Source organism: Sphingobacterium sp. Ag1 (assembly GCF_000988325.1).
Lineage (GTDB): Bacteria > Bacteroidota > Bacteroidia > Sphingobacteriales > Sphingobacteriaceae > Sphingobacterium.
In genome coordinates this window covers 1-115,343 of record NZ_LBGU01000041.1, presented here as the reverse complement: position 1 = coordinate 115,343, position 115,343 = coordinate 1, and the positions used below count along the sequence as shown (strand labels likewise).

Annotated in this window: 115 protein-coding genes, 1 tRNA gene and 1 riboswitch (1 of these 117 running past the window's edge); of the genes, 51 read left to right on the top strand and 65 right to left on the bottom strand. The window is 39.6% G+C overall.

Annotation, left to right across the window (positions count from 1 at the left end; genetic code table 11):
* Window positions 1–759, bottom strand: the 5' portion of a protein-coding gene (gene dinB, locus AAW12_RS15320) for a DNA polymerase IV (RefSeq protein ID WP_046674520.1). Its footprint begins 339 nt before the window's first position; only the first 759 of its 1,098 coding nucleotides appear in the window; its start codon is at window positions 757–759; its stop codon lies beyond the left edge, outside the window.
* A gap of 265 nt (window positions 760–1,024) precedes the next feature.
* Here dinB and AAW12_RS15315 point away from each other — a divergent pair, with 265 nt between their 5' ends.
* Window positions 1,025–1,429, top strand: coding sequence for a hypothetical protein (locus AAW12_RS15315; RefSeq protein WP_197084053.1), 405 nt, complete (start codon window positions 1,025–1,027; stop codon window positions 1,427–1,429).
* Window positions 1,430–1,470: 41 nt separating this feature from the next.
* Here the strand turns inward: AAW12_RS15315 and AAW12_RS15310 are convergent, their stop codons facing one another.
* Genes AAW12_RS15310 through AAW12_RS15295 form a run of 4 tightly spaced genes read right to left on the bottom strand, consistent with a single transcriptional unit; the run spans window position 1,471 to window position 4,992 of the window.
* Window positions 1,471–2,424 carry an exonuclease gene (locus tag AAW12_RS15310; RefSeq protein WP_084823202.1) on the bottom strand — a complete coding sequence of 318 codons (954 nt, stop codon included), beginning with the start codon at window positions 2,422–2,424 and terminating at the stop codon, window positions 1,471–1,473.
* Window positions 2,425–2,428: 4 nt separating this feature from the next.
* Complete coding sequence (gene coaE, locus AAW12_RS15305; protein WP_197084052.1) at window positions 2,429–3,004, bottom strand: dephospho-CoA kinase; 576 nt, start codon at window positions 3,002–3,004, stop codon at window positions 2,429–2,431.
* 10 nt (window positions 3,005–3,014) lie between these two features.
* Window positions 3,015–3,965: a hypothetical protein gene (locus tag AAW12_RS15300; protein ID WP_046674519.1), complete on the bottom strand. Its 951-nt coding sequence runs from the start codon at window positions 3,963–3,965 to the stop codon at window positions 3,015–3,017.
* Window positions 3,966–4,017: 52 nt separating this feature from the next.
* Window positions 4,018–4,992: a BtrH N-terminal domain-containing protein gene (locus AAW12_RS15295; protein ID WP_046674518.1), complete on the bottom strand. Its 975-nt coding sequence runs from the start codon at window positions 4,990–4,992 to the stop codon at window positions 4,018–4,020.
* A 388-nt stretch (window positions 4,993–5,380) separates the two neighbouring features.
* Between AAW12_RS15295 and AAW12_RS15290 the strand changes: the two genes are divergently transcribed.
* Window positions 5,381–5,671 (top strand): hypothetical protein, encoded by a 291-nt coding sequence (locus tag AAW12_RS15290; protein WP_046674517.1) that lies wholly within the window; start codon window positions 5,381–5,383, stop codon window positions 5,669–5,671.
* Window positions 5,672–6,154: 483 nt separating this feature from the next.
* Here the strand turns inward: AAW12_RS15290 and yajC are convergent, their stop codons facing one another.
* From yajC to AAW12_RS15270, 4 genes are read right to left on the bottom strand one after another with little or no spacing between them, the layout of a single operon-like run.
* Window positions 6,155–6,472 (bottom strand): preprotein translocase subunit YajC, encoded by a 318-nt coding sequence (gene yajC, locus AAW12_RS15285; protein WP_046674516.1) that lies wholly within the window; start codon window positions 6,470–6,472, stop codon window positions 6,155–6,157.
* A 26-nt stretch (window positions 6,473–6,498) separates the two neighbouring features.
* Window positions 6,499–6,960, bottom strand: coding sequence for a DUF1573 domain-containing protein (locus AAW12_RS15280; protein ID WP_046674515.1), 462 nt, complete (start codon window positions 6,958–6,960; stop codon window positions 6,499–6,501).
* A 27-nt stretch (window positions 6,961–6,987) separates the two neighbouring features.
* Complete coding sequence (gene nusB / locus AAW12_RS15275; protein WP_046674514.1) at window positions 6,988–7,935, bottom strand: transcription antitermination factor NusB; 948 nt, start codon at window positions 7,933–7,935, stop codon at window positions 6,988–6,990.
* Window positions 7,936–7,995: 60 nt separating this feature from the next.
* The gene (locus AAW12_RS15270) at window positions 7,996–9,075 is read right to left on the bottom strand and encodes a Glu/Leu/Phe/Val family dehydrogenase (protein ID WP_046674513.1); all 1,080 of its coding nucleotides are present in this window, start codon (window positions 9,073–9,075) and stop codon (window positions 7,996–7,998) included.
* Window positions 9,076–9,256: 181 nt separating this feature from the next.
* On the opposite strand from AAW12_RS15270, the gene AAW12_RS15265 reads away from it, so the two are divergent.
* Window positions 9,257–11,038: an ABC transporter ATP-binding protein gene (locus AAW12_RS15265; RefSeq protein WP_046674512.1), complete on the top strand. Its 1,782-nt coding sequence runs from the start codon at window positions 9,257–9,259 to the stop codon at window positions 11,036–11,038.
* 93 nt (window positions 11,039–11,131) lie between these two features.
* Window positions 11,132–11,476: a hypothetical protein gene (locus tag AAW12_RS15260; RefSeq protein ID WP_046674677.1), complete on the top strand. Its 345-nt coding sequence runs from the start codon at window positions 11,132–11,134 to the stop codon at window positions 11,474–11,476.
* 96 nt (window positions 11,477–11,572) lie between these two features.
* Here the strand turns inward: AAW12_RS15260 and AAW12_RS15255 are convergent, their stop codons facing one another.
* The 6 genes from AAW12_RS15255 to AAW12_RS15230 all read right to left on the bottom strand — a co-directional run bounded on the left by AAW12_RS15255 (window position 11,573) and on the right by AAW12_RS15230 (window position 18,593).
* Entirely contained in the window at window positions 11,573–12,814 is a 1,242-nt protein-coding gene (locus tag AAW12_RS15255) for an MFS transporter (protein WP_046674511.1), read from the bottom strand.
* Window positions 12,815–12,843: 29 nt separating this feature from the next.
* Entirely contained in the window at window positions 12,844–13,935 is a 1,092-nt protein-coding gene (locus tag AAW12_RS15250; protein WP_231585278.1) for a dipeptidase, read from the bottom strand.
* A gap of 1 nt (window position 13,936) precedes the next feature.
* Window positions 13,937–15,043, bottom strand: coding sequence for a D-TA family PLP-dependent enzyme (locus AAW12_RS15245; protein ID WP_046674675.1), 1,107 nt, complete (start codon window positions 15,041–15,043; stop codon window positions 13,937–13,939).
* A 10-nt stretch (window positions 15,044–15,053) separates the two neighbouring features.
* Window positions 15,054–15,518, bottom strand: a complete 465-nt coding sequence (locus tag AAW12_RS15240) for a RidA family protein (protein WP_046674510.1) — start codon at window positions 15,516–15,518, stop codon at window positions 15,054–15,056.
* A 30-nt stretch (window positions 15,519–15,548) separates the two neighbouring features.
* Window positions 15,549–16,877, bottom strand: a complete 1,329-nt coding sequence (locus AAW12_RS15235) for a gluconate:H+ symporter (protein WP_046674509.1) — start codon at window positions 16,875–16,877, stop codon at window positions 15,549–15,551.
* A gap of 249 nt (window positions 16,878–17,126) precedes the next feature.
* A complete protein-coding gene (locus AAW12_RS15230; protein ID WP_156167669.1) occupies window positions 17,127–18,593 on the bottom strand; it encodes an aminoacyl-histidine dipeptidase in 1,467 nt (488 codons plus the stop codon).
* A gap of 126 nt (window positions 18,594–18,719) precedes the next feature.
* Here AAW12_RS15230 and AAW12_RS15225 point away from each other — a divergent pair, with 126 nt between their 5' ends.
* A complete protein-coding gene (locus tag AAW12_RS15225; protein WP_046674508.1) occupies window positions 18,720–20,204 on the top strand; it encodes a glycoside hydrolase family 130 protein in 1,485 nt (494 codons plus the stop codon).
* Here the strand turns inward: AAW12_RS15225 and AAW12_RS15220 are convergent.
* Both AAW12_RS15220 and AAW12_RS26505 read right to left on the bottom strand, forming a co-directional pair.
* Window positions 20,176–22,389, bottom strand: coding sequence for a glycosyltransferase family 4 protein (locus tag AAW12_RS15220; RefSeq protein WP_046674507.1), 2,214 nt, complete (start codon window positions 22,387–22,389; stop codon window positions 20,176–20,178). The two genes, AAW12_RS15225 and AAW12_RS15220, sit on opposite strands and share 29 nt — an antisense overlap.
* A gap of 87 nt (window positions 22,390–22,476) precedes the next feature.
* The gene (locus AAW12_RS26505; RefSeq protein ID WP_046674506.1) at window positions 22,477–22,671 is read right to left on the bottom strand and encodes a hypothetical protein; all 195 of its coding nucleotides are present in this window, start codon (window positions 22,669–22,671) and stop codon (window positions 22,477–22,479) included.
* A gap of 46 nt (window positions 22,672–22,717) precedes the next feature.
* Between AAW12_RS26505 and AAW12_RS15210 the strand changes: the two genes are divergently transcribed.
* Window positions 22,718–23,308: a sugar O-acetyltransferase gene (locus tag AAW12_RS15210; RefSeq protein ID WP_046674505.1), complete on the top strand. Its 591-nt coding sequence runs from the start codon at window positions 22,718–22,720 to the stop codon at window positions 23,306–23,308.
* Window positions 23,309–23,349: 41 nt separating this feature from the next.
* Here AAW12_RS15210 and AAW12_RS15205 read toward each other — a convergent pair whose 3' ends face one another.
* From AAW12_RS15205 to AAW12_RS15195, 3 genes are all read right to left on the bottom strand, one after another.
* Complete coding sequence (locus AAW12_RS15205; RefSeq protein ID WP_046674504.1) at window positions 23,350–23,778, bottom strand: GNAT family N-acetyltransferase; 429 nt, start codon at window positions 23,776–23,778, stop codon at window positions 23,350–23,352.
* Complete coding sequence (locus AAW12_RS15200; RefSeq protein ID WP_046674503.1) at window positions 23,762–25,285, bottom strand: bifunctional ADP-dependent NAD(P)H-hydrate dehydratase/NAD(P)H-hydrate epimerase; 1,524 nt, start codon at window positions 25,283–25,285, stop codon at window positions 23,762–23,764. Before AAW12_RS15200 ends, AAW12_RS15205 begins: the two co-directional genes overlap by 17 nt.
* Before the next feature lie 125 nt (window positions 25,286–25,410).
* The gene (locus tag AAW12_RS15195) at window positions 25,411–28,833 is read right to left on the bottom strand and encodes a glycosyltransferase (RefSeq protein WP_053003752.1); all 3,423 of its coding nucleotides are present in this window, start codon (window positions 28,831–28,833) and stop codon (window positions 25,411–25,413) included.
* A 163-nt stretch (window positions 28,834–28,996) separates the two neighbouring features.
* Between AAW12_RS15195 and AAW12_RS15190 the strand changes: the two genes are divergently transcribed.
* From AAW12_RS15190 to AAW12_RS15175, 4 genes are all read left to right on the top strand, one after another.
* Window positions 28,997–29,836 (top strand): DUF4846 domain-containing protein, encoded by an 840-nt coding sequence (locus AAW12_RS15190; RefSeq protein ID WP_046674501.1) that lies wholly within the window; start codon window positions 28,997–28,999, stop codon window positions 29,834–29,836.
* Between the two features lie 227 nt (window positions 29,837–30,063).
* Entirely contained in the window at window positions 30,064–31,266 is a 1,203-nt protein-coding gene (hmpA, locus tag AAW12_RS15185; protein WP_231585277.1) for an NO-inducible flavohemoprotein, read from the top strand.
* 97 nt (window positions 31,267–31,363) lie between these two features.
* Window positions 31,364–31,843, top strand: coding sequence for an RrF2 family transcriptional regulator (locus AAW12_RS15180; protein WP_046674500.1), 480 nt, complete (start codon window positions 31,364–31,366; stop codon window positions 31,841–31,843).
* A 1,425-nt stretch (window positions 31,844–33,268) separates the two neighbouring features.
* Entirely contained in the window at window positions 33,269–33,889 is a 621-nt protein-coding gene (locus AAW12_RS15175; RefSeq protein WP_046674499.1) for a hypothetical protein, read from the top strand.
* Between the two features lie 216 nt (window positions 33,890–34,105).
* Here AAW12_RS15175 and AAW12_RS15170 read toward each other — a convergent pair whose 3' ends face one another.
* A complete protein-coding gene (locus tag AAW12_RS15170) occupies window positions 34,106–34,585 on the bottom strand; it encodes an SRPBCC family protein (protein ID WP_046674498.1) in 480 nt (159 codons plus the stop codon).
* Between the two features lie 119 nt (window positions 34,586–34,704).
* Here AAW12_RS15170 and AAW12_RS15165 point away from each other — a divergent pair, with 119 nt between their 5' ends.
* Window positions 34,705–35,217 carry a GNAT family N-acetyltransferase gene (locus AAW12_RS15165; RefSeq protein WP_046674497.1) on the top strand — a complete coding sequence of 171 codons (513 nt, stop codon included), beginning with the start codon at window positions 34,705–34,707 and terminating at the stop codon, window positions 35,215–35,217.
* Entirely contained in the window at window positions 35,214–36,077 is an 864-nt protein-coding gene (locus AAW12_RS15160; protein ID WP_046674496.1) for a metallophosphoesterase, read from the top strand. The genes AAW12_RS15165 and AAW12_RS15160 overlap by 4 nt, the downstream gene beginning before the upstream one ends.
* Window positions 36,078–36,092: 15 nt before the next feature.
* Here AAW12_RS15160 and AAW12_RS15155 read toward each other — a convergent pair whose 3' ends face one another.
* Complete coding sequence (locus tag AAW12_RS15155) at window positions 36,093–36,674, bottom strand: TetR/AcrR family transcriptional regulator (protein ID WP_046674495.1); 582 nt, start codon at window positions 36,672–36,674, stop codon at window positions 36,093–36,095.
* Between the two features lie 63 nt (window positions 36,675–36,737).
* Between AAW12_RS15155 and AAW12_RS15150 the strand changes: the two genes are divergently transcribed.
* Both AAW12_RS15150 and AAW12_RS15145 read left to right on the top strand, forming a co-directional pair.
* On the top strand, window positions 36,738–36,923 hold the full coding sequence (locus AAW12_RS15150) for a hypothetical protein (RefSeq protein ID WP_046674494.1): 186 nt from the start codon (window positions 36,738–36,740) through the stop codon (window positions 36,921–36,923).
* A 92-nt stretch (window positions 36,924–37,015) separates the two neighbouring features.
* Window positions 37,016–37,372 carry a hypothetical protein gene (locus tag AAW12_RS15145; RefSeq protein ID WP_046674493.1) on the top strand — a complete coding sequence of 119 codons (357 nt, stop codon included), beginning with the start codon at window positions 37,016–37,018 and terminating at the stop codon, window positions 37,370–37,372.
* Between the two features lie 182 nt (window positions 37,373–37,554).
* On the opposite strand, the gene AAW12_RS15140 is transcribed toward AAW12_RS15145, so the two are convergent.
* The gene (locus AAW12_RS15140) at window positions 37,555–37,980 is read right to left on the bottom strand and encodes a cold-shock protein (RefSeq protein WP_046674492.1); all 426 of its coding nucleotides are present in this window, start codon (window positions 37,978–37,980) and stop codon (window positions 37,555–37,557) included.
* Between the two features lie 405 nt (window positions 37,981–38,385).
* Between AAW12_RS15140 and AAW12_RS15135 the strand changes: the two genes are divergently transcribed.
* Window positions 38,386–38,667: a GNAT family N-acetyltransferase gene (locus tag AAW12_RS15135; RefSeq protein WP_046674491.1), complete on the top strand. Its 282-nt coding sequence runs from the start codon at window positions 38,386–38,388 to the stop codon at window positions 38,665–38,667.
* Window positions 38,668–38,721: 54 nt separating this feature from the next.
* On the opposite strand, the gene leuS is transcribed toward AAW12_RS15135, so the two are convergent.
* A complete protein-coding gene (gene leuS / locus AAW12_RS15130; protein ID WP_046674490.1) occupies window positions 38,722–41,505 on the bottom strand; it encodes a leucine--tRNA ligase in 2,784 nt (927 codons plus the stop codon).
* Window positions 41,506–41,723: 218 nt separating this feature from the next.
* On the opposite strand from leuS, the gene AAW12_RS15125 reads away from it, so the two are divergent.
* From AAW12_RS15125 to AAW12_RS15105, 5 genes are read left to right on the top strand one after another with little or no spacing between them, the layout of a single operon-like run.
* Window positions 41,724–42,602, top strand: coding sequence for a cell division protein FtsX (locus AAW12_RS15125; RefSeq protein ID WP_046674489.1), 879 nt, complete (start codon window positions 41,724–41,726; stop codon window positions 42,600–42,602).
* Window positions 42,603–42,604: 2 nt separating this feature from the next.
* Window positions 42,605–42,844: a DUF3098 domain-containing protein gene (locus AAW12_RS15120; protein ID WP_046674488.1), complete on the top strand. Its 240-nt coding sequence runs from the start codon at window positions 42,605–42,607 to the stop codon at window positions 42,842–42,844.
* A 22-nt stretch (window positions 42,845–42,866) separates the two neighbouring features.
* A complete protein-coding gene (locus AAW12_RS15115; protein ID WP_046674487.1) occupies window positions 42,867–43,661 on the top strand; it encodes an undecaprenyl-diphosphate phosphatase in 795 nt (264 codons plus the stop codon).
* A 9-nt stretch (window positions 43,662–43,670) separates the two neighbouring features.
* Window positions 43,671–44,393, top strand: coding sequence for a tRNA pseudouridine(55) synthase TruB (gene truB / locus AAW12_RS15110; protein WP_046674486.1), 723 nt, complete (start codon window positions 43,671–43,673; stop codon window positions 44,391–44,393).
* A 55-nt stretch (window positions 44,394–44,448) separates the two neighbouring features.
* A complete protein-coding gene (locus tag AAW12_RS15105) occupies window positions 44,449–45,423 on the top strand; it encodes a bifunctional riboflavin kinase/FAD synthetase (RefSeq protein ID WP_046674485.1) in 975 nt (324 codons plus the stop codon).
* A gap of 87 nt (window positions 45,424–45,510) precedes the next feature.
* Here AAW12_RS15105 and aroQ read toward each other — a convergent pair whose 3' ends face one another.
* Window positions 45,511–45,930 (bottom strand): type II 3-dehydroquinate dehydratase, encoded by a 420-nt coding sequence (gene aroQ / locus AAW12_RS15100; RefSeq protein WP_046674672.1) that lies wholly within the window; start codon window positions 45,928–45,930, stop codon window positions 45,511–45,513.
* A 267-nt stretch (window positions 45,931–46,197) separates the two neighbouring features.
* A complete protein-coding gene (locus tag AAW12_RS15095; RefSeq protein ID WP_053003735.1) occupies window positions 46,198–47,871 on the bottom strand; it encodes a hypothetical protein in 1,674 nt (557 codons plus the stop codon).
* A 195-nt stretch (window positions 47,872–48,066) separates the two neighbouring features.
* Between AAW12_RS15095 and AAW12_RS15090 the strand changes: the two genes are divergently transcribed.
* The 4 genes from AAW12_RS15090 (at window position 48,067) to AAW12_RS15075 (ending at window position 52,085) form a co-directional block, all read left to right on the top strand.
* Window positions 48,067–49,482 (top strand): glycoside hydrolase family 125 protein, encoded by a 1,416-nt coding sequence (locus tag AAW12_RS15090; protein WP_046674484.1) that lies wholly within the window; start codon window positions 48,067–48,069, stop codon window positions 49,480–49,482.
* A 53-nt stretch (window positions 49,483–49,535) separates the two neighbouring features.
* Window positions 49,536–50,360 carry a glutamate racemase gene (murI, locus tag AAW12_RS15085; RefSeq protein WP_046674483.1) on the top strand — a complete coding sequence of 275 codons (825 nt, stop codon included), beginning with the start codon at window positions 49,536–49,538 and terminating at the stop codon, window positions 50,358–50,360.
* Window positions 50,361–50,431: 71 nt separating this feature from the next.
* Window positions 50,432–50,677 (top strand): hypothetical protein, encoded by a 246-nt coding sequence (locus AAW12_RS15080; RefSeq protein WP_046674482.1) that lies wholly within the window; start codon window positions 50,432–50,434, stop codon window positions 50,675–50,677.
* 154 nt (window positions 50,678–50,831) lie between these two features.
* The gene (locus AAW12_RS15075; protein WP_046674481.1) at window positions 50,832–52,085 is read left to right on the top strand and encodes a PQQ-dependent sugar dehydrogenase; all 1,254 of its coding nucleotides are present in this window, start codon (window positions 50,832–50,834) and stop codon (window positions 52,083–52,085) included.
* 597 nt (window positions 52,086–52,682) lie between these two features.
* Here the strand turns inward: AAW12_RS15075 and rlmH are convergent.
* Together rlmH and dnaB are read right to left on the bottom strand one after the other, a co-directional pair.
* Window positions 52,683–53,156 carry a 23S rRNA (pseudouridine(1915)-N(3))-methyltransferase RlmH gene (rlmH, locus tag AAW12_RS15065; protein WP_046674479.1) on the bottom strand — a complete coding sequence of 158 codons (474 nt, stop codon included), beginning with the start codon at window positions 53,154–53,156 and terminating at the stop codon, window positions 52,683–52,685.
* A 399-nt stretch (window positions 53,157–53,555) separates the two neighbouring features.
* Entirely contained in the window at window positions 53,556–55,166 is a 1,611-nt protein-coding gene (dnaB, locus tag AAW12_RS15060) for a replicative DNA helicase (RefSeq protein ID WP_409994077.1), read from the bottom strand.
* 383 nt (window positions 55,167–55,549) lie between these two features.
* Here dnaB and ubiE point away from each other — a divergent pair, with 383 nt between their 5' ends.
* From ubiE to AAW12_RS15030, 6 genes are all read left to right on the top strand, one after another.
* Complete coding sequence (gene ubiE, locus AAW12_RS15055; RefSeq protein ID WP_046674477.1) at window positions 55,550–56,290, top strand: bifunctional demethylmenaquinone methyltransferase/2-methoxy-6-polyprenyl-1,4-benzoquinol methylase UbiE; 741 nt, start codon at window positions 55,550–55,552, stop codon at window positions 56,288–56,290.
* Window positions 56,291–56,356: 66 nt separating this feature from the next.
* Window positions 56,357–57,118 (top strand): SDR family oxidoreductase, encoded by a 762-nt coding sequence (locus AAW12_RS15050; protein WP_046674476.1) that lies wholly within the window; start codon window positions 56,357–56,359, stop codon window positions 57,116–57,118.
* Between the two features lie 10 nt (window positions 57,119–57,128).
* Window positions 57,129–57,578, top strand: coding sequence for a GatB/YqeY domain-containing protein (locus AAW12_RS15045; RefSeq protein WP_046674475.1), 450 nt, complete (start codon window positions 57,129–57,131; stop codon window positions 57,576–57,578).
* 83 nt (window positions 57,579–57,661) lie between these two features.
* On the top strand, window positions 57,662–58,117 hold the full coding sequence (locus tag AAW12_RS15040) for a GNAT family N-acetyltransferase (protein WP_046674474.1): 456 nt from the start codon (window positions 57,662–57,664) through the stop codon (window positions 58,115–58,117).
* An 11-nt stretch (window positions 58,118–58,128) separates the two neighbouring features.
* Window positions 58,129–58,503, top strand: a complete 375-nt coding sequence (locus tag AAW12_RS15035; protein ID WP_046674473.1) for a DUF423 domain-containing protein — start codon at window positions 58,129–58,131, stop codon at window positions 58,501–58,503.
* 6 nt (window positions 58,504–58,509) lie between these two features.
* Window positions 58,510–58,572, top strand: a riboswitch (Fluoride riboswitch).
* A 36-nt stretch (window positions 58,573–58,608) separates the two neighbouring features.
* Entirely contained in the window at window positions 58,609–59,847 is a 1,239-nt protein-coding gene (locus tag AAW12_RS15030; RefSeq protein ID WP_046674472.1) for a voltage-gated chloride channel family protein, read from the top strand.
* 49 nt (window positions 59,848–59,896) lie between these two features.
* Here the strand turns inward: AAW12_RS15030 and mgtE are convergent, their stop codons facing one another.
* From mgtE to AAW12_RS15015, 4 genes are all read right to left on the bottom strand, one after another.
* Window positions 59,897–61,213, bottom strand: coding sequence for a magnesium transporter (gene mgtE, locus AAW12_RS15025; protein WP_046674471.1), 1,317 nt, complete (start codon window positions 61,211–61,213; stop codon window positions 59,897–59,899).
* A 170-nt stretch (window positions 61,214–61,383) separates the two neighbouring features.
* Window positions 61,384–62,094, bottom strand: a complete 711-nt coding sequence (gene pepE, locus AAW12_RS15020) for a dipeptidase PepE (RefSeq protein ID WP_046674470.1) — start codon at window positions 62,092–62,094, stop codon at window positions 61,384–61,386.
* 87 nt (window positions 62,095–62,181) lie between these two features.
* On the bottom strand, window positions 62,182–62,358 hold the full coding sequence (locus AAW12_RS26070) for a ribbon-helix-helix domain-containing protein (protein WP_084823201.1): 177 nt from the start codon (window positions 62,356–62,358) through the stop codon (window positions 62,182–62,184).
* A 10-nt stretch (window positions 62,359–62,368) separates the two neighbouring features.
* Complete coding sequence (locus tag AAW12_RS15015; protein WP_046674469.1) at window positions 62,369–63,232, bottom strand: SPFH domain-containing protein; 864 nt, start codon at window positions 63,230–63,232, stop codon at window positions 62,369–62,371.
* Window positions 63,233–63,329: 97 nt separating this feature from the next.
* Between AAW12_RS15015 and AAW12_RS15010 the strand changes: the two genes are divergently transcribed.
* The 5 genes from AAW12_RS15010 (at window position 63,330) to AAW12_RS14990 (ending at window position 69,440) form a co-directional block, all read left to right on the top strand.
* Window positions 63,330–63,812: a DNA-deoxyinosine glycosylase gene (locus tag AAW12_RS15010; protein WP_046674468.1), complete on the top strand. Its 483-nt coding sequence runs from the start codon at window positions 63,330–63,332 to the stop codon at window positions 63,810–63,812.
* A 53-nt stretch (window positions 63,813–63,865) separates the two neighbouring features.
* A complete protein-coding gene (locus tag AAW12_RS15005) occupies window positions 63,866–65,044 on the top strand; it encodes an AIR synthase related protein (protein ID WP_046674467.1) in 1,179 nt (392 codons plus the stop codon).
* Window positions 65,045–65,106: 62 nt separating this feature from the next.
* Complete coding sequence (locus tag AAW12_RS15000) at window positions 65,107–65,544, top strand: ATP-dependent zinc protease (RefSeq protein ID WP_046674466.1); 438 nt, start codon at window positions 65,107–65,109, stop codon at window positions 65,542–65,544.
* A 58-nt stretch (window positions 65,545–65,602) separates the two neighbouring features.
* Complete coding sequence (gene rimK / locus AAW12_RS14995; protein ID WP_046674465.1) at window positions 65,603–66,538, top strand: 30S ribosomal protein S6--L-glutamate ligase; 936 nt, start codon at window positions 65,603–65,605, stop codon at window positions 66,536–66,538.
* 160 nt (window positions 66,539–66,698) lie between these two features.
* Complete coding sequence (locus AAW12_RS14990) at window positions 66,699–69,440, top strand: DUF3857 domain-containing protein (protein WP_046674464.1); 2,742 nt, start codon at window positions 66,699–66,701, stop codon at window positions 69,438–69,440.
* Window positions 69,441–69,510: 70 nt separating this feature from the next.
* Here the strand turns inward: AAW12_RS14990 and AAW12_RS14985 are convergent, their stop codons facing one another.
* The 5 genes from AAW12_RS14985 to thrS form a co-directional block, all read right to left on the bottom strand.
* Window positions 69,511–69,960: a DUF3060 domain-containing protein gene (locus tag AAW12_RS14985; protein ID WP_046674463.1), complete on the bottom strand. Its 450-nt coding sequence runs from the start codon at window positions 69,958–69,960 to the stop codon at window positions 69,511–69,513.
* Between the two features lie 251 nt (window positions 69,961–70,211).
* Window positions 70,212–70,556 (bottom strand): 50S ribosomal protein L20, encoded by a 345-nt coding sequence (rplT, locus tag AAW12_RS14980; protein WP_046674462.1) that lies wholly within the window; start codon window positions 70,554–70,556, stop codon window positions 70,212–70,214.
* A gap of 99 nt (window positions 70,557–70,655) precedes the next feature.
* Window positions 70,656–70,856 carry a 50S ribosomal protein L35 gene (rpmI, locus tag AAW12_RS14975; protein WP_002993964.1) on the bottom strand — a complete coding sequence of 67 codons (201 nt, stop codon included), beginning with the start codon at window positions 70,854–70,856 and terminating at the stop codon, window positions 70,656–70,658.
* Between the two features lie 39 nt (window positions 70,857–70,895).
* Entirely contained in the window at window positions 70,896–71,456 is a 561-nt protein-coding gene (infC, locus tag AAW12_RS14970; protein WP_083295912.1) for a translation initiation factor IF-3, read from the bottom strand.
* A gap of 11 nt (window positions 71,457–71,467) precedes the next feature.
* Window positions 71,468–73,393, bottom strand: coding sequence for a threonine--tRNA ligase (gene thrS / locus AAW12_RS14965; protein ID WP_046674460.1), 1,926 nt, complete (start codon window positions 73,391–73,393; stop codon window positions 71,468–71,470).
* Between the two features lie 654 nt (window positions 73,394–74,047).
* On the opposite strand from thrS, the gene AAW12_RS14960 reads away from it, so the two are divergent.
* Window positions 74,048–74,671, top strand: a complete 624-nt coding sequence (locus AAW12_RS14960) for a 7-carboxy-7-deazaguanine synthase QueE (protein ID WP_046674459.1) — start codon at window positions 74,048–74,050, stop codon at window positions 74,669–74,671.
* Between the two features lie 94 nt (window positions 74,672–74,765).
* On the opposite strand, the gene AAW12_RS14955 is transcribed toward AAW12_RS14960, so the two are convergent.
* The 3 genes from AAW12_RS14955 to AAW12_RS14945 form a co-directional block, all read right to left on the bottom strand.
* Window positions 74,766–76,013 carry a hypothetical protein gene (locus tag AAW12_RS14955; RefSeq protein WP_046674458.1) on the bottom strand — a complete coding sequence of 416 codons (1,248 nt, stop codon included), beginning with the start codon at window positions 76,011–76,013 and terminating at the stop codon, window positions 74,766–74,768.
* 135 nt (window positions 76,014–76,148) lie between these two features.
* Window positions 76,149–77,225 carry a Gfo/Idh/MocA family protein gene (locus AAW12_RS14950; protein ID WP_084823200.1) on the bottom strand — a complete coding sequence of 359 codons (1,077 nt, stop codon included), beginning with the start codon at window positions 77,223–77,225 and terminating at the stop codon, window positions 76,149–76,151.
* 16 nt (window positions 77,226–77,241) lie between these two features.
* The gene (locus AAW12_RS14945) at window positions 77,242–77,832 is read right to left on the bottom strand and encodes a phosphatase PAP2 family protein (protein ID WP_053003734.1); all 591 of its coding nucleotides are present in this window, start codon (window positions 77,830–77,832) and stop codon (window positions 77,242–77,244) included.
* Window positions 77,833–78,412: 580 nt separating this feature from the next.
* Here AAW12_RS14945 and hisG point away from each other — a divergent pair.
* Window positions 78,413–79,264, top strand: a complete 852-nt coding sequence (gene hisG / locus AAW12_RS14940) for an ATP phosphoribosyltransferase (protein ID WP_046674456.1) — start codon at window positions 78,413–78,415, stop codon at window positions 79,262–79,264.
* Between the two features lie 21 nt (window positions 79,265–79,285).
* On the top strand, window positions 79,286–80,575 hold the full coding sequence (gene hisD, locus AAW12_RS14935) for a histidinol dehydrogenase (RefSeq protein ID WP_046674455.1): 1,290 nt from the start codon (window positions 79,286–79,288) through the stop codon (window positions 80,573–80,575).
* A gap of 93 nt (window positions 80,576–80,668) precedes the next feature.
* Here hisD and AAW12_RS14930 read toward each other — a convergent pair whose 3' ends face one another.
* The 3 genes from AAW12_RS14930 to AAW12_RS14920 all read right to left on the bottom strand — a co-directional run bounded on the left by AAW12_RS14930 (window position 80,669) and on the right by AAW12_RS14920 (window position 83,473).
* Window positions 80,669–81,583 carry a YARHG domain-containing protein gene (locus AAW12_RS14930; protein WP_046674454.1) on the bottom strand — a complete coding sequence of 305 codons (915 nt, stop codon included), beginning with the start codon at window positions 81,581–81,583 and terminating at the stop codon, window positions 80,669–80,671.
* Complete coding sequence (locus tag AAW12_RS14925) at window positions 81,580–82,149, bottom strand: DUF2306 domain-containing protein (RefSeq protein ID WP_156167668.1); 570 nt, start codon at window positions 82,147–82,149, stop codon at window positions 81,580–81,582. The genes AAW12_RS14930 and AAW12_RS14925 overlap by 4 nt, the downstream gene beginning before the upstream one ends.
* Before the next feature lie 79 nt (window positions 82,150–82,228).
* Window positions 82,229–83,473 carry an ABC transporter permease gene (locus AAW12_RS14920; RefSeq protein ID WP_197084051.1) on the bottom strand — a complete coding sequence of 415 codons (1,245 nt, stop codon included), beginning with the start codon at window positions 83,471–83,473 and terminating at the stop codon, window positions 82,229–82,231.
* A 185-nt stretch (window positions 83,474–83,658) separates the two neighbouring features.
* Between AAW12_RS14920 and queA the strand changes: the two genes are divergently transcribed.
* Entirely contained in the window at window positions 83,659–84,708 is a 1,050-nt protein-coding gene (gene queA, locus AAW12_RS14915) for a tRNA preQ1(34) S-adenosylmethionine ribosyltransferase-isomerase QueA (protein WP_046674451.1), read from the top strand.
* Window positions 84,709–84,791: 83 nt separating this feature from the next.
* Complete coding sequence (locus tag AAW12_RS14910) at window positions 84,792–85,475, top strand: 2-C-methyl-D-erythritol 4-phosphate cytidylyltransferase (protein WP_046674450.1); 684 nt, start codon at window positions 84,792–84,794, stop codon at window positions 85,473–85,475.
* Between the two features lie 7 nt (window positions 85,476–85,482).
* On the opposite strand, the gene AAW12_RS26285 is transcribed toward AAW12_RS14910, so the two are convergent.
* The 9 genes from AAW12_RS26285 to AAW12_RS14870 form a co-directional block, all read right to left on the bottom strand.
* Window positions 85,483–85,638, bottom strand: a complete 156-nt coding sequence (locus AAW12_RS26285) for a lmo0937 family membrane protein (protein ID WP_156167667.1) — start codon at window positions 85,636–85,638, stop codon at window positions 85,483–85,485.
* A 79-nt stretch (window positions 85,639–85,717) separates the two neighbouring features.
* Complete coding sequence (locus AAW12_RS14905; RefSeq protein ID WP_046674449.1) at window positions 85,718–86,485, bottom strand: MBL fold metallo-hydrolase; 768 nt, start codon at window positions 86,483–86,485, stop codon at window positions 85,718–85,720.
* The gene (locus tag AAW12_RS14900) at window positions 86,482–86,754 is read right to left on the bottom strand and encodes a hypothetical protein (protein ID WP_046674448.1); all 273 of its coding nucleotides are present in this window, start codon (window positions 86,752–86,754) and stop codon (window positions 86,482–86,484) included. The genes AAW12_RS14905 and AAW12_RS14900 overlap by 4 nt, the downstream gene beginning before the upstream one ends.
* An 86-nt stretch (window positions 86,755–86,840) precedes the next feature.
* The gene (locus tag AAW12_RS14895) at window positions 86,841–87,968 is read right to left on the bottom strand and encodes a glycosyltransferase (RefSeq protein ID WP_046674447.1); all 1,128 of its coding nucleotides are present in this window, start codon (window positions 87,966–87,968) and stop codon (window positions 86,841–86,843) included.
* A gap of 6 nt (window positions 87,969–87,974) precedes the next feature.
* Entirely contained in the window at window positions 87,975–88,925 is a 951-nt protein-coding gene (locus AAW12_RS14890; RefSeq protein WP_046674669.1) for a glycosyltransferase family 2 protein, read from the bottom strand.
* 96 nt (window positions 88,926–89,021) lie between these two features.
* The gene (locus tag AAW12_RS14885; RefSeq protein ID WP_053003733.1) at window positions 89,022–89,624 is read right to left on the bottom strand and encodes a DUF4199 domain-containing protein; all 603 of its coding nucleotides are present in this window, start codon (window positions 89,622–89,624) and stop codon (window positions 89,022–89,024) included.
* Window positions 89,625–89,628: 4 nt separating this feature from the next.
* A complete protein-coding gene (locus tag AAW12_RS14880) occupies window positions 89,629–90,303 on the bottom strand; it encodes a hypothetical protein (protein WP_046674446.1) in 675 nt (224 codons plus the stop codon).
* A 4-nt stretch (window positions 90,304–90,307) separates the two neighbouring features.
* Entirely contained in the window at window positions 90,308–91,576 is a 1,269-nt protein-coding gene (locus AAW12_RS14875; RefSeq protein ID WP_046674445.1) for a dihydroorotase, read from the bottom strand.
* Window positions 91,577–91,791: 215 nt separating this feature from the next.
* Window positions 91,792–92,361 carry a UbiX family flavin prenyltransferase gene (locus AAW12_RS14870; RefSeq protein WP_046674444.1) on the bottom strand — a complete coding sequence of 190 codons (570 nt, stop codon included), beginning with the start codon at window positions 92,359–92,361 and terminating at the stop codon, window positions 91,792–91,794.
* Between the two features lie 349 nt (window positions 92,362–92,710).
* Here AAW12_RS14870 and AAW12_RS14865 point away from each other — a divergent pair, with 349 nt between their 5' ends.
* Window positions 92,711–93,361 (top strand): ankyrin repeat domain-containing protein, encoded by a 651-nt coding sequence (locus AAW12_RS14865; protein WP_046674443.1) that lies wholly within the window; start codon window positions 92,711–92,713, stop codon window positions 93,359–93,361.
* Here AAW12_RS14865 and AAW12_RS14860 read toward each other — a convergent pair.
* Together AAW12_RS14860 and ribD are read right to left on the bottom strand one after the other, a co-directional pair.
* Window positions 93,358–94,620 (bottom strand): DUF2851 family protein, encoded by a 1,263-nt coding sequence (locus AAW12_RS14860; protein WP_231585283.1) that lies wholly within the window; start codon window positions 94,618–94,620, stop codon window positions 93,358–93,360. The two genes, AAW12_RS14865 and AAW12_RS14860, sit on opposite strands and share 4 nt — an antisense overlap.
* A gap of 88 nt (window positions 94,621–94,708) precedes the next feature.
* Window positions 94,709–95,755 (bottom strand): bifunctional diaminohydroxyphosphoribosylaminopyrimidine deaminase/5-amino-6-(5-phosphoribosylamino)uracil reductase RibD, encoded by a 1,047-nt coding sequence (gene ribD, locus AAW12_RS14855; protein ID WP_046674441.1) that lies wholly within the window; start codon window positions 95,753–95,755, stop codon window positions 94,709–94,711.
* Window positions 95,756–95,789: 34 nt separating this feature from the next.
* Between ribD and prmC the strand changes: the two genes are divergently transcribed.
* The 3 genes from prmC (at window position 95,790) to AAW12_RS14840 (ending at window position 98,269) form a co-directional block, all read left to right on the top strand.
* Window positions 95,790–96,650, top strand: coding sequence for a peptide chain release factor N(5)-glutamine methyltransferase (prmC, locus tag AAW12_RS14850; protein WP_046674440.1), 861 nt, complete (start codon window positions 95,790–95,792; stop codon window positions 96,648–96,650).
* A 115-nt stretch (window positions 96,651–96,765) separates the two neighbouring features.
* Window positions 96,766–96,838, top strand: a tRNA-Lys gene (locus tag AAW12_RS14845).
* A gap of 393 nt (window positions 96,839–97,231) precedes the next feature.
* Window positions 97,232–98,269 carry a LacI family DNA-binding transcriptional regulator gene (locus AAW12_RS14840; RefSeq protein WP_046674439.1) on the top strand — a complete coding sequence of 346 codons (1,038 nt, stop codon included), beginning with the start codon at window positions 97,232–97,234 and terminating at the stop codon, window positions 98,267–98,269.
* Window positions 98,270–98,364: 95 nt separating this feature from the next.
* Here AAW12_RS14840 and AAW12_RS14835 read toward each other — a convergent pair whose 3' ends face one another.
* The 4 genes from AAW12_RS14835 to AAW12_RS14820 are packed head-to-tail and all read right to left on the bottom strand — an operon-like array spanning window position 98,365 to window position 101,236.
* On the bottom strand, window positions 98,365–99,186 hold the full coding sequence (locus tag AAW12_RS14835; protein ID WP_197084050.1) for a hypothetical protein: 822 nt from the start codon (window positions 99,184–99,186) through the stop codon (window positions 98,365–98,367).
* 20 nt (window positions 99,187–99,206) lie between these two features.
* Window positions 99,207–99,590 carry a GntR family transcriptional regulator gene (locus AAW12_RS14830; RefSeq protein ID WP_046674437.1) on the bottom strand — a complete coding sequence of 128 codons (384 nt, stop codon included), beginning with the start codon at window positions 99,588–99,590 and terminating at the stop codon, window positions 99,207–99,209.
* Between the two features lies 1 nt (window position 99,591).
* The gene (locus tag AAW12_RS14825; RefSeq protein ID WP_156167666.1) at window positions 99,592–100,401 is read right to left on the bottom strand and encodes a hypothetical protein; all 810 of its coding nucleotides are present in this window, start codon (window positions 100,399–100,401) and stop codon (window positions 99,592–99,594) included.
* Window positions 100,385–101,236 (bottom strand): ATP-binding cassette domain-containing protein, encoded by an 852-nt coding sequence (locus AAW12_RS14820; RefSeq protein WP_046674435.1) that lies wholly within the window; start codon window positions 101,234–101,236, stop codon window positions 100,385–100,387. The genes AAW12_RS14825 and AAW12_RS14820 overlap by 17 nt, the downstream gene beginning before the upstream one ends.
* Before the next feature lie 737 nt (window positions 101,237–101,973).
* On the opposite strand from AAW12_RS14820, the gene AAW12_RS14815 reads away from it, so the two are divergent.
* Entirely contained in the window at window positions 101,974–102,450 is a 477-nt protein-coding gene (locus AAW12_RS14815; protein ID WP_053003732.1) for a hypothetical protein, read from the top strand.
* Here AAW12_RS14815 and AAW12_RS14810 read toward each other — a convergent pair whose 3' ends face one another.
* The 3 genes from AAW12_RS14810 to AAW12_RS14800 are packed head-to-tail and all read right to left on the bottom strand — an operon-like array spanning window position 102,451 to window position 105,228.
* Entirely contained in the window at window positions 102,451–103,227 is a 777-nt protein-coding gene (locus AAW12_RS14810; RefSeq protein ID WP_046674434.1) for an enoyl-CoA hydratase/isomerase family protein, read from the bottom strand.
* Window positions 103,228–103,233: 6 nt separating this feature from the next.
* Window positions 103,234–104,076, bottom strand: coding sequence for a hydroxymethylglutaryl-CoA lyase (locus AAW12_RS14805; protein WP_156167665.1), 843 nt, complete (start codon window positions 104,074–104,076; stop codon window positions 103,234–103,236).
* A gap of 3 nt (window positions 104,077–104,079) precedes the next feature.
* Window positions 104,080–105,228: an acyl-CoA dehydrogenase family protein gene (locus tag AAW12_RS14800; RefSeq protein ID WP_046674666.1), complete on the bottom strand. Its 1,149-nt coding sequence runs from the start codon at window positions 105,226–105,228 to the stop codon at window positions 104,080–104,082.
* 153 nt (window positions 105,229–105,381) lie between these two features.
* Here AAW12_RS14800 and AAW12_RS14795 point away from each other — a divergent pair, with 153 nt between their 5' ends.
* Window positions 105,382–106,989: an acyl-CoA carboxylase subunit beta gene (locus AAW12_RS14795; protein ID WP_046674432.1), complete on the top strand. Its 1,608-nt coding sequence runs from the start codon at window positions 105,382–105,384 to the stop codon at window positions 106,987–106,989.
* Between the two features lie 89 nt (window positions 106,990–107,078).
* Here AAW12_RS14795 and AAW12_RS14790 read toward each other — a convergent pair whose 3' ends face one another.
* Both AAW12_RS14790 and AAW12_RS14785 read right to left on the bottom strand, forming a co-directional pair.
* Window positions 107,079–109,007 (bottom strand): acetoacetate--CoA ligase, encoded by a 1,929-nt coding sequence (locus tag AAW12_RS14790; RefSeq protein ID WP_046674431.1) that lies wholly within the window; start codon window positions 109,005–109,007, stop codon window positions 107,079–107,081.
* Window positions 109,008–109,129: 122 nt separating this feature from the next.
* The gene (locus AAW12_RS14785; protein WP_046674430.1) at window positions 109,130–110,176 is read right to left on the bottom strand and encodes a ferredoxin--NADP reductase; all 1,047 of its coding nucleotides are present in this window, start codon (window positions 110,174–110,176) and stop codon (window positions 109,130–109,132) included.
* 263 nt (window positions 110,177–110,439) lie between these two features.
* Here AAW12_RS14785 and AAW12_RS14780 point away from each other — a divergent pair, with 263 nt between their 5' ends.
* Window positions 110,440–111,156, top strand: coding sequence for a superoxide dismutase (locus AAW12_RS14780; protein ID WP_053003731.1), 717 nt, complete (start codon window positions 110,440–110,442; stop codon window positions 111,154–111,156).
* A 52-nt stretch (window positions 111,157–111,208) separates the two neighbouring features.
* Here AAW12_RS14780 and AAW12_RS14775 read toward each other — a convergent pair whose 3' ends face one another.
* Both AAW12_RS14775 and pyrE read right to left on the bottom strand, forming a co-directional pair.
* Window positions 111,209–111,607: an SRPBCC family protein gene (locus tag AAW12_RS14775; RefSeq protein ID WP_046674429.1), complete on the bottom strand. Its 399-nt coding sequence runs from the start codon at window positions 111,605–111,607 to the stop codon at window positions 111,209–111,211.
* A 19-nt stretch (window positions 111,608–111,626) separates the two neighbouring features.
* A complete protein-coding gene (gene pyrE, locus AAW12_RS14770) occupies window positions 111,627–112,277 on the bottom strand; it encodes an orotate phosphoribosyltransferase (protein WP_046674428.1) in 651 nt (216 codons plus the stop codon).
* Between the two features lie 22 nt (window positions 112,278–112,299).
* On the opposite strand from pyrE, the gene AAW12_RS14765 reads away from it, so the two are divergent.
* The 4 genes from AAW12_RS14765 (at window position 112,300) to AAW12_RS14750 (ending at window position 115,325) form a co-directional block, all read left to right on the top strand.
* On the top strand, window positions 112,300–112,887 hold the full coding sequence (locus AAW12_RS14765) for an NUDIX domain-containing protein (protein WP_231585276.1): 588 nt from the start codon (window positions 112,300–112,302) through the stop codon (window positions 112,885–112,887).
* 58 nt (window positions 112,888–112,945) lie between these two features.
* A complete protein-coding gene (locus tag AAW12_RS14760) occupies window positions 112,946–113,662 on the top strand; it encodes a 3-ketoacyl-ACP reductase (RefSeq protein ID WP_046674664.1) in 717 nt (238 codons plus the stop codon).
* A 119-nt stretch (window positions 113,663–113,781) separates the two neighbouring features.
* A complete protein-coding gene (locus AAW12_RS14755; RefSeq protein WP_046674663.1) occupies window positions 113,782–114,843 on the top strand; it encodes an NADH:flavin oxidoreductase/NADH oxidase in 1,062 nt (353 codons plus the stop codon).
* An 89-nt stretch (window positions 114,844–114,932) separates the two neighbouring features.
* Window positions 114,933–115,325, top strand: a complete 393-nt coding sequence (locus AAW12_RS14750; RefSeq protein WP_046674426.1) for a VOC family protein — start codon at window positions 114,933–114,935, stop codon at window positions 115,323–115,325.
* The last annotated feature ends 18 nt before the right edge of the window (window positions 115,326–115,343 follow it).

Sequence of the window (115,343 nt, the reverse complement as noted above, 5' to 3'; positions counted from 1 at the left end):
ATCCTCAATCCCGACCGATTTGCTGCTACGATTGGGAACAACAGGACGGTCGTCTATCCCGCGTACGATACGGTAAAAAAAATGCCCCGTCTTTCCAAACCAACGTACGAGATCCTCTTCACGCTGTTTTTTTAAATCAAGCCCAGTAAACAGTCCCAGTTCATGCATTTTTTTTGCTGTCACCTTACCTACGCCAAAAAACTTGTCCACGGGCAATGACTCCATAAACTTGACAATTTTAGAAGGACCTATAAATGTTAAGCCGTTGGGTTTGTCCATATCCGAAGCAATCTTTGCGACAAATTTATTGACGGAAACCCCAGCCGAGACCGTTAGATTCAATTCTTCTTTGATCGCCTCCTTAATGGCTTTGGCAATATCAATAGCCGAACCAATACCCTGTTTGTCTACCGTTACATCCAAAAAAGCTTCATCGAGGGAAAGCGGTTCAATTAAGTCCGTATAACGGAGAAAGATCTCCCGGATTTGATATGAAACCTGACGATACACGTCAAAACGAGGATAGGTAAAGATAATATGGGGGCACAACTGAAGAGCCTTTCGGGAGCTCATCGCAGATTTGACGCCAAATTTTCGTGCTTCGTAACTGGCCGTCGCAACTACTCCTCTCCCATCCGGAGAACCACCTACTGCAATCGCTTTCCCCCGATATTCGGGAAAATCACGCTGATCTACAGATGCATAAAAGGCATCCATATCCAAATGAATAATCTTGCGATGTACCTGTTCGGGATCCATGATCCAAATTTACAAAAATTAGCATTACGGACTAAGAAAACCGAAAAATAACTAATAGAATTAGCAACTACAGCAAAGCCCGCAAACGGTAGGCTCGGGAGTCTCTTACTCCAATCACGCTCGGCAACTTTCTAGGCTAAATCTAAACCATTCGTTATTATGCCGTTAATTTTTTATCTTTAGGTGAAACTATAGGTTAGGCGAAAAAGCATCCAGTCCTGATAGTCTCATAAACCACAGTAAAAAGACTTAAAAATAGCACATTATGGAAAATATGCCTGAACAAAAACCGAAAAAATCCGGATTTAAGAAGTTCTTACTTCTGCTGATCCTTTTTCTACTTGTGGGGGGTGGATCCTACGTTTACTGGAAGTATTACTATGTATTCGGTGAAGGCGTAAAATCTGGTTATCTTAATTATGCTGTAAAAAAGGGTAATATTTTCAAGACATACGAAGGTAAACTCATCCAGGAGGGGTTTGGAAGTATCAAAACGGGTGGTATCGCCAGCAACCAATTTGAATTTTCTATTGAAGATGATTCTATATTCCGTCAATTGGAGCTCAATAGTGGAAAGTACTTCGATCTGCGCTACAAAGAATATCATGGCGTTCTTCCCTGGCGTGGAAACACGGTTTATATTGTTGACAAAGTTGTCAATATGAAATAGAAATTTACGTTCCCGATTGAAGATTTTTCGACACAGCCTGCTTATGCAGAAAGCACATCACGCACGATCAATTTTTCGTTAAAAAAACTTTTTAAAATGGTCCCGTCACCGTGTAGTGTCCAAACTTCCTGGGGATTTACCATCTTAATGTAGTGAAGAATGTCATTCCAGTCCACATGATCTGAAATATACAATTCGATATCATTCTGTGCCTGTAAACGTTTCCAGCCTGAAGCAAATGCACGTAACACTTTGGTCGCCCTAAAATAACTGTTAAAAGTCATCGGCGGTACCAAATAAACTTTATTCTGTTCGCCCTGTTTCATTTCTTTTCTGTTGTAGGGCTCATAGTCTAATTTCTTCAGCCCGTGTTGGTCGTAAAGGCGATGGTAGGGCAATATTCCACTATGCACAAGCACTTTTCGCTCCGGACAGTATCTGTTGATCAAATCAGTAATCCGCTGCGCCTTGCCCAACACATAAGTACCTAATAAGATATTGCTGGCATGTCCGTCGAGTTTTTTTATCTCCTCCGCAGGATCTGGGTGTATAATATCCGGATTTGCAAATGTGCTTTCTGTAATAAGGACATCGGCTTGCTGCACTTCGATCGGCTCGCAAGTCTCATCAGCTTGCAATTTGTAATCGCCCGTGTATAGGTAGCGCACTCCCCGGTATTCCATCAGAATTTGTGCCGAACCCAATATGTGACCTGCTGGTAAAAATGTGATTTCGACCGCACCCATTTTAAACGGACTATTGAACAATTTAACCTGATATGAATCTTTGCGGTTTTGTTTATAGCGATAAGTCATAAACAATGAAGTTGCCTGCGTTGTATACACATAATCGTGTCCCGAACTGGCATGATCGCCATGGGCATGAGATACGACATTGTGCATGACGGGATTGCTCGCATCAATAAAAAAATCACCATAACGGCAATAATAACCTTCTGGTTTTCTGACCAAGAAGTCAGCTAATATGATCGACATAGTTTTATTTTAGAAATTTTTGATGTAAAGTCCACACTTGCGGCAATAGCGGAGTGGTTCCATCATTAATGATGACGAAGTCTGCCAGTTTTAATTTTTCTTCATCAGTTAGTTGCTTATTTATTCGCTCCATGACCTGTTCTTCAGTGACGCCATCACGCTCCATAACACGTTTAACACGTATGTGTAAAGGCGCAGTAACCAGGATGGTATAATCAAGATCCTTGTAAGAGCCACTTTCAAAAAGCAAAGCAGCCTCCTTGAGTGAATAACGGGATTTTTGTTGTTCGGCCCAGTCTTTGGCCGCCTGGATAACGATGGGGTGTACAATGCCATTTACAAGTTCGAGCTTCGCCTTGTCGCTGAATATCTGTTCGGCCAAAAAAGCCCGATCTAATTTCCCATCCTTATAGGTCTCTTTACCGAACTCCGCAATCAAGCGTTCTTTGATCCGTAAATCGGTATTCATCAATTCCTTCGCCTCATCATCTGCATTATAAACAGGTACAGCCATGGCTTTAAAAAGCTGACAGATAAATGTTTTACCGGATCCAATTCCGCCTGTTATTCCAATCTTCATGAAAATAGTGTTATTTACGTACAAAAAAGTCCACGTTTTGAGGTACAACGCTGATTACCTTACAAAAGTCAGGTACTTTGGTCAGCAAAACAGGCAAATATTGCACCCCGTTTTTCTCCCAGTCAGCCAGATCTACCACAGCTTCAAAATCTCGCGATGTATAGTTATTATAATCCTTAACGGACATCAGTACGGTGACGACCACTTTGCTTGGATTAAGCCTAACAGAACTATAGCGCTGGCCATTTTCAACCTTCACGGGTAATTCAATCACTTTCTCGGTTAACTCCCCTACAGGCATCAGAACCTCGACCGAAGTCGGATAAACATTGATATTCGCTTTTTGGTTACGTGCCAGGTTTGCCACTGTTCGAACATCGGTCTCCACTTCCTTCCCGCGAACGGTATCGGTCTCCCAATACTCAATCGCCGAAACATCCTCATAGGGCCCTGTAATCGTCACATAAGCCGGGGTAATCTTGGTATCTGCAATAAAGCCATAACCACGCTTAAAGCCTATATTAGACAGCGGTTTGACAGGCACCTTACGCTGCGTTTGTTTCGAAAAATCAAAAAACAGCGTATCAGGGCTCACTGACACAACGCGTTGTTCATGTGGAAACTGCCGGTTGATAAAGCCCAATTGATTGGAAAAAACAATCCAATCTTTAGTTTTTAAAGAGCTTAGGTCAACCTGAACCTTTGGGGTTTCCAAAGCAGCTTTGGAAAACAGAAATTGCCATCCCGTCATCTCGAGTTTCACTTTTACCGTATCCGATTGTTGCGGGTGAAATGCGCGTTTTTCGGGAAGATTGACATATTCAATTGCTGCCTTAACGGACACAGTATATTGATTGGAGATTGAAAACAATAACCAAGCTAATAACGAAATTCCAACACAACGCACGAAGACATTTATCTTACGCCGTTGGGTTTTATTTATTCGAACTGCATTCGCCATGATACAAACTTAATCAATTTGCGCAAAAATTAGCGTCCTTATCTGCATTTCATCACAAAGACGCCAATATTTCCATTGCATTTTTCTCTTTTGTGGCAAGGGTTTTGAAAATTGCTGATGCCTGCTGGACAGCATCGAAACTGGCCGTCTCAGCAATTTGATTAAACAATTCCGACAGGGATGTCCATAATAATGCAATCTGTACAAACTCATGATGAACCACCTCGAGTTGTTTTATTCCAAGGAGATCGTAACTTTCCCTGATAAAGTCGCGGTAGAGATTTCGAAACAGGGCACCACCAGTCCCCGCTTTCTCCATAAAATCTGCGGCCATTTTAAATTCGCTTTCAATAGCCTGACTCGTCTTGTACCACTTAATCACCTCTTCACTGGTCTTCAAAATTCCTCGATATGAAATATTGTTGATGGGCGGTGCAAGGTATTCCTTTGCATTAGCCACCACCGCAGCGATTACTGCTTGTTTCAGGTCAACGTTCTCACTATTGCCTGCTATGGTATAATACAGATTTTTGGACGACATAGGCCCTTTCTCTGCCCGCGCTAAAGCTAAACTTGCAAGAGACGTCTGCACACTACCGCCCTGCTGTCTCGTATCCACCAAATAGGCGTGATCATCGTCATAGTCATACATAGCTACATAATGCCCCGCAAAATGAAATGGCTTAGTAAAATATTCCAGATAATAGGCATCGAGCTTCAATCCCACAGGTTGCCCCTCGTCCAAGAGCTGTCGTACAGCCTGCCAGGCTTTTGTTTTTGAAGAGGTTTCATGAACGCTGAGGTCGAGGCCGAGATTTTTGCAGATATGCTGGGTCAGAAGATCCGTTTTTATTCGTCCGCCCAAAAATGGAAAGTCCATGGTTTTCATTTTCCAATAGATAAAACTAAGCCCTTGCCCCAACCCAAAGAGCATCGGTTCAGAAAGTTCAATGCCAAGATGGTTCAGTAATGTACCTGTCGCCGTGGTTTCACAATGTTGCCCATCAAACGGTGTAAGATTTTTCATAGCATTCTTTTTCACAAAATTAGAGGCTCGATTGACAATATAATGTCAGCAGTGGCTTAAATCTTAGAAACAAATAAAAAACAGTTGAGAATAACCTCGCAAAAACGATTGCATGTGGCAATTATTGTGTTTTATGTTAACTAGGGTTTTACAGGGGTATTACAGGGGGTTAACAGGGGTATAACAGGGGTATAACAGGGGTAAATCCCCTGTTAACCCCCTATTAATCCCCTGTAAAAATAGTATTACCACTAAAGTAATTAGGAAAATAGTAGTAAATTGGTAATAAGCTAAATACTAAGCATTATAAACAAAAAAAGAGGAATAGCTATGGCAATTTTACAAAACGGTCCGAATGGACCTATTATTGGTAAATTTGGATCAGTGAGTGCCTACCCCATTATCCAACTGCCAAGTCAGTATCAACAATGATGTAATCGACCTGATCTGGGATGCAGATGATCAATATAGTGATAACGTATATAAAATCAATCTGGTATTATTGGACCCATTTAATGAATCCCATTTAAGAACTTCTATCGCAAGCGTAAGTGAAGGTTCTTGTTCAGTTCAATTTGACTGGTTAAAGCGAAAAACCACTGATTTCCATGTCTATGTCGGAATATGGGATACCTTAGATGGCGGTTTTTCGAATTCCATTTATTGTGGAGTAATCTAAAGCATGTTACTTTTCTAATTTCAACCCGAGAAATATTAATAAATGGTTCATCAAAGCAAACAAAATAAAAATACGTTCTATATTTTCTTTCACTTACTTCATCAATTTCATCCAATTTGGATGGATGGCTCATAACAGTCCCGATCCTCCTTATTTGCAATTTCAGAAGGCTGTTTCGCTGTTTGATTTAATTTTCTGCGTTCTTCTTTCAATTCTAATGATACCATAATTACCTCCGATGTCTAGAAATACAAAATATTCACTATACTAATTGGAATAGGGATACATTTTAGACTGAATCTCGTAAGACGAAATTATAAAAATTACCACCAAAACATCATTTCGTGTTATCAAAAATCGGGGATACCAGCGCACTTTTACCCTATTCGAGACTCGTTCCCTAGCATAATCGATTTAACGGGAACATAATAAAAAAAGCCAGTTTTCTACGAAAACTGGCTTTCATTTCTTTCCCAAAAAAGTTTAAGAAGCGCTCTTCTCCGTGTTGTTAGCAGCTTTAGAAGCATCTAAAGCAATGGCTGATTTGTCAAAACGTATTTTTACGCCTGAACCTACATCGATTAAGAAAGTCGTGTCTGATACTTCTACAATACGGCCGTGAATACCAGCTGTAGTTACCACCTTTGAATTTACACCAAGTTCTTCAATATATTTTTTGTGATCTTTTTGCTTCTTCATCTGCGGTCTGATCATGAAGAAATAAAATACCACGATAATCAAAACCATTGGTAAAAAACTCATCATGTTGCCACCCGCTGCTTGTAATAATACTGTGTTCATCTTCTATTATATCGTTTAATAATGTGTTATTTTGCTAATACTTCGCCTTTTAACTGCACTGTTGTCAAGCCATTGGAAGCATTCGATTGAATCGTTATGATCTTCTGCTGTTTACCAACCTGTCCTTCGCTGTTAAAAGTAACATGTATTTCCGATTTTCCACCTGGCAAAATAGGACTTTTCGAAAACTCAGGTTGTGTACAACCACATGAAGCAGTCACTTTCGAGATAATAACAGGTGCATCACCCGAATTTTTCAGCACAAAGGTATGTTTTACCTGTGCTCCTTCCTTTACCTGACCGAAATCAAATGCAGACTCTTCAAATTCTACTTTTCCCAATTGTGCTGCCGCCTTAGAAAGGCTATCTGCAGCTGCTGTCTCAGTCGCTGTCTTGCTTCCTTCTTCTTTTCCTTTTTGTGCATTTCCACAAGAAAATAAAAGTACTACCGACAAAGCTAAAACCGAATATTTGCCAAAGTTTTTCATTCGTATAAATTATTTATGCGTTTGGTTTTAATCTCTTAAACCACGACCTGCCTTTTGGATTCTTCCTTGCTGATTCAGATCGTTTAATATTTTATCTAAGATACCATTGATAAATGTATTACTTTTCAATGTACTAAATACCTTAGAAATTTCAATATACTCATTTATTGTCACTTTCACCGGAATAGATGGAAAATTAATCAACTCACATATCGCCATACGCATCAGTAAAGTATCCATTAATGCAATACGATCTGATTCCCAATTCTTCGTTTTCTCCGAGATAAGTTTCTGATATTCATTCGTATTGCGGATAGTTTTACCCAGCAATGCAATGACATAGTCGCTATCATCATTCCAGTTTTGCGTAATCTCTGCTAGCTTATTTTTACGTGGATCTTCAGAACTAAAATTCTTAAACGTCTTCGCAATCAACGCTTGCAATACTTCTTTATCGACAGGCCAGTTGATGAATTTCTCCTCAAAAACCTGCTCAATAACCGGTGATTTCAAGATAATCTTTTTAAAGATATGCTTGATGATATCCTTTTCCGTACCGATCGAACGATCCTCTTGTTGCAAGTACTCCAAATAAGCCTCGGAATCCTTTAATTGCAAAAATACTGTACGTACGATCTCCGGGTCAAAGCTCCACGAAATCTTATACTTTTTGACACCTTCTCCATATTGTGGATTTTGTCTCAATGACTCAATAAAAGTATTAGTACTTAACTTGGTCGTTAAAGACAAGTCTTTTTCAGTTGGTAAAAACTTATTAGCTCTACCCTCTGCATCTATTAAGACATAATCAGATACTTCATCTAAAAGATTCAGTGTCCACATATACATCTCATAGACTTCATCCACATTTTTTAATAGTGCTTTTTCAAATGTTTTGATGTCTTTATCTTCTGAAAGACTGTACGCATAAAGCGTTTGCACTACTTTTACCCTCAGGTGTCTCCTGTTTAACATAGTAATTTAAAGAACGATTTTTTTATAAAATAATAAGTAAGAACGATTTTGGGATGAAGACTATCGCTTGATTTTTTTAATATCTTGGATACGCTTCTCCGCGATGCGATTAGCCGCTTCAAAAGTTGAAATATTCTCTTCTTTTGATTTTTTCAAGACGTCTCTAGTCGCATTATAAATATTTTTGATCACAAATTCAGTGTGATCTACGCCGTAATTTTGAATTTCTGAATAACAGCCGATTAATGCACCAGCGTTGATCAAATAGTCCGGTGCGTATAATATACCTCTTTCATGCAGAATAGAACTTGTAACAAGCTCGTCTTTCAATTGATTATTGGCCGAACCGGCAATAATTTTGCATTGCATTTTCTGTGCGGATTCTGGATTTACCGTACCACCTAACGCACAGGGAGAATATACATCAAATTCGTGATCGAATACTTCATTGTAAGGTATTGGCTCAGCTTTGTACTTAGCCGCTACTTTCAGCATTTTTTCTTCCGTAATATCGCTGACATAAACACGTGCATTCTCTTCACGTAACATCGCGATCAAACGCTCCCCAACACCACCTACTCCATGTACAATAACTTTTTTACCCGCAACATTTTCCGACCCGTATAATTCCTTTAAACAGGCTTTTATACCAAAATAAACACCTTGCGCAGCAAAGATAGATGGATCACCGACACCGCTACCATGAATAGCCTTTGGTAAACCAGCAACGTGGTCAGTCTCGGTATAAATATGTTCTAAATCACGTTGTGTCGTACCTACGTCTAGTGAAGCAATGAAATTACCATTCAATCCTTCAATAAACTGGCCCAAACGGCGCAATAAAACCTCAGATTTGTCCAAACGGCTATTCCCAATAATAACAGCACTTCCCCCGCCTAAATTCAGCCCAGTGATGGCAGATTTATACGTAATGGCCTTGGATAAACGTAAAGCATCCTCAATAGCTTCTTCTGTACTTTCGTATGGTAACATACGAACTCCCCCTATCGCAGGCCCCAAGGTTGTATCATGGATCGCAACGATAGCTTTCAAGCCCACCAATTCATCATTACAGAAAAATAAGTTTTGATGGCCAGACTGGCTCATCAATTCAAAAATAGAATTTTGAGATGTTGACATAAAATGTACTACTCTAATTTGTTTTAATTTTTTAAGGTACTTGATGCAAAAGTAGGAAAATTATTCGTTGTGCATAATAACTTTTTTTATCCAAGACTTAACATTTGATTTCCGAATGACAGTAAATTCGCTCAAATCGTAAAGCATTTTGATGAATTAGTCCTACTTTTGTATTCGTAATATGAAGGATCTCGCCTACTTAAATAAGTACTTTTATAAATACCGCTGGAAATTGATTCCAGGGGTTATTTTTGTTATCATTTCCAACTATTTCGGGGTATTGCCGGCAAAGGTAATTCGCGAAGCATTTGATTTGGTACAGGAAAACATCTATCTATACCGTCTATTTGATGGTTTCGACAGACAGGAACTCATCTACCAGGTATTTGGCACCAGCCTCCTATTTTTTGGTTTCGTCGTACTCCTACTTTCGCTGCTGCGGGGTATATTTTTATTCTTTATGCGTCAGACGATCATTTTAACCTCGCGTTATATTGAATACGACCTCAAAAATGAGATCTATAATCATTACCAGGATCTAAACTTTGGTTTCTTTCGGAAAAACAATACCGGAGATCTCATGAGCCGCGCGACTGAAGACGTCAATCAGGTGCGTAACTACCTAGGACCTGCCATCATGTATGCGATCAATACCGTAGTCTTATCGATCATGGTCATCTATGCGATGTATAGCGTCAACGGAAGATTGGCCACTTATGCATTGGCGCCAATCCCTGTCCTATCGGTTATTATTTTATTTGTTAATAAAATCATTAACAAGCGTAGCTTAAAAATACAGCGACAACTGGCGAAACTTTCTTCCTTTGTCCAGGAGACTTTTGCTGGCATCCGCGTCATCAAAACCTACACCAGAGAACAAAATAAAATGCAGGAATTTGAGAAGGAAAGTACCATTTATCGGAACACGGCTCTTGATCTCGTCAAAGTACAGGCTGTTTTCTTCCCGCTTATTCTATTACTTATTGGACTTAGTACAGTAATTACCATTTATATTGGTGGAATCGAAGTTGCCAAAGGAACAGTGACTGCCGGAAATATCGCCGAGTTTATCATCTATGTCAACCAGTTGACTTTCCCTGCCATGTCTTTGGCTTGGGTCACGTCATTGGTGCAACGTGCTGCCGCGTCACAAAAACGGATTAACGAATTCCTTCAAACCGAATCTCCTATCGTTAACGGCACAGCTGCCAAGGAACTGGAGGGCGAAATCAAGGTTAATGGGATCTCGTTTACTTATCCGGAAACCGGCATTCAGGCGATAAAAAATATATCGTTCCAAATCCCGATCGGCAAAACACTTGCTATTATCGGAAAAACAGGATCCGGAAAATCTACACTGGCCAACTTACTCCTTCGGATGTATGATATCGACAAAGGAAGTATTCATTATGATGGTCTTGAAATTAAAAACCTTGATTTCAAAAGCTTACGCCAACAGGTCGGATTTGTCCCACAAGATGTTTTCCTATTTTCAGATACCATTGCCAATAATATAGGCTTTGGTTTAGACCACTTTACACCGGAACAAGTAGAACAGGCTGCCAAAGACGCCGCTGTATACGACAATATTATCGCTTTTGAAGATGGATTTGAAACCGCTGTTGGAGAACGTGGTATTACCCTCTCCGGGGGGCAAAAGCAACGGGTATCCATCGCACGCGCTTTAATTAAGGAACCCAAAGTATTGATTTTTGATGACTGTCTTTCAGCCGTGGATACAAAAACGGAAGAAACCATTCTCCGTTCGCTAAGCCGTATCATGAAAGGCAAGACCTGCATTTTTATTGCCCATCGCATCTCGACGATCAAGAATGCAGACCATATATTGGTGATGGATCAAGGGGAAATTGTAGAACAGGGTACACATGCCGAATTGATGGATAAAAGAGGTGAATATTTTGAACTCCATGAAAAGCAATTACTGGAAAGTGTGGAAGGATAATTTAAATATCCCTGAATTCAGCTAAAGGATGCAAGGGATATCTCTCCTAAATTTGCCTTAATTATTTAAGTCAAACATTTTACATTAATGATCATGGAGAGAACCCCTATTCAGAAGGCGACGTCAAATGACGGAAAAACAATTGCTATTATTTCTTACTTAACCATCATCGGCCTTGTTGCAGCCATCATTATGAACAACAAGGAAAAGACTGCATTGGCGCAATTTCATATCCGACAAAGTATAGGTATCTCCGTAACAGGAATGGCGTTGGGGCTGTTACGTTTTGTTCCAGGTATTGGCGGAATTGCCCTTAGTATTGTTGGACTGCTCCTACTTATTGCTCTTGTACTTGGATTAATGTCCGCATTTGCCGGAGAGCGAAAACCCCTTCCTTTCATCGGTGAAAAATACCAGGAATGGTTTAATATGATATAATTGGACTATAAATGGCATGGAGCACCTCCCCGTCGAAGATGCTCCATGTTTTAATTTTTTCTGAATTGCCTATTTTCAATTGGCCAAAAAGCATCTTTAACGGGCTTTCATATCTGGCACCGCTTTCTCCTCTTTAAAAAACAGGGCAAATAGCACAAGACAAAAACCCGAAATACCTGCAGGAATAAACCAAAGATATTCCCAAAATTGAACAGCATAAGCTGTTTTTAGATAATCTGAAACAGCACCAGCAACCCAAAATCCGATCAACATCCCTACCCCATACATCGCAATGGTAATAAGCCCCTGTGCAGAAGCTTTGTATTTTTCACCGGCAATTCTATCGGTATAGATCTGACCGACTACGAACATAAAATCATAGCAGATGCCATGCAATAAAATTCCGAATAACAATAAAAATGAACGTTCCTGTCCATTGCCGTAGGCAAAAAACAAATAGCGGAGTGCCCAGGCCACAATCCCCAATAAAATCATCTTTTTATACCCTAAGCGTCTAAAGAAAAATGGAATCAACAACAGGCAGATCGCTTCGGAAAATTGCCCCAATGCCATTTTTGCTGTGGGATTCGGTATTCCGGCGTTGACCAAAAATGGGTTGGCATTTTGATAATAGAACGAAATAGGTATACAGATTACAATGGCTGTTACAAAAAAAATCAGAAAACTCCGCTGTTTGAGCAGCTTCAGTGCGTCCAAACCTATCGCCTTTCCAAAATCAAATTTTTCGTCCCTGAGTTTCACCTGCGGTGGGGTTTTGGGGAGGGCCAGACTAAAGAATGCCAGTAGCAACGAGCAAACCGCCCCCATAATAAAGGTGTTGTGCAGGGCACCTGCCTGTATCGATTCGGGCGCATCCCAACGGAACAAATAACTGATAACAAGTCCCGAACAGATCCAACCGATCGTTCCCCACACGCGGACCCCCGGAAAATACTTCTTCGCGTCTTCAATATGCCGGAATGCTATTCCATTGGATAAGGATAGCGAAGACATGTAAGCCATAAAATAGACAAATACATAGGGATAAAAATGTGTTGCATCCGGTGCCTGTGACATCCCGTAAAGCAGCCCAGCTCCAATGAGATGTAAAGCCGAAAGCACCCGCTCGGCATTAAAGTATCTGTCGGCAACAAAACCCACAAAAAAAGGAGCAAACACAGCACCAAGGGATTGTGTTGCAAAAATATTCGCTACCTCCATACCTGAGGCATTGAGCGATTTAATGAGGTATGTTCCCAAAGTAACAAACCAGGCCCCTTTGATAAAATACTCTAAAAACATCATCAGGGACAATTGTACGCGTAATACTGGTCTCATCTATTCAGTTGTGTTGGAAGTGTTCGTTTTTATTCGGGCAATACATCGCGCATAAAATTAAGCCAGTTCTTGCTGGCAATCTTTTCAAGATTACTCTTATTATACCCTCTTTTTGACAGGATACCAAAGACTTTTTGGATATCGGCAATCGTTTCCAGATCATAAGGACACTGCTCACGGCCAAATGCTCCATCTAAATCGCTCCCCACGCCGACATGATCGACATTTCCTGCCAATTGACAAATATGATCAATATTGTTGGCCATGATCTCCATGGAGCAATTGCTTGTTTTAGGGTCGGATACACCGCGAACCCAATTCGGTACCATCATCCAAGCATCGAGCGCTACACCGATCACTGCTTTTTTCGCAACGAGAGTCTTGATCATTTCATCACTGAACTGTCTGTTATGGTCCACAAACTTGCGACAATTATTATGGCTTGCCCAAATAGCCCCGTTATAACGTTGTACAGCATCCCAAAAAGCATCGTCATTCAGGTGTGTTGCGTCCAATATCATCCCCAATCGCTCCATCTCCCGCAACAATAGGACACCCTGTTCATTAAGCTTGCCCGATGAGTCGGTCCCGTTGGCATATCGCCCCGGTCCATAATGCGCTGGTCCGACAGCTCTCAAACCATAGTTATAAGCTGTTTCAAGATAACTGATATTCACCAGCGAATCGGCACCTTCCAGACTCAACAGATATCCGATTGGCTTATCTACATGATCGCTTCCATCCGACCAAAGTGCCATATGTCGATCCAAATCAGCCTTTGTACAAATCATTTTCATTTGCCCATCGGCTTCCATTGCCTTATACCACGCAAGCTGTCCCTGCGTTTGCGCCCATGCTTGTTCTGCCGAATACCAACCCGGCAAGGAACTTTCGGGTTTTACGAATCGGGCAATTTGGGTCGCCACGACCAAACCAATACGGCCACGACGCAATTCGTCAAAGGTGACTGTTGCCTTACCGCGATCGGGCTTGTCATTCATCCCCTTTTCTCGACGGTTCAGTTCAGTAATCGGCAACCGAAGATCCCGATTCCATTCCATGGCATTCATACTCAAATCCAAATGTGCATCGACCAAAAATGGCATTTCAAATTCGTACATATCAATAATTTATCTTTTTATTTCGCGCATAGACAGTCCACGTTTGATCTGCCTGCCGTTCATGGACAACTTGAAGTTCGCCATAACAGGCTACGGTAGGGCAGATATGCCGGGGTACAGCATACAATGCCTCTCCCAGGTTAAACTGTGTACTATCTGTCACCTCGACAACCAGATGTTCTTCACTCTGCATTTTTATGTCGCCAATACGTGGATCGAAAAACTTGACGCGAGGCTGCGGCGATTCACATGCAACGGATTTATACCCTAGGTCCAAGCACAGGTGTTTGTGATCAACAATAGAAACGACACGCGTTAGAAGTACCGCGGCTAGCATAAAATCTTTTTCTGCATAATTTTCGGCATAGCCAAAATCCCAAAACACAAAGGTTCCAGGGCTGCATTCTACATCGCTTCGTTCGGCATGAAAAGGGAAACTCGGTGAACCGCCAATCACTTTAGTCAATGGTTTAGAGGTGGACGCCTGTGCCATCAGATAGGCCGTTTCAAGTATACCGTATGCATGTTGGCATTGTTTTTCGCGAAGCTGATAATCCTTATCATGGATATGACCGTCATAGCCATGCACACCGACCAACTGAATACCATTCAGGAGATTGATATCCATAACGAGACGCTCAATCCCTTCTAAAGCTATCCCTGTACGTCCCATCCCAATATTAACATCCAGATAAACAGCGCTTCGTAAACCTTTCGACAGACTCCGCGCTGAAATTTCCTCTGCTGCATCGACATGATCCACAAGACAGGCAAAATGTGTTTGGGGAAAGGCGCTTACCAGATTCAGGAAACGATCTATCTTTGGCCCTACGGGCTGGTACGCCAGCAAAACATCTTTTGCACCGATAACACCCAATAGCTCTGCTTCTGCAATGGTTGCACACTTAAACTTTGTAATCCCCCTATCCATCATCAGCTGGCATACTTCACGACACTTGTTCGTTTTGATATGCGGCCGCAATCGGTCCGCCCGCCCATGCACAATGTGTAAAGCGCGGTCTATGTTCTTGACAATGCGATCAGGGTAGACCAGCAAGGCCGGCGAATCGACTTGATCGACATTTTGTATGTGACACCAAGTTTCCATACCATTCGGATTAATATAACTCAAATAATGCTTCGATTTCGACCGGAATATTATCGGGCAAAGAACCGAATCCCACTGCACTGCGTGTTCCAATACCATTCTCTTCTCCCCAAACCGCAGCAAATAGTTCACTACAGCCATTAATTACACCGGGGTGATAAAGAAAATCGGAGGTACAGTTGACCATACCCAATACTTTGATGACACGTTTGATCTTGTTCAAGGACCCCAAGTTGGTTTTAATGGTCGACAGCATGGTCAGACCGACCTGACGTGCGGCAAGTTTGCCTTCTTCCGGGCTGATATCACTTCCAATTCGACCAATAATCAATGTGGCATCATCTTGTACAGGACCATGACCAGAAAGATACAGGTACTTCCCGTCAATGACGTATGGTTTATAAACACCTTTAGGTGCCGGCGCTGGTGGTAATGTCAAACCTAATTTTTCGAATTGTTCATCTGCGTTGTACATCTTTAACGATTTTAAAGTTTAAAATAATAGCTAATATAAAATTAATTGCAATAGTAAAACAGCAAGCAGCCCAACAATGGAAACAATCGCCTCCATGATAGACCAGGAGAATAAGGTATCCTTTACGCTCAGGCCAAAGTACTCTTTAAATAGCCAAAATCCGGCATCATTGACATGCGAAAACATCAGACTTCCGGCTCCTATCGCGAGTACCATGAGATTGGGATCCGCTTTTCCTCCGGTAACAATAGGGAGCAGGACACCCGCTGCTGTCAGGGCTGCTACTGTGGCCGAACCGACACAACCTCTGATAACCGCTGTAATTAACCAAGCCAACAGTAACGGTGAAATGGGAAGCTGCTGCAAGGTGTTGGCCAAAAGCAGGCTGACCCCACTGTCTTCCATCACTTGTTTAAAGATTCCCGAGCCAGCAATAATCAACAGGATCATGGCAATATCTTTCACAGCAGACTCATAGATTGTCATCACATTGCTCATCGATCGGCCCAATTTCAATCCTAAGAAATAGGTTGCTACACTGAGCGCGATAACCATAACAACGGTGGGGTTGCCGACAAACTTAACGCCCTGCTGCAGCACTATATTACTTGTATGAAAGCTATAAGGAAGCAATGTAAATAGGACAATGAGTATTACCGGCAGCAGGGCTACAGCCAAACTTACCCCAACTGTCGGGCGCAGATACTGTGCTGATTCCGAGCGATCTTGATCCCGAAAAATTGATTCCTGACTTGCCCGTATGTTTTTCAGGTATCTTCCAAAAATAGGCCCACCCAAAACAATAGCAGGTATGGCAATCAAAAGACCATAAATAAGTGTCAATCCCATATCGGCATGAAACAGGGCAACAAGAGCAACGGGAGAAGGATGTGGTGGAATAAAGCCATGCGTTACAGACAGGGCTGCCAGCATCGGCAATCCAATATACACTGCCGGCAACCTATACCGGTAGGAAATCGAAAAGATCAAGGGGACTAATAAGACAAATCCGATTCCGTAAAATAACGGTATACCAACGATAAAACCCGTCAACATAAGTCCCCATTGAAGGTATCGCTCTCCCATTAAGCGGACCATTTGCTCAGCAATAATCTCTGCGGCCCCACTTTCAGCTACAATTTTTCCCAACATTGCGCCCAAAACAATGATCAACGTTAGGCTCCCCATAACACCGGCAACACCTTTTTCAACGGTGCCCACCAATTGTGCCGGTGGAATTCCCAAACAAAGTCCACTGAGTAAGGAAACAGCTAAAAAAGCGAGAAAGGCATTGATCTTAAAATAAGTTATGCAGAGGATAAGCAAACAAATGCTGATTACAATGAGGATTATAGTCATTATATCATGATTAGGTTTTCCCTCAATTTGAGAGCTTGTATAAAATTTGGTCTATTAAATCATTTTTTCATCCTGAAAGTAAGGATATTTTTCATTTTTTGCAAGAAAAACGTAAAAATGATGTAAACAAAAACGGGTACGGCTCACGCCGTACCCGTTTTTGCTTGCTTGCTTGCTTGCTTGCTTGCTTATGAATTTTGGTTTCATGGCCTGTTGTTCAAAAATAATGCAACCGTGTGCTGTTGCGACTTATTTTTTGGGGATTTCTTTGAGAATGTCAAGCACAAAATTCCAAAACTTCTGCACCGAAGAAATGGAGACACGTTCTGCCGGCGAGTGTGCCCCTAAGATTGTTGGTCCAAAAGAAATCATATCCATTGCCGGATAGTTTGTCCCCAAGATACCGCACTCGAGTCCGGCATGGCAAGCCACAACTTCCGGAGCTTCGCCATGTTGTCTCGTGTAAATTGATTTGAGCACTTCTAAAATTTCAGAATTCGGATTAGGAGCCCATCCGGGATAATTGCCCGAAAAATCGACCGTAAAACCGCCCAGTTCAAATGCTGCTTGTAACGATTGGGCTAAATCAAATTTAGAGGTTTCAACAGAAGATCTGGTTAGACATTTGATGGAAACCTTTTCCCCGCCTACTTCTACTTTAGCAATATTATTGGAGGTTTCTACCAAGTCTTCAAAATCGGCACTCACACGATATACACCATTTAAGGCTGCATACACGCTATTGATTAAGTTTTCCTGCACGTTTACGGGAACGACTGTTGCATAAGCAGCATCAGTCTGCTTCACCACAATTTCCATAGCCGGTTCCGTCGTTGCAAATTCCAATTTAATATCCTGAGCCAATTGTGTTAGCTGCTGAACAAAGTCAGTTGCTTTATCCTTAACCACCACCACCTTGGCGACGCTTTCTCTCGGGATGGCATTGCGGAGGCTTCCACCCAATAACGACGCAATACGCAATCCAAAATGTTCATAGCCTCTATAGAGCAGGCGGTTCATTACCTTATTGGCATTGGCAAAACCTTTATGAATATCCATCCCAGAGTGCCCCCCATGGAGTCCTTTTACGGTAATTTCAAAAGATAGCATATCAAAAGGACAAGGTTCTGCGCTATAGGACTGCGTTGCCGTTACATCAATCCCACCAGCACAGCCAATATCAATTTCAGTATCATTCTCTGTATCCAGATTTAACAGGATTTCGCCCGAAAGTAACCCACCCTTTAATCCTAAGGCACCGGTCATCCCAGTCTCTTCGTCAATGGTAAACAAGGCTTCGATAGCGGGATGTACAATAACGGATGACTCTAGAATCGACATGATTGTCGCCACGCCAAGACCATTATCTGCCCCCAAAGTGGTACCTTCCGCCTTTACCCAATCAGCATCGACATACATCTTAATCCCTTCGTTATCGAAGTCAAAAACAGTATCGTTATTTTTTTGATGCACCATATCCAAATGCGACTGCAATACAATCGTTTTACGGTCCTCCATGCCCGAAGTAGCAGGCTTTTTGATAAGTACATTTCCAACTTCATCCACACTCGTTGCTAAACCCAGGGATTTTCCAAAGTCCACCATAAAAGCAATTACGCGCGCTTCTTTTTTGGAAGCCCTCGGCACCGCATTCAATGCCGCGAAATTTTTCCAGATTGCTTTTGGTTCTAACTGATCTAAACTATTATCAATCATATCTATAATTTTTCCTTGGCCAAAGTTACTCGATTTTTATCAGATATCCGTTGATTATTGCCGGGGAATAAAACAAAAGACAATCGCTGATCGTTCTAATAAATGTGTAAACATGAACATAAAATTATGCATAAACCAGTACAAGTTGAACGAAAGGATATTTACTTTAAACCGGATAAGAAAAGAGTTCTCGCACGTTTTTTTTTCCTTGGCGATGACCGTACAATAAAAATTATCAGGCGCATTTTATCCCTTAACGAGTCGGAACGGAAAGAAGTCTTTGGACAGGTCTTACGAAGCTATACGAAAAGACATCGTAGCATTGCCCATATCTTTGAACGAAATTTTGACCGGGTAAGCCATCTTTTGGAGAAGATTCCATTTTCAAAAGAAAAGCTCAGTCATATTGACAAGTTGCTGATCGGCTCTTACTTCACCATGGAATATTCCATTGAATCGGCTGCGTTGTTTAATCCATCCATTATCGAACATCCGGACCAGACCGAATTATTCAAAGGTGAAAAACGGGTTATTTTAAGCTTCAGAGCCACCGGAGAAGGTCATGTTTCTTCGATCGTTTTTCGTTCGGGCACCTTGGACGTCGACAATAATATCCATATCGATTATATCGGTAATCTGCTAGATAAACCCATGCAGGTAAAAAATCACCGGTATCACAAGGAGTCGTTCTTGAAGAAGATGAATGAGCTGCATGCTGACCCCACCGAAGTCAAGTCCAAACTGGAAGAGAAGCTAACGGAGACATTTACCTATGAGGAACTCAAGCGGTACATCGATGAAGTGCGGCGGGAGAGTGAAGAGAATCTTGAAAATGTTACATTTTTACAACAGGCACTATGGCTTGCATCCTCGCATTATGAAATGACTTTTTCATTGGACACATCCATTTCGGAACGCGTGATATTTCCGCTCGCCGACACAGAAAAAAGAGGAATTGAAGACGCCCGTTTTGTCCAGTTCAAAACTGAGAAGAATGAGAGCATCTATTATGCTACCTACACAGCCTACGACGGATTTAGTATCCTTCCTAAACTGCTCACCACAAAAGATTTTTATCATTTTAAGGTGAAACCCATCTATGGTGAAATTGCCAATAAAGGTGCGGCACTATTTCCAAGAAAAATAAATGGACGCTACGCCATGCTCTGTCGCATTGACGGTGAAAACAATTACATTGCTTACTCCAACAATATCAACATATGGCAGGAAACGGCAATCCGCATTCAAGAACCTGAATATCCCTACGAATTTGTCCAGATCGGCAATTGCGGCTCACCGATTGAAACTCAATATGGCTGGCTGATCCTGACCCATGCCGTGGGCCCGATGCGTGAGTATGTTTTGGGGGCCTCCCTTCTGGACCTGGACAACCCCCATATTGAAATTGGACGCCTACATAGTCCGTTGATGACCCCAAACGATGAAGAACGGGAAGGCTATGTACCAAACGTCATTTATTCCTGCGGTGCTCTGGTCCACAATGAACACCTTATTTTACCGTATGCAATGTCTGATTATGAGTCGACTTATGCCACCATCAAGCTTGAAGACTTATTGCTGGCTATCTTGAATCCTGATCGCTATCATTAAAGGCACGAGAAACCACAATATAAGCCAAATAGAAACAGAGGGTGCTTTCAGCCCCTTGGTTTCTATTGATGCCATAAGACTCCAGTCCATCACAGCAACCTTTGGTTTCCTCATCGTAGAGTCCGAGCCTAAGATCATTCTCGCCCAAAAACCAACGGAATGAGGCTATCATTCGGGTAAAATAAACCTTTTTATTCGTCAGTCGAAAAGCTTCGCGATACATAAATACCATGGCTGTGACATCGAGCGGCTGCTGGCCAAACTTACTGACATGCTTGCCCTGCTTGGCCCATTCCTGGTTTCCCACCAACGAAAGCGCACCATTTTGGATCGTAATGCTTTCGAGAAACTTTAATGTCGTCAGCCCCAATTGTTTTATTGTCTCATCATTTAAAAAAGGATAAGCTGTCAAAAACGCATAAGGTAATATTGCATTATCATACGCCAATACGGATTCAAACCATTGCCAGTGTTCATCTGAACTCGCTTCGTATTCCCGCACGAGTTTGCCAATAAGCGTCCGCATCAGCTCTATCATGACCTCGTCATTGGATTGATGATGCAAATATTCCGCAATTCCCAACACAGTATACGCTATCGCCCGATTGGAGCGCAACTGACCGAAATTCGGCACAGCTCTAAAAAATAACTCGTGCCCCAATTGATAATAACTCGTTAATTTAGTTTTACGAAGAAGCACCCCTAGGGCCCATATCGTTCGTCCAAAGGAATCCTCCGAACCGACTTCATCCAAGAAGTTATGCTGGAAATCCATAAAATTATGAAAAAGACCGTCCTCGCGCTGATGATAATAAATATAACTCAGGTAGGTGGAAATACGACGGTCTAATTTCTTATCAGCAAAATCATCCTGGGCTAATAAAGCAAGTAAAAGTGCCCTCGCATTATCGTCGAGACAGTAGCCTTCTTTATAATTGGGCAAAGAATAGGTTGCATGCTGTAAGATACCGACTTGATTAGTCAGTCTATCGATATGCTTCCAGCTGAATTTGGGCATCTCATCTTTACTAAATCCAGCGTTTTCTTTAAGACCGTCGTAAGTCGGAATGATTTTATCTAAAATCCGCGTATACCGAAGGCCGATGTTTTTCCAGGTGATCTCTTTTCCAAAGGCCTTTGCATTGTCGCGCAAAGTGGTGCGGTAATCCAAATTTGAAAACAGATTTCTAAGCACTTCGGCCATCTTGGCTGAATTTTTAAATTCGACCAATACTCCTCTGCCGTCAGCCAGCAGTTCCTTGGCGTGCCAGTAAGGCGTAGACACTACCGCAGCTCCGGCGCCAATGGCGTAAGATAACGTTCCACTGGTAATCTGCGCCTCATTAACATAAGGGGTGACGTAAACATCACAGGCACATAAATACTCCACCAGATCGGCCTGGCTTACAAAGGAATTAACAAATTGTACATGCTCCTGCAACTGATAAGCTTCCACGAGACTGCCTAGATACTCCCGATACTCCTCTCCCGAATGCGCCAACACATTAGGGTGTGTTTTGCCAACCACGAGGTACAAAAGATCTGGTTCATCTTTAACGACTTCAGGTAGGGATTCAATCACCATTTCGATGCCCTTGTTGCGCCCCAGGAAACCAAATGTCAATAACACTTTCTTGCCAGAAAGACCTTTTTTAAGCTTTGCAAGTTCATGTTCCAAGGTAAACTCGGGCACACCATGGTGTATCAGTCTAACTTTTGTGGTATTGACCCTATAAATGGATTTGAGTAAAGTAACCGCATAATTACTCATGACGATTACAATCGAAGCTCTTTTTACAATTTCAATGAGAATAGCCTTTTCATCGACATTCGGCTTCTCAAGAATGGTATGAAAATTAACTAACAATGGAATATGCAATGCGTTAATCAACGATAAGATATATATCCCACTATTACCACCGAAGATGCCATATTCGTGCTCCAATATCACACAGTCATAGCCATGTTCATTAATATAGTTGGCCGCTTCAATATAGGACAATTGATCATACTGGTCTATTTTAAAGACAACTTCACTGGGATAATCATAGTCCCGATCAGCGACAGCAAAAACATGCTGTGTTAATTCCTGATTATGCAGCGCAACAGCATGCAACAAATCCGATGTAAAAGTGGCGATGCCACACTCTTTGGGCAAGTAAGTACTTATATAAGCGATCTTCATTGAATAATAATTTTGAATACAGCTACGACGATGGCAGTAGCATACGTGTGTCCATTATCTAAATGCTTTTCGAACGAAAATTGTTTGTCACAACTGCATGAATTCATTAGAAATCTGTTTTTTCGCGTGGAGATCCACTAAGAAGATCCACCGCCGTATTGCGCGTTCAGAGGCTATAACACGGGGATTTGTCACAAATCCCATGTCATCAAACAGATATGGATTGACGATCAAAATAGTTGACCAGAAGCATTGATTGATGGCGCTAGGTTTGTATTGCATTTAAAGATCAATTTATCTAAGTTTGCCACAGACAAAGCTATACGGAATGAAATCACCAAAAGAGAAAATGATTGCCGGCCTTCCCTACATCGATTCGGATGGGCAATTATTTAAGGATAGGCAATACGCCAAAGAAGAGCTCAAGCAATTTAACGATTCGGAACCCAAACAAATCAAATTTAGAAAGCAGATCATCCAGAAACTATTTAAAGCAACTGGAAATCGATTTTTTCTTGAACCGCCCTTCCGTTGTGATTACGGTTATCATATTACCATCGGTGAAAACTTTTACAGCAATTATAATTGTACAATTTTAGATGGCGCACCGGTTACCATCGGTGAAAATGTGTTATTTGGTCCGAATGTAAGCCTCTTTACAGCTGGTCATCCACTCCATTTTGAAGCAAGAAATCAAGGTTGGGAGTTTGCTTTACCTATTGTTATCGAAGATAATGTATGGATTGGTGGGCATGTTGTGGTCAACCCCGGCGTGCGAATCGGGAAAAATTCAGTCATTGGTTCGGGATCGGTCGTCACAAAAGATATTCCGGCAGACGTCGTCGCTGCAGGTAATCCGTGCCGGGTTATACGTAACATTACCGAAGCGGATCGGATCACCTATGCTGAAAATCCGTAAGGATCACAAGGAGCAGCACCGGTGTGCAACCATAACCTACCTCATGGCTCATTGTCGGGCATGAGATCATTGGTTAGCCGCAATGAATACGTGATCATGAGCTCCTCCTTTTGTTTTAAGGGAACAAAACCATTACTTTCCCAAAAATGCTGCTGTGCAGAGGGCGCTTCGGCTTGGAGCATTTTACCACCGAACGTATCGATAAATAGTCGCGCATATTGCAATAACGCGGTCCCTACCCCCTTCAATCTAACCTGTGGGGCGACAGCCAGAAAATGAATTGAATAGTTATCCCCTGAAGAAATTAGGCTGAGTACGCCAACAACTTCATTTCCGTCGTAGGCCGCAAAATGCGTCGCTTCAAAGTCGCCCTCCAACATCACTTCTCCGAGCTTGCCCCCGGGAGAGAAAACATCTTTTCGCAGTTTCCATGTTCGGGCAGCAAAAACTTGTTCAATGTACCAATCCATTATCGTCCTGTTCTAATGCGATCAAAGCGTCGGAAAGATGATTAATGGTATCCGAAGGCAACAAGGAATAGGTGCCGATCGTCTTTACCGCAATATCTGCCGCGTGCCCATGAATATATACCCCCATAATTAAGGCCTCTTTGGAAGAATACCCCTGTCCAAGCAGGGAGGTAATAATCCCTGTCAGTATATCGCCACTGCCTCCTGTCGCCATGCCCACGTTGCCTGTACTATTGAAGTACACGAGTCCATCAGGCATCACCATAGCACTGTTAGCCCCTTTTATTAACACGTAAAACTGATATTTACATGCAAAGACTTTCACTTTCTCGATCTTTTCAAAATCATCCTGCCATGTTCCCAATATCCGGCTAAGTTCTTTTGGATGAGGAGTCAATATACTGTGGGCCGGAACGAAAGACCACAACTCCGGTTCGCGGGCAAGAATGTTCAACGCATCAGCATCCAATACCAAAGGAGTATCATCGATACCAGAAACGAATACCTTTAGGGCATCAATTGTATATTGCGCTGTTCCCATACCAATCCCAATACCGATAGACTGATAGCTGGCGACGGTAGGGAATTGGCTAATAAAATCTTGCTCGGGATCTGTTATCACCATCGCTTCGGGCACAGTGCTCTGTAAGATGGGATTGCCAGAGGCGGGTACATAAGCAGACGCTAAGCCGCATCCGGCGCGAAGGGCCGCCTTTAGTGCAAGCTGTACGGCCCCCATTTTACCTTTACTTCCGCCAATAATCAGGGTATGACCAAATGTTCCCTTATGATCAAATTTCCTTCGCTTTCGGTAAAAGGACCTCACAAGTGCCTGGTCGACATAAAAAAGATTGCTTTTAGCCGCTTCAATTGCCCGCTGACTTAGCCCGATATCCAACACCTTAAAATCTTTCACATGCCATTGGTTTTCGGGCAGCAGCAAGGCCTGTTTGGGTGACTGAAAGGTAAAAACCAAATCTGCCCGAATAATGGGAGCATCTGCAGCAGTCGTTTCATCCGCCAAAAGTCCAGAAGGCATATCCACGGAATAGATCCTTGCACCACATCCATTTATACTGGAAATAATACCGTTCCAAGCAGCTGTTAGTACTGTCTTTAGCCCATAACCAAACAAGCAGTCCAATACGATCACCTGGGAAGAGATATCAATCCGATCTTCAGGACTGATCTTTTGGATCATGGAATTGGGTAAACGCTTCTGATTGAAAAGGTTGTCTGGCGAGTACTCTTTCACATCAATCAAATAGACCTTGACTTCGGCCTGCTGCTGATCCAACAAGCGGGCGAGCACCAAACCGTCACCGCCATTGTTTCCTTTGCCGCAAAAAATGTAAAAGGTACTGCACTCCAATCGGGGATAAAGTTTTTTTATCTCCTCGAAAACGACTGTTGCCGCACGTTCCATGAGATCAAGGCTGCTGATTTTCTGATCTCTTAGGGTTTCGCTATCAAGGTTATTCATCTGCTGAGCGGAAAGTATCTTCATGTCGTTGCTATTTTTATTGAAAGTACCTATTCTCAGGGTCAATTAAAAATTTCCGTACATTTTGAGTACCCGATCGGGATTCTCAATGCGTAATCCGATCAGGTCGCTGCAATGAATATGTGCTTCTATTCAACTGTTGTTGCCTGCTTTACCCCTCCAGTCCGTTTTAAAGTTCCCCAAGTATTTAATTCACCTTTAATGGCCTTTCTGACAGACTTGAATAAAACGAAATACATCAGTTGCCGCCAGAAAAATCGTTGCGGAAACAAATAAATTAAATTTCTGAGTTTCTCGCCTTCCATTTTAAAAGCAATACCAGCAAAGAATATATCCACAAATACAAAAAGTAAATAATAAAACATCACTTGACCAAAACCGTTATGCAGTGAAAATAATCCTGCAATTCCTGTCCAGCTGATACCATTTACCTCGCTTAGGGAGAAAAGACCGCTCACCAGAGAGAATAACATAAAAATATCGGCCAAGGGCGCAAATAAAGGAAGTATAATCTGAAAAATCAGAATATTAGGCATTCCGACCATACCAAAGTAGCCATATTTGGGATTCAACAGGGTCTGTTTATTTTTCCAAAAACTCTGCAACACACCAAAGCTCCAACGGAAACGCTGCTTGAAGAGCATTCTGACTGTATCTGGTGCTTCGGTATATGCGATCGCTTCCGACGAATTCCGAACGGTATAACCGGCTTTTAATATACGCATCGTTAAGTCACAATCTTCGGCCAGTGTATCTGTTGTAAATCCGCCAACTTCCAGAATAACAGACCGCCGAAAGGCGCCGATTGCCCCGGGGACAACTGAAATCATATTGAGCAGATCGAAAGCTCGCCGATCCATATTTTGTGAAGTGACATACTCGATTGCTTGCCAATGGGTCAATATATTGTGTACATTGCCCACCTTAACACTTCCTGCAACAGCTGCGACCTGGGCTGTATTGAAATATTTCATCAATTGCTTTAAAGCATCTGTCTTCAGCTGTGTGTCGGCATCAATACAGAGCACAAACGGTGCATCAGATTGTTGGATACCATAGTTAAGCGCCGAGGCTTTTCCGCCATTTGGTTTTGTAAATAACCTTACCATGGGATGATCACCATACACCTTACTGACCATTTCAAAAGTCTTGTCCTTCGATCCATCATCAACAAAAATCAATTCATAATTGGGGTAATCCAAATTCAACAGGCTTTTTATAGTTGCCAACACGGTTATTTCCTCATTATAGGCAGGAATAATCACACTGACCCTCTCCCGGGAATCCAAAACCAATTGAGATTGATCTTTTTTACTTTTTTGTTTTTGCCGGACTGCCAGATAAGCAATCATTGCTGTTCTAAAAATTGCCAATACAATGGCAATGGAAAATACCAGGTTAAGAAAGATGTTCCCATAAAACAATGTTCCCAAGAACAAGCGGTTGGAAGATCCACTAAATCCCGAATCGGAAGCATTTTCGACGGGCGGCATCAGTTCATCACGTTTTTTGCCCATTAGATCACCAATCGTCGCAAATTTATATCCCTGAGATTTAAAATAATGAATAATACGAGGCAAGGCGGCTATGGTCGCTTCTCGGTTGCCTCCGGCATCATGTAATAGGATAATGTTGCCATTATCGCGTTGTTTGATGACTTCATTATAGATTTCATCCGGCGTACGGCCAGGTAACCAATCATTGGGATCAATGTACTCGCCGATATTGATGTAGTTCTCTTTACGGCTCTGAGCCACGGGTAGGATTTCGGCCACCGTCTGCGGTTCGGCATCGGCATTAAAAGGAGCCCGAAAAAGGATGGTACTATGACCGGTTATACACTCAATGATCTTTCGGGTGGCGTTCAACTCGAACTTAACACGATTTGGCCCTATTGTGGACATATCGGGGTGAAAAAAAGTATGGTTACCGATTTCATGTCCCTCCTGGTATTCGCGACGGACCAGATCCATATTTTTCTCAGCCATCACACCCACAAGAAAGAAAGCTCCCGGAACACGTTCTTTTTTTAAGATGTCCAATACTTGTGGCGTATAAGTAGGATCAGGCCCATCATCGAATGTGAGCACCACCGTCTTGTCTCTTTCTCCAAAGCGCTTAATAACGTAATTACTCGGTGTTTTTACATACACCTGGTCCTGAATCATCAGCGTCGATGGATCGTAAGTAAATTTAACTTCCCCAGGAGCCGGGCTATTGACCAAATCCAAAATTTCTCCATCGCCAATATATTGAATGCCTCCCACCTTGATCTGACTTATTTTCCGAAAGTCAAAGGGTTCTTTTTTCAAATTTTCTTGATTCAATGATCTGGAAATAAACGACCATAAACGAGCGTCTTCACTTCCCAAACGCCAAAGAGCAATGCCTGCAAGTCCCCAGTCATCGGCTTTGCGGATGAGATTGAAATAAGTTGCGGCATCGGTGAAATAGATATCATGGTGCATCCCCGCACCATCTGTATAGCTGAAGTTGAGATTGGAAGATTGGGGATCAAAAGTAATTCTGGCATTGTAATTATGCGCCAAAATAACGGCGTTATCATAGGTCAACGTCTTGCCGACCCGATCTTTCGGCCAGTCATATCCATAACATGCCAAAGCCAAAATCACTTTGTCTGCATCGATCTTATTGCAAAGTTCATCCAGGTTCTTTTCAACCCATGCCTGATGTGAAATGGCGCCGGCATTACTTTCAATCGAATGCTGGTCATAAGCCATCAAAATAATATAGTCGTTATATTTTTGTAACGAAACTGGATCATAATCATCATTTTCAGGTGAAATATCCTGCGTAACAAGCAGGCCCTCGGTGTGAAATACCGTATAGATATGCGCCATAAAATCGTTTAATGGCTTGTGGTCATCCAACTGTAAATTCTCAAAGTCGATATTTATTCCGGAAAAGCCATTTCGTTTGACTTTGAGCAGGATGTCGTCTATGAAGCGCTGCTGTTTATCCGGATGAAGCAAGATGGCTTTCACCGTCTGCCCATCAAAATCGTTACCACTGAAATTGGAAATCTGCGCAATTGCTTTACGCTTATATTGATGGATCACCTTAAGCGCTGCAGTATCCGCTTTATCAACCACGGTATCCTGGTTGGGTACCGTAAAAAAGGACTCCATGGCAACCATATCCAGATGACCGATATTGCGGCGTAAATCGGACAGCGATTGCTCGCGGACTTCATTGGACCAAGAACTGACATAAAAGCCCATATTGATCCTATTTTTGGTTCCAATATGTTTTAAATGCTTGAGCTCGCGATCATGCCTAATCTTCTCCAATTCGGATTTTACAATGGTAAACTCCTTAAATTGTTTGGATTTTTTTAATCTGGCGGTGGACTTTTCGGTCAACGCTGTGTTGGTATTAATTGTTGGAAAAGGAGGAATCTGAATCTTTCCCAATGTATACACCACACAAATTACCCCAATGACCAAACCGATCACCAATGCACTGCTCATCCATGAAAAAGCGTACCAGCGCTTTTTGCTTGACGTCTGAAAAATCTGTTTTTCTGACATAACCATATTCGTATTAACTTCGGCTAAGCTACATCAGAAAATGATCCAAACAGTTGATAAACAGCTTAAAAATTTCTTAATTTTTTCAAATGTTTCACGCTTCGAATTGCATCTAAATTTATTTATATTCGTTACAATACGTTGCACTAACTAAAACTTATCGATGCGATCACTATATGTCCTCCTTCCCCTCCTTTCTTGTCGGGTCTTTAGCGGCTGCGGACAGCCAAATGTTGCTACATCAAAATCCCAAGTGCTCGAGTCTGTCACTCCGGAAGTAGCGCGAACTGACGGCAACCAGTTTATTAACGCCGCTGGGATGACGGTCAAATCACGCATTTTATTGCCGGAAGGCTTTAAAAGGGCAAACTATCGGACTGAAGAATTTGGAAATTTCCTTGAAAATCTTCCATTGTACCCCATCGACAGGGAGGTACATTATTACAATGGAAAAATTAAACCTAGAAATAACATCTACAACAGTGTGGTAAAGCTGGACATCGGAAAGCGCGATTTACACCAATGCGCGGATGCTGTCATGCGGCTCAGGGCAGATTACTTATACCAACAAAAGCGGTACAAGGATATCAAATTCAACTTCCTTTCAGACGGTAAACCCCGTACATTTACAAACTACGCAAAAGGAGATTACGCCTACCCAACCTATTGGAAATATTTGGAATATATTTTTGCCTATGCAAATACGGCTTCACTACATGATGAGCTGCCCCGTGTAAAAACGACTCAAGAAGTTAAGATTGGAGATACTTTTATCCAAAAAGGATCTCCTATTGGCCATGCAATCATTGTAGTTGATCTGGCCAAGGACAGCACTGGAAAAAAAATTGTACTACTCGCACAAAGCTACATGCCAGCCCAAGAAATACAAATTTTAAACAATTGGAACAACAGCAAGCTTAGTCCTTGGTACGATATTGACCAAGATATTATAAAAACCCCTGAATGGACATTTTATCCTAAAAACCTTAAAACCTGGGAGTAGTCCACTGTGAACAAGACTGTCGTTAAAATCGACCGGATGATTGTCCGTACAAGCAGTAAAAAATAATAAAAGATATTTTTGTCTTTTATTATAATTCTCTATTTTTGTAAACGATAGTCATTTGCAAATGAACCCTATCAAGGTTATAAGATTCCTCACAGCGAGTGGATTTTTTCATTTTTTATTCTGATCAAATAAAAGATAAAAAGGTATTTAAATATTTTATTATGATTACTGAAGCACAAAAAGAGTTAATCAAAGGTACTGTACCGGTTTTAAACGAACATGGTGTAGCGCTGACCAGTTATTTTTATAAACGTATGTTTGACCACAATCCGGAGCTTAAACATATCTTCAATATGGGAAACCAACAAAATGCGCGGCAACAAACGGCTTTGGCTACAGCAGTATTAGCCTATGCGGAGCATATTGAGAATCCCGCAGTCCTTCTTTCGGCAGTGAAACATATCGGACAAAAACACAGTAGCCTCAATATTCGTCCGGAGCATTATCAGATTGTTGGGAAGCATTTATTAGCATCCATTCAGGAAGTATTGGGGGATGCTGCAACAGCAGAACTAATTGAAGCCTGGGAAGTTGCCTATTTTCAGCTAGCAGATCTGATGATCGGAGTCGAAAAGGATATGTATAATCAGATGATCCAAAACGACGGCGGATGGACGGGCTGGAAGCCATTCACCATTATAAAAGTGGTAGCCGAGACCGATGAGATTCAGTCTATTTATCTCAAGCCAACAGATCAAGGAAGACTTCCAAAACATGCGGCAGGCCAGTATGTAAGTGTGCGTGTATTTCTTCCCGAATTACACCTGTATCAACCCAGACAATATAGTCTTTCCGATGCGAGTAACGGCGAGTACCTCCGGATTTCGGTAAAAAGAGAAGCCGCGGAAGGAAAACCTGAGGGTATGGTGAGCAATTATATACATCAATACGTTGAGGTTGGAAAACAACTGGAACTCACAGCACCAACAGGCTCCTTTCAATTGGTCGAAAGTGACAAACCACATGTATTTATCAGTGGCGGCGTTGGTCAGACCCCATTAATGGCCATGTTAGAACATCTAGCGGACAAGAAAGAAGACAAACCGATCACTTGGATCCACGGATGCCGTAACCCTGATCTACATGCGTTTAAAGAAAGAGTGAAAACATTGGAAAGCCAACATCAAAACATGACTACTTTTTCTTTCTATGACGCAGCAGAGGATGCGGACGCGAATGTTCTTACGGGTTGGGTTGACCTTGCTAAAATAGATGCTTCTTATCTTCCACAGGAGGCAAACTATTACCTCTGTGGGCCAGCAGGATTCATCAAAAAGCACTTCCAATATTTAACTAATCAGGGTATCGACGCGGAGAACATTCATTTCGAAGAATTTGGTCCCGCATCGCTGCAACTAAATTAATTGTACCGCCCCAATTCATTAGGTAGTCATCCCTAATTTTTAATCATTGGCGGATGGCTATTTTTGATTTTGTACATTTGCAAAAAGCAATGAGATTATGGGTATTTTTTCTAAAACATGTGAATATGGACTAAGGGCAGTTTTTTTTATCGCACAAAGTTCCCAGGAAAATAAACGCGTGGGCATAAAAGAAATAGCTGAGAGCATCCATTCTCCAGAGGCCTTTCTGGGCAAGATACTGCAGAATCTAAGCCGAGCAGGCATCATTCGATCCATGAAGGGACCTGGCGGTGGGTTTTACCTCGACAGCGGAGATATGTCCACACCACTATCCGAGGTCGTTAAAGCGATCGACGGAGAAAGTCTATTTGTCGGCTGCGGCATGGGGCTTGAATTCTGCTCCGAACAATATCCCTGTCCCTTGCATCACGAGTTCAAAAGCATACGCAATAAGCTCTCGGAAATGCTTCAAAAAACAACGGTCGGACAATTCAATGATGACCTCATAAAAGGGAAAATCCTATTAACGAAAAGCCATATCGACCCGGATAAAACCAGGGATAATTCTTTGGATTAACAGGTTTAATCTTCAGTTTTTCCTTCCTATTTTCTGCCTGTTCGCCCTTATAAAAATAATGAGACGCGCATAAATCCCGCCTTTTATAACATCAATATTAAATTGACGCAACATCAATTAAACACATGAAAAACAATTACATAAACATTTTAAAGCCTTAAAAAAAACAGAACTTAAGGTAACCTACCATCCATTTGCCAAAGGGCCTAAAATCTCCCTCAATTCGACCTTTTAGGCTGAAACTACGCTTGTAAGAAAACCGATCTGGCAAGACCCGGCCGCCTTGATATAACTTCCTGAAAGTAAGGTTCATTTTTTATCTAAACAGCCCTATTTAACGCAGAAATGGGATTTCTTCCTAACCGATCACTGGGCAATAATTGCCCTCTTTTTATAGCTTTCCTTTGGGTTAAACCCAAAAAATGAGGATTATTCTCTGACTACTACTGCATTTTTAAGCCTTTTTCAAGGATAGAACACAAAATTAAAAAAAATAAAAACTAATCTCTAAATAACAATGAATTACATCGTCTATATAAACAAAAAAAACACATAAAAACACACAATAAAAGGTCTTGTTTGAATAAAAAAAGGTATGGATAAAATTTTATCCATACCTTTTTTTATTCAAGCACAGCTCAAAGGAAACAGCTTCTCCTTGCCGCCTTACACACAAGTCTAACTGATAACGACTATTAATTCCTATCACGTGTTTCGTACAATTCAAGATAGCTTTGCAACGAGCCACACTTTCAAGGATAACCACAGACAAAAAAAGGATTACATTCCCAAATGATCGGCTTCTGAAATAGAGAGCATTTTACCAGGCCGAAACCCCACTCGGGGTGGGCCGCTCATGCCTACATCAAAACACCCAATTTAACAAGCTTTTCGCGCGATATAAAACAGTAACTATTCAAGATCGGTCATTCCCACGTAATCATCATAAAGTCGCTTAAAACGCACGATAATAGCTTTTCAGTCTAACAATTGGCCAATCTTAAAAACTCCGCGGTAGACTTACCTGTTTTTTTAAAGATTAAGCTACGAGGCGACTTAAATTACTACCAACGGGAAGTCATCGAAAGTCATCGAAGTATCCCCATATCCAAATCTAGCCCCCTCTTAATCGATTTAAGACATCATCTCCCTACGAAGCACTAGATTAATCTTTTCAAAACAAGAAAAGCACAGAAGAGCTTAAAACGGCTCAAACATCATACCTGCGCCAGAATTTGATTGGTTAGTTAATAGATTCCGGTTACCGAAGAACAATAAATAGACAAATAAAAAGCTTTAAAACAAATAAATGAACCAAATCAGTTAAATTAAAATGTCACAAAATGAATTACCTTATACCTTAAAATCAGATTTGGAAAGTGCAATACAGGCTGTTTTATTACCTTTAAACTTTTTAAAAAGACCATGAATAAAGACACCTCAGTAGTGAGATCATTCTTAAAAGCAGAACTTATAAAGATTAAGAAAGCCCGTAATATAATTATTGGAATTTTCTTAGTTATGTTTGCTTTTTGTTATGGTCTTTTCTTATTTGCCTTTTTTTCGAAATGGTCAGCCAGTGAAGATAAGCTCTCGTTTTTCTATAAATCACTCCCTACCCTATCTGTTCTTTTTGTTTATTTAGGTTTTGCATTCGGTATATTGTGCTGGATGGCTTACATTAAAAATCAAAAATTCATCAATGCGCTACAGCAACTAAACGATCATGATATAGCAGTCTACCAGGAGTACAGTAGTCGACTCATGCACTTTTTTGCCGTTGCCGCTCCCTATCTTTTTTATGAAAATGAGATTTTATTCTTTCCGTTAATCGGAAATAAACGGATCGCTGTTCATCAAATCCATCGTATTGAAACAAAAATTATCAGAAATTACCGGGGACCTAACAGCTATCGTATCTATTTCTACAATGAATTCAACAAAATTCATCAAGTTACCATGAATCAAAAAGGAGCTTTCGATTTTTTACAGGAAGAGCTTTGGAAGAAAAAACCGGATTTGGTTGTTGTAGCAAGAAATCATTAATAAAAAAGTTTTACGGATACTATCGAAAAAAGTACAACGACGCAACGCTACCGCACAGTCAATATCGGACCTTAATCCAGCCGACAGCGAATCGATGACCTTCTCACGAAACACACGATACGAGCAAACCTATAACCTTCTAGTGAAGAACATTCATATGGTTGTTAAGGACGCCTAAGCTGAGCCGATCAATCCTTTATTCTTTTTCCAACAAAGCTACTCTTGAATAAACGAGCCATATTTTCCTGATTCCGCAACTTCTTTGATCACTTGATTGCGCTCCTCGAGAAAGCATCGCATATAGCGCGTTAAAAAAAGCCATTCTGCAAATCTCCCCAAAACTCCGAGCGGCGCCTTGAAATTAAATATATCACGCATGACTACTTTTCCATTTTCAAGTTGCTTGAAAATGTGCTTGTGATCCATGGTATGAAATACCCCCTGCGTCATTTGATCTTCAAAAAAATGAGGCTTTTCCATCGCCGTTATCTGCACGGTCAATGTTTGCGTAGTGCCGAGATGTCTTGCGTGCCACCGAACCTTTTGTCCTGCTTCGATCAAACCCGTCGTCACTCCATCAATCGCTTTCTCCCTTGTTTTCGTTGTCGAATACATATGCAAATCAATACTACGCGCCAGGTCAAAAACAACAGGCAAAGGAGCCTCTATAACTGTATCTAAAATAAGCTGCGGCATAATATACTCTTAAAAATTTTCACACGAATTTCGTAAAATTCGGTAACTTCTTTAGGATTCAGCATTAGAATTTTATAAATTGAGTGTATTCTATCCAAACAGCAACATAGACAATAAGCATGATAACACTCCTTCCATTCGAAAGATCAGATTTCCCCCTTTTTAAATCCTGGATTGGATCAGCAGAGGAACTATTGCAATTTGCAGGACCTTATTTTTCGTTTCCACTTAGCGATCAGCAACTTGAACAATATATACAAAACCCAAAGCGCCGCGCTTTTAAAATAACAGATACAACAACCACAGAAACTATTGGTCACTGTGAATTAAACTTCGAACGAGACATCCCAAGACTCTGCCGCATTTTAATTGCAAAAAGTTCCGAACGAAATAAAGGCTATGGCAAAAACACCGTAAATGCACTGCTAAAACTACTTTTCACCGAAGGAAACTATGATATAGCTGATCTAAACGTTTATGACTGGAACTACAATGCAATTCGGTGCTATGAAACCGTAGGCTTCCGGATCAACGAAAATATTATTTCAACAGTAGCAATTGGAGATGAAACCTGGAAAAGCCTCAATATGCAAATCAATAAATCAACATGGAAAGCTAATTTAGCGCGATGAAAAACAAGCGAAAATTAAAGCATATCACCCTATACTTACTTATTATGGGTACATTGATCGGTTTTTATAGCTGGAAAATCGAGCCGCATTGGGTAAAATATGAACAGATCGATCTACCTATAAAACATTTACCCGAGGTATTGAACGGAAAATCATTGGTCCAGATTTCTGACATCCACATCGGAAACTATGTGGATAAAGATTTTATAAAAAGAACCTTCCGAGAAATCGCAGCATTAAAACCGGATATCATTGTGTACACCGGCGATTTTGTACGGCTCGTTAATCATAAAATACCCTTAGCTGAGCTTGATAAAGTCATGCAAGTTGCACCAAAAGGCAAACTTCAGACATTGGCGATCCTAGGAAATCATGATTATGGAACGAATTTTAGGGACAGTGCTGCAGCAGATTCAATCGTGAGCCTACTCAAAGGATATAACATCAGCGTATTGAGAAATGAAAGTATAACAATCCATGGGTTAAGAATATTCGGCATAGATGACCTTTGGGGAAGGAATTTTAACCCTATCAAAGCTATGAAGGAGTATAACCAATCGCAAGCCAGTTTGGTCTTATGCCATAATCCAGATGCCGCAGACCTCAATGTCTGGAATGGTTACACTGGCTGGATTCTGGCAGGACATACACACGCGGGTCAGGTACGAATTCCATTTTGGGGCTCCCCGATCATACCTGTACGAAACAAGAAATATGATCAAGGAATAAAATCAATAAGCGGAAACAGAATATTATATATCAATCGAGGACTGGGACACAGTATTCCTATCAGATTTAACGCCAGACCCGAGGTTACAATTTTCACCTTAAAAAAGGAATCACAAAATGAAATCCATTAGGTTCGATCCGACCTTTTAAAGAAGGTATGGATAAAATGCGGTATAAATCGTTTGCCTATAATCGTCTAAGGGATCTATCCCTTGTGGTCTACCCAAAACAGCATAGCTTGAACTCCAAAAATCCGAAACGATGAAAAGCTGACGCACGAAGCTTTTTAAATTCGACAATGGAATATCTCGACGAAACATACCGGCATCTGCATAATACATAAACAAAGACATCAATTGTTCCTCACGCCGCGCAACCAAACCTCGATAAGATTCGGCGATTTCAGGAATCCAGCTACAGATTTCAACAAAATTCTCAAAAATAAATCTATACTTATCAATTAGTGCATAAGAAACATCCACGAAACCGTTCAGCAGTTGCTGAAAAGGTATTGTCGGATTAGCAGGAAGCAAAATCATTTTATCGTATTCTGCTTGAAGTAACTGAAAGACGTGAAAAATAATATCTTCTGTATGTTTAAAATGATAATGGAGATTACCAGCGCTTATACCCATTTCTTGCGCGATTTGACGTGTCGTTACCGTACGTACACCTTCGCGGTTATATACCTTAATCGCTTCGTTAATAATTTTTTCTTTCGTGTTCATGATACAAATTTAGAACAATTGTTCTAAATTTGTATCATGAAGTATAACGTTAAGACAACATAGATGGAAAAACCAGCAAAAAATTGGCTAAAAAAACAGTATATAGACATCAAACAAACTTTGATCCCCACCCATCCAAGCGATAGCACTTGGAAGAAATTCGGCAAGAAAACTGCATTTTTTATGTTTCTAACCTTAATGGTATGTGGCGCAATTGCAATGTTAATCGCCGTTTCCTTTGCTCACTAAGCAAGGAGCTTTTTGATTGTTTATTTATTTTTTATTGGTGTTGTTGGTTTTTTATCAGATTCACCAGGGCAAATAATTCCCCAATTCCATTCTTGAACAATTGGTTAACAGACTTTGTATTTGTTCCGATTATTATTCATTTTTCATCCATAATCGGAAGCTTCGTATTCAATAATAATAAGGCGCATGGCTATCCGCTCTATCAAATCTGGACGATCTCTTTGCTTGCGTCTATCCTTTTTGAATGGATCATGCCCAAGTACACAAGCTATAATACCGGAGACATTATTGATGTTTTAGCCTATTTTGCTGGCGGTTTATTCTATTTTTATATTCATCAACCTCTCTACGTCAGCAGAAATCTTCCATCCCCCCCCCCGGTAAACAGGGAACAGCTTCTTACCTCAATACAGACGCAGGCAAGGCGTCCGAAAAACACAATGCTTTGAAACTAATAAAATAAATGAAAGGAGAACCAGATGATTATCTTAATAGCGATATCATATCGATAGGTAAAACCAAGGCCAGTCGAGTTACAGCATAAAAAAACCTTTGTTTGACGCCAATCACGATGATATCAAACAAAGGACCTTATTATTAACACCTGATTTTCCAAGTGTTCTCTTGCGTGCTAATATTCAATCAAAACCTCAGTCACTTGCGCACCTTGTTTTGCACTTTTGAATTTAAACTTCACCTTTTGGTTGAGGTTTAATTTCTGACCGACGAGACGGTCATTGAAATATATTGATTGCTGCGTTTCGTTGTCCCTAATAAAACCGTAATTGGACTCTGTATTATAATGAACAACCTTTCCAAAAGAATAGTCTTCTTGAGGAGAAGCGTTATAGGTCGGAGCTTCACCTTCTTTCAATTTTACCGGCGGCTTGTCTGAGATATTTCCGTATTCATCAACATAAGCAAACAATTCTTCTAACGACTTTCCCTTGTCATTGTTTGTTTTGTTGAATTCTTTTTTCTCATTCTTTTGTTGCTTTTTAAGTAGCTTCTTTTTTTCTCGTTCTTTTTTGTTAAATGTAATTTGGCTTTTGCTCATTCAATATGGATTAAAATAAAATGTTCCCGAAGAGGTTACGGACCTTTAGAGCTTCATTGAAAAGATAAAAATGCGAGGTATACTAAGGAGATATTTGCAAAGATAAGAAAAATTCTTCAGAAAATGACTATTGAACGTTTGTATTCATGACGATATCAACGTAGCGCGAGTTCATCGTTCGTTGATTTTAAACCCGATGTATAGGTAATAGTTGTATACGTATTTTTTTTGTGAAGGCCCCTAAAGCAAACAATAGGTTGACTAGCGGTGACTTTAACCTTCAATTGTGGATAAGCGCCTATACTCTCGCATCCTATCGCAAATAGACAACCCCAATTGCAATCCTAAAATTGATAAATTCCATAAAACAAAAAGATCATTTAGACGTTACTTTTAAAAAAAACTATGGAAATAAGAAACATCGAAAGGGACGAAAAAGGCAATTTTATTGCAGAAGTTGAAAATAATGAAGCCGGAATTTTAGAGTATACCTGGCAAAACGACCATGAGTTTTCCATTGATCATACAGAAGTCTACGACGAGTATCAGGGAATGAGTGTGGGAAAAAAATTGGTACTGGAGGCTGTTGACTACGCCCGAAAGAATAATGCTAAAATTATCCCAAATTGTCCCTATGCAAAGGCTATCTTCGATAAAACAATAGCTTTTCAAGATGTGTTGGCATAAAAAAGCCGTTTTATCCTGTGGATAAAACGGCTTTTTTATTGCGTATTGAGTGGGTTAAATCACAATATTGATTATTTTTCCTTTAACAAAAATGATCTTTTTGATCGCCTTCCCATCTAAATGCCGTTGTACATCAGCATGGGCTTTAACCGTATCTTCTACTGCTTTTTGATCTAAATCAAGCGCTAATGACAGATTAAATTTCATCTTACCATTGAAAGATACCGGATAAGCAAATTCCGATTCAACTAAATATTCTGGTTTAAATACAGGATATGAAGCGTAAGATAGTGTACCAGCTTCATTACCCAACAGCGCCCACAACTCTTCCGTAATATGTGGTGCATAAGGCTGAAGAGTAATAACAAGCTGTTCCAATATTTGTCGTTTATTGCATTTCAACTCGGTCAATTCATTGACACAGATCATAAAGGCTGAAACTGAAGTGTTGAATGAAAAACGCTCAATATCATCTTCCACCTTTTTGATAATTTTATGTAAGGCTTTAAACTCTGCTTTGGATGGATCTTCATCGGAAACAGTGAAATTACCCTCAGCATCGTGGAACAGTCGCCATACTTTACGTAAAAACTTATAAACCCCTTCAATCCCATTTGTATTCCAAGGCTTAGCTTGCTCCAAAGGCCCCAAAAACATTTCATATAGTCGTAATGTATCTGCTCCATAGGATTCGATAATATCGTCCGGATTGACCACATTGAATTTGGATTTTGACATTTTCTCCACTTCACTGCCGCAGATATACTTACCATTTTCCAACACAAATTCGGCATTGGCAAAGTCAGGTCTGAAAGCTTTGAATTTTTCCAAATCCAACTGATCATTATAGACTATGTTTACATCGACATGTAATGGAATTGTTTTATATTCGTTTCTCAACCCATAGGATACAAATTGATTTGTACCTCTACCCTCTTCATCCAACACACGATACACAAAATTAGAGCGCCCTTGAATCATGCCCTGATTAATCAATTTGCGGAATGGCTCTTCCTCATTTTGGTAGCCCAAATCTTTCAAAAACTTGTTCCAAAAACGCGAATATAACAAGTGTCCAGTAGCATGCTCAGAACCACCGATGTATAAATCTACAGCTTTCCAATAATCCACAGCCTCTTTAGACGCAAAATTACCCTCATTTTTGGGATCCATATATCTAAACCAATACCATGAGGAGCCCGCCCACCCTGGCATCGTACTCAATTCATACTCATATTGATCTTCGTATTTCCAATCTTTGGCTCTTCCCAATGGCGGTTCACCCGATTCCGTCGGCAAATATTTATCTACTTCCGGTAGTAATAACGGCAACTCTTCTTCTTTTATTAAATAAGGCAATCCATTTTTAAAGTAGACCGGTACGGGTTCTCCCCAATAACGCTGACGACCAAAAATAGCGTCACGCATACGGAAGTTTATTTTTGCTTTACCTAATTTTAATTCTTCCAATTTGGCAATCAACGCAGGGACCGCCTCTTGGTAAGTCATACCATTGATAAAGTCGGAATTGATATATTTCCCGTCTTTATTAGGATCAGCCTCTTCTTCAATATGTTGGGTATCCGAAATAGGAATAATAGGAAGAGCGAAATGTTTAGCAAATACATAGTCACGTTGATCGCCACTCGGAACAGCCATTACAGCGCCCGTACCATAACCTGCAAGTACGTAATCGGCAATCCAAATTTGTACATCTTGTCCTGAAACAGGATGTTTAGCATAAGAACCTGTAAAAGCACCAGAAACTGTTTTCGTATCGGCCATACGATCCAATTCAGATTTTTTCGCCGTTTTCTCGATGTAGGCATCCACTTCAGCTTGCTGCTCAGGTGTCGTCAATGCAGCCACCAATTCATGCTCTGGAGCCAATACGATAAACGAAACACCAAATAGGGTATCTACGCGTGTCGTAAAGACTTCAATTGCTGTATTGAATTGTGGTACTGGAAATTTCACGGAGGCACCTACGGATTTTCCGATCCAATTTCGTTGCATTTCGACTAAAGGTTCCGGCCAATCAATTGTATCTAAACCTTTCAACAAACGATCCGCATAAGCCGTAATACGCATAGACCACTGCATCATCTTCTTTTGCTCCACGGGATAACCACCGCGCTCAGAGACACCGTTGATTACCTCGTCATTCGCTAGTACTGTACCTAAAGCAGCACACCAGTTTACGGTACTTTCACGCAAATAAGCGATCCGATATTTCAATAATTCCCGTTGTTGTTTCTCTTCATCAAAAGATTTCCATTCTTCAGCGCTGAATGCTAAGACATCTTCATCGGAAACCGCTGAAATGCCAACTGAACCATTTGCCACAAATCTTGTGATTAAGGTTTCGATCGGTTCAGCTTTATCTGATTCCTTATTATACCAAGAATCAAACAATTTCATAAAAATCCACTGTGTCCATTTGTAATACGACGGATCGGAAGTACGTACTTCCCTACTCCAGTCATAAGAGAATCCTATGTTATCCATTTGCTCACGATAACGATTGATATTTACCTCAGTCGTAACAGCAGGATGCTGACCAGTTTGAATGGCATATTGCTCTGCAGGAAGTCCAAAAGAATCATATCCCATCGGATGCAATACATTGAAACCTTTCAAACGTTTATATCTTGAAAAGATGTCCGAAGCAATATATCCCAGCGGGTGACCAACGTGCAGCCCCGCTCCGGAAGGATAAGGAAACATATCCAATACATAGTATTTAGGCTTTTGATGCGTATCGGACGTTTTATACGTTTGATGATCCGCCCAAAACTTTTGCCACTTTTTCTCTAATGATTTGTGATTATACTCCATTTTTATTCGTAAGGAATTTTTATGACTTGCGAAATTACGATTTTAATACTGAAATGTGATAAAAGTTTTGTAGTTTGAACAATAAATTATAGTATTGAAAAGTTAATTAAACATAGGAAGAAAACAGCGTTCGAATTGATTTTTATCAAAGTAATTACAAGATTAATTCGAAATCTTCCCCTCAAATAGTTACTTTCGCAAATAAATTTTTGCTTATTATGTCAGAATACGAATTAAGCACACAAAAAAGAAAAACAAAATCTGTTTATGTATCGACGGTTATCAGTATCGCTCTCGTGTTGCTGGTAACAGGTATGTTGGGATTACTCTTGGTGCACGCTAAAAATCTTTCGAAATACGTTAAGGAAAATATCGTCTTAAACGTCATCGTAAACGATGGCACAAGTGAAGGTGATGTCCTTTCACTACAAAAAGACCTTGAAAAAGATCCCTACGTACTTCGCACCGAATATATTAGTAAAGAATTGGCGGCAAAAAACTTGAAAGAAGATCTTGGTGAAGATTTCGTACAATATCTAGGGCATAACCCACTGTTACCTTCTTTGGATGTGTACATGAAAGAAAATTATGCCAATACAGATAGTATTAAGACTTTTATTGAAAAAATCTCCAAAAACAATAAAATTAAAGAAGTCGTATACCAGGAGTCGTTAATTGATATGGTTAACAAAAACGTACGCATCATTGGAATGATTGTTTTGGCTTTTGCGGTTATCCTACTGATTATCGCCGTAGCTTTGATCAACAATACGATACGTCTTGCGATCTATTCGCAACGTTTCTTAATTAAAAGTATGCAATTGATTGGGGCGACGAAAAACTTTATTCGTAAACCTTTTATAACCTATGGCATCATTCATGGTTTACTGGGATCTTTGATCGCAATTTTACTGCTCATTTTGACGCTGAAATTTGCACAGCAGCAAATACCAGAACTGGTCTTTTTACGCAACTGGTTCGAATTTGCGGTGATCTTTTTAGGCGTAATCTTGATCGGGATTCTCATTTCGGGACTTAGCACCTATTTCGCAGTAACAAAATATTTAAAGGCACAATCTAACGATTTATACAGATAAAAATGGCTCAAATAAAGAAATCTACTGAATCAGTCAACAAAGGTTCATTTGTATTCTCCAAAGTAAATTACCAACTGTTTATAGCGAGCTTAGCTATTGTAGTCATTGGTTTTACATTGATGTCTGGCGAAACTGACATTTATAGTTTTACCAAGATTACCTTAGCCCCTATTGTTGTTGTTCTTGGGTTTGCGATCGGATTCGCAGCAATCCTATATCGTCCCAAAAACAAATCAAATTAAAGCATAATCTTATTTCAAACAGATGTCTATTATTGAAGCTATCATCCTTGCTATTATTGAAGGATTAACGGAGTTTTTGCCTGTATCTTCGACAGGTCATATGATCATTGCTACTGCACTAATGGGTATTCAACCCTCAGCCTTTGTTAAACTATTTACGATTGTCATCCAATTAGGAACGATATTATCCGTATTGGTGTTATACTACAAGCGTTTTTTTAAAACACTATCATTTTACTACAAATTGATCATTGCAGCTATCCCCGCCTCTGTGTTGGGTCTGCTATTCAACGATTATATTGATTCACTGTTAGAGAGCCCTTTAATGGTCGCCGTGATGTTGGTGGTCGGCGGTCTCGTTTTACTTTTTGTGGACAAGTGGTTCAACAAACCAACTGTTGAAGATTCGGACAAGGTTTCCTACAAACAAGCGTTTATGATCGGGGTATACCAATGTCTTGCATTAATCCCGGGCACCTCAAGATCTGCAAGCACAATTATTGGTGGTATGGCCGAGAAACTAACGCGTAAAGCTGCTGCCGAATTTTCCTTTTTCCTTGCTTTACCGATGATGTTTGGCGCTTCTGCAGTAAAACTTTTAAAGTTTTTTAAAGAAGGTAACACCTTCACAGGAGAAGAACTTAATTTGCTTATTATCGGAAATCTAATTGGTTTCGTTGTAGCAATCGTCGCTATTAAGTCTTTTATTGGCTTTTTGACCAAATATGGTTTTAAAGCATTTGGCTGGTACCGAATCATCGTTGGTGTTATTATTCTTGCCCTCCTACTTTCGGGTCATAGTTTACAAATTATCTAAAATCTTTGGATGGAAAATATAGAGGTTAGTGAAAACTCAGCAAAGTTCAATTTTGCTGAAGGAGAAATGTTGTTGATCGATAAACCTTTAACATGGACAAGTTTCGACGTGGTTGGTAAAGTTAGAAACTCAATCAAACCATTAAAATTAAAAGTTGGTCATGCAGGTACTTTAGATCCACTGGCAACGGGTCTACTCATTGTATGTACCGGAAAACTAACAAAAAAAATAGACAGCTACCAAGCTGAGGACAAAGAATACACGGGTTCGATCACCTTAGGAGCGACGACGCCTTCTTACGATCTGGAAACAGAAATTGACCAGACCTTTTCAATCGATCACATCACGGAGGACATGATCTTCGAAGCAGCAAAATCCTTTGAAGGTGATATTCAGCAATTTCCCCCTGCCCATTCAGCCATAAAAATTAATGGCGAACGTGTCTATGAAAAGGCCCGTCGTGGCGAGGAGGTTGAAATAAAGTCCCGCCAGGTACATATCAATAGCTTTATCATTGAAAAAATCGAGCTTCCCAACGTATATTTTCGTATATCCTGTTCAAAAGGAACCTACATCAGATCGTTGGCCTACGATTTTGGAAAATTCTTACAGAGTGGATCACATCTGAGTTCCTTGCGACGTACCAAAAGTGGAGATTATCGCGTAGAAAATGCTTGGAACCTTGAACAACTTATCGCTGAAATAAAACGTCATAAGGAAATCATTAAATAACTTTACCGTCCCATTTTATTGATTCTTTATCTTATTTTTGCAAAAACTCCTATAAATGAAAATCTACAGAAGTTTAGATGATTTCTCACCAGTTGAAAATGCAGTTGTAACCATCGGTACTTTCGATGGTGTTCATATTGGCCATCAAAAAATATTGGCTCATCTAAAGGAAGCAGCTCATAAAATCAATGGTGAGACAATTTTGCTTACTTTTTTCCCACATCCACGATTGATTATCAATCCAGACGATGATAGTTTACGCCTGATCAATGATATCGAAGAAAAGGTCAGTCAATTAAGCAAAGTGGGAATCGACCACTTAATTATCATTCCTTTTTCCCGTGATTTTTCAAATCAGACTCCAGAAGAATACATTAGCAATGTTCTTGTCGGCAAACTGGGTACAAAAAAGATCGTAATAGGCTATGATCACCATTTCGGAAAAGATCGAAAAGGTACTATGGGCGATTTAGAACAGTTTGCATCTATATTTGACTACAGCGTTGACGAAATTCCAGAACAAGATATCAATGATATTGCAGTGTCCTCTACACGCGTGCGTGAAGCGCTTATAAAAGGCGATATAAGAACGGCTAATCTCTATTTAGGTTATCCTTTTGAATTAACAGGAACTGTGATTAGAGGCGACCAAATTGGGCGTACAATCGGATTTCCAACAGCAAACCTCCAGGTTCACGAACCGCATAAATTAATACCAGCCTATGGCATTTATGCGGTCGAGGTATACATTTATAATCATATCCAAAACATCACTACGGGCGAGTATAAAGAGGAAAGTCCAGTATCAATTGCGAAAGGCATGGGCTATATCGGCACCAGACCAACCGTTGATGGCATGAATCGTGCAATTGAAATCAGCCTTTTCGATTTTGATCAGGATATTTATGGCAAGACGCTACGCGTCAAGTTCCTTCATTTTATACGACATGATGAACGCTTTGACTCACTTGAAGAAATGAAAGCTCAGATCAAAGCAGACGAAGTCGAAATTAGAAGTCTTATTGGTTAGAACAAGTCTGTTAGCTATAAAACAAAAAGCGGGAATTCCCGCTTTTTGTTTTATAGCTATTTTTTCTCTTCCTTGCAAAAGAAGATATTATTTAATAAATGCCTCGATTCCCAATCTGTAACTATCCAAACCAAAACCACAGATCACCCCTTTACAATTCTTTGCGAGGAACGAATGATGGCGAAATTCCTCTCTTTGATGGACATTGCTTATGTGAACTTCGATAACTGGTGTTGTGATTGCTGCAATTGCATCGCCAATCGCAACTGAAGTGTGTGTATAAGCTCCAGCATTCAATACAATTCCATCAAATTCAAAGCCGACTTCGTGTATCTTATCGATTAATCCCCCTTCAGAATTGCTTTGAAAATAGGCTAATTCCACCGTTTCAAATTGTTGTTTTAGTTCTTCAAAATAGCTCAGGAAGTCCTGGCTACCATAAATTGATTTCTCCCTTACACCCAACAAATTCAAATTTGGGCCATTCAGTACGAGGATTTTTTTCATTGGAATATCATTAGTTTTGTGCTGGTCCATTGGCTAACTAAGCGAACCCTTGCCATTTTCTGTTTAAGTAAATCTTTTTTAAACCGTAATACATCGTAAGAAGGGATCGTCAACGATCGGATATTTATTCTAATTGTACCCAAGTTGTCTTCCCTAATTGTTAATTTGTGCTAAAACTAAATTTAAAAACAAACTATATTGGTTCTATAGCATTTATCGCCAAATCAATATAGTTTATTTTAATTATAGATCGGTTTATAAAAATTTCTATAAATCGTTATAAATTGCCCGGAAACTTGAACGAAGTCCAAATGACACTACGCCAGATTTATTGACTACAGGTGTTTCATATTGTGCTTTTGCGTAACGTTGGGTATAACCAAGTTCTAAACGAAGGTTATACTTGGGATTAAGCACGTAGGCAGCCTTAGCATCCGCATAATAGATATTATTCTTTATACCTTGTGCAATATGGTTTCCGTACATATTTGGTATTGTATAATAGGATTGGAAGATGTTACCGCCCATATTACTTCCGTCAGGCAGATCAAGTCCATTTTGGGTAAACATACCTTGTAAAGAAAAATCCCATCTATCCCATGCATAATTCACAAGGCCAACAAGCTCTCTAAAGTTTGCCCCTTTCGGATGAGCCAACGGTTCGGCGTTGTTGCTATAGTTTGAATACGATTTAAAGTGTGCGTAAGTATATGGTCTAGCTGTATTATACTCAGCTAAAAAGTTCAGGTTTTTCACACCAAACATATCATATCCCCTGACACCAAGTTGTGCTCCCCATTTGTTATGCGCATATCCATTCCCAGCAAAAAACTCTTTCGCGGTAAACTCCCCCAATAAGAACTGACCATATGCCGTCAAATTATAGGGTAGTTTATATTTGGAAGTTAACCCCAAAAACATTTTGTCCGGTGAAGTACGATTATTATTTTCAACAGGTCGGATAAAGATAATAGGACTTAGATAACTGAAATCAAAACCTCTTTTTCCAGCTTCATCCTGCGCAGCCCAAACAACAGACTGAAAAAATCCTATCGATAATTTATTGGTCACATTCCAATCCAAATATTGAAAAGCCCCCCATTTTTTACCATCCCCCAAACGTGTATTATTCTGCCCTTCCATAGGAGTTGTACCAGTCAAATCCTGTCTAGGATGCGTCGGATCATTCATGTAGGCCCAGATCGATGTATATTGAACGTTTCCTATCGTGCCGGTCAACTTCAAATGTGCATAGTTTGAAGAAAAATCCGATAACAGCATGGATCTATACCCGTCTCCAATAAAGTTCTTATCATAGGCCAACGTCGCTTGAATATACTTATGTGCGTCATAGGTCATACTGGCTGTCGCATACATCCAGTCCATTTTATTTTTGGACTGAAATTTTGTATTTCCTTGGCCAGGGATAACTTTATTAGCAACGATATAGTCATCCAAATATTTGGGAAATACCGCCTGACTTTCAAATGCGGAAGTATTGAATGTAAATTTATTACCTACGTTCAATCCCACCTGAAATCCTCTGCTATTCATCCATGTCCGACGCTTGTCGCCTAACATATCCTTTCCAATATAAAGATCCGGTAAAAAATCAGCATAGAATGTATAATCTTCTTTCTCAACCTGCACCAGATGTTCATTAAAAATCTTACGCATAAACCAATTTGACGAAGAAACAGGCTTATTGGATTGGATTGAATCAAACTTGGCTAACAATAAAGAGTCTTTGATGACGAATGGTTTAGCAGCAGTGTGCATCCTCGTTTCAGTAGAATAAACCGCATCGTTCATTTTTTGATAAAAATGATACGAATAAGGCTGACTCTTAATCTGGGCAAAACCGCCGAAGGAAATACCTACCCCCATGCTTGCCAGCACAATTCGGAGTAAATTATTATTTTTTGTTATATTAAGCCTCATAAAATTATTTCAAAGATTATTTTTTCTAGCAAAATGCATTCCTAAACGCAAATTAACCGAATAAAAATGACTTTATTCCTATGTTCAGTCAATTTTATAATGCTAAATCGTATTTGCTATTCCTTTTATTCAAAAATATTTATATCTTGCATTTTAGTAAATAACCTTATAACATAAAAATCAGTCCTAGCAAGCATGAAACGCAGAACATTTATCCAAAACGCAAGCCTGTTAACCGCGGGTGCACTTACAAGCAAATTTTCATTTGCTCAAGAACATTCTTTTCCCACTGTACGGACAAGTAAAGAGAAAAGACTTTTCTCGAGCAAGGTCATCGAAGATGCCATTGTAGAATTTCAGAAAAATGTTAAAAATAAGGAACTGGCCTGGTTATTTAACAACTGCTTTCCGAATACCCTAGACACGACTGTATTTCCCTATGTCCAAAACGGAAGAAATTACACCTATGTAATTACAGGGGATATTGATGCCATGTGGTTGCGCGATAGCAGTGCGCAGGTATGGCCATACCTCCCTTTTATGAAAAAGGACAAAAAGCTTCAGGATCTTATTGTTGGCCTAATCCAAAAACAGAGTAAATGCATCAACATTGATCCCTATGCCAATGCATTTTACAATGATCCAACAAAGAAAGGCGAATGGTTCAGTGATCACACAAATATGAAACCTGGAATCCATGAACGAAAATGGGAAATCGATTCATTGTGTTATCCAATTCGATTAGCTTATCATTATTGGAAAGAAACGAATGACAGCAGTCCATTTAATGAAGAATGGTTAGAAGCGCAACATAAAATATATCAGACATTCGTTGAGCAACAGCGCAAAGATAGTCTGGGCCCATACAAATTTGAACGTACAACCTCCAGAGGCTCCGATACATTACAGGTAGATGGCTACGGATACCCAGTAAATCCAGTTGGTTTGATCTGCTCCAGTTTTAGACCATCAGACGATTCTACCATTTTCTCCTTTCTTATTCCATCCAATTTATTTGCGATCGTTAGTCTTAGACAATCTGCCGAAATTTTGAAAAAGGTTAAAAATGAACATGAACTCGCTGCCAAAATGGAAACGCTGGCGAATGAAGTCGAAACAGCGGTCAATACATATGGTATTATCGACCATCCGACACTAGGCCGGATATATGCCTTTGAGGTAGACGGTTTTTCCAGCCATCTTATGATGGATGATGCAAATATTCCGAGTTTACTGGCTCTACCTTATTTAGGGGCTGTCGATCTAAATAACGAAGTTTATCAACGTACGCGTAACTTTGTTTTGTCTGATAAAAATCCATTCTTTTTTAAAGGAACAGCAGCAGAAGGCATTGGCGGACCTCACATAGGAAGAGATATGATCTGGCCGATGTCCATTATTATGCGAGCGCAAACTTCGACAAATGATGACGAGATTCGCAATTGCATTAAAACATTGGTCAATACGCACGGTGGAACTGGATTTATGCATGAATCTTTTCATAAAAACGATCCTAAAAAATTCACAAGACATTGGTTTGCTTGGACAAATACATTATTTGGCGAATTAATTTGGAAAATTTATAAAGAGAAGCCATCTTTGCTTCAATAAAGCTGAAACTTATAACACAATGTTATAAGTGGAAGAACTTATAACATTGTGTTATGGATAATTTATCAAAACCAGGTGCGATTGGTATTTTTGACTCCGGTTACGGAGGACTCTCCGTATTTAAGGAAATTCAACATCTTTTACCTCAGTATGATTATATCTATTTAGGAGATAATGCTCGGGTCCCTTATGGTACACGGTCCTTTGAAACCGTTTATAACTATACCAAACAATGTGTTTTTAAACTATTTGATCTGGGTTGTAACCTTGTTATTCTGGCATGTAACACTGCTTCAGCAAAAGCATTAAGGACTATTCAACAGCATGATCTTCCCACTGGAAAAAAAGTCCTCGGCGTCATCAGACCAACTACCGAAATTGTACACAATTTTACGAAAACGAATAAGATCGGGATTTTAGCTACTACGGGAACGGTAAAATCTGAATCCTATAAAATAGAAATACACAAATTCAATCCAGAAATAGAAGTTTTTCAACACGACTGCCCATTTTGGGTCCCTTTAGTAGAAAATAACGAAATCAATACAGAAGGCGCTCATTACTTTGTAGAAAAAGATATTCGGGAACTTTTACAACAGTCCGATCAGATCGACACCATTGTGCTTGCCTGTACCCACTATCCATTATTGCTGCCCGTAATCAAAAAATATACACCAAGCTATATCAATATCATTTCTCAGGGTCCAATTGTTGCAAATAGCTTAAGGGACTATCTCCATCGTCATCAGGAAATTGAAACACTTTGTTCCCAAAATGGGCAATTGGCTTTCTATACGACAGATGATCCGACAGACTTTGAAAGTAAAGCGAAAATATTTTTTGGACAACCAATAGCCGCAAGCCACATCAGTGTTTAACAAATAAAAGGCAATGATTTTTAAAACTTTTACTTCCTGGTCTTCGTTATGTTGATAAAAAGGCTAGTACAATGAAAAAGAACTTTATAACCATTGCTTACAATCAGGATACACAACATTGTGAATCCAAAGAATTTTCAAGTATTCAGGAAAGTGCAGATTATTTTAAAACTTTCGAGACATCTGCCCAGCCTAACTATGTACCCGTGTGTATCTACAATTTAAATACAAACACGATTCTAGACATAAGTGATTATTATGTAAACAAAGAAACTGAACTCCATCGAATCGTAAAACACTGCCTGGCGGAAAAATAACTCTTTTAATACTTAAAACTATTGGCTGGCTGGCACCCTCCCTTTCTGATTAATATGAGTTATATATTTATATTATTACATTCTGTAAAATAATATTTCATTAATTTTTAATATCTTCAAGCAGATAATCAGACCAAAAAACAACTCACAGATAATGAAAACCAAACTGACAATAAGCCTCTTAACAGTATCTTTAGGATTAGCCGCATGTAATTCCAACCATGCGAATTCAAATTCAAGTTCGGATAGCAGTACAAATGCTGCAACTGACACAACAAGCTACCCTCCGGTTGAAACACAAAAGGCAAACACAAGTTATAAACCAGCATTTGCTGGACAAACGAGAATCCAGGGTGCAAAGACAAGCACGCCATTTGAGGGTAAAGTAATTGCCGAGGGATTAAAATCTCCTTGGGGTATAACTGCGCTGCCTGATGGCCGACTATTAATCTCAGAAAAAGAAGGTGATTTTCGCATTGCAACGGCGGACGGTAAGTTAAGTGAACCAATTAAAGGTTTACCTCAAGTCAATAGCAGTGGACAAGGTGGGCTTTTGGGATTACGCCTTGATCCAAAATTCGAATCAAACCGTATGATTTATTGGGTTTTCTCTGATAATACCGCTGCCGGCACGTTGACGGCTGTTGCAAAGGGAAAACTGTCAGCAGACGAGAAATCGATCGAAGGTGCTAAGGTTATCTATCAAGCTACTCCGGCTCATAAGGGGAATCTGCATTATGGTGGCCGTATTATCTTTGATAAAGAAGGAAACATTATTTTAAGTACGGGTGAAAGATCTGATTTGGTTACAAGACCATTAGCGCAAGATCTAAATGCTGCATTAGGCAAGATCTTACGGATCACTACTGATGGACAGCCTGCTCCAGGAAATCCATTTATAGGCAAGTCAAATGTCCGTCCGGAAATTTACAGTTATGGACATCGCAATCCTCAGGGACTCGCTTTACACCCGGAAACTGGCGATCTTTGGGAAACCGAATTTGGTCCGCGGGGCGGCGACGAGCTGAACAGAATTGAAGCGGGAAAGAATTATGGATGGCCAACCATTACCTATGGTATAGAGTATAAAGGCGATAAAGTTGGTGCGGGTATACAACAAAAAGACGGCCTGGAACAACCGGTCTATTATTGGGATCCAGTCCTCTCTCCTAGTGGCATTACATTCTATACCGGACAAAATATTCCAGAATGGAAGAACAATCTCTTTATTTGTGGTTTGAGCAGCATGCACATTGCCAGAATTATACTTAAGGATAACAAGGTTGTTGGCGAAGAACGTCTTCTAGGCAATGAAGGTCAGCGATTTAGAGATATCACGCAGGGCCAAGATGGTGCACTGTACGCGATAACAGATATCGGAAAATTGTATAAAATTGATAAAAAATAAATATTCGATTCAGCGCAGCCCTCCTCAACTGGGCTGCGTTTTTTATATTAGCCTAAAAACCATCCTTTCAACTATTTTTACTAAAGGTACTTCCTATACTTTGTTTAAACATGACACAGAATCTAGTTTGGCTCGATTATTGATAAAATATATTGAATCAATAAATTATTATATGGTAAAAAAAGAAAAAATGAAAAAACTATTAGAGATTAATCCTTTGTCATTCTATATGACCAACTGGGGGTTCGTAAACAACACAAGCCCAAAAAGAGCGCGCAAAACCGATCAACCTTCTCCAAAAAATTAAGCGTTCTTGCTTAAACAATTCCATTAAATTCTATTAAAATCATCTGCTAATATCCTCCATACGGGTATTAAGTAAGAGATTTATTTCTTTTACTTCATCCGTTTGGAGGATATGAAGCTATGCGAAAAAAAATGCCAATGCGATTACTATGATAATACAAGCAATCATAATGTATTTATTCAATTGGCTATTTTTCTCTCCTTCGTCACTTTTATAGTGATAATCTCGTTTGTTGGGCAAATTCATAAGCTTGTTTTTATTTATGATGAAGTTACGGACTTTTTTCCATATTATTCGTGGTGATAAGGCTCCCCCTTCATGATAGAATACGCACGATAAAGCTGTTCTGTAAAAAATAAACGAATCATTTGATGTGAAAATGTCATCTTGGACAATGAAATTTTTGCATTTGCCCGATCATAAATTTTTTGGTCAAACCCGTACGGGCCTCCAATAATAAATACTAGATGTTGAACGCTTTGCACCATCATTTTTTCCAAATAAGCAGAAAACTCCAACGAGCGAAACTCTTTTCCATGTTCATCCAACAGAACGACCAAATCTTGCGGCTGCACTTGTTTCAGGATCAAAAGAGCCTCCTTATCTTTCTGCTGCTCAGTAGAAAGATTCTTGACATTTTTGATGTCCGGTATCACCAGAATACTAAAGTTCACATAAAACTTTAATCGTTTAATGTACTTTTCAATACCTTCAATCAGATATTTATCATCCGTTTTCCCTATACAAAGTAACGTTATCCTCATCTAAACATTTTATAAGTTTTCGTTATGAATAGCACAATAGAATCCGGTTTTATCGATCCAAAATAAATAGTGGTTATCTTCTTGTTTCCGGTCATTATCAAAAGCTGTTCACAATCTTTTATCCAAAAATTGCTATCCTAATAAATTGTGTACACATCCAATGGCGCAAAGTTCTGATTTTATTTAAAATAAACACAATCAAAACGACAAAAACATTACGCCCTTTTATTCGTTTAGATATAAAACATTTATTTTCCGTATACGCTTAAAAAATCACGTTGAAAATGGATAATAACCTTATTTTACTAGCGAGAACAAGCCGGACGCCGTAAACGAAAAAACCGAATTTAAATCATTCGGTTTTCTCTATTATTAGGAATATTTACGTAAAATTAAGCACTAAAATGGCGCATCATCAGGCATGTCGTTCATGCGGGACGGCATAGTAATACCACCACTAAACCCTCCAGCACTAAAGTCATCAGCAAAGTTTGGCGACGGATTCAAGGCCGAAGCAGAAAATGTAGCCGGTGCATCACCGAATCCATCTCCTCCGCCCATACCAGAAAACTCATCTTCTAAATCCACAAACTTCACAAATTTACCCACAAAGCGAAGCGGAACAATACCGGTCTCTCCATTACGGTGTTTTGCAATAATAACTTCACCGACTCCCGCAGTAGGACGCCCCTCTTCATCTTCTGTCAAGCCATAATATTCGGGTCTATATAAGAAAAGAACCATATCCGCATCCTGCTCAATAGAACCAGACTCCCGTAAATCGGACAACATAGGACGTTTACTATTCCCCGGTCTTGACTCTACTGCACGGCTCAATTGCGATAATGCTAGTACAGGGATATTTAACTCCTTAGCTACAGACTTCAACGCACGAGAAATACTACCAATCTCTTGTTCCCGGTTCCCCCCGCCTTTACCCTCTGCTTTTCCATGCATTAACTGCAAGTAATCGACGATCACCATCTGGATATCGTATTGCGCTTTTAAACGTCTACATTTTGCTCTAAATTCGAACACGTTCAATGCAGGCGTATCATCAATAATAATAGGCGCATCAGTTAAACGACCAATTCTCGAATGCAATTGTTGCCATTCATGATCAGCAAGATTTCCTTTCTTCAATTTCTCTTGCTCAATTTCGGTTTCCCCAGCGATTAGACGATTGACAAGTTGAACGGATGACATCTCCAGCGAGAATACGGCAACTGCTTTACCATGCTCAACGGCGGCATTGCGCGCGACAGAAAGTACAAATGCAGTTTTTCCCATCGCTGGACGTGCTGCAATAATAACAAGATCAGAAGGCTGCCAACCTGAAGTCATACGATCCAAGGCTGTTAAACCCGAAGGCACACCTGTCAGCCCATCTGTACGATCCCGTAGCATTTCAAGATTAGAAATCGCCTCGCGCATGATATCATCCATCTTTCTCGAATCTCTCCGCAAGTTGTTTTGCGCGATATCAAACAAACTTTTTTCGGCATGATCCAACAGATCGAAGATATCTGATGTTTCGTCATATGAACTATTGATAATTTCGGTAGAAACCTTAATAAGCTCACGCTGAATATATTTTTGAGAAATAATACGGGCATGATACTCAATATTAGCTGCCGAAACCACACGGTCTGTCAATTGCGTAATATAATAGGCACCGCCGACCATTTCAAGAGCCCCCATCCGTCTAAGTTCCGAGGTAACTGTCAATATATCAATTGGAGAAGTCTTTTGAAAGAGGCCAAAAATCGCTTCAAAGATCTTTTGATGTGATTCTTTGTAAAACGATTCCGGTTTTAGAATATCAATAATTTCACTCAGTGCATTTTTCTCCAGCATCAAAGCACCCAGGACAGCTTCTTCAAGGTCCACTGCCTGCGGCGGAAGCTTACCCAAACCGCTTACCAAATTATTTAACTTGGTACGACGTTCGCCATAATTACCCCGTTTGTTATTATCCGTGTTATTCGCTTCAAAATTACTGTCGTTCATCATGATATTATATCAGAAATATAGCTTTGCTATCCTTATAAATTGAGATAGGATAACAAATGTATAAAAAATAAAATTCACCACCATGAGGATTTACAAACAACGAAATTCGACGATCAGATCCGAACCCCCAAAAAGCTTTGAAGGACACAGATTTACAGGATTAGTTTTCAACATCTACTGTTGAAAAGATGTTGAAAATAAAAATTTACCACTCAAAATCAATATCTTAAAAAATGTTAATAACTTAAACTGTTGTGGATAAGCAAAATGGTCAAAAACAAATCAATATCCTCCACTACCATCAAAATAAACTGACTTTGATATGAAAACAAATCCCTTTTTTAGCACCAAAAAATATTCATATATTGTATATTTGTAAAATGACGCACGATTCCTCAACACTAAAACCCTACAAAGACACCAACGATGGGAAGAAGAAACAGGTAGCAGATATGTTTGACAATATCTCGCATTCCTATGATTTTTTAAACCATTTCATGTCTTTGGGTATTGACATTATATGGCGTAAAAAAGCCATCAATTCCTTAAAGTCCATAAAACCGCAACTGATGTTGGATGTAGCGACAGGAACTGGTGATTTTGCACTGGAATCAATTAAAATCTTGAATCCAAAAAAGATTATTGGTGTCGATATCTCCCAAGGCATGCTTGAAGTCGCCAAGAAAAAGATTGCAAGCAAGGGATTAGCGAATCAATTTGAAGTTCAGTTAGGAGATTCTGAGCGGCTTCAATTCGAAGATAATACCTTCGACGCAGTTACTGTAGCATTTGGTGTCCGCAATTTTGAAAATCTGGAAAAGGGCTTATCGGATATATACCGCGTATTAAAGCCTGGTGGGAAAGCGGTTATTTTAGAATTTTCGAATCCGAAGAAGTTCCCCATTAAACAATTGTATAATTTTTATTTCAAATTTATCACGCCTACCATCGGAAAATTCTTTTCAAAGGATTCCAGCGCCTATGAATACTTACCCGAATCGGTTGCTCAGTTTCCGGATGGTCAAAAGTTCGTTGCCATAAACAAAAGAGCTGGTTTTAATGAAACTATTGTTAGACCACAGACGTTTGGCATCTGTACCATCTATATTGCTACAAAATAGGGTGACCGAGGCGCTGTTTTTTAGGGAAAATCTGATTAAATTTTAAATACCAACTAGTTACAATATATGACTAAAACAGTTTTTATTACAGGAGCAAGTTCCGGCATCGGTCAGGCTTGTGCCGAAGTTTTAGCGAAAGAGGGGTACAATCTTTTACTTTGCGCGCGCAGGTTAAACCGTTTAGAAACATTAAGAGATACGCTACTTGCGGCCTACCCGACTATCCAGATCCATATATTTGAACTTGATGTCCGAGATGCTGAGCAAGTTGCAAACCAAATTGAAGGTTTGCCCCCCGAATGGAAAAAAATAAATATTCTCATCAACAATGCTGGCCTGAGTCAAGGATTGGAACCTATTCAAGATGGTGATATCGGCGATTGGGACAGAATGATTGATACCAATATCAAAGGCTTATTGTATGTAAGTAAAGCTGTGATACCCCTTATGGATACTGAAAACGGTGCTCATATTGTTAATTTAGGATCCATTGCGGGAAAAGAGGTTTATCCGAATGGAAATGTGTACTGTGCCACCAAGCATGCCGTTGATGCGCTGACTAAAGCGATGCGTATTGATTTGCTTACGCAAGGCATTAAAGTAACCTCTATTGACCCCGGAATGGTAGAGACTGAGTTTTCGGAAGTTCGTTTTCATGGAGATCGAGAAAGAGCTAAAAATGTTTACAATGGTGTACAACCTCTAACAGGTAAAGATATTGCCGAAACGATTCTTTTCGTCATTACCAGACCTGCACACGTCAATATAAACGATCTCTTAATCATGCCTACAGCACAGGCTACAGGCACACTTGTCAATCGAAAATAATTTAAATATCATGTCATTAGAAATACAAATAAATCAAGACATTAAAGCGGCAATGATCGCAAAAGACACGGCAAAATTACGTGGTTTGCGTGCGATCAAAGCAGCTATCCTCTTAGCGAAAACAGAAAAAGGTCATGCAGAAGATCTTAGCCAGGAGGCGGAGATTAAAGTGTTACAAAAACTTGTCAAACAACGTCGCGAATCTGCTGAAATTTATAAGACTCAAAACCGTGAAGATCTGTATGAAATTGAAGTCGAGGAAGAAAAAGTAATTGAGGCTTACCTACCCAAACAGTTAAGTAAAGAAGAAGTTGAGACCGTCGTCAAAGCAATTATCGCTGAAACAGGGGCTTCTTCCATTAAAGATATGGGTAAAGTAATGGGCGCGACAAATCAAAAGCTTGCAGGACAAGCTGATGGCAAAACAATTTCTGAAGTCGTTAAAAGTCTTCTCGCATAAAAGTTTTCAAATCACTCGAGTCAAATTAAATCGGGTATGTCTTCCCTGATATATCGATTTAATTTGACTCTTTTTTTATTTTAATGATGGATTTTCAGTGGAACCTCAAGAAGTTTGATGAACTCAACAATAAAGAACTGTATCGTATCTTAAAGCTTCGAATGGAAGTTTTTGTTTTGGAACAAGAATGCTTATATCCTGAATTGGACGATAAGGACTTTTCTTGTCTCCATCTTTGGGCAGAACACAATGATGATATCATTGCATACACGAGATTAGTTCCCCCTGGTCTCTCCTATCCGCAGGCTTCCATCGGTCGGGTCATTGTTGCTGAGCAAGCCCGCGGAACCGGTTTGAGTCAACAATTAATGATTCATTCCATCAAATCTCTCTATAAAGAATTTGGTGAAGGCGAGATACAGATAGGTGCTCAATTTCATTTAAAATCCTTTTATGAAAAATTAGGGTTTAAACAAATCTCCGAGCCCTACCCTGATTATGGAATCCTCCATATTGATATGATTAAACCCGCAATTTAGTAAATTTAGGCATGCAAAACCTTGTCATCATCACAGCCGCCCTATTTGGCGGCCTCGCTATTATCCTAGGTGCATTTGGAGCCCATGCATTCAAAAAAATCCTATCAGCTGAAAAACTGGAATCCTTTGAGGTCGGCGTTCGCTATCAAATGTATGCTGCGCTAACCCTATTGATTCTAGGATTCAATTTCCACTTTGAGCTTCAGTCTGAACGAGTCGCATTTTATCTGATCACACTGGGAACTCTTTTATTCTCGGTAAGTATATATTTTCTATCGTTTGCTGAATACTGGAAAAAGAATCTAAAGTTTCTTGGCCCAATTACCCCGCTCGGTGGATTATTGATGATCGCAGGCTGGGTTGCTATTATCATTCGTTTTTTGTAGATTTGAAATAGATATGGCAATGATGTCTGCCCTTAACCGCCTTAATAAGCTGATGACGTCTACTATTTTAGTATAAAACAACAATTTTATATAAAGTGTAGACTTATGGCTATAACACATTCAAATCAAAGCAACCTTCATTTTTTTCTTAAATGGCTTATCTCCTGTAGCGCGATAGGTTTCATCGTAGGCTCTATTTGTGCGTTTTTTCTCTTTTCCCTCAATTGGGTAACGCAGTACCGAGAAGCTCATCCTTGGATAATTTATGGACTTCCCCTGGCGGGATTTGCCATAGCATTGTCCTATAAGTATTGGGGCAATCCATCAAGCAAAGGAAATAACCTGCTGATTGAAGAATACCTTCATCCCCAACGCCGCATTCCGCTTATCATGGCGCCTCTTGTCCTATTCGGAACTTTACTTACACATCTGTTTGGAGGTTCTGCAGGTCGTGAAGGAACCGCTGTACAGATCGGTGGAGCAGTTTCCGATCAGCTTAATCGCTGGTTTGACTTCGATAAAACTGAACGTCGCATCTTAATTTCGATCGGCATCACTGCAGGATTCGCCGCTGTGTTTGGGACCCCGCTCGCCGGAACGATATTCGGCTTGGAAGTCCTACTGATTGGCAAAAAAAGATATTTCGGTATCCTACCCTGTTTATTTACCGCCTATTTTGCGAACTTCAGCTGTCAATTATGGAATATTCCACACACCCATTATCCAATTCATGATGTTATTCCAATGCTGTCCTTGACCAATATTGGATTTAGCCTTGCCGCAGGCATTCTATTCGGCATTACAGCATGGCTTTTTACATTTACCAGCGATTTCTTTAGCCTTCAATTCAAACGAATTAAGTATACGCTATTTAGGCCTGTGATTGGCGGTATTATTTTGGTACTTATCATTACCTTATTTCACAGCAGCAGCTATATTGGACTTGGCATCCCGATGATTCAGAATGCATTTGTTGATCAGTCGAACTATTATGATTTTATTATCAAATTACTTTTGACGACTTTCACCCTTTCGGCCGGGTTTAAAGGCGGAGAAGTCACCCCGTTATTTTTTATCGGGGCAACTTTAGGTAGTGCATTAAGCACTATTATTCCACTTCCCGTCAGCCTGCTGGCTGCCATGGGTTTTGTAGCGGTATTTTCAGGCGCGACAAATACCCCGCTCGCCTGTGTTGTCATGGGGTACGAATTATTTGGTATTCAACCAATTTTATTTATAGCAATCGCCTGTATAGTTGCATTTTTGTTTTCTGGCAAAAAGGGAATTTATGTTGCGCAAAAAGGGGGGGTAAAGGAAAAGTTATACCGCAGACTTAATTTATAAACAAGACAATGCGTTTTCAGCTTTCTGTCTACCTCTTTGTATCCCTCCACTACAGTAGTTTTCCATGCAGAAAGAATGCTGCAACAGTAAAATAGATAATCAATCCGGAAACATCCACCAGCGTTGCTACAAACGGCGCTGATGCTGTCGCTGGATCCAATCCAAACCGACGTAGGATAAATGGAATAAACGATCCCGACAAAGTCCCCCATAAAACAATAAACAATAAGGAAACCGCAACCGTAAAACCAATTGAAATCCAATAAGGACCGTAGTCATATAGGCCAAGAAAATGCCAGGCCAATATCCGTAGAAATCCGATAGAACCTAATATCCCACCTAAGATTAAACCGGAAGAAACTTCGCGTTTCATCACGTACCACCAATCTTTAAGCTTTAACTCACCTAAAGCCATTGCACGAATAATTAAAGAGGCCGCCTGCGACCCCGAATTACCGCCACTGGATATAATCAAAGGAACAAATAGAGCCAGCACAACCGCCTTTTCCAATTCCCCTTCAAAAAAGCCCATTGCAGAGGCTGTAAGCATTTCGCTAAAAAACAAGATGATTAACCAGCCGGCTCTTTTTTGAATCAATTGCAACAAAGGAGTTTTGGTATAAGCCAGATCCAATTCTTCCATACCTCCAAATCGCTGAATATCTTCGGTATCCCGATCTTCAATTCGATCCAACACGTCATCAAATGTCACAATCCCGACCAATACGCCGGCTTCTGTAATGATAGGCAAAGCACTTCGGTCATATTTTTGAAAAATTTCAAATGCCTCTTCCATGGGTGTAGACGCCTTAATCGCAGCAAAGTTGTAGTCAATTAAGTCGGAAATTTTGGTAGAAGAATCCGATAGCAGTAATTGACCAATTTTCAAGTCATCGATCAATACGTTTTTCTCATCAACTACATAAATAAAATTAAGCGTTTCGGCCTTCCTTCCAAAAACCTTGATATGCCGAAAGACATCATCGACGGTATAATAAGGGCGCACCTGAACATACATTGGCGTCATCAGCCGAGCGATACTATCCTCTTTATATCCGATAAGCTCCAAAGCCATCTGCTTTTCGCGTTCATTCAATAGATTGATAAGGTACTTGATCAGATCATCAGGCAGCTCAGACAGCAATTCATTACGCGTATCCGGCTTCAAATTATTCAGCAATTCGGACAGTTCATGTTCCGTCATTGATTTGATCAACGTATATTGAACATCCATTTCAAAAAATGAAAAGATCTCCAATCTATCCTCCAAAGGATAGTCCATAAACTGTTGATGTTGTTCTCCCTTACTTAAACGCGATATTTCTTCCGCGATATCGGCTGGGTGTAATGCTGAATTTTGTTCCATTGGAAGAAAATTTTAATGGATTTAGCGCAAAAGTAGCTTATTTTGTATTATTTTCAACAATCTGAACAACTATTTTTCTATGGCAAATTGCTTAACGCCAATCGTAAGTCCCTTTCCCCTTGTATTTGGCAGGGCATACTGCTGAGGCTGCTGTTAGACTTTACAATAGCTTAAAAATTAATTAATCCAGGTACTAGCTCTACAGGCTCAATACCTGCCCTAAACAACCGTGCTGTTAAACCGCCTTGCAGTATAATATTCCCGTCACTTACGTGCAACCAGCTACCTTCACGCAAACCGATGACAGGTTGGCTATTCAATTGATGGAATTCCTGAATTCGTGTTTCTCTTGTCTCTCCTTTATGTGTGGAATTTGGATCTGGGTCCAAATAGTGCGGATTAATATTGAAGGGTAAAAAACCAAGCGCCTCAAAGCAAGCAGGATAAACAATAGGCATATCATTCGTGGTTCCAATTGTTAGTCCGGTCAAATTAGACCCTGCGGATGTACCGACATATGGAATCCCCTTTGCTACTTGTACGCGCAGTTGCGGAACCAAATCCAGATCATACAGCGTTTTTAAGAGTAAAAATGTATTTCCTCCACCAATAAAAATAGCTTTAGCATCCTGAATAGCCTTCTTCATATTGTCAAACTCATGGAGCCCCCTAACCGTCACGCCCTCATCTTTCAGGGCTTCTTGTACCTTAGCGGTATAAGCATCAAAGGAAATTCCTGAAGGTCTCGCAAAAGGGACAAATAGCAATTCGTCTGACTGAATAAATTCGACAAATTCCTGTTTAATATAAGCTAAAAATTCACTACCATAGATCGTACTTGTACTCACGACCAATAACTTGTACGCTGGATTAACATTCATCTTTTTTCGTTAAACTTTAAAATAAAAAGTACCTTTGGCTTTGTCAATTATGAAGCCAAAGGTACAGATTTCATTCCTTACTCTTTTCTATTTCTTGTCGGCAGCCTTTTTTTCCGTGCCCAATCTTTTATTTTCTTGCAGTGCCTTATGTAAAAGATATTCTATCTGCCCATTAACACTTCTAAACTCATCTGCAGCCCATTTTTCCAATGCTTTGTACATTTGGTCGTCTAAGCGTAGCATAAAGTTTTTCTTATCCGCCATTTCATTTCGTTTATTGGTACAAAGTACCTGTATTTACAATTGGTGTCGCTGCTTTCTCTCCACAGAGTACAACCATTAAATTGCTGACCATTGCTGCTTTTTTCTCGTTATCCAACTCTACAATATCTTTCTCAGACAATTTATGCAAGGCCATTTCCACCATCCCAACTGCACCATCTACGATCTTTGCCCTTGCGGCCACAATTGCTGCCGCCTGTTGTCTTTGAAGCATCGCACCAGCGATTTCTGACGCGTAGGCCAAATGGCTGATTCTTGCTTCCTTAATAATAACGCCAGCTGGCGCCAAACGATCCGACAACTCCTGCTCAAGAATATGGTTTACGGTATCTCCTCCCTCCCGTAAGGTTATTTCAGCACCTTCATCTTCCAAGTTATCATACGGAAAGCTTCCAGCCAAATGTCTTACTGCTGCTTCACTCTGCGTGCGTACATAAGATGTATAATTACTCACATCATAAGCAGCTTTATACGTGTCACCCACTTGCCACACGATCACTGCCCCAATCTCAATTGGGTTTCCCATCTTGTCATTTACTTTCAGCGTCTGTCCTTGCAGATTATCCGAACGAAGACTTATTTTAATCGTCGAATACAACGGATTGACAAAAAACAAACCATTTTCCTTAACGGTACCTACATATTTTCCGAAGAAATTCAACACACGGGAATGGTTTGGATTAATAATCATCAATCCCTTTAAAATGAAAAAAGTAGCAATCATCAATACAACCCCCAATACAACATACAGCGAACTTTCTTCTACGCTTGCAAATGAAAATATAGCTGCCACAAACGAGACAACAGCTATCAATAAAGCTAAATAGCCTGACATTGGTTTAATTAGTTTTTCCATAATTCGTTAATATATATTTGATATCATTTTAATATCATAAATATACTATAATATTTTTCATATTTCAAATGAAAATTTAAAATGATTATTTTTGATCATGCGCAAAAAGTCCTTTCTTCCTTTAGTAAACTCTGCGACAGAAACCCTCATCCTTGGCTCTTTGCCTGGAGATAAGTCTTTAGCAGAAAATGAATATTATGCACACCCACAAAATCGATTCTGGAAAGTAATCAAATATTTATTCAATGTACCAGAAAAAACAGGCTATAAGGAGAATGTGGAACTTTTACTCGAAAACAACATCGGTCTTTGGGATGTTTGTGCAGAAGCCTCTCGCCCCGGCAGCATGGATTTAGCCATACAAAATGAAGTTCCGAATCCAATTGACGAGTTACTGCAAACTTATCCCGCAATCACACAAATTATTTTCAACGGACAAAAAGCGTACAGTTTGTATTTAAAGCATTTCAGCAAAAGAGAAGACATTAAGTACAGATGCTTACCTAGCACAAGTCCAGCCAATGCAAAAAGTAATCTCGAAAATCTAATTCAACATTGGCGCATAATAATAAGTGATTAAATTGCACGAATTAGGTTCGTTAATTCAGTCCTATTGCTTATTTTTGCCCTAAGATGTCAGATTTAAAATACAATCAACGAGGCGTGTCCGCAGGGAAAGAGGATGTGCACAATGCGATAAAAAATATAGATAAGGGCCTGTTTCCCAAAGCATTTTGCAAAATAATTCCAGATATTTTGGGTGGAGATCCAGACTGGTGTAATATTATGCATGCGGATGGTGCTGGTACCAAATCTTCATTGGCTTACGTATACTGGAAGGAAACCGGTGATATTTCAGTTTGGAAAGGTATTGCACAAGATGCAATTATCATGAATATTGATGACTTGCTTTGTGTGGGAGCCATCGATAACATTCTTTTATCCTCAACGATTGGTAGAAATAAAAATCTTATTCCTGGAGAGGTGATCGCCGAAATTATCAATGGCACGGAAGAGATTCTATCTGAACTTCGGAATTTGGGCATTGGCATCTATTCTACAGGGGGTGAAACTGCCGACGTTGGCGACCTTGTTCGTACCATCATTGTTGATAGTACGGTGACCTGTCGTATGAAACGTGAAGACGTCATTTCAAATCATCGCATCAAAGGCGGCAATGTAATTGTTGGATTGGCATCGAATGGAAAAGCAACCTATGAACAGGCGTACAATGGCGGAATGGGTTCCAATGGACTAACTTCCGCACGTCATGATGTATTTAACAAAAAAGTAGCTGAAAAATATCCTGAAGCGTACGATCCTGCTGTTCCTTACAATTTAGTTTTCGCTGGGAGTCAGGACCTCACCAATGAAATCGAAGTTGAAACAGGAGAAAAAATAACTGCGGGTAAGCTTGTTCTTTCAGCGACGCGTACTTATGCGCCTGTTATCAAACAAATACTGGACAAATATCGTTCACAAATCGACGGAATGGTACATTGCTCAGGTGGAGCGCAAACAAAGGTTTTACACTTCGTTGATAATGTGCACGTTATCAAAGACAATCTTTTCCCAATCCCACCTCTTTTTGAATTAATACAGAAAGAATCCAATACAGACTGGAAAGAAATGTACAAAGTATTCAATATGGGACATCGCATGGAATTATATGTACCTGAATCAATTGCATCGGATATCATCGCTATTTCAGAGTCATTTGGCATTCCGGCTCAAATCATCGGCCGCGTAGAAGAATCCGCCGTTAAAAAAGTAACAATAACCTCTCCCTACGGAGAATTTATTTACGAATAAAAAAACACCCCTTGTCTCGTGCTTATAGGCGACGCAAGGGATGTTTTTTCAATTTGCTATACATGAAAGAAAAACTTCTCGTAGGTTGGAAAGAGACCCTTGATTTACCTGAACTGGGAATATTTGGTATAGAAGCAAAGGTTGATACGGGAGCGACTTCTTCGGTCTTGCATTGTAACTCTTACGAGATAGTTAACGAAGATGGTCAAGACTGGATCATCTGTGAACTCATCATTAATTTTGAAACCGAAGAGACAAAAACGCTAAAATTAAAACTTTATAAAGCAAAATTAGTTAAAAGCTCTTTTGGTCAAGAAGAAAAGCGATTTTATATCCGCACTACAGCAGCATTATATAACCAGGTATTTAGCATTAAGATATCCTTTAGAAACCGATCCCAGATGACCTATCCCATGCTTTTGGGAAAAAACTTTTTGTATAAAAGATTTTTGGTCGATGTTTCCAAGGAAAATCTCTCTAGAAAGGCCTCCGCAAAATAAAAACAATTAGCCAAGCTATTTTGTTATCTTAGCACAAAATATATTCAATATACAAATCGTGAAAATTGCCGTATTATCGACAGTAAAGAGCTTATACTCAACTCGTCGTCTCGTAGAAGCCGCACAACAAAGAGGACACGAATGTGTTGTCATCGATCACAGCAAATGTTATGTAGGCATTCAACAAGGTAAACCCAGTATTCATTATAAAGGACAGGATCTCAGTGATATTGATGCCATTATTCCCCGGATAGGAGCATCGGTAACATTCTATGGATCTGCTATCGTTAGACAATTTGAGGTGATGGATGTCATTTCCGCGAATCCGAGTCAAGCCATTACGCGTTCCCGAGACAAATTGAGATGCCTACAGATTTTATCCGGGGCAGGTATCGGACTCCCGATTACAGGATTTGCACGAACAGCCTCCGATGTGGACGACCTGATTAGTATGGTCGGTGGAGCTCCATTAGTGATCAAATTATTAGAAGGAACCCAAGGTATCGGTGTGGTACTTGCCGAAACCAAAAAAGCGGCCTCTTCTGTTATAGAAGCGTTCTACGGCCTGGGTAATAACATCCTGATCCAAGAGTTCATCAAAGAGTCTAAAGGCTCTGATATTCGCGCATTCGTGGTTGACGGCAAAGTTGTTGGAGCGATGAAACGCACGGCGAAAGAGGGTGAATTTAGATCAAACATTCATCGCGGCGGTACCGCACAGATTATCCGTTTAAGTAAGGCAGAGAAAGATACAGCTATTGCTGCTGCCGCGCAGTTAGGACTTACCGTATGTGGCGTCGATATGATCCCTTCCGATCGAGGCCCTTTAGTACTCGAAGTTAATTCATCTCCAGGTTTGGAAGGAATTGAGAAAGCGACAAAAAAAGATATTGCCTCAGAAATTATACAATATATTGAGAGACAATATGAAGCAAAGCAAGCTCAAATGCCTAAAGTCGTTAAGAAAAAGAAAAAAAGAGAAAGTAAATTATAAGGTTACTGGAATGAGCAATTAAAAGGGGGAGCGGTATATACTGCTCCCCCTTTTAATTGCTAAATAACCTAAACTCAACTAAAGTCGAATTTTTAATACTTCTTAAATTCGCCTACCGTTGCTTCCAATTTTTACTTATCTTACGCTAAATTATAAATTAATGAAAAGATTTAGCCATCTTCTATTTGCCTTTGTACTCGTACTAGCTGCATTTTCCTGGTCTTTTAGCCAAACAACTATTCAAAAGACGGCATCGCCAGCTTGGCTCCGGCCCACTACAAAAAAGGCCATAAAGCCAAATTTGGATGATATTAGTGATGGATATTACTACGAGCTAATCGAACATCAAATAAACTTGGCTACCCAAACAAAATATTATAAGGACATAAAAGTTCTATTTGATCAGACTGGAATCGAAAATCTGGGACAAATTCAGGTAACCTTTGACCCGCATTTTCAAAAACTTCAAATACATGAGCTAAAGGTTATTCGCAACGGCAAGGATATTAATCTACTACCGCAAGCAAAATTTAAACTCCTTGCCTCCGAAACGGAGCTTTCGAGATCTATCTACAATGGAAGTCAAATGGCCCATTATGTTTTGGAGGATTTACGTAAAGACGACAAGATTGTATTTGCTTATTCAATAATAGGTGTAAATCCAGTATTTGAACAGAAATTTTTCGACAGCTACTACTTACAGGGTTATGAACCTATAGGTCTTGTCCATCTCAACTATATTGTACCAAATGGTCGCAAACTTCAGTTTAAGAGTTTCAATGGCGCTCCTGAGGTGCAGCAACAGTCAACAGGAAATACAACAAATTTCTTCTGGGAGCTGACGGCGGACAAAACGGTTCAATACGAAGATTATAGCCCGTCATGGTACAGCCCTTTAAAATATATCCAATGCACGGAATTTAAAACCTGGCAGGAAGTTGATCAATGGAACCGTAAAATTAATCCCATTCCGCAAATAGCAACGACAAGTACACTGCAAACCTTCGTCAACCAACTTTGGAAAGAGTCCAATGGACAGTCCTATGCATACCTGAAAAAAGCCTGCGACTTTGTACAAAATGAGATACGTTATATGGGTATTGAGATGGGAGAATATTCGCACCGGGCAAATGTTCCAGAAAAAGTATTTTCCCAGCGCTACGGCGATTGTAAAGATAAATCAATGCTGCTGGCTACAATGCTCAAAAACAAGAATATTGATGTAGGACTCGTATTAGCCAATACCTATAAGAATAGAGGCCTGCAGGAAGAACTCCCCTCGCCCTATGCTTTCAACCATATGGTTATTGAAGTTAATATTGGTGGACGTTCTCAATATATTGACCCAACCATAACTCATCAGGGTGGAGATATCAAAAACAGGTATTTCCCAGCTTATGGGAAAGTACTCTCCACCATGGGTAGTGGAAAGCTTATAGACGTACCGCAGCATGTTACCGGCAATATTAAAGTCAAGGAAATGTTGACACTGGAGGGCAAATTTGAGGCTACCCTGGATGTCCACACAACTTATGTTGGAAATGAGGCGGAAGATATGCGCAGTTATTTTCAAAGTAGCGCCAAAAATGACATACAGAAGCAATACTTGGAGTATTACACAAAGATCTACCCGAAGATCAATAAAATTGGCCATATACAATACAAAGATGATATGGAGAATAATATTGTGGAGATCATCGAAAAGTATAAAATAAAGAACATTGGAAAGACGGAAAGCGGATCTACAAAAAAATATATTCCTTTGTTGGGAACAAATATCAATGAAAAGCTCCCAGAGATTATGGAGGATCGTATTGCTCCCCTAAGCCTTTCTTTTCCAACAGATCTAACCTACGAAATGTATATTGTCAACAGAGGGAAAAAGGAATTTGGCAATTACAGGGACAATAGTTATTTTGACCGGACTGCGTATGTCTTCGGTAAAACACTGGAAGTAAATCAAGATAGTATTAAGCTCGCATACACGTTAAGTTTCCACGAACCCTTTGTCGAACAAAAAGACCTGAAACAGTATTATACAGATTTTGCGGATCGTGATGATATCTTTTATAATGGCTTCTATCTTGACAATGACGGATATGTAACAGATGGGATACCTCGCTTAGGAACACCTTCTTCAGTCAATGAAGTTAATTGGTTTATTCTGATCCTATTCGTTCTTCTGGTGCCAGCCATCATCTGGTATATTGTTAAAAAGTATAATAAAACCAGAGCTTTTATCATCAAACCCTATGATGAGATCTATCACGATCAGATCGGCGGATGGATGATCGTACTGCTTATTGTACTATTTATAAATATAGTGACCCTATCCGGTATATTTTTCTTCCAGCAGTCCTTCTTTAATTTAAATACTTGGCAAGCGGCAGATCAGCTGGAAGGTGTTTCCCCCTTTTTATACAGAACTTTACTATTATTGGAAATAATCGGTAATATATTGGTACTAGCGGGTTTGATTTATAGCTGCATCTTGCTGATCAAGAAACGCGATATTTTCGCTCAGACCTTCTTTATGGTTGCACTATTTATGGCCGTATTCTGTACTATTGATGGAATTGTGTCCCATCTTATGTTTAAAAGTTATTTTGATAAAACAGAAGACTTGTTCACACATTATAAAGATACTATAAAATCAATTTTTTTCTTCTGCATTTGGGGAACTTACGTCTATAAATCGGAACGTGTAAAAGGCACCTGTGTTCGGACGTATCAGAACGATGAGATTATTCAGAAGGCTGCGACAGTTCATCCTTTTGATCAAGATTTTCTAAAGCCTTATTCAATTACAAAACAAAGAGAAAACGAAGCTGGAGCGGAATTTCAATCCCAGGGTGATAGAGCCAATAGCAGTCATCCCGAGGATCATCCAGATAAACCATAGTTACCACCTCGCGTAAAAATGGTTTCGTAAATAATATACGAAACCATTTTTTATGAAAATATGATTTACATTATTTCATCTTCATCACCATATTATCCGCGCCTTCAGTAGACACTTTTACCTGACCGGATTTGTTCTTCGTAGACTTATAATGGACATGATTTTTGACTCCCTCAATCTGAACAGTCTCTACTGAACCAATATGGACCATATTGTCTGCTCCTTCTATCGTCACCGTTGCAATGTCATTGCCTGTCACCGTATTCCCCTTCCCCTCAATAATCAATTTGCTCACATTGCCACGAATCACAACTTTATTGTCAGCTCCTTCTATTTGTACAATCTCTCCTCCTTTGGCCTCTATCGTACGGTTATTGTTCACCCCTTCAATCGAGATAACTTTTCCCTGTTGATTAACCACATCGTTCGTTAGAGTCTTGGAAAATGGCTCTTTGGCCGCTATCACCAAGCTTCCGATCAGAAGAAGCGAAAATCCAACTGTAATTGTTCTTAGTTTCATAATGCTCTATTTTCTACAGTTCAACAAAAATCAAACCTAATTTCAGATTTAAAAGGGATATGAGCTGTAATATACTACGTCAATTGCCTCAAAAGTATAATTGGGGAATAAGAACTAAAATGAAATATAGCATGTGTTAGGGGTACTTGGAACATAACGTCCCAAAAAAGATACAGCATCCGTTACAACAAAAAAAGGAGCCTAACAGGCTCCTTTAATATCTCTAACAAATTGACAACGGATTAAAAACTCTATTTTACTGCGTCTACAACTGCTTTGAAAGCTTCTGGGTTATTTAAAGCTAAGTCAGCTAAAACCTTACGGTTCAAACCAATATTCTTAGCGTTTAATTTACCGATCAATTGGGAATAAGAAATTCCGTGTTGACGAGCTCCAGCGTTGATACGTTGAATCCATAAAGCTCTAAACTCGCGTTTTTTGGTTTTACGATCGCGGTAAGCGTATTGTAAACCTTTTTCTACTGTATTTTTAGCAATAGTATAAACTTTGCTACGTGATCCAAAGTAACCTTTTGCAAGGCCTAGGATTTTTTTGCGTCTTCTTCTAGAAGCTACTGCGTTAACCGAACGTGGCATATTTTTAAAATTAGTTTGGTAGAAGGTGTCATGTATTTCAATGAACTTACAACCTTGTACCCGGTTAAAAAATTATTATTAAATAAAATCGAATAAAACTTATTTACCGATAGCAAGCATACGTTTTACGTTGCCCATATCGCCATCAGATACATAACTTGTTTGTGTTAAGTTACGTTTACGTTTTGTGCTCTTTTTTGTCAAGATGTGGCTTTTGAAAGCGTTTTTTCTTGCAATTTTACCTGTTCCAGTCAATTTGAAACGTTTCTTTGCGCTGGAATTGGTTTTAACTTTTGGCATAATACTTATAAATTTTATATCAATCTGTTAGAATTCTTATTATTTTTTAGGAGCCTTTGGAGCTACTGTCAAAAACATGCGTTTACCTTCTAATTTGGGCAAAAGCTCTACTTTACCGTAGTCTTCCAAGGCCTGAGCGAAGCGCAACAACAAGATCTCACCTTGATCCTTGTGTACAATAGCGCGACCTTTGAAGTGTACATAAGCGCGAACTTTCTCTCCACTTTCTAGAAACTTAATAGCATGTTTCAATTTGAACTCAAAATCATGCTCACCAGAGTTAGGTCCGAAACGAATTTCTTTAATAACAGTCTGTTTTGCATTAGCTTTGATTTCCTTTTGTTTCTTCTTCTGTTCGTAAACAAACTTACTGTAGTCGATAATCTTACAAACCGGCGGTACAGCATTTGGCGAAATCTCCACTAAATCAAGTTCCAACTCATCAGCCAACTCTAACGCTTTGCGCGTAGGGTAAACTCCTTGTTCCACATTATCTCCTACCAAGCGCACCTCCGGTACCTTGATTAACTCATTAATGCGGTGATCTGGTTCTTTCTTTCTCATTGGTGGTCTTGGACCACCGGGTCTTTTTAATGCCAAATGTTTAAAAATTAAACGGTTATTTCCTTAATTAATATATCTCTAAATGCCTCAGCAGTCATTGTTCCCAATTCCACTGAGCCATGTTTACGTACAGAAACTGTGCCATTTTCCACCTCTTTTTCCCCTACAATCAACATATAAGGAAGCTTTTTCACTTCGGCGTCTCTGATTTTTCTGCCCACTTTCTCGTCACGTAAGTCTATCAGTCCGCGAATATCGGAATTATTTAGCGAATTCAAAACATTTTGCGCATATTCTTCGTATTTTTCTGAAACTGGCAAGACGATAAATTGCTCAGGTGCAAGCCATAACGGGAATTGACCCGCACAATGTTCGATTAGTACAGCTACAAAACGTTCCAAAGATCCAAAAGGTGCACGGTGAATCATTACTGGACGATGCTTCATATTATCACTTCCAGTATATTCCAATTCAAAACGCTCAGGTAAATTGTAATCGACCTGTATTGTACCTAATTGCCACTTCCGTCCTAAAGCATCCTTCACCATAAAGTCTAACTTAGGACCATAGAAAGCTGCCTCTCCATATTCCACGACTGTCGGTAAACCTTTCTCTTCAGCAGCCTCAATAATCGCAGACTCAGCCAAAGCCCAATTTTCGTCAGTACCAATATATTTTGTACGGTTTTCAGGGTCACGTAATGACACTTGTGCTGTATAATCATTAAAGCCTAACGCTCCAAATACATAAAGAACCAAGTCTATTACCTTTTTGAATTCATCTTTAACCTGATCAGGACGACAAAACAAATGCGCATCATCTTGCGTAAACCCACGAACCCTTGTCAAACCGTGAAGCTCACCAGATTGCTCGTAACGATATACAGTACCAAACTCAGCAAAGCGAACCGGTAAGTCCTTATACGAGCGTGGTTTTACTTTATAAATTTCACAATGATGCGGACAATTCATTGGTTTTAACAAAAACTCTTCTCCTTCGATAGGAGTCTTTATTGGTTGAAATGAATCCGCGCCATATTTCTCATAGTGTCCAGAAGTCACATATAACTGCTTATGTCCGATATGCGGCGTAACAACAGGCTCATACCCTGAGTTTAACTGTGCTTTCTGCAAGAAGTCTATAAGCTTTTGACGTAATGCAGCTCCTTTAGGCAACCAAAGTGGCAAACCTGCACCAACTTTTTCAGAAAAAGCAAAAAGTTCCAACTCTTTCCCAAGTTTACGGTGATCGCGTTTTTTCGCCTCTTCTATAAATTTCAAATACTCTGTAAGCTCCGATGCCTTAGGGAACGTAACACCGTAAATACGTGTCAACTGTTTGCGAGACTCATCACCTCTCCAGTAAGCACCGGCAACATTAGTCAATTTAATCGCTTTGATAAACCCAGTATTTGGAATATGAGGGCCACGACATAAATCTGTAAATTCCCCTTGCGTGTAGAAAGTAATCTTTCCATCTTCCAAGTCTTTGATTAAGTCTAGCTTATACTCATCTCCTTTTTCAGTAAAGTAAGCCAATGCATCAGATTTCGAAACAGCTTTACGTTCAAATGTTTCTTTCCGTTTAGCCAGCTCCAGCATCTTGTCTTCGATGGCTTTAAAGTCATCAGACGAGAATTCACGATCACCAAAATCAACATCGTAGTAAAATCCGGTTTCAATCGCGGGACCAATACCAAATTTAATCCCCGGATACAATGCCTCCAAAGCCTCAGCCAATAAGTGGGCTGAAGAATGCCAAAAAGTGGATTTACCTTTGGTATCATTCCAGGTTAATAACTTAACAGTAGCATCATCTTCAATAGCACGGGCAGAATCCCACACCTCACCATTTACTTCGGCAGCAAGAACGTTTCTTGCAAGCCCCTCTGAGATGGATAACGCAATCTCTGCAGCAGTGATTCCTTTTTGATACTCTCTTACGGAACCATCCGGTAGTGTAATTTTAATCATTTACAACTATGATCTTTAAATTGTTAAAAAATAGAAAACATAAAACAACATGTACAATTATGTTATTACACTTACGTTTTCAATAAATAAATTGTGACACAAATTTAGTAAAAATTCTGATAAAATAACAGGTTTTTTGCGCTATTCAACGCATTATACAGGGCACTTACAAGCTTCGCTCCTCTCCACTGTTCAAACACACCGACTTCATTGGCTTTACACACTTTACATCCTCATGGTTGCAGTTTAAAACGGATTGATAATCTGATCTTATTGACCAGCAATGTCGCTCTATCGCACCGAGGTACATCCCTACAATTAATGAAAATCAGGTTATATATTAACAGTGAAACAACACTCTTTTTGTAGGGATATAACAGGGGGTTAGCAGGGGTAAATCCCTACTAACCCCCTGTTATATCCCTACAAAAAGAGTGTTGTTTCACTGTTAATAGAAAACATAGTATAGGCCTGATAGCATGGTAGCGGTAAACTATGTGCTTTGTTTAAACATGAACCTAAAAACAAAGGGATAAAAGCAGATTATTACCAGCTACTATATATAAAAAAATGACAGGGCAGCTACTTAAAAGCAACAGGACAAATTGAGCATCTCATTAATATTTGCTACCTTTGCAGACTGAAATTTTAACTATGTCAAATCAAGTACCAGAAGACGGAACACTATTACCCCTAATGGAAGAATTTTACACGATTCAGGGAGAAGGCTACCATACCGGGACTGCTGCTTATTTCATACGATTGGGTGGTTGCGATGTTGGCTGCCATTGGTGCGATGTAAAGGAAAGCTGGGATGCATCTATCCACCCCCTTACAGCCGCAGATTCGATTATCGAAAATGCAAAGAAATATCCGGCAAAAACAGTTGTCATTACGGGTGGCGAACCGCTTATTTATAATTTGGATTACCTAACAAAAGGGCTTCATGAGGCAGGGATTAAAACGTTTATTGAAACCTCTGGTGCATATCCTCTGAGTGGTGAATGGGACTGGATATGTTTATCTCCAAAAAAATTCAAAGCACCACGCAAAGATGTATTAGAAGCTGCTGGTGAACTTAAAGTTATCGTCTTCAATAAAAGCGATTTCGCTTGGGGAGAAGAATATGCACAACTTGTAGGGCCAAACTGCAGATTATACCTTCAACCTGAATGGTCGAAATCTAAAGAAATGACACCTTCTATTATTGATTACGTAAAAGAAAACCCTAAATGGGATATTTCACTACAAACACATAAGTTTTTAAACATTCCTTAATAGTGAAATGCACGATTAAATAGACACAAAAAAGGCTTTCGACAGTATCGAAAGCCTTTTTTTTATCAATCTATATTAATGTATATCATTTAAATCACTTCACATAGGTTTTTAAAAAAGCGTCGAGGTCTAGCGTCTTCGTTTCTTCACCTTCCTTCTCCCTGACCAGCACATTTCCAGCATTATCAGCATCTAGAAATAATAAGTTCGCCTTTAATAAAATCTTTCCATTTTCATCCAACAATCCAACTTTACCATTTTCAGAGAACATCAAATAATTGTCTAAAAATTTACTGATATTTTCCTTCTTGTCAAGCAGAACTTTTCCTTCCTGTGTAACCAATCCAAAATTACCATCCTTCTGAAAAATAGCAAGTTTTTGATTTGCTGGCGTAAGCCAGTCAAACCCTTCCTTATTTACCTTCCCCCCCTTCTTATCCAACAACCAAAAATAATTATCCTTATCTGAAACAATAGCAGTCTGCTCATTAAAATACGCTAAAGAGAAAAGAGAGCAAGGCAGTACATCTTCTCCCGCCATGTTTTTTATACCATAGTATTCATCATTGGTATCTTTATCCTTGACCATGGTCCATTTAAGTGACTTATCCAATGGGAAAGTATCTTCAAATAAACTCACATCTTCCCCCTCACTCGTATTACCTTCCCCCGAGATATCAATCACCTTTGCATTTTTGGGAAGCTCGAAATCTGCCGCAGAAGATACATTGGTGACTTTCGTTGTTTCAAAACCAAGGTCATTGTTCTCACCCAAAGACAATTTGAGCACACCTCCAGGCAAATCATTGATAAATGAAAATGCCGTCAAATAATAAGTAGGCACCGCTTCCGAATACCATACCGTTGCTACTGCGGAATCGGTATGGTTTTTTATCAATAACTTTGCTTTCTTACAGGTAATTCCCGCGATCGATTCGATCTCGCCCATGTCCTGCAACTGCACATAAGGACCTTCCGACTCCCCTAACTTCGCAATGACAATCTTATAGGCCGGATTGTATGCTTCGGCAGTAACAATATCATCGCCGACCGAATACGAATATGTTTTTGCTAATTTTCGATTTAAAATAGCATGTGCTTTTTGATTCACGACAGTGGAAGAATAATCGGCATCAGTTAAAATTTCCACATTCCGATAAGCCATTTTTCCTTTCAAAAATGGCTCATAAAACTCTTTTGCAAATTCCGGAACTTCATTTTCAAATTTTTCAGGTGAAACTTCACCTTTAAACACCAACTCCATCTGCCATTGCTTATCTTGCGCATAAGTTGTCGAAATTGATAATCCAAATAATAGTGCAGCGCTGAGTAAATTATTCATAAGAATGATAAATATGTAGCTAAATAACAAAAGACAGACCAAAAAGCCTATCTTTTGCTCTATTTTTTTATTTATTTACTTTTTTCTCTTCATATTTCCATAAAATGTAAAAACGTGATCGCTAATCAAAATAAACTACAATTTTATCATCTGCCCAGTTTTCACCGCTTCGTCACATGCCAAAGCAATCCGTAGACTATTAACGGCATCTTCCATCGAATCAGAAAGGTCCAAATTATCTACAATAGCCTGCAGAAAGAATAACTGCTCCCGATTACATAATTCTTGATGATCAGGCTCATCGGATAAGTTGACCCACTCATCGACCTTCGTAAATTCGTTTGCCGAATCTAAATCGGCGTAATGTACGCGAAGGCTTTCTGTTTGTGTATGGGATGCTACCGAATCCGATTTACCTTCATCGCTTGCTTTGTTTGCGACAATGGAAACGGCGCCCTTAGGTCCAAAAACGTCCTTTACAAAAAAAGCGTTCTGACTAATCATTGGTCCCCATCCGGCTTCATACCATCCTACGGACCCATCTTCAAAATGCAGTTGCAATTGTCCGTAGTTGTAGTTCCAGGCAGGAATCTCATCGGTTAACCGTGCACCTATTGCAGATACATACAATGGCTTAGCCCCCACCATTTGACACATGACATCAATATAATGAACTCCGCAGTCAACAATGGGACTTAAACTAGACATTAGATTTTTATGCACATCCCACATATACCCATGGCTCTGTTGATTCAGGTTCATACGCATAACAAGCGGCTTTCCCATTGTTTTGGATATTTCAATAAATTTGACCCAGGAGGGATGATACCTCAAAATATATCCAACAACCAGTTTTTTATCGTATTGCACCGCTGCATCGACGACTTCCTGCGCCGAAATCACGTCTTCAGCTAAAGGCTTTTCAATAAAAACATGAGCGCCAGCCTGAAAGGCTTTTATAGCATACGCTTTATGTGTATCTGGATAGGTCGCAATACAAACGGCATCCGGTTTCGTTTCCTGAAGTGCATCCTCATAAGATTCAAACAGTTTATAGTTACCTCCCAATTGCTCATTCAGTTTACTTTTGCTCTCCCCGCGAGCTACTAGACCCACAATTTGAAACCCATCTAAATCGTGATACGCCTTCGCATGAGATGCGCCCATATTTCCACATCCAACAACCAATATTTTAATAACCTGTTGCATCATTTCTTCTATTTCTATATTATTTCTTTAATCCATCCAACGCAAATGCTGCTCCTGTCCCCAATGCAGCACCTGCTAACACATCGGAGGGAAAATGTACGCCCAAATACATCCTTGAATATCCCACGCTACTCGCCCATAAAAGTGATGGCGCAACGACGTACCACTTCGAGTATGCTCGAGACAAAGCAGAAGCCGTAGCAAAAGCAGATGACGTATGACCAGAGGGAAAGGAATACCCACCGGCTGTACGAACCGATATGAAATTAGGATATTTTTTAAATGGCCTACTTCGCTTAAAGATATGTTTTAAACCAACATTCACTAGCGCTGTTACAGCCGTACTACTAGCAACATACAGGGCATTCTGACGCATTGCCTTATCATCGTTGACCGCACCGGCAACCAGTAAACCGACAGGAACGGCTATCTGAACATAGTTATTGATATCAGAAAGCACTTTAAATGTTTGTGTTTGTGGCGCTGTCCTAGTCTCAGCTATGGACTCCAATATCCGGATATCTAACGTAGACGCTGGACTTTCTTGTCCTAGAACAGGGCCATAAAGACAGTTAATCCAACAAATAAAAATAAAAGCTAATCTTTTCATCTGACAAATAATTGATCTAATTTACAATTCCCTTGAATTAGGTACCATTAAACACACTACTCCAATTTATTAAACAACAACTTTCTCCCCCCACTATTGTCACTTTTATCCGCTATTAACTTAATAAGTCACCCCCCAATCCTTAAAAATAAGGAAATTTATGAGAGTTGTCACCCTATAAAGAAACATTTCGATTGGACAAAATTTCACAGCTCGCTATTGGAGTAATTCAAACAGCCTACTATAGGATAGGAAATCAGCATTGTCTTTTGTCTAAATTATGGTGTATTCCCCAATCAATGGCCTAGTTTTTACAATTTTTTCAAGAAAATTGAATTCATTTCAACAACAAGTCCATTAGAATAAGAATTTTAAAATGATAGTCTTGCATTTCCCATTAATTTACTATACATTTGCTTGCAGTTATTAATACAAACATGGTTTATACCTACGTACATCATTTTCATTTGCATCATCGCCATTGTGGCGATATGTTAATTTAATGTGTTCTTACGTAGAATACCTTCCCTCTTGTTTGATTTCTTATTATTAATAATTTACTGCTAACATTTATAAAGCGTTGAAAAATCTTAAAATTGCTATCCAAAAATCGGGTAGGTTAAACGAAAAATCTGTTCAATTACTGAAAAATTGTGGTTTAGACTTTGAGAACTACAAAAGCTCTTTAATCACCACGGTTGGGAATTTCCCACTGGAAATATTATTTCTGAGAGATGATGATATTCCGGGATATGTGGAACAAGGTATAGCCGACCTGGGCATCGTCGGTGAAAACATCATTGATGAGACCGAATCCAAAGTAGAATACATCAAACGACTTGGTTTTGGAAAATGTACATTGAAACTGGCTATTCCCAAAGATAGTACCATCCAAGACATTAAAGACCTTAACGGCAAAGCAATCGCAACCTCTTATCCAAATATCCTAAAGAATTTTCTAGACGAATATAAGATCAATGCAGACATCCGTTTGATATCCGGATCAGTTGAGATTTCACCTGGTTTGGGTCTTAGTGATGCGATCTGCGATATCGTATCGACCGGTGGAACACTAAAAAGCAATGGTTTGAAACCTTTTGCTGATGTCAAAAATTCAGAAGCCATATTGGTCGGAAGAAAAGGATTAGAAGGCAATGAAGTTTTGGCGGAATTAGTGCAACGAATCGAATCTGTTCTTTTAGCAAAAGAAACTAAATATGTCGTATTGAATGTCGAAAAGAAAAATTTGCCTGCCATTACTTCTTTATTGCACGGTGTTAAAAGCCCTACCGTTGTTCCGCTGGCAGAAGAAGGTTGGGTAGCCGTACACACCGTTATCACTGAAGATGACTTTTGGGATAAGATCAATAAGTTAAAAGCTGAAGGTGCCCAAGGTATCGTTGTGATGCCAATTGAAAAAATCATTCTTTAAACTTGATGCACGTATACAACCATGTTAAAAAAATATGATTACAAAACGTTAGGGAAAACCGAAATCCAGCAACTGGTAGCCAGGAATACGGACCCAAACAATGCAATACAAGAGGTTGTCCAGGAAATTATCCAACAAGTACGCCAACAAGGTGATATCGTATTACGCGAATATGCTGCCAAATTTGATAAAGTTGAACTTGACAGATTATATTTAGACGAGGAAGATATAGACGCATTGGCGTCTACCATAGGCCGTGATCAACAGAGAGCACTCGAAATCGCTTTTCAAAATATCCATAAATTCCATAGTACACAGCTAAAAAGAGAGCGTACGGTTGAAACCATGCCCGGTGTAAAATGCTGGCGAGAAGTCCGTCCGATTGAAAAAGTTGGACTTTATATCCCTGGCGGATCAGCGGTGTTACCAAGCACGCTTTTAATGCTGGGTGTACCGGCAAGGATAGCTGGATGCAAAGAAATCGTCGTCTGTTCTCCACCTCAATCCAATGGAAAAATCAATGGCTTTGTCGCTTTTTGTTTAAAATTACTTAAGATAAACAGAATATACTTAGTTGGAGGTGCTCAGGCTGTTGCAGCGATGGGTTTTGGAACGGAGACCATACCAAAAGTGGATAAGATCTTTGGCCCGGGCAATCAGTTTGTCACAAAAGCAAAATCCATCATACAGGGGCTAGCAAATGTCAGTATTGATATGCCTGCAGGACCATCCGAAGTGCTGGTCGTCGCGGATGAATCGGCAAGTCCAGCATTTGTGGCAGCAGATCTTTTGGCACAGGCTGAACATGGAGCCGACAGTCAAGCAGTCCTGGTTGCAACATCCAATGCGCTAGTTGATGCAGTCAACACAGCCCTTGTAGCCCAGTTAGCGGTTTTGCCACGCAAGGAGCTCGCTTCAAAAGCGATTGAAAATTCCTATGCAGTAACTGTTGAGACGCTTCAGGAGGCCATACAGTTTTCAAACGATTATGCGCCAGAACACCTTATTTTGGAGACGGACCAATGGGAATCCTTAACACGCTATATCAGTAATGCTGGTTCTGTTTTTTTAGGGCACTTAACACCTGAAAGCGCAGGAGATTATGCCTCAGGTACAAATCACACACTACCGACATCAGGTTATGCACGCTCCTATTCAGGCGTATCGGTAGATTCTTTTGTTAAAAAAGTTACCTTTCAACATATAAACGAAACCGGACTTCAACAAATCGGATCAGTGGTTGAAATACTCGCTGAACTCGAGGGACTACAGGCGCATAAAAATGCGATTTCCATTCGGAAGAAAGGATAAAAATCCCTATTGAAAACACAAAAAAGGCTTTACAATGTAAAGCCTTTTTTGTGTGATTGATCGCATAAATATTGTCTCGTAATGCTAACTGGATTATCTTCCAAAGGTGTCATAATTATCTGTTGCATATTTTTCAAACCTAGTCAACAAAGCTATATTATCTTTTTCCAGTTGGCTTAAGTCTGCACTCACATCTTTTGAAATAGGTACATACCAATCTACAGGTTCAAAAAATTGGCGAATGCTGGGTTTGGTAAACGCATAGCCATGTCGTGCGAAAATGGTATTCCGAATAATCTCCAAATCTAATTTCTTGAGGTTTTTCAGATCTTTCTCTGTCAACTTTTGCTTAGACGCATTCACTGTAAAGACTGCAGGAGATGCAGACCTATAATATTGTATAATGTATGTATACGTTGAATCACCATCCACGTCAGTTTCCTCTTTTCTTTTTTCATTAATCCAGTCAACCAAGGTCCCCTCCTCTCCATCCTGATTTTTAAGCATCAGATTTGGATTATAGGCGAATTGTTTTTTCAACAATTTAAAGTTTCGCTTTTTGATCTTTACGCCCTGGTCATACGCGGACCAGTTACCAATTAGCGTGTCATGATTAAGCTTAATTTCAAAACGCCCGTCGGATTTTCTGTCTCCAGGTTCATCCAATAATAAGCGAATATCAGCACCGTTTTCTTCCAACTTCCCCACAAAAGAGCGCAGATTCCCCTTTACAACATTCTGTCCATAAACAGCTCCTTTATCGGTAATTTTCTTTATCGTCAGATTTATCTTCGGAGCATAATCCGTTGTTGGCAAGCCCTCGTCTTCTCCAAGTGTACTTTCATCAACAACAAAGTCGCCGACCCAATTACCATAAAGTTCCTGATGTGCCTCACGGTCGATAATAACACTGTCTTTCCTTTCAGCTGCTTCATTCTTTTTACTTTTCCCATCCTTACAACCAAGGACTGCTCCAAGCAATAACAGTAAACAAAGATTTTTCTTCATAATTTATGATTTTTTTGATAAATAATAAATTCTGCCAGCAATAAATTAGGTATCCATCCCAACCACGCAATAATTTGATAAACATCCATGGGGTTGGGCTGAAACAAATATACCAAGGCAACCTTCCAAAAACGTAGAGTCAGTGCCGAACAGGTTAATGCAAAACTACGTATCATAAAATCACGGTGTTTATCAAATTTTCGTTGACTGGCCAAACGAACCGCTCGCCAGGTAAAATAAAACCATCCAAGCCCCAATAATTCAAAAGCAACAATAGCTGTCAACCCGCCATTTGCAACGGATCCAATAAACAAACCTGAAGGAGCGGCAAAAACCAAAATGGCGAATACATATAAATACCCGATACTTCGATGGACTCGCGGATATTTATTCAATAGATAAGTATTAAACTGCGTAAAGCCGGCAGGTAAGGCAAAGATAGCCGTGCAAACATGGGTATAAAACACGTAGCGATACCACCAAAGTGATTCTATTTCGGTCTGCTTAATCATCAAGAAATTAGCATCGAGAGAGAAGCCGCGATAGCGAAAAGTAATTTCAGCCATCAACAGGCAGCTGTAAGCAAAGATTAAAAGCCAAAATCCATGTAATATCGAAAATTGAGCCCTTTTAAACATACCTTTTTTATTTACTCCGAATCGCTTCTACCGGATCCAATCGAGAAGCCATCAAAGCTGGAACAATCCCTGATATTAACCCAATAAAAGTAGAAAGTGAAACAGTAAGCATTACCATTTTCAAACTGACCACAATAGCAACGCCAGTCGCAGCTTGTACCACAAAAGCCAAAAAATAGACGACAACGAGACCAATCCCTCCACCCAACAAACAAAGTACAATAGACTCTACTAAAAATTGTGAAAGAATAAAGAAATTTTTAGCTCCTAGCGCTTTCTGAATTCCGATGATATGTGTACGTTCTTTGACACTTACAAACATGATATTCGCAATACCAAAACCGCCGACTAAAATTGAAAAAATACCAATTGAAAAACCCGCCAAATTAATGATACCAAAAAGTTGATCCAATGCACCTGTGATCATTGTTGTCTGGTTAATGGAGAAATTTTCCTCCCGTTGTGGTGATATACGACGAATTGACCGCATAAGTGTCTTCGCTTCGCTCTCAGCCTCGCCAAGCGTGTAGTTTGATTTAATAACCATCGCTATACTTGGTGAGAAATTATCATAGTTGACCAAATTTCTCGCCAGCTCGAAAGGAATAAAGGCTGTATCATCCGGAGAGGTATTAATCAATACACCATTTCCTTCTTTCTTTAATACACCAATGACCTGAATTTTTCGGCCTAACATATTGATATATTTGCCAACAGGCTCCTCATTCGGAAAAAGCCCCTCTGCAATATTTGCTCCCAATACAGTCACAAGGGCTCCTCCCCTCGACTCACTTTCAGCAAAGTAACGACCATCTACAATATTCAAATTTTGAATGTAAAGATTTTCGTAAGTCGCAGCATTAACCGATGAGCCTTGGGCCGAATTATTTTTATATTTTATAGTCGTATTGCCGATATTGATCATATACGCCATATACTCGGCCGTCGTCATCCGACTTTTTAAATCCAGGTAATTATTGTATGTGGGCTCAGGTCTATTCAAGTATTTCCACCAAGGGAAATTTGGGCCGCCATCCCAGGGCCATTTTTCGATATAGAGTGTTTTACTGCCAATCTTCTTGACTGATTCCTCTATATTATTTCTTAGGGTATCTACCGCGGAAAATACACCAATAATCGTAAAAATACCGATGGTAACACCTAGCAACGATAGTAGGGTGCGTGTACGATTGTCTTTTAATGCCGAAAAAGCAAACTGACAACTCTCCAATATCAATCTAAAAAATAGCATAATTGTATTCTAAAATACAATATAGTTTTGATTTAATGTCAAAATCCCCAAAAATATATACATTAATTAGAAATATGGCCTCTCTATACCCGAAAAAGTTATAACTTTGTATGCTTTTGGCAGCCTGGTATTCGGTGCACTGTAATGCACTGAAAGGCAGATATTAATATATACTATTATTAAAGATGAAGTTATCACAATTTAAATTCAACTTACCAGAATCATTACTTGCTTCTGAACCTTCTGAAAATCGTGACGAATCACGCTTGATGGTCTTACACAGAGATACTGGTAAAATTGAACACAAAATTTTCAAAGATGTATTGGATTATTTCGATGACAAAGATGTCATGATCTTAAACAATACTAAAGTTTTTCCAGCGCGCCTTTACGGAAATAAAGAAAAAACTGGAGCGACGATTGAAGTTTTCTTGTTGCGTGAATTGAACAATGAACTTCGTCTTTGGGATGTATTGGTAGACCCTGCGCGTAAAATCCGTGTAGGCAACAAATTATATTTCGGTGATGATGATTTATTGGTTGCCGAAGTGGTCGACAATACAACTTCTCGTGGCCGTACAATTAGATTTTTATTTGACGGTACCGATGAAGAGTTCCGCCGTAATATCGAAATCTTAGGTGAAACTCCGCTTCCTAAATATATCAAGCGTAAAGCTACACCGGAAGATAAATTCCGTTATCAAACGATCTATGCAAAAAATGAAGGGGCTGTCGCTGCACCTACAGCGGGACTTCACTTCTCCAGAGAGTTAATGAAACGCCTGGAACTAAAAGGTGTTGATTTTGCAGAGGTTACTCTTCACGTTGGCCTTGGAACTTTCCGTACCGTTGAAGTCGAAGATTTAACCAAACATAAGATGGATTCCGAACAGTTTATCATCACGGATGAAGCTGCACGCGTTGTCAATAGAGCGATCGACAATAAACGTCGTGTGTGTGCCGTGGGGACGACTTCCATGCGCGCAATAGAATCTTCAGTTTCTGCAGACCACCACTTAAAAGCGGCATCGGACTGGACCAGTAAGTTCATCTATCCTCCTTACGATTTCAGTATTGCAAACTCGATGATTACAAACTTCCACACGCCAGAATCTACACTTTTAGTGATGATTGCTGCTTTCGCTGGTTACGAAAACGTCATGAATGCATACGAAGTTGCTGTAAAAGAAAAATATAGATTTTATAGCTATGGCGATGCCATGTTAATTATCTAACGATCTGATATAATAAAAACTAAAAGCGTGGATGGCCTCATAACTATCCACGTTTTTTTTAAATAAAATCTTTCAATAATACCATGAACTTTGTCATAATCGTTGCTGCAGGAACCGGAAACAGGATGAAGAGCGACCTTCCAAAGCAATTTCTTAACTTGAATGGACTGCCGATCGTGATGCATACTATTGATCGCTTTTCGCAGTCCAACACCATTTCAGAAGTTATATTGGTGATCAGTGAAGCAATGGAAAGCTATTGGAACGAATTATGTGTAAAGTATCAATTTGACAGCCCAATACATGTTACATTTGGCGGAAGAACTCGTTTTGAAAGTGTAAAGAACGGTATAGATTACATTAAACAAAACTTCGACATTGGCCCCAAAGATTATATTGCCGTACACGATGGAGCCCGTCCAATTATTTCAGACGAGTTAATTAGAAAGGCTTTTCAGGGAGCTTACGAACATCAGGCAATTGTATTGGCACAAAAGAGTGTCGAATCGGTGCGTTTAGGCGATATGTCCACAAATACCGCCGCAGATAGAAATCAGATTTGGTTAATACAAACGCCGCAAGTCTTCCTTGGCAAACTATTATTAAAATCCTATCAACAAGATGAGGATCCCCTCTTTACCGATGATGCTTCCGTGGTAGAAAAAACGGGCAAAAATATTCATATTGTTGAAGGTGATTCCAGGAATATAAAAATCACCTATCCCCAAGACTTACAAATTGCCCAACTTTATTTGAAACTAATTTAAATGGATTTTAAGCATTGCCCCGAATGACACGTAACAATACCACGATAATTGCGATCACTAAAAGAATGTGGATGATATTATTCCCAGCCGCATAACCTCCAAAAAAACTAATCGCCCAGATGATAACCAAAACAACGGCGATGATGTACAATAGATTTCCCATTTTCTTATAATTTTAATACCTTATTTTATTTTTATAGGTATAACAACGAAAAAAGGACTATAGTTTTAGATTTAAGAGATTAGGATATATCCAACTGCAATCTATCATAGGCGAGAAACATATTTTCAGGCAGTTCCTTGGAAACAACCTCATGCAGGCCCATTCGATGCCCAATATGCGTAAAATAGGTTTTGTCGGCATGAATATCATAGGCAAATTCAATCGCCTCTTCCAAGGTTAAGTGTGAAATATGGGATTCCTTCTGTAAAGCATTTACAACAAGAATCTTTACTCCTTCCAATAATTTTCTTGATTCGTCAGAAATGAATTTGGCATCGGTAATATAGGCGAAATCTCCAATTCGAAAGCCCAACACAGGCATTTTATAATGCAGAACCTCGATAGGCATAATTTCCTTTCCGAATAAAGGCAATGGCACACCGGCCTTTATCTCTTCCAAATCCAGCCTAGGGGCTCCTGGGTATTTAACTTCCGTAAATGCATAATAAAATTCACGCCTTAGCGCTTCGTGAAGTGCTTCGGTGCCGTAAATTGAAATAGAACTATGCTGCTGATAATTAAAAGCTCTGACATCGTCCAGTCCGGCAATATGATCTTTATGTGAATGCGTCATTAATACGGCGTCCAAATGCATAACTTTCTCGCGAAGCATCTGGTATCTAAAATCAGGACCAGTATCGACAACCAATGTCCGCTGATTATATTCAATAAGAATAGAAGAACGTAATCTCTTGTCACGTTTGTCTTCAGACTGACAGACCTGACATTGGCACGCTATAACAGGTACGCCTTGTGATGTTCCGGTTCCTAAAAATGTTATTCTCAAGCTACAATTTTTGATTTCAACACATCTTCATACAGTGGAAGAAGTTTTTCAGAAATAGCCTCCGGATCAATCTCAATATCCAGCAATATGTTCCACAACGACTGGATTTTTATTTCAAGATTCGAAAACTTATTGACTACTACAACTTTTGTTGTCTGCAACATACAGGCACCCGTACGAAAAGAGCCCTTCTCGTACCTCACTTTATACCCCTGCTCTTTGAAAAACTCCTCTATCTTCGCTAAACTGCTTTGTGTAAACGGTAACAAAATCGCTCCTCCTTTTAAATTTCTACCTCAGTCTCCCAAACTTAGATAAATTTGATTTTATATACAAATAAAATCACGACAGTCAATCAATCAGCCAACTTAAGGAGTTCATTGCCAAAAGTATCCCAGCTATATTTCTTTTTCTCGTCAATAATATTTGTTCTAAATTGTTCTTCTTTATCGTGATGGTAAAATGAAAAAATGCCGTCGGCTATTTGGCGGGCATCAGGTTCCACCACATAACCGACATAGCCATCTTGAACTAATTCGGGCAATCCACCGACGTTACTGACAATCATCGGTAAATCAAAATGATAAGCAACCTGTGTAATTCCACTCTGCGTAGCACTACGATAGGGCAACACCACACAATCTGCAGCTGAAAAATACTGGCCAACTTCCTGATTAGGAATAAAATCAGTATGCATAAAAATAAACTCTTCCAGTTTATACTTTTTTATAAGATCCAAATAAGGGACTGGATCACCATAAAATTCACCCGCCAGCAACAATTTCACCCCAAGGGCACGTATTCTGGAATCAGCCAGTGCCTCCAAGAGGATATCCAAACCCTTGTATTGACGAATAAAACCAAAAAACAATACGACTTTATCCCCCTCGGCAATCTTAAGTAAACGACGTGCTTCCTTTTTACTCTGATGTACACCATAATTATCATAGAGTGGATGCGGCGTATATACCGCTGGCATTTGAGGGCTTAACATTTTCAGATCTGCCAGCACACTTTTACTCATGGTGAGACAGGCATCAACAGATTTTAAAAAATAACGAATCAACAAGCTATCCCCCATCCGCTGTTCATGAGGAATGATATTATCAGCGATGCATACAATTTTAGTATGTTTATTTTTTCGAACTTGTCGTTGAATTGTTCCTAGACAAGGTCCAAAAAATGGCATCCAAAACCGCACAATAAGCAAATCATAATTTGCCTTTTTTAGTTCTTTACCAACCTTAATCCAATTAAATGGATTAATTGAATTGACCGTGGTCTTAATATGAAGGCCAGTTGGTGCTGGCTCATCCGAATATTGTGACTTTCCGGGAAAAAGGAAATTAGGATACTGTAGGCTAAAAGAATAGATGTCCACCTCATGCCCTACCTCCTGAAGGTGAACTGCCAATCGTTCATTAAAAGACGCTATCCCACCTCCTCTTAAAGGATAGGCGGATCCTAAAATCACAATTCGCATATTATTTTAAATGACCTTCTCAATTTGATAATCATTCCGGTCGGAGCTACTTCTTGACACTAACTCTGCTAAAAACCCCGTCAGAAATAATTGTGTCCCCAAAATAATCGCCGTCAGCGCAAAGAAAAATAAAGGTTGGTCGGTTATATCTCTAAATGGTGTACCGCTAGCGATACTCATCAGTTTGTGGCAAATCAGATAGATAGAGATAAATAAACCCGCAAGAAAACTGATCACGCCCATAACACCAAAAAAGTGCATCGGCCTTTTCGAAAATTTCCCGACAAAAAATATGGATAATAAATCCAAGAAACCTTTTACAAAACGGCCCGGTCCAAATTTGGTTGTACCGTATTTACGTGGGTAATGCTGTACAACCTGTTCCTGTATATTGGTAAATCCAGCCCATTTCGCAATAACGGGTATATAACGATGCATCTCGCCATAAACCTCGATGTTTTTAACAACATCTTTTTTATACGCTTTAAGACCGCAATTAAAATCATGCAGGTTATAAATTCCAGACATAGACCTTGTCACCCCATTGAATAATTTGGTTGGGATTGTTTTGGTCAATGGATCATAGCGCTTTTGCTTCCAACCCGATACTAAATCTGCTCCCTTGTTTACGATCCGGTCATAGAGCTCAGGAATCTCATCTGGACTATCCTGTAGATCCGCATCCATTGTAATAACTACATCGCCCTGAGCCGCAGCAAAGCCCACATTTAAAGCCGCAGATTTTCCGTAATTGCGTCGGAACTTTATCGCAGAAATATTCGTATTCTTTAACTTCAACTCTTCAATAACCTTCCAGGAATTATCTTTGCTCCCATCATCAACTAAAATAATCTCATAGGAAAAATGATTGGCCGCCATGACACGGTCGATCCAAGCTGTCAATTCGGGTAAGGATTCTTCTTCATTAAATAAAGGAACAACAACAGAAATATCCATGTGAATGTTAATCATGCTAAAATGTAGTATTATAATACCAACAAAGGTATTACTTTTTCAGTAATACCTTATAGGGTCGAATTATTTTATTAAACACTAATTGGTCTCTTGTTTAATCACCAATTTCTCTCGTTTTGTCAAGGCTGATAACAGTAATGCAAAAACAAATTGAAACATCAGCGTGATAGCCAACCCTTTGAACACCTGTCCTAGGGTTATCTTTCCAATAGCATCAACTTGCTTTTCAAGTTCTGCGATTTTTGAATCGATAACCTCATCCGGCACATTGTTCTTTTCCATATACTCAATTGTAACATTAATTGTATGTGTCACCACCTTTTCCTGTAAGGTTGGATTAATGAAATTTACATAGAGTTGTGTTCCAATTGTCGAAATAATAGTAGAAATAGCAAGCATCATAAATATGGATTTTAATGCTATAGAAAAATTCCAGTATCCGCCATTTGCTTTCCTAAGCGAGAATGCAAAGAGCGCTGAAATAATAACAAAAAGACCCGTATTAACAATAAATGACATCGACATTACCCCCCAAAAGGAATTTAAGTCTTTGACAACAAACAAGACGACTAATCCGAGAATAAAAGAAATTATTCCCAGGATAACACCGTAGATAATACTTTTCTTTTTGTCAATTACCGCATCAAATCCTACATTACTTTGGTTGATTGAATCTGCCATAAAATTATTTGTTATAGTACGTACTAATTATTTGGTAAAGTGCAATATCAAATGCCTTATTGGAAGACGCTTCTGCATACTCGTCAAATTGTTTTTCAGATGGTTTCAACTCGCTAAAGAAGCTCATAATAGGATAGAAAAGTTCGTAGACTTCACTTCTCGGATTTAATCCTTTTCCTACTTTTGCAATTTCAGCATACGGGCTATCTACTACAATTTGATTGGCAATGATATCTTCATAAATTTCATGCTCATCCTGAAATTCATCTTCATCAACTAATAAAAATTCCTTTAGGAAGTCATCCAATTCAGGTTCAATCTCATCGTCCTTGCATTCTCCTAAATAAAGAAAAATATTCAACAATTCTGTTCCCCTATCTATAGTTTCATCTTCTATAGCCTCCCATTCCTCGGAATCCAAATAGTCATCTTCAAGCTTTAAAACATCATTGGAAAAAAAGTTCATGAGTAAAAGGTCTACATAAACCTCACGCAACTCATCAAAAAGTGGATAATCATCAAAAGATTGATCCAACAGTTCTAATTTCTCTAGATAGCTTGCTTCCGTATTGAATACGCCTATAATCTTTTGAAGAAAATCCGGGGCAGTCGAGATCCCATCAACCTTGCCATAATTTAATATACCTGCCTCAACGGCTGCTTTAATATTTGCTTCCATGGTTTTAATCGTTTTTTATGATTTGATTATTATTGATGATCAATTCGACAGCACCTTTTAAAGTCTGTCCAAATAATGGCGAATTTTTAGATTTAGATCTATTTGTTGTTTCATCGAAGTTCCAAGTCTTCACAGGGTCAAATACAACAAGATTGGCTATTGCCCCTTCCTCAATAAGAGGAACTTCAAGTCCTAGAATCTGCCGAGGTCTAACTGAAAGACTATTGACAATTTGTTCTTCATTTAATCCAGCACGAACCAGGAGTGGTAATACGGTCTGCAGTCCAATAATTCCATTTTTTGCAATATGGAATTCAACATTTTTAAATTCTATTTCATGCGGCGTATGTTGCGAAACGACAGCATCAATAGTACCGTCCTTAACACCTTTAAGTAACACCTTCAGATCTGCCTTTGTGCGTAATGGGGGGCTTACCTTATAATTACTATCAAAACCGACAATATCTTCGTCAGTAAATACCAATTGGTGTGCAGCAACATCACATGTTACTGAAAGACCTTTTGCTTTCGCTTTTTTTATCAGATCGACAGCTTCTGGAGTACTGATGGATGCAAAATGAATTGGAGCTCCAGTATATTCCGCTAAATACAGATCACGAGAAACCATTAACGATTCGGCCAGGTTAGGAATACCTTTCATTCCCAAATAAGTACTCATCGCACCCTCATTCATTTTGTTTCCACCTGCCATAGACTCATCTTCAGCATGTGAAAAAATCAATCCATCGAATCCCTTAGCGTATAACAACGCTCTGCTCATTAATCCCGCCTGCTGTACACTCCTGTTTCCATCACTAAAAGCGACAGCACCCGTTTGCTTCATATCAAATAGCTCGGCCAGTTCTTTCCCTTCTCTCTTTTTACTGATCGCTCCAATTGGATGTACATCAACAATATTTCCTTTCGCTGTATTGACAATAAGTGCAACCTCGGAACGGCTTTGAATCGCCGGTTCGGTATTCGGCATTACGGCTACTCCAGTAAATCCTCCAGCAGCAGCAGCTGCGCTTCCACTAACGATATCTTCTTTGGTTTCTAATCCAGGTTCTCCAAAATTGGCATGTAGGTCAAAAAAACCTGGCGCTAAAACTTTCCCAGCACCATCTATGGTCTCTATGTTTTTATCAGCTACTTTGACAGATTTTCCAATCTGTGCAATCTTTCCCTTTTCGATAAATACATCAACTTGCTGCTGATGAAATTCGTTACCAGGTAAAATTACTTTAACAGAAGTAATCAATAAGCTTTTCATATATGAATGTGATTGAAATTAAAAGGATACAACTTGTTTATCGAAGCGGGTAGCGTGCGTAGTATACATGGACAGACGGTGGCTTTATCACTATAAATCATATAGCTATAAATAACTTTTTCGCGTGATGCTCGTGATTGCTTCATTTCGAGAAACAAAGTTACAAAATACAAATTTATTAAAGAACATTAAAAATAGATTTCAACGAGGAAATACTAGGCATTTTCTCCCCACTGATAATGTTTAAATTCAAACCCAGCAAGACTCAAAATCCGATCAACCACAGTTTCTGCAACATCCTCCAAAGTCTTTGGTAAGCTATAGAATGAAGGTGATGCTGGGCAAATGATACCTCCGGCCTCTGTCACCAATTTCATGTTCTGGATATGTATAATACTTAGCGGTGTCTCACGGGTAACCAAAATCAATCTTCGTCGTTCTTTTAGCATAACATCCGCCGCTCGCGTTGTCAGGTCAGAAGACACTCCGTGGGCTATTCTTGATAAGGTCCCCATTGAACACGGACAGACAATCATCGTATCATAGCGAGCTGATCCTGATGCAAAAGGAGCAAAGAAATCACCTTTATCGTAAAATTTGAACGGTACATCCTGATAACTCTCATCGCCTAACTCCGCACGCCATACATCCTTCGCATTATTCGACATTACAATCCCAACTTCTGCGATCTGTGTTTTTAACACCAATAGTTTTTTCAGTAAAACTTTAGCATAGATTGAGCCGCTAGCTCCAGTAATGGCAATAACAATTTTTCTCTTAGACATCTCTTTTAATATAATAAAAACAAAGCTATAAAAAAAGGGTCGTAGTGAGAAACACCCGACCCTACATCTACCTATGAAAAACATGCCCTTGGGAGGGGCTTAACAAAAGTACATCTACTTTTTAATTTACAAAAACATTATATGCATTACTACACATTTGTGTATATAAAATACGCTAAAAACAATGTTTTTCCGGATTTTAAGATCCAATTCACCCCGCAAAAACACCCTTCTTCTAAATTTCAGTTCAATCCAAAGCAAAATTAAATACAACTATTTTCGCAAATCAAATATTTATTCTCGTCAATAAAGTCTATTTTAGTAACAACGTTAGACAATTTGTTAAGACATGAACCTTTCCGTTTTAGAACAATATATTGAAGAAGGCAAAAGCCATGATATCGACTTATTATTGATTGGAAATCCCGAACTTTTACAGGAAACAACGAGTCATGGAATTTCTCCCCTACTATTGGCTTGCTATTACAACAAACCCCAGATCATACGGACACTTTTACAACACACCAAATCCATGACTATCCATGAGGCCTGCGCGGCTGGGTTGACTTCATACGTAGAGGCCATTATTTCGCAAGCACCATCTGTTGTCAATGAATGGTCGTCACAGGGCTTTACGCCATTGACCTTAGCAACATATTTCAACAAAACAGATATTGTCCGTCTTTTACTCGCCAAAAAAGTCAATCCGAATGTCGTAACCAAAAATGAACAGCTCACCACTGCGCTACATATTGCCGCGGCAAACAACAATGATGAGATCGGTAAGTTGCTTATCGACGCTAATGCAGATGTCAATGCCATTCAAGCGACTGGCGAAACCCCACTTCATTTCGCTGCACAATATGGTAATATCGATTTTATTGTTGCCTTACTCGAAAATGGAGCCGACACCAGAATCATCAATATTTCAGGATTAGCTCCAATGGATCTGGCGTATGAAAAAGGCCACAAGGAGATCGCAGAGATTTTAAAGAATTAATTTCTTTTTAAAATTTCAGATCCGATTCTGCAATGAAGGCAGCGTTTCCGATCGCAGTAAAATCTCTTTAATTGTAAAATCCCCTGACTCTGCAAGGCGCTTTGAGCATGCCAGCCATATTGAGCAAACTGTCTCACAACACCATTTTTTTCTGCAGGAAGCTGCTCCAAAAGATCTAAGGCCTTATCAATATAGGCCTGAATACTGAAATATTTACCATATGAAAAAAGAAATACGATAATTACATTAATAACAAGTGTATCAATAGTTTCTTTACCTAATCGAACCGATTTTTTCATCTTCGTTTTTATACCGAAAGAAAAATTTCCGCCAAAATAACAGTCCAACGATTCTATGCTAAATAATTTTCGGGCAGTCTCCAAATCATCTACGGCCAAAATCTGGGCAACTCGCAACTCGTTCTTACTAAACAAAACAGCTAATTGAGCGATTCGCCGTTCGGGAAAATTGTAGGGTCTCATTCTCATCCTTTTCCAAATCCCATAAGTAACTTCTATACCGTGGATATGCTTTTGATACTTAAATTCGCCGGCTAGCTGCTTCATATACTCGCTGCCTGGCATCTGAATTAACAACCCGCTGATTCCAAAGAAAAGAGCTTCTATTTTAAACAGGTTTGAACGATATTTTTGTAAAATGTTCAAAGGTAATTTTTCCCCAAGCTCCTGAAATGTATCGGCATTAACCTTCAATCCCATACATCTGCAGACCCACACCCATAATGTTTTTTCCCAATCTGTATTAAATTGTTTTAAAATCACCAAAATTTGTTGAACCTTCATTTCCAGACGCTCAATAGATAAAGTACTCAGCCACATGGATTTTTTCAAAAGATCCACTGAACCAAGCTGAAATTCACAAGGTATCGAACTTTTTGTGTTCATCATTGTTGAATACCTGTCTAACAGAGGTTGTTCCACATATTCCGAAAGCACCAATGTCGGTATAGATGTCCCATCGTTTCGGTAGATAACTTTATCATTTTTCCAAACCACATGTAAGATAACGTTATTATAAACAACATCATCTTGGTGACCATGTCGATCCCAATCCGAAGATTGAACATGTATCTCGACATGACCAAACCAATCATCATCTTTATACCTAATATGTGACATGAGAAAATCGGGGCCGGAATCTGTATTATATTGCCCTACATCAACAACGACCAAGGATTCTCCATCCGTAGAATGCAGCCCATTTGCATGGAATAGCCGAAGTTTCCAGATAAACTGCATTAAGTTTTCTGTAACTAACATAATTGTAATTTTAAGAATTAAATTAACCGGCTATGGCTTATAATTCCCTAAATATACAATTTAATCATTACTGTTTCTTATAGATTTTTAACAGATCATTGGAAACCAATTTGCTTTCTAGCAATTGTCCGTTAAATTGAGGAGCCTCAATCCCGTTCAATACGGTTGTCTCAGACTCAAATACCCTTGCCTCATCCCAAAGATCTGCATCTATAAACATCTGTAGGGTCGCACGTCCACCTTCTATGATGATCGACTGAATATCCATTAAATATAGTTGATAAAGAATATTCTGCGGCAGATACAACCCGTAATTTTCAAGCTCAATATACTTAATGTTTGCCTCCCATGCAGTCTTTTTAGCATTGAACACAATTGTATCAGCTTGCTCATTGAGAATATTGGCATCTCGTGGGATAGCAAGATCTCTATCTAAAAGGATACGTAATGGATTGCTACCCTGCCAATCTCTTACAGTCAGACTTGGATTGTCTACAACTGCGGTATTTGTACCAACCAAAATGGCGTCTTCTTCCGCTCTCCAACGGTGAGCCAACTGTCGGCTAGCTGCATTACTTATCCAAACCTGTTTGTCCCTTTGTCCTATAAAACCGTCCTTGGTTTGTGCCCATTTTAAAATAACATAGGGACGGAATTGACCAATACGTGTAAAAAACCGACGGTTGAGCCATACGGCCTCTTTTTCCAGTAAACCAATTTCAACCTCAATCCCCACTTCCCGTAGTATCTCCACACCCTTTCCATTAACCTTTGCGAAAGGATCCAAACAGGCTATAAAAACTTTCAAAGGTTTCAGCTCCGCGATCATATTGGCGCAGGGGGGCGTCTTCCCATAATGCGCGCAAGGTTCAAGGCTGACATAAAAAGTACTTCTCTCAATAAGCCGTTTTGCTTCTTCCCCATACTTTTGCATCACCTGCTGTACCGCATTGACCTCAGCGTGCGGCCCACCATATGGAGAAGTATATCCTTCACCGATAATTTTACCGTCCAAAACAATGACAGCCCCAACCATTGGGTTGGGACTCACTGACCCCGCACCCATTTGGGCCAGTTCCAAACAACGATGCATATAGTACTTGTGCATATCCATAGGTACAAATCTATGAAAATCGTACCTTTGACACATGAAAATACTTCAAGATTTCGAATTATTATTTCAAGAGGAGCTTCGGCAGTTATATGAGGAAGATGAAATAAAAGCAATATTCTTCCTAGTAGTTGCCGAAACATTTGGATTAAACAGAACCAACTATCAATTGAGAAAAACCGATATCGTCAACGAGGCGGATAAGGCCGAAGTACGCAGTATCCTTCAGGATCTAAAAAAGCACAGACCTATACAGTACATACTCAATAAAGCAGATTTTTATGGGGAGGTTTTCCAGGTCAATGAATCAGTCCTCATTCCACGCCAGGAAACTGAAGAGCTGGTCGATCTGATTATCAAAAACCACAAAGCTTCTCAAAACCTGAAAATTATTGACATAGGAACTGGTTCGGGCTGCATTCCGATCACTTTATCAAAACACCTCAATAATGCTCAAGTAACAACGGTAGATATATCAAAAGAGGCGATAAAAACAGCACAAGAAAATGCGAAGATTTTAAAAACTCAGGTTCAATTTATCAATGCGGATATATTTGAATGGGAATACATCTTTTCTGATCAGCAATATCATATCATCGTATCCAATCCGCCCTACATTACTCCGGGAGAAAAACAACATATGAATCAAAATGTATTGGCTTACGAACCGGAGCTAGCTTTATTTATCGAAGAAAGTGCCCCATTGATTTTTTACGATGTTATTTCATCCTTCGCGCTACAACATTTAGCCCCAAATGGGGATCTATATTTTGAAATCAACCAATATCTTGGCGCAGAAATGAAAGAACTTATGGTCAAAAAAGGATTCGAACAGGTCAAACTCATAAAAGATATCAATGGAGCAGACCGAATAATCCATGCAAAAAAAACGCGATAAAAAATAATCCATTTATTTATTAAGCAGTTAAGGCCTTTTCGTTAAAATTTGCACGCTATAATTTGGCATATATCAAAAGAAATTCTACCTTTGCATCACTTTCAAAAACAGAAAGGATTCCGTAGCTCAGCTGGTAGAGCAATACACTTTTAATGTATGGGTCCTGGGTTCGAATCCCAGCGGGATCACTAAAAAAAGCTAATCGCAAGATTAGCTTTTTTTTGCTTAAGGATATCAGGATTCGAAAGAGGGGGCGGCCGGGTTCGATCCAATCCAATGGAGGCTCAGGGGTGTGCTTGGGAAATGAGGGGCTGAGCCAATCCCAGCGGGATTACTAAAGAAAAGCTAATCGCAGGATTAGCTTTTTTTGTTTAACACTTGCGGAAAACTTCTTTTTCATCAACAACGCTTTTCTTGATCTCCATTTGAAAACATGTTTTTTATCTTATCTTTATAATTTCAAGAATTTACGGGCTTAATACATTAAAAATAGCAGTCGATAATTCAAGAATAATTCTAGCGCTATCTTACCATCGTATTGACGCTAGAACGTTTGTAATCAATGAAAGAGGATCGAGCACATGAAGAGATTTACGTTAAAAGAGATTGGCCAACAGTTAAACCTTTCTCCAGGAACCATTTCTAAAGCACTAAATGATAGCCATGAAATAAGCGCAGAAACAAAAAAGTTAATTTTAGATTTCACACAGAAAATTAATTATATACCAAATTTCTCCGCAAAAAGCTTAAAAACGGGGCGATCAAACACCCTAGCGATCATTGTTCCATTTATCTCAAGCTCATTTTTCTTCGATTTCTACGAAGAGATCTCCCACATTCTATCGCAGACGAATTATAAGCTGATTCTATTGCAAACCTTTAACGATGAGAAAAAAGAAAAAGAAGCGCTAGAACTTTGCATACAAAGCAATATCGAAGGAGTAATCATTTCCCCTGTAAAAAATGACTCGAGCCTATCGCTTTTGTTTTATATGATGGACCAGGTTTGCCCTGTTATTATTTTTGACCGAATAAACCATCAGCTCGATACATTCAAAATCGGAATCCAAAACAACAAGGTCATCTACCAGGCAACAGAAGAAATGATCAAAAACAAACGCGAAAACATCATTCTTTTATTATGCAAAGATATCGGTGGAAATGTAAGCAGAATAAAAGGATATAAAGATGCCCTCTTTAACGCCTCTATTCCTTTTAAAGAAGAAAATATTGTTGAAATATCCTACTCAAGCCCCAAAGATAATATCGATGACGAACTGGAAAGCAAAATAAACACGTTATTAAATAAGCCCTCCGCTCCAAACGCACTCCTCTCAACGACAGACACCTTGTCGCTAAAAGTCTTGCACATATTAAATAAATTAAAGGTGAAAATTCCTGACGACATGAACTTAATTGGCTTTAGCAACACCCCTTTTGCCAACAGTCTCAACCCATCTTTAACAACAATCACCCAGCCGACACAGCTTATGGCAGAAAAATCAGTAGAGCTTCTCTTGCAGATGTTAAAGAAAAAAAACAAAAAGAATTATTTCGAATTCGAAACGTATTTTTTGGACTGCAGCATAGAACACCGAAAATCTACATCATCCCTTTAAAGAAAGCGTCAAAACTCCGCTATGGAATTTTGACGCTTTCAAAGTATAACTAGCTTTGCAATCCACCACCGATTGCGCAATCCGTCAATAAAGTCTTATTTAATTAAGGACCGTAACGCATGGACAGGCAAATCTATTTTCGTATCGTTGGACAAACTTCCGTTCAACGCCCCCCATTGTAAGCTATCTAACCGAACAAACGACTTCCCTTCTGTTTTGATATTCAGAAGACCAACTTTGGCTTCAGGCCCTTTCCTATTGAAATAAACTTCTGAGTTGTTTGCAACAATATCTGCACGTTGATAATTCGTACGCGGAAGTCCCAAAACACTATTCGTCGTGTTAACAAATAAACGATTGACAAGAGAATTTCCCCGACTGTCAGTTCCACCAAAATCATCAATAGTGGAATTTGTAAGGTTTAGATTCAACGTATTTATAACGGATTTCTCCGCAAGGGATAACACATCAACACTATCACCGACAACAGTCAACTCGTCCAACTTGGCAGATAACTCGTTAATACCCGCATTTTTTAATTTTAAAACCTTAAGATCAGGCGAAAAAATATAAATTGACTTATAAAATCCCTCTCCTCCAGGTAAAAGATCTAAGGTAAGATTGCCAGACTGATCGACATTCGTTTTCACAAAGTCAGCTTGACTTTTATTAACTTTAACCATAAACTTATCACTTTTCACCCAATACAACCCTATACCACTTTCATTGGCACCTACAAGATAAAGCTTATCGAAAGCCGCCAGAGGGAACGACCGGTAATAAACATCTTTCGCACCTGGCTTCGATACCTCCTGCTCAACAGCGGCATTATATTTTTTCGCATCAACCCGATTTATACTAACTAGGTAGGATGCGACAAGCATCGGAACCGCGAATAAGCCTATTGCTAATCCCATTATTATTTTTGTACTTAATTTCATGACTCATTTTGATTAAAATTCTGACTAACAAAACATTTATAACGCTGATCCAATTCATCCAAACCAATTTCTAGCAAATAAATATTACGAAAAAATAGTGGAAGGTCCTCTTCTAGAAAAATTGCTTTTCTATATGACTTCACATTTTTCACAGAATCTTGTGTCAGAAAAAAACCGATCCCACGCTTATTTGCTATAATTTCCTTTTGCTGTAACATATCATAGGTCCGCATTACAGTATTGGGATTAACCTCCATCTGTACTGCCAACTCCCTTACCGATGGAAGTTTTTCATCCACTTTCCAAGTCGCTAGCAAGATATGGTCACATACATATTCGGCGATCTGAAGGTAAATGGCTTTATTTGCATTGAACTCCATATTAAATCTCCTTTTCTTTTAACCTTAAAAAAGCAACTCCCCAAATCATTAGGGTAAGAAACACTCCCACTGCGCCAATCAATGCAAAAATGTGATTTGAATCAGACCAATAATTATTATCCATGACACCCACAGTATCCTGGGTTTGGGTTTTCATCAAATAAACAAAGAGGCACATCCAAACAACACAATAAAGCACCAGAAAAATAGCAGTCTTTACATATTGATAGTTGTTATATACAATGCCGCCAAGTAAGAAGATAGCATTTAGAAGAAAGGGCAAAAAACAAAAATAATAAGCTGGATCCGGATAGCTTACATTAAAGAAATATGGCCAAACATCAACACTGATTTCCTCCCCAGCAGCATGAATTTCTTTCACAGTCACTGAGCCAAAACTCCTCAAATAAGAGACAAATACCAGATCGATCAAATAAAACACCAATAAATAAGAGCCAATACTCACCACAACTGTATAGAAGAGACTCACCAAGAATTTCTCCAACTGTGAAGCCGGAATCATCAATTCAAAAATCGCCCGAGTTTTCTTCCCTAAATCTGCAAAATAACTGCTCGAAATGACTGTCACAAAAAAGAGGCCCAGGATACAAAATAATGGCGCTCTGAAATTTAGCACCGAATAAACAGTGTTCTTCTTGATATCATCATAATTTGACCCAAAGTTAACCGCGTAAAAACCAAAAATTACCCCAGCAATAATTCCAATTGACATTAGATAAATTCGGCCAAAACCAATCCATTGTCTTCGAATCAGCCCCAAAAAACGCGTATAGTTAAATAGATTTGACATATTCATCATGTTTTATAAGGTTCGTAATCTTTTCCTTGCACTGTAGAACAGCATTAAATAACAGCTCCAGATCCAGCTTCGAATCTTCTGCCGCCGAGTTTGGGAGAATTACATTAAAACCACTCACCCCTTCTTCGGAATAGAGCGTATCCAAAGGCAATTCTCTTACTTTTTTGAAGCATAAACGATCAGTAATCACATGCATCGGAGCATTAAGTGCCACCTTATGATCATCAAGCAAAATAACAGCGTCAATAAGATTATCCAGATCACGTACTTGATGTGTCGAAATAATCAAACACCGATCTTCCGTTATCGAAGAAGCCATGATCTTCCGGAACTGAACCTTAGAAGGAATATCCAATCCATTAGTGGGCTCATCCATAATGATCACTTTAGTGTTCGAAGCCAAACCAAAGGAAATAATGTATTTCTTTTTCTGCCCGTAGCTCATGCTAGCCAGTTTTTGCTCGACTGGAATATCGAACTCATCGATAAGACGATCAAAATATTCGCGATTAAATTTGGGGTAAAAACCTGCATTTGCCTTCAGAAACTGTTCGGATTTTACCGCAGGCAAATAAAATTCTTCGGGAATAAAACTAATCTCCCTTAACAAGGAAGGATCCCTTCTGTTAGGATTATGCCCCAGTACATCGACTCGCCCTGAAATAGGATAGACCAAACCGGCAATATTCTTAAGCAAAGTCGATTTGCCGGCGCCATTTTTCCCTAATAAACCATAGATATGCCCCTGCTTCAACTCAAGATCCATCTGAACAAAGAGTGGCCTCGATTTACTATAGCTGAAATTTAGATTTTGGATAGTAACCATACTACTGTATTATTTAATTAATACACTAATATAAAAGTAAACTTGATACAATTCCAAAAATATGTTAAAAAATATATAAATCTCAATTTACCTCTCTTCTCATTTCACCGCATGCAATCCGTAAATTTAACGGCAAACACATCTAAATATAAAATTTATATAAACCCGTAAAAAATAATGAAAAACAGATATTTATTAAAAAAAATTACAAAATTCATAATACATAAAATCCAACTTTGACCATTACTTAACACCCATTTAATACCCTATACTAATTTAAACCCCCAGAAAAATCAAAATAACCGCGCTCTAAGCCAAAATAGATTAAAAACCACACTTAACCCTCGCAAACCCTAAAACAGTGCCGTAGACGAGCTAAAAACGATCCAAAACAAAGTATACAATAACATCATAACTATTGGGTCTAGGTTTGTTCTTATCACACAAATCGTACAACGATCTTTCTAACGATTACCGTGTCATTCTTCATACTGTCAGTTTATACCATCAAAAAAACAATAAATAACGCTCGGAATCGGTATTAACCAGAAGTTAACAACAACACAAAACAAACTAACAATCAGCAAATTAATAAGATTATATAAAAAATAAATAGATGTAAATATATCACTTGGTTATTTAAGGCGAATGCTCAAACAATGAAAATACACGTTATTTTTAATGAGCGTCGTAGATTCTAATAGCATTCAATCTATTTTATTTTCATCTTTGTTTGTATGATGAATTACATTTATCCTTTCATCCTAGCGATGCATTCTTTATGGAGATGGGAAGTACTGATGATACTGGCCATTAGTCTCGTCGACTTCTTTTACAAAAGAAAAAAGGAACTTCCATTCTCCCCTATCGATCAATTTCTTGTAAAAACAACGGTTATTTCCTTCTATATTCAGCTAGCTATGGGTGTTGGCCTCTATGTATTGAGCCCCATTACACAATACTTCCTGCAACATTTCAACAAAGCAGTTCATCTGAGGCAGATTCGCTTCTTCGGAATGGAACACAGTAGCATGATGATTATTGCCGCAATTTGCTTAACATTAGGTGTCCTTAAAAGTAGAAACGCCGATACAAGCGATCGACGTTTCAAAATATTATTCATCTGGTTTGGACTAGCTCTACTGATTATCCTTAGTTCTATTCCTTGGGAATTCTCCCCCTTGACAAGCAGACCGAGTTTTCGATCATTTTAATTAGCTATTTTTCCAATTAGCGTTTCTTTTATCACGCATGGCATCCATTCCTTCTTTGAAATCATCGGATCTACGCAAACCCGCCAATGCATCTAAGAGAAAATTATACTTATCATCAAAGCCTCGTTCTTTTAGTCTTCGGAGTGCACCATAACCCCTTGCTATAGCCAAGGGAGCATTTTTAAGGATAGTTTCTCTCAATTCGACCAAGGCAGTTTCTTCAACATCCAAAACTCCGTACAGGATGCCCTTATCCAGCGCCTCCTGAGCAGAAAAAGAACTTCCCCTGATACAGAGATCCATCGCTTTCCTTTCAGGCATATATTCCATAAGTAAGGCCAATACCTGAAATGGAAAAAGTCCGATTTTTACTTCCGGCAAAGAAAAACGTACATGGGGCAGTGCAAATAAGTAAGTGCAAGATAATGCAATCAAAAAACCACCTGCAATAACATCTCCCCTAACAACGCAGATTGAAGGCTTATCTAAACAGGCAAATATTTCTGCCAAAGACTTTTCAACCTTTGGAATAGCCGGGTTACCGATATCCACTGTAGGATCTTCAAAAGCTTTGAGATCCATACCGGCACAGAACACTGGACCTTCAGCCTCTATTTGTACTAAACGAATATCGGGATTGCTATTCGCCAGATTCAATGCATAGGCGATTTCGTTCACCATAGTCGGACTAAAAGCATTTCTTTTATCCGAACGGGCCAGCGTCAAATTGAACACATGCTGCTCAATGCGCACCTTTATAAAATTTAGTTTTTCCATCTCCCTCTACAAAATCATTTCCCTGAAGCTATGCTCCAATCCGATTATTTCAGCATCAGTTCCTCGTCCAAAATACCGCAACAAGAGCTCTGAAGGTATATTGCCAACCAAATCATCTTTTGCAAATGGACAACCGCCATAACCAAGTAATGCACCTTCAAATTTACGGCAGCCGGCGAGATAAGCGGCGTCAATCTTTGCCATGCTCTCCTCTCGCCTTGCATGAAAATGTGCCCCTATTTCTAGTTGTGGAAAACGAGCTTTAACAATACTAAATAATGCTGAAATCTGATTCGCATCGGCTTCTGAAGTAGTATCTGCCAAAGAAAATTCCCGGATACCCAGATCGTATAATTTCCCGATCCACTCTTCTACCAATAGTGGTGACCAAGGATCGTTGTAGGGGTTCCCAAAAGCCATGCTAATATAAATAACCAAAGATTTATGATTAGCGTCGGCCAAAGCTTTCATTTCTTTTACCTGCTGATAAGAAGCTGCCAAGCCCATATTCGTATTTCGCAATTGAAATGTTTCCGATATTGAAAATGGATACCCTAAAAAATCGATTTTCTCCTCTTGAGCTGCCTCTTGTGCCCCCCGTAAATTGGCTACAATCGCCAATAATTTCACTTTATCGGTCTTTCTGATTCCTTCCAGTACTGCTTTTGTATCCGCCAACTGCGGAACTGCTTTCGGCGAAACGAAAGATCCAAAATCAATAACATCAAACAGCCCACTTCCGATTAACGTGTTGATATGTTTAATTTTCTTAGCTGTCTCAATAAAGTTATGAAGCCCTTGAACAGCGTCTCTTGGGCAATCAACCAATACAACTTGATCCCTCATCATATGCTATAAAATATCTTTCTCAATCTCTCTGGCGATCACCATTTTCTGAATACTTGAAGTCCCCTCACCTATTGTACAAAGTTTAGCATCTCTAAAAAATTTCTCGGCAGGATAGTCCTTTGTAAATCCGTAGCCACCAAAGATCTGCACAGATTCATTTGAGACACTAACGGCGGCCTCTGAAGCATAAAGTTTAGCCATCGCACCAATTTTAGAAACACGCTCTCCATGATCCTTTAAATAGCCCGCCTGCCTCGTCAACAGTTCGCTGGCCTCCACCTGTGTAGCCATATCTGCAAGCGCAAAAGAAACTGCCTGAAATTCGTAAATCTTTTTCCCAAATTGCTCACGCTCGTGCGCATATTTCAACGCACATTCGTAAGCTCCGCGGGCAATACCCAAAGAAAGTGCCGCAATAGAAATACGTCCGCCATCCAATAATTTTAGGGCCTGCACAAACCCTTGCCCTTCCTCACCGATGAGTTGATCCCGATGAATCCGACAATTATCAAAAAACAGACAGGCAGTTTCTGAGGCGCGCATCCCTAATTTATTTTCTTTCTTTCCTGCGGTAAATCCAGGTGTACCTTTCTCAACAATGAAAGCTGACATCCCTTTTTTATCTCCTTTAGCCCCCGTCCGCGCAATAACGACAGCAACACTAGAACTGATGGCATGCGTGATAAAATTCTTAGAACCATTTAACACGTAGTGATCACCATCTCTCTCCGCAAATGTCGTCATGCCACCCGCGTCCGAACCAGAACCGGTTTCTGTAAGTCCCCAGGCACCAATCCATTCAGCTGTCACCAACTTTGGAAGATAACGCTTCTTCTGTTCTTCACTGGCAAAACTTAATATATGATTTGTGCACAGCGAATTATGCGCCGCCACAGAAAGCCCGATTGAACCACACACCTTGGAAATCTCATCCAAAACAGTAATGTATTCCTGGTATCCAAGTCCCGATCCCCCATATTCTTCAGGAACGATCACCCCCATGAAACCGTGTTCGCCTAACTTTTTAAAAACTTCTATTGGAAATATTTGGGCTTCGTCCCATTCCATCACATAAGGTTTGATATGATACTGTGCAAAATCCCGTGCACTTTGTCTGATCATATCCATTTGTTGTTTATTTTCAATAAACATAAGCATGAATATTAAATTTACAATCGGTAATTCAATTCAAATATATCAAAATATTTAGGAATAAAATTGCAAATATTTTAAAATTTTATTTTAAATTTATCTAAAAATAAGAAATTCTTAATTTAACAGTTTTTAAAACCAAGATTATAAATTATGAAGGAGCTACTCGCGTTACTTCGCCAAAAAAGAGAAAATTTAAAATTCGGTGGCGGCATCGATAAAATAAAAAAACTGAAAGAAAAAGGCAAAATGTCAGCTTGGGAACGAATAGAATATCTGCTGGACCCAGATCGAGAATATATTGAAATAGGTATGTTTGCCGGTGAAGGAATGTACAAAGAACATGGTGGATGCATAAACGCAGGCTGCGCAGCAGTACTGGGCTACGTAAAATCCAAACTATGTGTCATTGTCTCCAACGACGCAACAGTAAAAGCTGGGGCATGGTTCCCAATTTCTGCAAAGAAAAATCTACGCGCGCAAGAAATTGCCATGGAAAACAACTTGCCAATTATCTATTTAGTAGATTCTGCTGGCGTATTTTTGCCGCTACAAGATGAAATCTTTCCGGATAAAGATCATTTTGGACGCATATTCCGTAACAACGCCCGAATGTCCTCCATGGGAATACCACAAATTGCAGCAATTATGGGAAGTTGCGTAGCAGGTGGCGCTTATTTACCTATTATGTCCGACTATGCCTTTATCGTCGAAGGAACAGGGTCTGTATTTTTAGCAGGCCCATACCTGGTCAAATCTGCAATAGGTGAAACCGTAGATGCTGAAACACTCGGCGGAGCTTCTACTCATTCGGAGATATCCGGCGTAACAGACAATAAATTTCCCGACGACCAAAGCTGTTTAGATGCTATAAAAAATGTTATCGATAAAATCGGTGGAAATCCAAAAGCTAATTTCGACAGAAAGATAAGCCTACCCCCGAAAACAGATCCGAGTAAAATAGCAGAGATTCTTCCCGAAGACAGAACAAAACCTTATCGTATGCAGGATATCCTGAATGCAATTGTAGACGCAGGGACTTTAGAAGAATACAAGCCAGATTATGGGAAAACCATTGTATGCGGCCTCGCCCGCATAGATGGCTGGGCTGTCGGGATCGTTGCTAATCAACGCGAGATCATTAAAGCCAAGAAACCTGGCAACACCATGGAAATGCAGATGGGCGGAGTTATCTATAGTGATTCAGCAGATAAGGCGGCGCGCTTCATCATGAATTGCAACCAGCAGCGCATTCCACTTGTTTTTTTTCAGGACGTCACTGGTTTTATGGTAGGGAGCCGATCTGAACAAGGGGGGATTATCAAAGACGGCGCAAAAATGGTCAATGCAATGGCCAACTCCGTAGTCCCAAAATTTACATTTATTGTCGGAAACAGTTATGGCGCAGGAAATTATGCAATGTGTGGAAAAGCGTATGACCCACGACTAATCTACGCTTGGCCTACTGCCCAAATGGCAGTCATGAGCGGTGCCGCAGCAGGCAAAACACTCTTTCAAATCCAAGAATCAGCTTTAAAGGCCAAAGGTCAAGAAATCAATGAAGAAGAGAAAAACGACCTCCTTAAATCCATCGAAGACCGGTACAACGAGCAATTGAGCCCATATTACGCTGCTGCAAGACTATGGGTTGATGGAATTATAGCACCTGAAGAAACACGAAAAGTTATCAGCATGGGAATTGAAGCCGCCAACGAAAAACCTATCCTAGACCGGTATAATGTAGGTGTTATACAGGTCTGAGTGGAGCAAAGTTAAATTCGAAAACCCCTCAACCGGCAAACTTCGTCATCTGAGGGGTTTTTAAATTAGCTATTTATAGCTTACTATACTTAGGATCTTCTCCAGATTTTGCTAATCGCTTCAAAGTCCAACAAAGATTCTCGGTTCCGCATAATGTCTATTGACACCGCTTTTTCTACGGGCACCCCCGAAAAGATCTTCTTAATAGGCAGCTCCAGCTTCTTACCGCTTAATGTGTAAGGAATAGCCGCTACTTGAAAAATATCGTCAGGCACATGTCGCGGACTATATTGCTGCCGAAGCTCCCGTTTAATCTCCCCTTTTAACGCGTCATTCAATAAGCCATTGTCCAATTGAACAAAAAGCAACATATCAGATGATCCATTTTTATGATCTACACAAATAACCAAGCTATCCAAGACCCCTTCAGTTCTATTTAAAACATTATAGATCTCCGCAGTACCGATGCGTACGCCGCCACGGTTCAGAGTTGCATCTGAACGGCCGTACATAATTATTCCATCATGGGCAGTAATCTTAATCCAGTCACCATGACTCCAAACACCACTATATTTATCAAAATAACTATCGAAGTATTTTTTATTCCCCACATCGTTCCAAAAATAGATGGGCATACAGGGCATGGGAGCTAAAATAACGAGTTCTCCCACCTCCCCATAAAGCGGATGACCATTCTCATCAAATGCTTCTATCTTAGCTCCTAAGGCGCGGCATTGAATCTCTCCTGCATAAACATCAAGCAAAGTGCAACCCGAAAGAAAGGCACTGCAAACGTCTGTACCACCACTTAACGAGACAATTTGACTTTTTGGAAACTGCACATTTAGCCACTCAAATACATCTGGCGGAAGTGGTGAGCCTGTCGACCCTATTGTTTTCGGCTGATAGGCCAGAGATCTTAAATCTTGATCCTGACAGGAGATGAGATAAGCAGCGCCAACACCAAAATGATCCACCTTACTTTCTTGTGCAAACCTCCATAAACTCAATTTGTCGGGATAATTCGTAGCTCCATCATATATACACAATGTATTTCCCATTAAAAGGGCCGAAAGCGCATAATTCCACATCATCCATCCTGTAGTAGAATACCACATAAATCGATCGCCGTCTTGCACGTTTTGATGGAGTCCAAGTGCTTTCATATGTTCTACTAGCATACCACCAACTCCATGTGTAATGGCTTTGGGCTTCCCGGTAGTTCCTGAAGAATACAAAATCCATATTGGAGCGTCAAAAGGCATTGCCGTAAATTGGAGCTTAGCTTGTGTAAGATCCTTTTTCAGAATCTCTTCCCAAATAGGATCATCAATCAAAACACAAGCCACTAAAGATGGTAGCCGCTGCGAAAGTTGCTTAATACTTTCCGCCTTTTCAAAAAGACGTCCATTATAATAATAACTGGAATTTGCGAAGAGCACTTTGGGTTCAATCTGCTCAAAACGATCCTGAATACTTGCCTCACCAAAGTCCGGCGAACAACAGGACCAAACAGCACCTATGGAATTAGCCGCCAAAAATAACGCAACAGCTTCAACGCCATTAATCAATACACCAGCGACGCGATCTCCACTTTGTACACCGATTTCTTTCAAATAGACCTGAAGTTTGAGAACCATGGATTCTAGCTCGGCCCATGAGACCTCTCTTTTAGCGCACTGTTCGGATTGAAAGATTAATGCAGGACGCTTTTCCGTTGTATTTCGAAATACGTGTTCAGCATAACTCAAGGTTGCACCAGCAAACCATTTTGTCCCAATAAAGCTTGTGGAATCTGCTGGTAACTCGACAATTTTTGCAGGGTCTGAATGAAATTTTAAATTAAAATAGGCGGCTGTACTCTTCCAAAAATTAGCCAGTTCCGTCGTTGACCATGCCCAAAGGTCCTGATAGGATGGAAAGAATAAGCCGTGCTCATTCTCCACATATTGTTTAAACTTATTGATCTCAGCTAGAGATTTTTGCTCTTCTGTTGGGCTCCAGAGTAATTTCCCCATAATAGTTAGCTATAAAACGGTTATAGCCAAACTTAGATAAATTTACTTATATATGCAATTTTAAATATTTCTGTTTGCCGATTACTGTACCTCATATTTTTCGATTAAATACGAATACTCAATTATAGTACTTCTATAGCCGTATTCATTTCTACCGGATGCCCGGTGCACAAAAGTACTCTTCCTTGTTCAACTTCACGATCAGTTAACACCTCATTATAGTCCATTCTCACTTTTCCCCTTGTACACTGCGAAATACAAGTACTACACATACCGGATTTACAGGAATACGGCAGCTTGATTTTATGTTCTAATCCGATGTCCAAAATGGTTTTATTGTAGGGAACCTCAAGATTATACGTTCTACCTTGAAAATATAATTCGATGGTATAAGTAGTTGTATCGACTTCCTTTTCAGTCTCGTCATCATCATCCGCTTCATTTTCGGGCAATAGAAATGTCTCTCGTTTTATTTGGTTGGAATCAAATCCCATTCCCAAAAGTGTAAAACGACAGAGATCCATATAAATCACAGGACCGCAGGTATAGAACAATGCGTCTTCCCTATTTCCAAACAAATGATCGTTAACAATAGCATGTATATAATCTCTATTTAACCTGGCTTTCATCAGGTTTTTACTGTTGGAAAAAATCCACACAATAGTTAATCGATCAGGAAATCGGTCTGCCCAATGTTCCAATTCCGCGCGAAACGGAGTTAACTCCAGCGTACTATTACTGTAAATTAACACGATTTTTGACTTACTTTCCGCAAGAAGCGCTGTCTTTAGAATAGCGTACAAGGGCGTGATGCCAATTCCTGCAGCAAACAAAAATAAGGTACGAACCTTTTCCGGATCAGGCTCATATACAAACAAACCTTGAGGTTCCATCGCATTGACAATATCCCCTTCTACAATAGTGTGGTGGAGCAGTCGAGATATTTCCCCATTTTCGACACGCTTAACAGTGATGCTTAAGGGCTCATTATTATCCGGCGAACTATTAAAAGAATAAGAACGACGTACCTCACGGTCACCAAACACAAAAGAAAGCGTAATAAACTGCCCCGCTTTATAGGAAGGATAGTCGCCTGCTATCGACTCAAGCTGAAAGGTAATATTATTATTAGGTTGGGGGATAATTTTTGAAATCCTTAATGTATACATAAGCCAAACTTAGCTAAATTTGATTTTATAAACAATTATAATTCTTTAGTACACGTGTCCTTAGATCACCTTAACGCCCCCCTAGAATATTGCATATTATATATAGCACAACACCGTAAAACCGACATTCAAAACAAAGTGAGCCATCCTATAAAAATAAATTTATAACAATTTTGTTGTATTACAATTAACAGACAATTCTTGCACAATAATTGTAAAATTTCACGTTATATTTATATCAAAACTAATCACAAAAAGATTATATGCAAACACGCAGAAACTTCCTTCAAAATGCAGCAAAAGCCACATTAGGCATCGCTGTATCTGGATCAATATTACAAGATATTGCTTCCGCGAAAGCTACTGAATTAAATGCCGCTACCTTAAAGTTTTCCCAAGTAAAATTACCTTTCAGTTATGCTGCTTTGGAGCCTAATATTGATGCGTTGACGATGGAAATCCATTATACAAAGCACCATATGGCCTATATTAACGCCGTTAACGACGCTATTGTTGCTGAAAACATTAAAGAGGCCTCTGAGGAGCAGCTCCTAGCAAACATATCTAAGTATTCTCCTAAAGCAAGGAATAATGCTGGCGGAGCCTGGAACCATAACTTCTTTTGGGAGAGCTTGTCCGATAAGCCTAGCCAACCCTCCGAAAAATTATTGACGATGATCAATAAGACATTCGGTTCTTTAGACAAATTCAAAGAACAGTTTGCCGCAGCAGCAACCTCACGATTTGGTTCGGGATGGGCCTGGTTGATTTTGGATGACTCTGGTAACTTAAAAATTACATCTACTCCAAACCAGGACAACCCTTTAATGGATGTTGCCGAGGTAAAAGGCATTCCTATTTTAGGTCTTGATGTATGGGAGCATGCTTACTACCTGCACTATCAAAACAAAAGAGCCGATTATATTAAAAATTGGTGGAATGTTGTGAATTGGAAAAAAGTCAATGAAAGATTAGCATAAAAAAAGCTCGATTAGTAATAATCGAGCTTTTTTATATCCGTTATGAACCAATCTACCCTAATTTTTCTTTTAATTTGTTGACCTGAAAATCAACTAATTTTTGTAATGGCCCAGAAGCGATCATTTTCATCATCATGTTGAGATCAGCATCTATAATAAATGTTGCCTTTGTCACCGTATCAGCAATAACTTGTAATTCCCAACGAAGAGTAACCTCAAAAGGCGCCTTTTCCGAGGGAACCAACGTAATAAACCGATTCTCAACACGCTCTTCTACCCGAAGTGCCAATTTTGCCATATTCTGTATTGTAAATCGAGCTTCGTCCGTAGTCGAAGACCAATTGTAGATATTTTCTGGCATTAATTGTTCATGATTGTTGAGATCCGCCAAAAATGCATACACATCGCTGACAGTTTTGTTGATTTCTGTTGTGTTCTGAATAGTAGTCATAACGATAAATTAATCCTCATTATTGAAAATTGTCTCCCCAAGTAGCTGGGTTCAATCGCCACTTTTTCAAGATCTCAATATCCTCCTCCAATACATAACTATTTTCAGCAGCGACCTGAATCAAAGCATCGTAATTACATAAACTGAAATAAGGACATTTTGCATCGGCAAAATTATCAGTAGCTTGTTGCAACCCATAAGTAAAAATAGACACCAATCCAACCACATTGCAGCCGGCCTCACGTAATGCCTTTACAGCGACTAAGCTACTCTTACCTGTCGAAATCAGATCTTCAACGACAACAACACGTTGACCGCTAACCACTTCACCTTCGATCAAATTCTGACGACCATGGTCCTTTGCAGAGCTTCTAACATAAGAAAATGGTAGTCCTAGATCCTGTGCTACCAAAACGCCTTGTGGAATACCTGCCGTAGCAACTCCGGAAATCATATCCACTGATCCAAACTCTTCTTGAATAAGCTTAGAAAGCTTTTGACGAATGTATGTACGAATCGCAGGATGAGATAAAGTGATACGGTTATCACAGTAAATTGGAGACTTCCAACCCGACGCCCATGTAAAAGGACTTTTAGGTTGCAATTTTATTGCTTTAATTTGCAATAAGGATTCAGCAACTTTTTGTTCAACCTCATTTAAATTATTCATGGCGCAAATTTATAAAATTTATATGAACGAAACCGTGCTAATTTTAGCAGATTTTGTTCCATCGAAAATCAAAAACCCACAAACAATTAGTTTTCAGGAGATTGACCTCCAAAAACTTTTCAAACAATCTGAAATTGATAAAGTTCCAAAAACATATCTCTACATCAACAAGGATTTTGAAACCGTATTTCAAAACTTAAAAAATAAAATTAAGCTCATTAAAGCTGCAGGTGGGCTGGTGAAAAACGGTGATGGAGACTATCTTTTTATCTACCGATTAGGAAAATGGGATCTTCCGAAAGGTAAAGTGGAAGAAAATGAAAAAATGCGGGAAGCAGCTGTACGCGAAGTTGAAGAGGAATGTGGCATCAAAATCAACTACTTAGGAAAAAAAATTACCACATCATACCATACCTATTTTTTGCGAAATGGAGAATTCGTCCTAAAAGCAACAAACTGGTATGAAATGGGAGTTAACAAAGTCCCTAAATTGATTCCCCAAACTGCAGAAGATATTACAAAAGCAGAATGGCGTCATGTGGACCAATTTGAAGACATACGGAACAATACTTACCCTATTATCGAAAGTATCCTAAAAAAAGCAAAGTAAGTTGAATTTTTTAGGTTCATCTGACACGAATAAAAAAGATCATGCTTATTTTTATGATATGCAAAATATAATAGGAAAAAGAGCCTTAATTACAGGTGGCGCGCGGGGGTTAGGAAAAGCGATTGCATATGCATTAGCGAAAGAAGGTGTTCATATCGCGATTACCGGAAGAAATGAAGCTGCTTTAAAGGATACGGCCGCGGAACTTGCCAAACTGGGCACTGAGGTCACTTATGCCGTCTTTGACGTATCAAATTATATTACTGTACAACAGGAGGTTGAGCAATTGAAAAACACTTTCGGCAGCTTTGATATATTAATTAACAATGCGGGAGTGGCATCATTTTCCTCTGTGCTCGACATGGATGTTGCCGATTGGACATCGATTATTCAAACGAATCTCTTGGGAACATATTTTGTTACAAAAGCTGTCCTTCCGCAACTGATTGAAAAAAATCAAGGCGATATCATTATGGTATCTTCGACAGCCGGATTAAATGGCGCTGCCACCACTTCCGCTTATAGTGCATCAAAGTTTGGCGTCATTGGCTTCGCCGACTCTTTAATGCGGGAAGTACGGAAAAACAATATTCGGGTATGTACACTTATGCCTAGTACCATTGCTTCCGATATGTCCAAAGATCTTGGGCTTACCGATGGTGATCCAGAAAAAGTTCTGCAGCCTGAAGATTTCGCGGAGCTGATCATTGCTAATTTAAAACTACCAAGAAGAGCAATGCTAAAATCAGCATCTTTATGGTCCACAAATCCCTAATAATCGAACAGCTATTCGTCACGGTCAAATACAGACCTTTTAATGGCTTTCTTTTATAACACAAAGAAATGATCAAGGTAGGAGCTCTCGTTGCTCCTACCTGTTATAAACAAGCAATTATGAGTCAATTATTTTCATCAGTAAACATCGGAAATTTACAATTGAAAAATCGTTTGGTTGTGTCCCCAATGTGTCAATACTCGGCAAAAGATGGTTTTGCAAATAACTGGCACTTGGTTCATTTAGGCCAATTTGCAATCGGCGGAGCTGCAGCAGTAATACAAGAAGCAACTGCAGTTAACCCCGAAGGTCGAATCAGTGATGGAGACCTTGGTTTATGGGACGACCGACACATCGAAAAATTAAGGGAAATAACAGAGTTTATTAAAGCAAATAATTCCATACCAGGCATACAGCTTGCCCATGCAGGTCGCAAAGCTAGCAGTAACAAACCTTGGCTTGGTAGAAATCAATTTTCACCAACGGATCCACAGGGTTGGCAAACAGTTGCCCCATCTCCAATCGCTTTCCGTGCTGGAGATTATGAACCACAGGAACTTGATGTTTCAGCCATTCAAAATCTGATTGAACAATTCGGAACAGCAACGAAAAGAGCAATACAAGCCGGCTACGAAATTATTGAACTCCATGCAGCACATGGATATCTGATTCATCAATTTCTTTCACCACTGAGCAACTTGCGGACAGACTCTTTCGGTGGAATCTTTGAAAATAGAATACGTTTTCTTATTGAAATTGTGAAAAGAGTAAAGCAAGAAATAACAACCCAAAGTTTATGGGTACGTATTTCAGCAACAGATTGGGCCGAAGCAGGATGGGACTTAAAGCAATCCATAACCTTATCACAACAGCTATATGCTTTGGGGGTAGACCTGATTGATGTTTCAAGCGGGGGCGTGGTCTCCTATCAAAAAATTGATATCGGACCGACCTACCAACTCCCTTTCGCCACCGCTATTAAGGAGAATACCAAGAATAACGTAGCCACAGTAGGTTTAATTAGAACTGCTACCGAAGCATCCGAGATCATTACGCGAAAGCAAGCAGATTTAATCTTAATTGCACGAGGATTTCTTGATGATCCACACCTTCCATTACATTTTGCCAAAGAATTAGACGCTGACATTCCATGGCCTAAACAATATGAAAGAGCAAAATAATATCAAACATTAAAATAGTTTTTTTTATATGCTCCATATCCTCAATTAAAAAACACGTATGACACACGCCATGAGATAAGTATTGAAAGATGAAATTAAACCTCAACAAGATACATCATATTGCCATTATATGCAGCAATTACGAGCGTTCAAAGAAATTCTATACGGATATACTGGGCCTAGAGATTGCCAGGGAACACTATCGTGCGGAACGTGATTCATACAAACTGGACCTCAAACTCCATGATAATTATATTATTGAGCTATTTTCTTTCCCATCACCGCCTAATCGACTTAGCTTTCCAGAAGCTGCCGGTTTAAGACATCTTGCATTCGAAGTCGATAATCTCGACCTAGAATTAAATAAGCTCGAAAAAGCAGGTGTATCACATGAAGGGATCAGAATAGACGAGTTAACAAATAAACGCTTTACATTCTTCTTTGATCCTGATCAGGTTCCAATAGAACTATACGAACGTTAAAACAGAAAGCGGCATTGA

Coding starts and splice junctions, on each gene's coding strand:
- AAW12_RS15315 (WP_197084053.1), top strand. CDS start 1,025: ATGGAAAATATGCCTGAACAAAAACCGAAAAAATCCGGATTTAAGAAG.
- AAW12_RS15310 (WP_084823202.1), bottom strand. CDS start 2,424: ATGTCGATCATATTAGCTGACTTCTTGGTCAGAAAACCAGAAGGTTAT.
- coaE (WP_197084052.1), bottom strand. CDS start 3,004: ATGAAGATTGGAATAACAGGCGGAATTGGATCCGGTAAAACATTTATC.
- AAW12_RS15300 (WP_046674519.1), bottom strand. CDS start 3,965: ATGGCGAATGCAGTTCGAATAAATAAAACCCAACGGCGTAAGATAAAT.
- AAW12_RS15295 (WP_046674518.1), bottom strand. CDS start 4,992: ATGAAAAATCTTACACCGTTTGATGGGCAACATTGTGAAACCACGGCG.
- yajC (WP_046674516.1), bottom strand. CDS start 6,472: ATGAACACAGTATTATTACAAGCAGCGGGTGGCAACATGATGAGTTTT.
- AAW12_RS15280 (WP_046674515.1), bottom strand. CDS start 6,960: ATGAAAAACTTTGGCAAATATTCGGTTTTAGCTTTGTCGGTAGTACTT.
- nusB (WP_046674514.1), bottom strand. CDS start 7,935: ATGTTAAACAGGAGACACCTGAGGGTAAAAGTAGTGCAAACGCTTTAT.
- AAW12_RS15270 (WP_046674513.1), bottom strand. CDS start 9,075: ATGTCAACATCTCAAAATTCTATTTTTGAATTGATGAGCCAGTCTGGC.
- AAW12_RS15265 (WP_046674512.1), top strand. CDS start 9,257: ATGAAGGATCTCGCCTACTTAAATAAGTACTTTTATAAATACCGCTGG.
- AAW12_RS15260 (WP_046674677.1), top strand. CDS start 11,132: ATGGAGAGAACCCCTATTCAGAAGGCGACGTCAAATGACGGAAAAACA.
- AAW12_RS15255 (WP_046674511.1), bottom strand. CDS start 12,814: ATGAGACCAGTATTACGCGTACAATTGTCCCTGATGATGTTTTTAGAG.
- AAW12_RS15250 (WP_231585278.1), bottom strand. CDS start 13,935: ATGTACGAATTTGAAATGCCATTTTTGGTCGATGCACATTTGGATTTG.
- AAW12_RS15245 (WP_046674675.1), bottom strand. CDS start 15,043: ATGGAAACTTGGTGTCACATACAAAATGTCGATCAAGTCGATTCGCCG.
- AAW12_RS15240 (WP_046674510.1), bottom strand. CDS start 15,518: ATGTACAACGCAGATGAACAATTCGAAAAATTAGGTTTGACATTACCA.
- AAW12_RS15235 (WP_046674509.1), bottom strand. CDS start 16,877: ATGACTATAATCCTCATTGTAATCAGCATTTGTTTGCTTATCCTCTGC.
- AAW12_RS15230 (WP_156167669.1), bottom strand. CDS start 18,593: ATGATTGATAATAGTTTAGATCAGTTAGAACCAAAAGCAATCTGGAAA.
- AAW12_RS15225 (WP_046674508.1), top strand. CDS start 18,720: ATGCATAAACCAGTACAAGTTGAACGAAAGGATATTTACTTTAAACCG.
- AAW12_RS15220 (WP_046674507.1), bottom strand. CDS start 22,389: ATGAAGATCGCTTATATAAGTACTTACTTGCCCAAAGAGTGTGGCATC.
- AAW12_RS26505 (WP_046674506.1), bottom strand. CDS start 22,671: ATGCAATACAAACCTAGCGCCATCAATCAATGCTTCTGGTCAACTATT.
- AAW12_RS15210 (WP_046674505.1), top strand. CDS start 22,718: ATGAAATCACCAAAAGAGAAAATGATTGCCGGCCTTCCCTACATCGAT.
- AAW12_RS15205 (WP_046674504.1), bottom strand. CDS start 23,778: ATGGATTGGTACATTGAACAAGTTTTTGCTGCCCGAACATGGAAACTG.
- AAW12_RS15200 (WP_046674503.1), bottom strand. CDS start 25,285: ATGAAGATACTTTCCGCTCAGCAGATGAATAACCTTGATAGCGAAACC.
- AAW12_RS15195 (WP_053003752.1), bottom strand. CDS start 28,833: ATGTCAGAAAAACAGATTTTTCAGACGTCAAGCAAAAAGCGCTGGTAC.
- AAW12_RS15190 (WP_046674501.1), top strand. CDS start 28,997: ATGCGATCACTATATGTCCTCCTTCCCCTCCTTTCTTGTCGGGTCTTT.
- hmpA (WP_231585277.1), top strand. CDS start 30,064: ATGATTACTGAAGCACAAAAAGAGTTAATCAAAGGTACTGTACCGGTT.
- AAW12_RS15180 (WP_046674500.1), top strand. CDS start 31,364: ATGGGTATTTTTTCTAAAACATGTGAATATGGACTAAGGGCAGTTTTT.
- AAW12_RS15175 (WP_046674499.1), top strand. CDS start 33,269: ATGAATAAAGACACCTCAGTAGTGAGATCATTCTTAAAAGCAGAACTT.
- AAW12_RS15170 (WP_046674498.1), bottom strand. CDS start 34,585: ATGCCGCAGCTTATTTTAGATACAGTTATAGAGGCTCCTTTGCCTGTT.
- AAW12_RS15165 (WP_046674497.1), top strand. CDS start 34,705: ATGATAACACTCCTTCCATTCGAAAGATCAGATTTCCCCCTTTTTAAA.
- AAW12_RS15160 (WP_046674496.1), top strand. CDS start 35,214: ATGAAAAACAAGCGAAAATTAAAGCATATCACCCTATACTTACTTATT.
- AAW12_RS15155 (WP_046674495.1), bottom strand. CDS start 36,674: ATGAACACGAAAGAAAAAATTATTAACGAAGCGATTAAGGTATATAAC.
- AAW12_RS15150 (WP_046674494.1), top strand. CDS start 36,738: ATGGAAAAACCAGCAAAAAATTGGCTAAAAAAACAGTATATAGACATC.
- AAW12_RS15140 (WP_046674492.1), bottom strand. CDS start 37,980: ATGAGCAAAAGCCAAATTACATTTAACAAAAAAGAACGAGAAAAAAAG.
- AAW12_RS15135 (WP_046674491.1), top strand. CDS start 38,386: ATGGAAATAAGAAACATCGAAAGGGACGAAAAAGGCAATTTTATTGCA.
- leuS (WP_046674490.1), bottom strand. CDS start 41,505: ATGGAGTATAATCACAAATCATTAGAGAAAAAGTGGCAAAAGTTTTGG.
- AAW12_RS15125 (WP_046674489.1), top strand. CDS start 41,724: ATGTCAGAATACGAATTAAGCACACAAAAAAGAAAAACAAAATCTGTT.
- AAW12_RS15120 (WP_046674488.1), top strand. CDS start 42,605: ATGGCTCAAATAAAGAAATCTACTGAATCAGTCAACAAAGGTTCATTT.
- AAW12_RS15115 (WP_046674487.1), top strand. CDS start 42,867: ATGTCTATTATTGAAGCTATCATCCTTGCTATTATTGAAGGATTAACG.
- truB (WP_046674486.1), top strand. CDS start 43,671: ATGGAAAATATAGAGGTTAGTGAAAACTCAGCAAAGTTCAATTTTGCT.
- AAW12_RS15105 (WP_046674485.1), top strand. CDS start 44,449: ATGAAAATCTACAGAAGTTTAGATGATTTCTCACCAGTTGAAAATGCA.
- aroQ (WP_046674672.1), bottom strand. CDS start 45,930: ATGAAAAAAATCCTCGTACTGAATGGCCCAAATTTGAATTTGTTGGGT.
- AAW12_RS15095 (WP_053003735.1), bottom strand. CDS start 47,871: ATGAGGCTTAATATAACAAAAAATAATAATTTACTCCGAATTGTGCTG.
- AAW12_RS15090 (WP_046674484.1), top strand. CDS start 48,067: ATGAAACGCAGAACATTTATCCAAAACGCAAGCCTGTTAACCGCGGGT.
- murI (WP_046674483.1), top strand. CDS start 49,536: ATGGATAATTTATCAAAACCAGGTGCGATTGGTATTTTTGACTCCGGT.
- AAW12_RS15080 (WP_046674482.1), top strand. CDS start 50,432: ATGAAAAAGAACTTTATAACCATTGCTTACAATCAGGATACACAACAT.
- AAW12_RS15075 (WP_046674481.1), top strand. CDS start 50,832: ATGAAAACCAAACTGACAATAAGCCTCTTAACAGTATCTTTAGGATTA.
- rlmH (WP_046674479.1), bottom strand. CDS start 53,156: ATGAGGATAACGTTACTTTGTATAGGGAAAACGGATGATAAATATCTG.
- dnaB (WP_409994077.1), bottom strand. CDS start 55,166: ATGAACGACAGTAATTTTGAAGCGAATAACACGGATAATAACAAACGG.
- ubiE (WP_046674477.1), top strand. CDS start 55,550: ATGACGCACGATTCCTCAACACTAAAACCCTACAAAGACACCAACGAT.
- AAW12_RS15050 (WP_046674476.1), top strand. CDS start 56,357: ATGACTAAAACAGTTTTTATTACAGGAGCAAGTTCCGGCATCGGTCAG.
- AAW12_RS15045 (WP_046674475.1), top strand. CDS start 57,129: ATGTCATTAGAAATACAAATAAATCAAGACATTAAAGCGGCAATGATC.
- AAW12_RS15040 (WP_046674474.1), top strand. CDS start 57,662: ATGATGGATTTTCAGTGGAACCTCAAGAAGTTTGATGAACTCAACAAT.
- AAW12_RS15035 (WP_046674473.1), top strand. CDS start 58,129: ATGCAAAACCTTGTCATCATCACAGCCGCCCTATTTGGCGGCCTCGCT.
- AAW12_RS15030 (WP_046674472.1), top strand. CDS start 58,609: ATGGCTATAACACATTCAAATCAAAGCAACCTTCATTTTTTTCTTAAA.
- mgtE (WP_046674471.1), bottom strand. CDS start 61,213: ATGGAACAAAATTCAGCATTACACCCAGCCGATATCGCGGAAGAAATA.
- pepE (WP_046674470.1), bottom strand. CDS start 62,094: ATGAATGTTAATCCAGCGTACAAGTTATTGGTCGTGAGTACAAGTACG.
- AAW12_RS26070 (WP_084823201.1), bottom strand. CDS start 62,358: ATGGCGGATAAGAAAAACTTTATGCTACGCTTAGACGACCAAATGTAC.
- AAW12_RS15015 (WP_046674469.1), bottom strand. CDS start 63,232: ATGGAAAAACTAATTAAACCAATGTCAGGCTATTTAGCTTTATTGATA.
- AAW12_RS15010 (WP_046674468.1), top strand. CDS start 63,330: ATGCGCAAAAAGTCCTTTCTTCCTTTAGTAAACTCTGCGACAGAAACC.
- AAW12_RS15005 (WP_046674467.1), top strand. CDS start 63,866: ATGTCAGATTTAAAATACAATCAACGAGGCGTGTCCGCAGGGAAAGAG.
- AAW12_RS15000 (WP_046674466.1), top strand. CDS start 65,107: ATGAAAGAAAAACTTCTCGTAGGTTGGAAAGAGACCCTTGATTTACCT.
- AAW12_RS14990 (WP_046674464.1), top strand. CDS start 66,699: ATGAAAAGATTTAGCCATCTTCTATTTGCCTTTGTACTCGTACTAGCT.
- AAW12_RS14985 (WP_046674463.1), bottom strand. CDS start 69,960: ATGAAACTAAGAACAATTACAGTTGGATTTTCGCTTCTTCTGATCGGA.
- rplT (WP_046674462.1), bottom strand. CDS start 70,556: ATGCCACGTTCGGTTAACGCAGTAGCTTCTAGAAGAAGACGCAAAAAA.
- rpmI (WP_002993964.1), bottom strand. CDS start 70,856: ATGCCAAAAGTTAAAACCAATTCCAGCGCAAAGAAACGTTTCAAATTG.
- thrS (WP_046674460.1), bottom strand. CDS start 73,393: ATGATTAAAATTACACTACCGGATGGTTCCGTAAGAGAGTATCAAAAA.
- AAW12_RS14960 (WP_046674459.1), top strand. CDS start 74,048: ATGTCAAATCAAGTACCAGAAGACGGAACACTATTACCCCTAATGGAA.
- AAW12_RS14955 (WP_046674458.1), bottom strand. CDS start 76,013: ATGAATAATTTACTCAGCGCTGCACTATTATTTGGATTATCAATTTCG.
- AAW12_RS14950 (WP_084823200.1), bottom strand. CDS start 77,225: ATGATGCAACAGGTTATTAAAATATTGGTTGTTGGATGTGGAAATATG.
- AAW12_RS14945 (WP_053003734.1), bottom strand. CDS start 77,832: ATGAAAAGATTAGCTTTTATTTTTATTTGTTGGATTAACTGTCTTTAT.
- hisD (WP_046674455.1), top strand. CDS start 79,286: ATGTTAAAAAAATATGATTACAAAACGTTAGGGAAAACCGAAATCCAG.
- AAW12_RS14930 (WP_046674454.1), bottom strand. CDS start 81,583: ATGAAGAAAAATCTTTGTTTACTGTTATTGCTTGGAGCAGTCCTTGGT.
- AAW12_RS14925 (WP_156167668.1), bottom strand. CDS start 82,149: ATGGCTGAAATTACTTTTCGCTATCGCGGCTTCTCTCTCGATGCTAAT.
- AAW12_RS14920 (WP_197084051.1), bottom strand. CDS start 83,473: ATGCTATTTTTTAGATTGATATTGGAGAGTTGTCAGTTTGCTTTTTCG.
- queA (WP_046674451.1), top strand. CDS start 83,659: ATGAAGTTATCACAATTTAAATTCAACTTACCAGAATCATTACTTGCT.
- AAW12_RS14910 (WP_046674450.1), top strand. CDS start 84,792: ATGAACTTTGTCATAATCGTTGCTGCAGGAACCGGAAACAGGATGAAG.
- AAW12_RS26285 (WP_156167667.1), bottom strand. CDS start 85,638: ATGGGAAATCTATTGTACATCATCGCCGTTGTTTTGGTTATCATCTGG.
- AAW12_RS14895 (WP_046674447.1), bottom strand. CDS start 87,968: ATGCGAATTGTGATTTTAGGATCCGCCTATCCTTTAAGAGGAGGTGGG.
- AAW12_RS14890 (WP_046674669.1), bottom strand. CDS start 88,925: ATGGATATTTCTGTTGTTGTTCCTTTATTTAATGAAGAAGAATCCTTA.
- AAW12_RS14885 (WP_053003733.1), bottom strand. CDS start 89,624: ATGGCAGATTCAATCAACCAAAGTAATGTAGGATTTGATGCGGTAATT.
- AAW12_RS14880 (WP_046674446.1), bottom strand. CDS start 90,303: ATGGAAGCAAATATTAAAGCAGCCGTTGAGGCAGGTATATTAAATTAT.
- AAW12_RS14875 (WP_046674445.1), bottom strand. CDS start 91,576: ATGAAAAGCTTATTGATTACTTCTGTTAAAGTAATTTTACCTGGTAAC.
- AAW12_RS14870 (WP_046674444.1), bottom strand. CDS start 92,361: ATGTCTAAGAGAAAAATTGTTATTGCCATTACTGGAGCTAGCGGCTCA.
- AAW12_RS14865 (WP_046674443.1), top strand. CDS start 92,711: ATGAACCTTTCCGTTTTAGAACAATATATTGAAGAAGGCAAAAGCCAT.
- AAW12_RS14860 (WP_231585283.1), bottom strand. CDS start 94,620: ATGCAGTTTATCTGGAAACTTCGGCTATTCCATGCAAATGGGCTGCAT.
- ribD (WP_046674441.1), bottom strand. CDS start 95,755: ATGGATATGCACAAGTACTATATGCATCGTTGTTTGGAACTGGCCCAA.
- prmC (WP_046674440.1), top strand. CDS start 95,790: ATGAAAATACTTCAAGATTTCGAATTATTATTTCAAGAGGAGCTTCGG.
- AAW12_RS14840 (WP_046674439.1), top strand. CDS start 97,232: ATGAAGAGATTTACGTTAAAAGAGATTGGCCAACAGTTAAACCTTTCT.
- AAW12_RS14835 (WP_197084050.1), bottom strand. CDS start 99,186: ATGGGATTAGCAATAGGCTTATTCGCGGTTCCGATGCTTGTCGCATCC.
- AAW12_RS14830 (WP_046674437.1), bottom strand. CDS start 99,590: ATGGAGTTCAATGCAAATAAAGCCATTTACCTTCAGATCGCCGAATAT.
- AAW12_RS14825 (WP_156167666.1), bottom strand. CDS start 100,401: ATGTCAAATCTATTTAACTATACGCGTTTTTTGGGGCTGATTCGAAGA.
- AAW12_RS14820 (WP_046674435.1), bottom strand. CDS start 101,236: ATGGTTACTATCCAAAATCTAAATTTCAGCTATAGTAAATCGAGGCCA.
- AAW12_RS14815 (WP_053003732.1), top strand. CDS start 101,974: ATGATGAATTACATTTATCCTTTCATCCTAGCGATGCATTCTTTATGG.
- AAW12_RS14810 (WP_046674434.1), bottom strand. CDS start 103,227: ATGGAAAAACTAAATTTTATAAAGGTGCGCATTGAGCAGCATGTGTTC.
- AAW12_RS14805 (WP_156167665.1), bottom strand. CDS start 104,076: ATGATGAGGGATCAAGTTGTATTGGTTGATTGCCCAAGAGACGCTGTT.
- AAW12_RS14800 (WP_046674666.1), bottom strand. CDS start 105,228: ATGTTTATTGAAAATAAACAACAAATGGATATGATCAGACAAAGTGCA.
- AAW12_RS14795 (WP_046674432.1), top strand. CDS start 105,382: ATGAAGGAGCTACTCGCGTTACTTCGCCAAAAAAGAGAAAATTTAAAA.
- AAW12_RS14790 (WP_046674431.1), bottom strand. CDS start 109,007: ATGGGGAAATTACTCTGGAGCCCAACAGAAGAGCAAAAATCTCTAGCT.
- AAW12_RS14785 (WP_046674430.1), bottom strand. CDS start 110,176: ATGTATACATTAAGGATTTCAAAAATTATCCCCCAACCTAATAATAAT.
- AAW12_RS14780 (WP_053003731.1), top strand. CDS start 110,440: ATGCAAACACGCAGAAACTTCCTTCAAAATGCAGCAAAAGCCACATTA.
- AAW12_RS14775 (WP_046674429.1), bottom strand. CDS start 111,607: ATGACTACTATTCAGAACACAACAGAAATCAACAAAACTGTCAGCGAT.
- pyrE (WP_046674428.1), bottom strand. CDS start 112,277: ATGAATAATTTAAATGAGGTTGAACAAAAAGTTGCTGAATCCTTATTG.
- AAW12_RS14765 (WP_231585276.1), top strand. CDS start 112,300: ATGAACGAAACCGTGCTAATTTTAGCAGATTTTGTTCCATCGAAAATC.
- AAW12_RS14760 (WP_046674664.1), top strand. CDS start 112,946: ATGCAAAATATAATAGGAAAAAGAGCCTTAATTACAGGTGGCGCGCGG.
- AAW12_RS14755 (WP_046674663.1), top strand. CDS start 113,782: ATGAGTCAATTATTTTCATCAGTAAACATCGGAAATTTACAATTGAAA.
- AAW12_RS14750 (WP_046674426.1), top strand. CDS start 114,933: ATGAAATTAAACCTCAACAAGATACATCATATTGCCATTATATGCAGC.